Genomic DNA, 111,866 nt, shown 5'->3' on the forward strand with positions numbered 1-111,866 from the left:
TATCCCCCCCCCAACCCCCCCCGCCAGAGCAAAAAGACCACAACCCAGCACCCCAACAACGGGGCCGGCCGGCGCGGCCACGTACGGTCCCTCCCCGCCGAGCGGGATCCACAGCAGCGCCCAGCCGACGCCGACGAGGGCAAGCGCTGCGACGGCCGAGCGCCATCCGTGGTTCTGGATCACCCACGTCAGGACGGGTGCCGCAACCAGGACCCCCAGCGTGATGCCGAGGACGATCAGAGCTCCGGGCAGGTTGCGGCGATGGTTCGGGAACCAGGACAGGGTGGCCTGCTGAGCGACGGGGAAGGCCGGCCCCTCCGCGGCACCGAGGAGAACACGTGAGGTGATGAGCACCGCGAGCCCTCCGCCGACGGCCAGCGGTGCCTGGGAGACGGACCAGAGGAGGGCCATCGCGAGGAGCAGCCACCTGGGCCGTACGCGGTCCGCGAGCAGACCCACCGCGGCGCCGGAGATCGAGAAGAGCAGGAAGAAGGCGCTGCTGGCGAGGCCGAAGGCCGATGCGGACAGGCCGATTTCCCTCCGGATCTCCTCCGCGGCCAGACCGAGTACGGACTTGTCGGCGAAGTTGATCATCATGAAGACGACGAGCAGCACGGTGACGGTCCAGGCGCGGCGTCGCGTGCTGCTCAGCGCCTTCGGCGTGCCGGCGGGCACGACGGATGCGACATCGGTGTCGGTCACAAAGGCTCCGCGGAGACTGGTCGGGGCGGGGGCAGGGGGATGGATCAGGAGAGGGGGACGCCGGCGATGGCGATGCGCTCCATGACACGGCGCTGCGGGAAGTAGTCGTTGATCGCGTAGTGCTGGGTGGCGATGTTGTCCCAGACGGCTACGGAACCCGGCTGCCAGCGGAAGCGGACCTGGTACTCGGGGATGCGGGCCTGGAGCACGAGATGGTCGAGCAGTTCGCGGCTCTCCGTGTCCGGCAGGCCGACGATCCGGGTGGTGAAGGGCTCGTTGACGTACAGCAGCTTGCGGCCGGTGCGCGGGTGCTCGACGACGACGGGGTGTTCGACGGCCGGCAGGTTCGCACGGTGCGCCGCGACCTGACGGTCGGTCATCAACGCGCCCCAGCTCGGCACCCAGTCGTGCACGGCGGTGAGCCCCGCGATCCGGGTCTTCACGGAGTCGCTGAGGTTGTCGTAGGCGGCTGCCATGTCCGCCCACAGGGTGTCGCCGCCGGCGGACGGAACCTCGACGGCGCGCAGTACGGATCCGAGGGCCGGCGCCGCCATGAACGAGTGGTCGCTGTGCCAGATGTTCTCGGTGCCGATGGTCATGGCGTCCTTGGCGAGCCGGGAGACTCCCACGGTGTCGCCCTTGGGGAAGAAGGGGTTCGGTTCCGGCTGGCCCCACAGCCCGGACAGTGCGAGCTGGGACTGCGGGTCGAAGGCGTGCTGGTCGCGGAAGAAGATCACCTTCCACTCCAGCAGGGCCTGCCTGATCTCCTCCGCGAGTTCCTCGCTCATCGGGCGCGAGAGGTCGACACCTTCGATCTCGGCGCCGATGTGCGGGGTGAGGGGGCAGATGTCCAGCAGGCGGTAGTCGGGCTGGGTCGCGCCCGGCGCGGTGCGGTCGAGCGTGCGCTTGCCGTAGTGCATCAGCGGCTTGTCGAGCGCGGGGGCGGGGGCGGAGACGGCGCTGTCCATGGATCCTCCGGGACGAGGCGGAATTCGTTACTCGGAGTATCGTTATTGGGTCAGGGTGAGGCAAGGGCTTGAGAGCACCAAAAGGTGAAGCCGCCGACCCCCGCCGCGGAACCCGTCAGTCGCGCGGGCCGACGGCGCGGGCGACGAGATCGACCAGGTTGTCCACGAAGCGGGCGTCAGGCATCTCCTGCTCGCCGATCAGCCGGAAGATCAGCGGCGCGGCCACCAGCGTGGCGGCGGCCCGGACGTCGGTGTCCGGGTCCACGTCGCCCCGCACGATCCCGCGCTCGAGGATGCGTCTCGTCTCGCTCGTGATCCGCTCGGTGTACTCCGCGTACTGGCCGCGCACCGCTCCGGCCTCCGCCGCTGCCCCGATCAGGCCCGCGATCAGCCGGTCCGTACCCGGCAACCGGTAGGCCTCCAGCCGGGCGGTGAGGACGAAGCGGAGCTCCGCACGGAAGTCGTCCAGGTCGGGCACCGACAGGATGCCGATGCGGGTCTCCGCCGCGGCGATGATGAGATCCTGCTTGGTGGGCCACCGCCGGTAGATCGCGGGCTTGCTGACTCCGGCCCGTGCCGCGACGGCGTCCATCGTGACCGCCCCGATCCCCTGCTCGTGGACCATGTCCACGACCGCGTTGAGGACGGCTCCGGTGACCCGCTCCTCCCGCGGGCGGCCCCGCCCTCGCGCGACCCCGTCCGACTGCGTACCCACCATGCCCAGAGCCTACGGCCGCGGCACTCGGCGCACGGAGCCCGGGGTGTCGGTCAGGGGGTGACGAGGGGGAACCGCTTGTCCGGGACGGTCACGAGCGCGAACAGGCGCTCGAGCAGGCACAAGTCGCCCTCGTGCTCGTCGTCGTCGATGCCCTGACCTGCGAGAAGGCCGATCAGCTGGGGCTTGGTGGCGGTGAGCGTCAGCCCGGCAGACATGCCGGGAGGGCTGCCGGCGACCTGGACCGGTGCGTGAGTGCGCCGTTGTGCAGGGTCAGCCGGTACCCGCGCCCCTCGTCGGAAAGGGCCGCCGGCCGGGCACGTCCGGCTACGCCGGCGGTAGACGGCGCCCGCCGATCCCCTGGCGGTCGGCTTCCTGCGCGGTGGACCTGCGGGCGGCGTCGGGGAACTCTCGCTCGACCGACTCCTGCAGCAGGTGCAACTGAACGCGCACAGCGGTGTGCTGGGACGGTGGCAGGGTGTCGAGCAGGTCCTCGAGCATGGCGCGGAGCCGTCGGCAGATCTGCACGGACGATGCTCCGTAGTCGCGGATCTCGCAGACGGCGAGCTGAAGGTAGCTCTCCCAGTCACGCCCCGGCAGGACGAGCCGCGCACGGCCGTGCCCATCGGCAAGAACGTACCGCCCCGGCAGTCGCACACTGCCGACGGTGTGCAGGAGCGACTCGATGTAATTGACCACCTGCACGGCGGTCGTCGGATCGTTCACCGCCGGCGAGAGGGCCCTGATCGCGATGTCGACGAGAACCCGCAGAGCGAAGGCGGGGTCCTGCTCGATGGTGCGCTCGGCCCCCAGGGCGACCAGACCGGTCACCCGGTCCGGGTCCGGTGCCGAGGTGCCCCCGTGCACCTCGACGAGGACGGTGCCGGGCGGTACGAAGTCTCCGATCAGCCGGGTCACGACGAAGAGACAGTCGTGGCGCGCCGCCTCCGCGACCAGCCCGGGCACGTTGAACGCCTGGACGGCTCCCCCGTGCGCCGTACGGATGTGCGTCACCGGGCCGTCGGACGGCACGGCTCCGTCTCTTCGCGGCGCCGCGCCCCGGATGGCCGAGGCCCCGGTGGTGAAGACGCCCACCCCCAGGTGCGTGACCAACTCGGCGATGGCCACCGGTCTCAGACTGTGGGTGAACCGATTGAGGTAGATGAGCAGGAGCACGAGGCTGACGGCCACCGCCGCACCGGCCAGGGTGACGCCGAGGTCGGGGACCGAGTCGGACTCGACGCTGCGCAGCAAGGAGAACGCGAAGGCGAACGTGCCGGTGAAGGTCGCGAGCACCGCCTTCTGCAGCCTGTCCCGGTACCACAGGCGCATATAGCGGGGGGAGAGGGTTCCCGTCGCCTGCTGCACGACGAGCACGCCGATGGTGACGACGAATCCGAGCAACGCCACCATCGCCCCCACGATGGCGGTGAGCACGTCACTCGCCGTCGTCGCGGAGTAGCGCCAGCCGCTCGGCGGCCAGCCCGTGCCGTCCACGTGGAGGGCGAGCTGAGCGAGAAGGGCGCCGAGGACGAGACCGGCCAGAGGCACGATCCACAGGCTCGCCTTGACGTACTGGCGCAACCTGAACCTGAGCGCCCAGGACGTCAGGACACCCACGTCACGCCCCCTTCACCGGGAGGGGCCCCATGCCCTTGGGGCATACGAGCCGTGCCGCTCAGCGGGACCGCTGTCACTTCACGGTAGGGCCGTTCCCGGGCCGGCGCAGCGGCAGAGACTCGGCATCACCGCCTCACCGAGACGGGACGGCAGCGTTGGCCTAGGCTTGTCGACCGGGGACGAAAGGGGCGCATCATGGATGAATACACCCTGATCGAGAACCACGGGCTGATCGGTGATCTGCAGACCGCGGCCCTCGTGACGATCGATGCGACGATCGACTGGTTCTGCTGTCCCCGCTTCGATTCCCCCAGCGTCTTCGGAGCTCTGCTCGACCGGCGGAAGGGCGGCCACTTCACCGTCAGACCGGCCGCGGACACCTACACCACCAAGCAGCTCTACCACCCGGACACCGCCGTCCTGGTGACGCGCTTCATGACCGAGGCCGGCACGGGAGAGGTCGTCGACTTCATGCCCGTGACCGGGACGACGGCGACGCCGCGGCACCGGCTGGTCCGCATGCTGCGCTGTGTGCGAGGCAGCATGACCTTCGAGGGCGAGATCGCTCCGCGCTTCGACTACGGCCGCAAGCCCCACGAGCTTCACTTCACGGAACACGGGGCCCTGTTCACCTCGGAGGACATGGACATCGCTGTCCACGCCGTCCGTGAACCGGAGGACGAGCGGCTCCTGAACGTCCTCTCGGGCGACAAGGACCTCCGTTTCAGCCTGACCCTGCGGGCGGGGCAGCAGCGCGGCCTGGTCATGGAATCCTCCCCCGACGGTCCGCCTCACGAGGTCCGGGTGTCGGAGTTCCAGGAGCTCTTCGACGAGACGGTCCGCTTCTGGCGCTCGTGGCTCGGTCAGTCCACCTACACGGGCCGGTGGCGCGAGGCGGTCGAACGCTCGGCCGTGACGCTCAAGCTCATGACCTACGCGCCGACCGGCGCCCTGGTCGCCGCCCCCACGACGGCTCTGCCGGAGCAGCTCGGCGGTGAGCGCAACTGGGACTACCGCTTCACCTGGATCCGTGACGCCTCGTTCTCGGTGTACGCCCTGCTGGGCCTGGGGTTCAAGGAAGAGGCCGCGGCGTTCATCAGCTGGCTGCACGACCGGGTCAAGGAAGAAGCCGGCCAGGGCGACGGCACCGGACCGCTGAACATCATGTACAGGGTGGACGGCTCGTCCGACATGGAGGAGGAGAGCCTGGAGCACTGGGAGGGGTACTGCGGCTCCGCCCCGGTCCGCATCGGCAACGGGGCGGCCACCCAGCTGCAACTGGACATCTACGGTGAGGCTCTCGACAGCATCTACTTCGCTCACCGCCACGGCATTCACCTCGACACCAGGGGTTGGGCCGCGCTGCACACGCTTCTCGACTGGCTGGTCGACCACTGGGACCAGCCCGGAGAGGGGTTGTGGGAGACCCGCGGCGGCCGGAAGGACTTCACCTACGGCCGAGTGATGTCCTGGGTCGCCTTCGACCGCGCCCTGCGGATCTCGTACGACGACGGCCGACCGGCGGCCCGCGGCCGTTGGGTGACCGAGCGCGACAATCTGTACGACCAGGTGCTCAGCAGGGGTTGGGACCCCCAGAAGCAGGCGTTCGTGCAGCACTACGGCAACGACGTGCTCGACTCGTCGCTGCTGCGCATGCCGACGGTGGGCTTCATCATGCCCGACGACCCGATGTGGAAGTCCACCCTGGACGCGATGGATCGCGAACTGGTCAGCGACAGCCTGGTCTACCGCTACAACCCCGAGGCGTCACCGGACGGACTGCGCGGCTCCGAGGGAACCTTCTCCCTGTGCACGTTCATGTACGTCGACGCGCTGGCGCGGGCCGGTCGCACGGATCAGGCCAGGCTGGTACTGGAGAAGATGCTCACCTACGCCAACCACCTGGGCCTGTACTCCGAGGAGATCGCCCTGACAGGGCGACAGCTGGGCAATTTCCCGCAGGCTTTCACGCACTTGGCCCTGATCGACGCGGCCATCACCCTGGACGCGACGCTCAAGGGGGAGCGGAGGGGCGGGACGTAGTCGTACGGAGTGCGTGTCGATGTTCACTGTCCGGCGGTCGCAGGGACGGGACTGAGGAGGACGACGGTGTCGTCCCCTTGAGGGACGGCACGTTGCCTCTCGGTGACCGGCTCCAGGCGGTGGCCGGCCCGTACCACGAAGAGCGTGTCGTGCTCAGGCGGCAGCGGGGCGGAGGCGGGTTGCACGACGAACCGGGCGCCACGCTCGTAACGCTCCGCCAGGGCATGACGGACGAGGTGGGGGCCGAAGAGGATGTCGCCGCCCGTGTACGGAGCGACCACGCCGTGGCTGTCGTGCGGCGGCCCCACCCGGTAGACGGGGCCCTCGACGTTGTCCTGCATCACGATGGAGGCCAGCGCGTTGAAGTCGTCGTCGTCGGTGGCCAGGAACACCGCTGTCACGCCCTCCAGACGAGCCCCGGGGTTGATGCCCGTGGCCAGGAGATCGCCTTTGGCCAGATCGAGGCCCGCCCGTTTGATCTCTCCCCGTTCCTCGTCGCGTCCCGCCCACATCAGCACCTCGAGGCCGGCGGACCGCAGGGCCCTCCCCAGGTCGACCACCCATGGTTCGCCCCCCACCAGGAGCACACGCCCGCCCTCGGCCTTGACGACGCCGAGCCGCCTGGCAACCGGTGCCGCCGTCAGCGCGTACAGCAGAACGGTTCCCACGATCACCAGGAAGGTGACGGGGAGGATCTTCGCCGCCCCGGCCACTCCCCGTTCGACAAGCCCCGCCGAGAACGCCGACGCCGTGGCCGCCGCGACGATTCCGCGTGGGTCCATCCACCCGACGAAGGCCCGCTCGCCGCGTGAGAGGTCCGTGCGCGCTGCGGCGGCGAAGGCCACGAGCGGTCGGACCACCAGGACGAGGATCGCGATCAGGCCGAGAGCCGGGAGGAGCACCGGCACCAGGGACGCCGGGGTGACGGTGGAGGAGATGGAGATGAACAGGAGTCCGATGATCAGCTGGACCAGCGTCTCCAGGAAGGGCCTTCGCGCGGGCATGTCGAAGCCGCGGATGTTGGAGACGGCGAGTCCCGCCACGATGGCGGCGATGAGCCCCGTGTCGTCCCGTACGATGTCGCAGCCCGCCGACACGCCGATCACGACGGCGAGTTGTGCCAGGGTTCCCAGCGTTTCGCCGAGTCGCAGGGTACGCAGGGTGAACCACAGGAGCGCCGTTGCGACGGCCCCGCCCAGCAGCCCGAAGGCGAGGCTGAGGGCGAACTGGCCCAGCTGGTAACCCCGGCCGATGTCGATCTGCGACGAGGCGACCGCGTGGAAGGTGAGGGCACCGAGGATGGCGCCGATCGGGTCGGTCAGCGTCCCCTCCCAGATGAGGATGTGCCGCACCTTGTCGCTCGGCCGCACGAAGTCGAGGATCGGCCCCACGACCGTGGGGCCCGAGACGACGAGGATCATGCCGAGCATCGCGGCCACGCGCAGGGGCATGCCGAACATCGCCGGCGCCACCGCCCCGACGACGAGGAACGTCAGCACCAGGCCGTACAGGAGCAGCCTGCCTACGACGCCCCGGGTGTGGTGGGCGAGTTTCCGCGGGTCGAGTCCCAGACCGGCGTCGTAGAGGATCACCGCGACGGACAGCGACACCAGGTTCGAGAAGTCAGGCCCCAGCAGCTTGTCCGGGTGGATGACGTCCGTCATCGCGCCGGCGGCGAAGCCCACCGGGAGCAGGATGATCAGGGCCGGGACGCGCAGCTTGCTCGCCAGGATCTGCGAGCCGGTGGCGAGCACCACCGTCAGGGAGAGTCCGAGAAGGATCTCGTCGTCGGTCACAGCGGCTTCCTTGGTCGGCGTCCGGGCGCGAGGGGTGGTTCCGGCGTGGGCGTGGGCCGTCAGCCTCCGGGGGCCGCACCGTCACCGTCCGCCCCGCTTCCTCCTCGGAGCTCGGCTTCCGTGAGCTCTTCCAGCTCACCGTGGGTGTCGAGCCAGTAGAGGAAGACGACGGCCGGCACGACGAGCACGAGGGCCACCAGGGTGACGATCGCCAGCCATGTCAGGGTGGAGGGCGCCCCCGCGCCGTCGGCCACGGTGAGCGAGGTGGGGATGAGGTAGGGGCGCTGGGCCATGCCCCAGGCGATGACGGCGGACGCGACGACCCCGACCGCCGTGAGGCGCACCCATGTGCCCGGCGTCCGCAGGAGGAGCAGGGCTGTCGCGAGTGTGGCCGCCCCCGCCAGAACGACGAAGAACAACCCGAGGCCGTGGGTGAGTCCGTGCCAGACGTGGGGAGCGTCCTCGTGGGTGACGAAGCCGGTGACCACCGCCAGGAGGGTGACGGCGGCGAGGCTGCCCAGCGCCCGCGCCCGGAAGTAGCCGACCAGATCCGGCATGTCGTACCGGCGGGCGTCTCCCGTGAGGAACACCGCGCCGAGAAGGGCCGTGGTCGCGATGGCGAGGAGCCCGAACACCAGGGAGGTGGGGTTGGCCCAGGCGTCCGCCGATGCCTCGGTACCCCGCGCCACCCGGCCCGAGGCGATCCCGCCGACGGCGGCTCCGAGGAAGAACGGCGTGACGAGCGAGGCGACGGCGAACACGGCACCGTACAGCCGTCGGTCGACGAGCCGCCGGGAGGGTTTACGGAACGCGAAGCCGGCGCCTCGCAGGACCAGGCCCACGGCGGCCAGAGCCAGCGGGAGCCACATGGCGGAGAACACGGTCTGGAACAGCGTGGGGAAACCGGTCCACATGATGACGAGAACGAAGATCAGCCAGACGTTGTTGACCTCCCACACGGGGGTCATCGCATGGTCGATGAGCCGGCGAGGGCGCTCGCCGCGTTCCGCGCCGCCCGCCGTCAGATCCCAGAAACCGGCCCCGTAGTCCGTGCCACCCGCGCAGGCGTACGCGGCAACGGCCAGGAGAAGCGTCACGGCGATCAGGTCGGCGGTCATGGGCGGCCGTCCTCGGCACGAGCGGTTCCCCCGCCGACGGCGGAGTCACCCGCGGCGAGGGGCGCCCGGGGTCCGTACGGGGTGTCCGCCTCCGGTGCGTGGGGCGTACCGCCCACGGCCCGTTGTTCGTCGGCGAGCCGCCAGCGCGTGCGCATCTTGAGCAGGACGACGAGGAACGAGCCGAAGAGGAACACGTACACCACCAGCACCACCCCGAACATGATCCAGAGGGTGGTGGAGCGGGTCGACGTCACCGCTTCGGCGACCCGCATGTTCTCGTAGACGATCCAGGGCTGGCGCCCCACCTCGGTGGCGATCCAGCCGCACTCGACGGCCACGACGGAGGCGACGCCCGCACAGGCCGCGGAGCGGTAGAACCACTTCGAGGCGGGCAGTCGGCGGTGCCGGAGCCAGATCAGTCCGTACCAGAGGGCGAGCAGCACCAGGGCGGAACCGAGCAGGACCATGATGTCGAAGGCCCAGTGGGCGATGGTCGCCTGAGTGGCGGTGGGACGCTGGTCCGCCGGGACCGAGGTCAGTCCCCTCACCTCGGTGTTCGGACTGAATCCGGCCAGGACCGAGTCGAGCAGCGGGATCTTGATGCCGCCCGAGACGGAACCGTCGGTGTTCAGGCGCCCGAAGAGGTACTCCGGCACACGGGTGTCGGTCTTCCAGACGATCTCCATCGCGGCGAACTTCACCGGTTGCTTGTGAAACACCGACCGGGCGATGGAATCGCCGAGGACGAACTGCACCGGGGTGGCCACGGCGGCGATGGTGAACGGGACCGCGAAACCGAGGCGGTGATAGCGGTCCCGGCGGCCGCGCAGCCAGCCCACGGCGTAGACACCGGCCACCATGAAGCCCGCGGTGATGATCATCGCGACGACGAAGTGCCAGTACTGAGGCCCGAACATCGGCGTGAAGATCGCCTTCCAGACGCTCACGTCGACCGGGTTGCCCTCGGAGTCCAGAGCGAAGCCCTGCGGGGTGTTCATCCATGAGTTGGCGGCCAGGATGCCGAACGCCCCGAGCAGTGCGGCGGCCGGGAGCGGCAGCCCGAGCAGGAAGTGCGTACGGGGCTTCAGCCGCCGCCATCCGTACAGGTAGACGGCGATGAGAACCGCCTCGAGGAAGAACGCCCAGGCCTCGACACCGAATCCGATCCCGAAGACGTCGCCCCATCGGCCCATCAGACCGGGCCAGAGCAGGCCGAACTCGAAGGAGAGCACCGTGCCGGTGACGATGCCGAGTGCGAACTGCACCGCCATGACGGCCGACCAGCGCCGCGCCAGGAGCAGCGCGTCGGCGTCCTTGCGGCGCAGCCCGCGGTAGTGCGTGACCAGGGTGATGAAGGGAAAGGCCACGCCCAGGGGCACCAGGATGATGTGGGACGCCAGAGTGAAGGCCATGAGTTCCCGGGCCGGGAGGAGTTGGGCCGGGGCATCCGCCAGCAGATGGAGCGATGTGGGCATGCGTGCCTTCGTGTTCGTGGTCGTGAAGGGCCGTCAGAGGGTCAGCCGCCGGTGGCGAAGCCCGGGAAGAGCGTCATGCCGCCGTCGACGTACAGGGTGGTCCCCACCACGTAGTCCATGAGGTCCGAGGCGAGTGCGACCACCGCGTGCGCGATGTCCTCGGGGTCACCGATCCGGTCGTACGGAATCAGCTTCAGCAGTTCGTCCCGGGCCTCCGGGGTCTCCCAGGCCGCGCGGTTGATCGGCGTCTTGATCGCCCCGGGGGCGACGGCGTTCACCCGGATCTTCTCCGGCGCGAGCTCCTGGGCGAGGGTCTGCATCATCATCTGGACGCCGCCTTTGGAGGAGGCGTAGTTGACGTGGCCCGCCCAGGGGATGAGCTGGTGCACCGAGCTCATGCAGATGATCTTCCCGGCCGCGCGGGACACCTCGGGGACGACCCCGCGACGCCGGAACTCCTTGGTCGCCTCCCTGGCGCAGAGGAACTGGCCGGTGAGGTTGACGTCGATGACCTTCTGCCACTGCGCCAGCGTCATGTCGGTGAACCGGGCGTCCCGCTGCAGACCGGCGTTGGCGACCATGATGTCGATCGTCCCGAACTCCTGGACCATCCGGTCCACCATGGCGGTGACCTGGTCCTCCTGTGACACGTCCGCTTCGTAGGCCGCCGCGCGCACCCCGAAGGAGGTGAGCTCCTTGACCACTTCCTCGGCATCGTCACGGCCTACGACGTAGTTCACGACCACATCCGCGCCGGCCCGGCCCAGGCCGAGGGCGGTGGCCTTGCCGATGCCCGAGTTGGCGCCGGTGACCAGGGCCTTCTGGCCCTTCAGCAGATCTGTCGGGATCACATCCCGCGGTGCTTCCACGGTGGAATCCAAGATGTCCCGCCTCCTCGCTGCGCGGCTCCGGTCCGCCCGGCCGTGGATCCACGCAATCACGGCCGCGGCGGGCAGGGCGTCCGGTACTCGTCCGTTGGGGCCGCCGCACCGGGCATCTTCGTCCGATCGGACCAACGGCCCGGGGGCCTCAGCTCAGCCGGTCCACGAGGTGGTCGCCGACCCTCAGGGCGTTGGCGATGGCCGTCAATGACGGGTTCACGGCTCCGATGCTCGGGAAGAAGCTCGTGTCGACGACGTACAGGTTGTCGAGGTCGTGGGCTTTGCAGTGGACGTCCAGAGCGGAGGCGGCGGGGTCGTCGCCGAAGCGTACGGTGCCGGCCTGGTGGGCCGTCGCGCCGATCGGCATGCCCTTGTGCAGGTAGATGCTGCGGGACAGCAAGTGGTGCTCGTGCATGCCGAGATGGCCGAGCATGCCTTGCAGCTTGTGCCTCAGGCGCTTCAGGCCCTCGACGTTGTTCTTCTCGTCGAGGGCGAGGTGGACGCGGGAGTCCTGGTCGAGGGTGACGCGGTTGTCCGGCAGCGGCAGGTCCTCTCCGCACAGCCAGAAGTCGACGGCATGATGGGCCATCACCTCGAACGGCATGTCGGGCGTGACCGTGCCGGCCCACCGGGGGGCCTCACCGTGGATCTGCTCCGCGTCCGACTTTCCGAGCATCTGGATGCCGCCCAGCGGGTAGTCCCAGTCGTCCGCCCCGAGGTACCAGTCGTTGAGGGCGAGGGTCTTCTGGAACTGCGTGTCGTTGGGCTCCTTCGAAATGGCCATCAGGGCCAGGTTGTTGTGGCGCATGTAGAAGCGGCCGACCACGTCGGAACTGTTCGCGAGGCCGTGGGGATGGTGCTCGTCCGCCGAGGCAAGCAGCAGTGCCGCGGAGTTGACCGCCCCGCAGGAGACGACCACCACGTCCGCCGTGAACCGGACCTCCGAGCCGTCGGGGAGCCGGCCGACGACCGCGCTGACACTGCGTCCCGTCGCGTCGGTCTCCAGACGGACCACCCGCGTGTTCGTGACCATCTCGACGTTGGGGTGCTCCAGGGCCGGCTCGACGCAGATCACCTCGGCGTCGGACTTTCCGCGCACCAGACACGGGAAGCCGTCGACCCGGTTGCATCGGATGCAGACACTGGAGTGGGTGGCCCGACCCCCGTTCTCCTGCGTGAGGTTGACGCCTATCGGCAGATGGAACGGGTGCAGTCCGCGCTTCTCGAGATCGTCGCTCAGCTGCTGGATGCGAGGCTCGTGCTCCACGGGCGGATGGGCGTACTGCGCGCTCACCGGACCCTCGCCGGGGTCCTCGCCGTGTCGTCCGTGGACGAGGTAGAGGTGCTCGGCCTGCGTGTAGTACGGCTCCAGATCCTCGTACCGGATGGGCCACGCGGGAGAAAGGCCGCCGTGATGACGGATTTCACCGAAGTCCTCGGGCCGGAGCCGGAAGAGGGCCGCACCGTAGAACTTGGTGTTGCCCCCCACGTAGTAGTTGACCTCGGGCGGGAACTCGGCCCCGTCCCGGTCGATCCAGAACTCCGGTGCCCGGTACTTGGCCTTGACGAACACGGCCGTCGAATCCCAGTTGTCCCGTTCACGCGGCAGGTAGTCCCCGCGCTCGACGAGGAGCACCCGCTTGCCCGACGGGGCGAGCCGATGGGCGAGGGTGCCGCCGCCGGCGCCGGTACCGATGATGATGACGTCGTAGTGAGGGGCGTCGCCCACGACGACCACCGTCCTTGTGATCACGGGCCCGACCTGGCGCCGGACCCTGTCTCCCGCCGCGCGGGGCCGAGCGGTCCACTCGTTCGAACGTATCCGCCCTCCGCCTGAGCGGCGACCGGAGGGTGGTGACCGTCCGGCGCGCCCGGTCAGAGCACCGCGATCGGGTTCACGGGCGAGCCCGTGGCTCCGGGCAGCCGGAGGGGGGCGATCACACAGAGGAAACTCCAGCGCTCCGCTCGCGCGCAGAGCGCCGCCAGGTCCTCGAACCGCAGGTAGTCCATCAGATGGATGCCCATGGCACGGATGGCCAGGACGTGTACGGGGAAGTCGACGCCCTCCACGGCGCTGGGCGCGGTGTCGTTGTTGCCGTCCCCGCCCAGGACCGCCACCTTCCGCTCGGCCAGGAACTCCAGAGCGGTCGGGTGCAGACCCGCCCGAGCGGTCGCCGAGTGCCACGGTCCGCGCTCCGTACGGCGGAGACGATGTCCCACGCGGACGAGCAGAAGGTCCCCCGGTCCGACGCGGACCCCTTGCGCCGCCTCGGCGGCCGTCAGGTCGTCCGGCGTCACGTTGTCACCCGGTTCCAGCCAGGGCACGCCGCGCAGCCGGGGGATGTCCAGCAGCACACCACGGCCGGCGATGCCGTCGGCGACCAGGTCCACGGAGAGCGCTCGGGCACCCCCGGCTGTCAGACTGGTCGCCGGCACCCCGCCGTACAGCTCCGCGTCGTACACGACGTGACAGAGGGCGTCGAGGTGGCTGTCCGAGTCGCCGTGCACGTTCATGGCGAAGCGGTCGGTGGCGAAGTGCACGCCGTCCGCCGTGAGGTCCCCCGGAGCGGGGCCGGTCATCCGGTGCTCCGCGGGCTCGGGGGCGTCGGGGCCCGGTCGGGTCTCGATCGGGGCGGCCAGCGACACCGTGCGCCCGAGGCGGACTTCCGTGGCGGCCGCCGCCACGCGCTCGGGCGTCAGATACCGCAGGGCGCCAGGACGGCCGTCCCCCGCCGACCGCGCCGCCTCGCGCCGCAGCCGCTCGTAGAGCCCGCGAAAGTCCTCCGCGGTCATCCGTGGCACGACGCCGTGATGTCTGGGCCGGTTCACGGGTCGCCCCAGGGGCTCAGGCCCCACCGGAGCACGTGCGTGGCGCCCGGCTCCAGGACGGTGAGGTCCGTGCCGCTGCGAAAGGCGTCCGGCGGACAGGACATCGCCTCCACGGCGACCCCGCGGCGTCGCCGCTCGGGTTCGGCCAGCGTGTCACCTGTGTACACCTGCACGTACCGGGTGCCTTCGCCGAGCCAGAGATCGACACCCCGCAGCCCGGAGGGGTGCGCCAGCCGCACGACGGCCCGGCCGCCCTGAGCGCGGTCGAGTCCGGTGAAGGCGGTGTCCAGTCGCAGGTCGCCGATGGCTCGGGGGGTGCGGAAGTCGTACGGGGTACCGTCCACGGAATCCTGGCGCAACGGTAGGCCTCGCTCGTCGGTACGGAGAAAGTACCGGGCGGGTACGGTCAGCAGCACGGTGTCGACGAGGTCGGTGCCGACCGTCAGATAGGGGTGCTGACCCACGCCGTAAGGTGCCGGCTCAGCGCCGGTGTTGGTGGCGAAGACGGCGGTCTCGAGCCCTTCGGGCCCCAGCCGGTACTCGACACGGACATCGAGAAGAAACGGGTAGCCGGGCTGGGGGCAGAGCGTCGTGCCGACCGCCACCGCGTCCTCGGTGCGGGCGAGCAGCTTCCACAGGCTCCAGCGCAGCAGACCGTGGATCGCGTTGCTCTTCTCCACCTCGCTCAGCGGAAGTTGCCGTTCCCGGCCGCCGAACCGGTAGCGGCCGCCGCCCACCCGGTTCGGCCAGGGGACGAGCAGTTGCCCCCGCCCGCCCGTGATGGCGGAGCCGGCGGGGAATCCGTCGAGCAGCGGTCGGCCGTTCACCGTGTAGTCGCGCAGAGCGCCGCCCAACTGGACGACGAAGGCGCTCTGTTCGCCGTGGTGCAACTGCCATTGCGCGCCTGTCGGACTGATCGTGTCGGCAGGGGCTTCGGCCCCGGCGGTGTGGACGGTCCGCTCCGTGTCCGCTCCGGTCGGCGGCCCCGTGGAAGGAGATCCCCGGCGCATCAGCGAGAGCACTCCTGTGACGATGGCCTCCGGAGGCTGGTCGATCTCCACCACCAGCGGGTGTTCATCGGGTTCCGGCTCCTCGAGGGCCGCGAGCTGGCTGTCCAGCAGGTCTGCCGGGAAGAAGTGACCGTGCCGCGACGCCAGCCGGGACGTCAGCAGCTCGCGCGAGCCGTGCAGGTACACCAGGAGGACTCCCGGCCGCCCTGCCAGCAGTGTGTCCCGATAGTGGCGCTTGAGCGCGGAGCAGGTCACGACGGCCTGCCGGTGCGCCGCGAGCGCCTGGTCCATCCACGCGCCGATGGCTTCGAGCCACGGTGCGCGGTCGCCGTCCGTGAGGGCGTGCCCGGCGGCCATCTTGACGCGGTTGGCCTCCGGGTGGAATTCGTCCGCGTCCCGATACGCCCAGCCCAGGCGCTCGGCGAGGAGGCGACCCACCGTGGACTTGCCCGACCCGGCGACGCCCACAACGAGCATCAGGTCCGGAAGCGACCCTGCCGCTGTCCCGCCGGCCACCGGCGTCGAGGCCACGGACGTCAGTCCCCGCGCGGCGCGGGGGCCACACACAGGGCCCAGATGACGAAGGCGTCGATCGCGATGAAGAGCAGCGCCCACCACGGGGTGTGCGGAAGCCACATGAAGTTCGCGATCATGCTGAGACCCGCGAGCACCACGCCGACGATCCGGGCCCATGTGGCGCCCTTGAAGAGGGCGAAGCCGGCCAGGGCGATCACGACGCCCAGGATGAGGTGGATCCAGCCCCAGCCGGTGAGGTCGAGCTTGTAGACGTAGTCGTCAGTGGCGACGAAGACGTCGTCGTCGGCGATGGCCGAGATGCCCGCGAGCAGCGCCATGATGCCACTGAAGATCATCATCACGGCGGCGAACACGAGCCAGCCGCTGCTGTGTGCCGTGCTTCTCGAGCCGGGTTCCCTCACAGGGGTTGTCATGACACGTTCCTCCCTGTCGTTCTGGGCCGCCCGTCGGCGTTTCCTTCGACGAGGCGGATACATCCAATCTGACCCCCCGCGTCCTGGGGCGCACATCGGCGGGAGGAACCGACGCGAGGACCGTCAACGTCACCGCGGCGGCCGCGGCGCCCCATACCCGACGTCTCGATGCCTTGCTGCGGCGAACATTTCCCTCCCTCGTCCCTTCGCGCGCGCACCCTGTCGCTCGCCACGCGCCCTGAGCGAGAACCACGATGGCGATCCAGGAGGACGGCAGGCGAGGAGAGGGCCCGTCGGTGGCCGCGCTTGGCCTGTCCGGCAGCGGTGCGCGTTCGGCGTCGGACCGCGGCGGCATCTCCCGGCCGCGCCCCCCAGGGCGCGCTCGGGCCCCGCTCTTCCGGTCGGCTCACCACTCCGCCTCCCGGTGGTCCTTGAGGAACCCGCCGGAGACCGGCGCACCCGCCTCGCCGTGCTGCCTCGCCGACGCGGCGGGCCGCATCGGGAGCACGACGCGTCGGTGCCAGGCATTGGTCGCGGCCCTCGGGGCACGCGGGACCGCATGGGAATCCAGACGACCGCAGTGACCCCCGCGCACGCCCGGTTCCCTGTGCGGCGGTCAGGCTCCCCGCACCATCGCCCCGACGGACGGCACCGGCGCTCCGGGCGGCCGTGGGGCAGATGGCATCGTCGGCTCCTGGCCTGTCGCGACATCCGGCCGGTGCCCTGCCCCGACACCGGCGGCGACGGCCTCGAGTGCCTGCTGCTGGTGCACTCCCGCACGGTGGTGGGCCGGGTGACGTACCGGGCGTGCGAGCGGTGTGCCGAGGGACTGATCACCGAGGTGGTGCTCGACGATCCTTTCCTCGGCAGCGAGTTGGGGACCAGGGCGCTGGCCCCCGTGCGCTCCCGGTACCGCGACGTCAGGTGGCGCACGACGCTCGACGGCCGGCTCACACGTGACCTGCCGCGGCGGATGCGCGTCCGCCCGGCGCGACGCTTGGCCGTGCCCCCACGCGCCGCCCGCCGTCCCCGCTCGCACCCGTGGTCGAGCGAGTGCTGAGGCGCGGCGGGAAACCGAGCCGGATCGGCGCGGCCAGGCAGTGGTGCCGACGGCAGGTCCGGGTCCGCTGGGAGTTCGTGCGCCGTGCGGCGCGGGGGCCCGGCGAGGCGCGGGACGCGCTGCTGTTGCAGGCCAAGGGAGCCGCTGCCGCCGCGGTCGCCTGGTGGCTCGCGGCCAGGCTGCTGCCGCCCACGGTGACGGCCTTCGCCACCTTCACCGCGCTGCTGTCGCTGCAGTCGACGGTCTACCGCTCCTTGTGGGACTCCGTGCAGTACCTGGGGGCCATGGCGCTGGGAACGGCCGGAGCGGCGGCGTTCGGCAGCACCGCCGGCGTCCACGTCTGGAGCGTGGGAGTCCTCGCCTTCATCGCCCTGCTGGGGGCACGACTCGACCTCCTGGGCCGACAGGGCGCCCAGGTCCCGGTCGTCGCGTTGTTCGCGTTCGCGGGCGGCGGCGGTGAGATCGACTACATCGGACACCTCGTGGCGGCCGCGGCCATCGGCGTGGGCTGCGGACTGGTCGCCCATCTCGCGGTCGCGCCTGCACCCCACACCGATAGGGCACGGCAGCTGACCGCGGACCTGGCGGCCCGTACCGCAGACCTGCTACGGGACCTGGCCGACGCAGCGACGGACGGCACCGCCGAGGACGGATCGGAGGAGGACTGGGCGCACCGCTGCGAGGACCTCGCCGCCCGCGCGGCGCGGACCCGTGCCGCGGTCGACAGGGAGGAGGAGAACACCAGGCTCAACCCCCGTCAGCCCTGGGACCACGCCGCCGACACCCTCCAACGCTGTCACGACACGATCAGCATGATCGAGCGCACGGCCACCCATATCCGCTCCATCGCCCGCGCCCTCGACTACGCCCGGCGTGCCCCTGAGGCGATGCGGAGCCTCGGGGCGTACGCGGAGCTGCTGGCCGGTACCGCCACCGCCCTGGAGTGTCTCGACCCCCCTCAGGGCCCCGAGGACGCGGGCAAGCTCCGCGCGTGCGTCGAGGACGCCATGCGCCGCTACCGGGACCTGACCATGGCGGTACGCCGGGAGCGACACGACACTCCCGGCGAGTGGCCCGTCTTCGGCACGGCCCTCACGGCAGCCGTCCGCATCGTCGAAGAGATCGAACACACCTGGGCCCGTACGGATGAGACGGCCGACACCGGGTGAACCGCATGGCCGGTGGTGTGCCGCTCTCGACGTCTGCCGAGAGCGGCGAGCACACCGCCGCCCGGACGAGAGGAGTGGCCGGGTTCACTCACCCCTGCTCCACCCGCCTGTGCCCGAGTACACGTCCAGCAAGTCCACCACGAAGACCAGGGCCGAACCGGCGGGGATCAGGGGCGAGGGCGACTGGTCGCCGTAGCCGAGACGCGGGGGAACGATGATCTGGCGCCGTCCGCCGACCCTCATCCCCTTGACGCCACGGTCCCAGCCTTTGATGACCCGGCCACCGCCCAGGGCGAACTTGAACGGCTCGCCCCGGTCCCACGAGGCGTCGAACTCCTTCCCGGTCTCGAAGGTCACCCCGACGTAGTGCACCCTGACGACCATGCCCGCCTTCACCTCGGGCCCGGCCCCGACGACCAGGTCCCGGACGGTCAGCTCGGCAGGAGCGTCACCCTCCGGAACGTCGACCTCCGGCTTGGTCGGTTCACTCATCGCGTCTCGTCCCTCCTCGTCGAAAGCCCCCGCACGAACCCACCGGGACGCGCGGGGTCTCGCATGTGGCAGACGGCCCACGCTACCGAGAGCGCCGCTCCCCGGCTCACTCGGAGCCCGGCCGCCGCCCACCTGCTCGCTCCAGGGCATCGCCGACTCCCGCTGGTACGAGCGAGAGGACTGCCGACCGTTCCGGCGCGGCAACCGTGTTCCGCAGCAGGCCCCCGGTTCGGCTGCTGAGGTCGAAGACGCCCATGCGGTGAACGGCTGCCCCTGGACGTGGATCCGCCCTACGTCGCCCGTGCGTCGTCCTCTTCGCTTTTCGCCGCCCCATGCTCCTGCGCCTCGGCCGAGGCTCGGAGGGCATCGAGCAGAGTCCGCAGGACGGGCTGTTCCAGGGATCCGGCCCGGAAGACGGCGTGGAGCGACCTGACCGGCTCCGGGCGCCGGACGCGGCGGACGGCGACGCCGGGATGACGGGCGCTCAGTCCCAGTCGCGGGACGAGACTGACGCCCAGGCCAGCGGCGACGAAGCCCTGTGCGGTGGCGTAGTCCTGCGACGTGGCCGCGAAGTCCGGGCTGAAGCCCGCAGCGGCGCAGCCGTCGGTGATCGGTGTGAGGCAGGGGCCGGGAGGCTCGCTGCCGACCCAGGGCTCACCGGCGAGGTCCGCGAGGTCGAGCACGTGCTTCGCCGAGAGCGGGTGTCCGGCGGGGAGGACCGCTCGGTACGGATCGTCGAGCAGGTGCACGACCCGTACGCCGTTCCGGGACGCGTCGGTGGGCGGTCGGACGACGACGGCCAGGTCGGCCTCGCCCCGGCACACCTGCGCCATCGCGTCATCGGGATCGGCCAGCCCCGGGTCGATCGCGACCGCCGGGTGCTCACGGCGTACGCGGGCCAGGGCGGGTGCCAGCAGCGTCGGTCCGACGGAGGCGAAGTAGCGGACGGTCAGCCTGCCCTCCCGGCCGGCCCGCAGATCGGCCAACGCGCTCTCGGCCTCGGCGAGGTGCTCGCTGATGAGGGCCGCGTACCGGGTGAGCAGCAGTCCGGCGGCGGTCGGGCGCACTCCCCGGCCGGCCCGCTCCAGCAGCGCGCTCCCCGCTTCCCGCTCCAGGACCGAGATCTGCTGGCTGATCGCGGAGGGGGTGTAGCCGAGGTTGGCGGCCGCCGCCGTCACCGAGCCGCTGGTGATCACGGCGCGCAGGACCTGCAGACGTCTCACATCGAGCATGTAGCACAGCTTAAGCGAGGTGCAGCACCTTTTGCTTGTTCTTACGACAGCTCTGCGGCAGCGTTCATGCCAGGACCGAACGGGAGGTAGCGGTGAGCGCTGTCAGGAACAGGAGCCGGGGCGGGGCGCGGATCGGCGTCCTCGCCTTGCTGTGGGGATCGACCTTCCTGTGGATCGAGGTGGCCCTGGAGGCACTGACCCCCGTGCAGGTCACGTTCAGCCGCTGCCTCCTCGGGGCGGCCACCCTGCTCGTCCTCTGCCTGCTCTCCGGTCGGCGGCTGCCGCGCAGCCCGGCTCTATGGGGCCGTGTCGTCGTGGCGGCCTTCTTCTGCAACGCCCTGCCGTTCGCCCTGTTCAGCTTCGGGCAGCAGAGCGTCGACTCGGGGGTCGCAGGCGTCCTGAACGCCACGACCCCCCTGTGGTCCCTGCTGCTCGGCGCGGCCGTCGGTCCCGAACGCCGTCTGCGTCCGGGGCGCGTCACCGGGATGCTGCTCGGATTCACCGGAGTGGTGCTGATCTTCGCGCCGTGGCAGGCCAGGGAGTCGGGCGGCTGGGGCGCCCTCGCCATCGTCGGCGCGGCCGCCGCATACGCGGTCGGCTTCCTCTTCATGAGCCGCCACCTGGTCGGCAAGGGCATCCCGACCATCGCGCTGTCCGCGGCGCAGCTCATCGCCGCGACCGTCCTCACCGCGCCGGCCCTGGCGCTGGGCGGGCTGACGCGGATCGAGATCGGCCCGAGTCAGCTGATCGCCACGCTGGTCCTCGGCGTCGTCGCCACCGGAGTCACCTTCCACCTCACGTACCGCAACATCGCGGCCGAAGGCGCCACCAACACCGCCACCGTGGGCTACCTGTTGCCCGTGGTCTCCGTGGCACTGGGCATCGTCGTCCTCCACGAGGACTTCAGCCTCCGCATCGCCCTCGGGATGGTGGTCGTCCTCGCCGGCGTAGGCCTGACACGCCGCTCCACACCGGTCATCCGCCCCGGCGGCCCTCCTGACAACGGCCACGGCCACGACGTCTCCGGACAGCGGCCGGGAGCCGCGCCTGAGGCGCAAGGTCAAGGCCTGTCCTTCCTCCACCGTGGCGGACTGTGACCCAGGACGTCCACCACCGTGACCGGCCGGCACGCGGCCGAGCCACTTCTGTGCGGCATGGGGAGCCGGCGGAGGCACAGGCCTGGGACTCGGGGGCCATACGGACGGCTTGCGGCGGGTAGGCGCACCGCGTGAACGAACAGGAATCGCCGCGGACGGAAGCCGAGGAGCTGCTGTCCGGGCTCAGCGTGGATGATCGCCGGCCGGAGCAGCCCGTACTGTTGGAGTCCTCCGGCGCTCCGATTCGTACGTGGCGGGAGAACTATCCGTACGAACACAAGATCCGTCGTGCGGAGTACGAGCGGACCAAGCGGATCCTGCAGATCGAGCTGCTGAAGCTGCAGCGCTGGGTGAAGGAGACCGGTGCGCGGCTGGTGGTGGTCTGCGAAGGGCGGGACGCGGCGGGCAAGGGCGGCACGATCCGGCGGTTCACCGAGCGGCTCAACCCCCGCGGAGCACGGATCGTCGCCCTGGACAAGCCGACCGAGCGGGAGGCTGGACAGTGGTACTTCCAGCGGTACGTCGCCCACCTGCCGGCCGCCGGTGAGATCGTCTTCTTCGACCGCTCCTGGTACAACCGCGCCGGTGTCGAGAAGGTGATGGGGTTCTGCACTCCCGAGGAGTACGAGCTGTTCCTGCGGCAGTGTCCGGCCTTCGAGGCGATGCTCGTGGAGGACGGGATCCTGCTGGTCAAGTTCTGGTTCTCGGTCTCCCGTGCCGAACAGCGCACCCGCTTCGCGATTCGCCAGGTCGATCCGGTGCGGCAGTGGAAACTGTCTCCCACCGACCTCGCCTCACTGGACCTGTGGGACGCCTACACCACCGCGAAGGTCGAGATGTTCCGCGCGACCGACACGGACCACGCCTCGTGGACGGTGGTCAAGAGCAACGACAAACGACGCGGGCGCCTCGAAGCCATGCGCAGCCTGTTGTGGCGCATCGACTACGACAGCAAGGACGAAGCAGCCGTCGGCCGCCCCGACCCCCTCATCGTCGGCGCCGCCGACACACTCCTGGAGCCCGGCGAGGAACCCGCCGCCCTCTCCCCCACTCCGCTGGCCGGCCGTCCCGTCGGCCCCGGCCTGCACCCCCGTCCCCAGCACCCCGCCCCATAGCGCTCATCATGAAGAACCGGAGTGGTCACCCTCTCCGTTGAAGCGGGCGTTCGCCCGACGAGTACCGCCGCACCGTCGAGGCCGGCCGCACGTTCCGGGCGGCCGCCGATCTGGTCGCACGCGGCCACGGCCTTGAACCCGCGCTCGTTCTCGGGACACCCTTCTTGCCGGCCGTCTCCACGACGGCGGGCGGTCGCGTCGCGCCGGGCAGCAGGAGACCGAACAGATGGAAGAGGTCCGCATGACCACGCGTACTCCGCAGGAACTCGCCGTCCCCGTACGAGGAGGCGATCTCGCCGTGACCCGGTGGCCCGGCGAAGGGCCCGCGGTCATCGCCCTGCACGGCATCACGGGCAACAGCCTGTCCTTCGGCGCCGTCGCCGAGCAGCTCGGCGACATCGATCTGTACGCCCCGGACCTGCGCGGCCGGGCCGGCAGCGCTGGTCTGCCGGCTCCCTACGGCATCCCCGCCCACGTCGAGGACGTCCTCGCCGTCCTCGATCACCTGGGCCTGCGTCAGGCCCTGCTCGTCGGCCACTCCCTGGGGGCCTTCACCACCGCGGTGGCCGCCGCGCGGCACCCGGAGCGCTTCCCGCGCGTCGTACTCGTCGACGGTGGCCTCGGATTCCCGATTCCGGGCGGCGCGGACATCGACGAGGTGATCGAGTCGGTCATCGGCCCGGCGATGCGTCGACTCAGGACGACCTTCCCGGACGGCGACGCGTACCGCGCGCTCTTCCGTGAGCACCCGGCCTTCACGGCCCACTGGGGTCCGCACATCCAGGCGTACGTGGACCGCGACCTGGCCGGCGAGCCTCCGGAGATGCGCAGCAGCTGCGTCCTGGACGCGGTCCGTGCCGACGGCGCGGGCCCCATCGGGGACCCCGAGACGCTGGCCGCCATCCACCAGCCGGTGGTGCGCGGCACCATGCTGTGGGCGGAGCGAGGAGTGATGAACGAACCTCAGGGGCTCTACGACGAGGGGCGACTGGCCGCCGGCGACCTCTCCCCGGACCGGATCACCACGCGCCGGGTCGACGACACCAACCACTACACGATCCTGTTCGCGGCGCACGCGACGGCAGCCGTCGCGGAGGCGGTGCGCGCTGAGCTGAAGCTGATGTAGCACCGGACTCACTGCGACACACCGGGCCGAGCGTGCGTCCGATTCCGCGGAACGGCGCACGTCCGGGCCGGTGTGCGGCCTGGCGTCACCACGACCGTCGACTTGCAGAGGGGTGGCTCCGAAGGTCTGGACCTGTGGCATATGGTGACGGCGTGGACACGCGCCGCATGCACGCATCACACTCGCCTCATCCCCTCGACGGGGAGTCGGAACTCAGGACGGAGACGCGATGCTTCGGCGCACGATCCAACTCACCCTCTCCCTTGTCATGGTCATGGCAGCAGCGCTGGGTGGGGTGCTGTCCACGGCCGGACCCGCCCAGGCCGACGAGTGCTACACCTGGGGCCGCGCCCTGTCCGAGGGCATGTCGGGCTCCGATGTGACGCAGCTGCAGATCCGCGTGGCCGGACATGCGGCGTACGGCGAGGTCATCGCCATCGACGGCGCCTTCGGCCCGGCCACGAAGGCCGCGGTGACCCGATTCCAGCAGGCCTACGGTCTGCCCGCGGACGGCGTCGCGGGTTCCCAGACGTTCAGCAAGATCTACGCCCTGCAGGACCCGGACTGCACCCCTGTCCACTTCACCTACGCCGAGCTGAACAAGTGCAACTCCGACTGGTCCGGCGGCGCGGTCAGCGCCGCGACGGCCAAGGCCAACGGCCTGCGCACGATGTGGAAGCTGGAGGCCATGCGACATGCCCTGGGTGACGTTCCCCTGACCGTGACCAGCGGATTCCGCTCGTACGCCTGCAACAGCGCGGTGGGCGGCGCCTCGAACAGCCGGCACCTGTACGGTGACGCCGCCGACCTGACCGGCAGCCCGTCGCTGTGCACGCTGGCACAGCGGGCCCGCTACCACGGTTTCGGCGGAATCTTCGGCCCCGGCTACCCCGACCACAACGACCACACCCACGTCGACGGACGAACCAGCCGATCCTGGTCCGCGCCCAACTGCGGCGTCTGACCCGGCCGTACGACACGGAGGGCGGGCTCTCTCCCGGCCCCGAGGGTCGGGGAGAGGGCCCGCACGCCCGAGGGGCACACGGCCGGCTCCTGCTCCTCGCCCCCGCCGCCTCCGGGCTCGCCCCGCACTCCCCGACAACGCGTCCGAGAGCCACCGGTGCCGCGGCGCCCACGCTCGGCCCGCTGTCCTTCCCCGGTCCGCTGCGGGCCCGCCGTCGAGCCGTCACCACCGGGGTGATCACCGAGGCGGAACGGTGATCACCTGGTCCGGTCGAGCACGTACGTGAACAGCCCGTCCAATTGCTGTGCGGCGGTGTGCGTGAGAGACGCGTCGCGCAGCGCGCTGCGAGCGGTGTCCAGGTGCCGGCGCGCTTCGTCGCGGGCCGCGGTCCGCCCGCCCAGTTCCTCCACGAGTGCCGCGACGCGTGCGGCGGACTCGTGGTCGAGCGGCTGGGGAGGATCGAGCAGCGATGCCAGTTCCCGCGCGGCCCTGCCTCCGCCGGCCACCGCGGCGAGCATCGGGTAGGTCTTCTTGCCCCTGCGCAGGTCGGCGTGGACGGGCTTGCCGGTCACCGCGGGGTCACCCCAGATACCGAGGATGTCGTCCACCGCCTGAAAGGCGAGGCCTAGATGACGGCCCGCCCGTTCGAGCGTGGTCACGGTCCGGTCGGGGGCGCCGCCGAGGACCGCGCCGAGCGCAACGGCGCACCCCAGCAGGGCGCCCGTCTTGTGTTCGGCCATCGACCGGTACTGCTCCGGTCCGACCGCGCCGGGGCCGTACCACGGACGGTGTTCAAAGCGCAGGTCCTGTGCCTGGCCGGACACCAGCGCGTTCAGGGTCCGGCAGAGGCAGCGGACCGCGGCCGCCGCATGCCGGCCCGGGGTCTCGGCCAGGGTGGTCACGGCCTGGGCGAGAAGCGCGTCGCCGGCGAGAACGGCCGGGCCGGTCCCGTACGCCTTCCACACCGCGGGCCGCTGCCGGCGCAGGGCGTCGCCGTCCATGATGTCGTCGTGGAGGAGCGAGAAGGTGTGCACGAGTTCGACTGCCACGGCGCCGGGGACGGCGTCCGCGCCATCCGCCCCGACCGCCTCGGCCCCGAGCACGGCGAGCGCCTGGCGCACTCCCTTGCCCTCGGACCTGCCGGAATCCGGAGTACCAGTCGTGTCGGACCAGCCCAGCGCGTACGCCGCCATCTCACCGGTCCACGGATGGAGACTGCCCACCGCCCCCACCAGCGCGGGCCGCACGAGTTCACGACAGCGCTCCAGGACACGGGCCGGCGCTGTGTCGTGATCACGAGAGGAACGCACGGTGGCCCCGGTGGCGGTGCCCGGCGAGCTCACGGGCGAGAGCGGTGTCGGGACCGCGCTCACCGCAGGCCCTCCACGTCGACGGCCTGAAGCGCCTCAGCCCCGACCGCCGGCAGCACGGGCCGCGCGGCGCCCCGCTCGTGACCGCCGTGGTCAGGCAGCGGCCCGACCCCCAGTTCGGCCGCGGCCTTGTCCACCATGTCCCGGGCGTGCCGCAGCCCGATACGGTCCAGCGTCGAACGCAGTTCGGCCAGGTCCGCGGCAGTGTGCGTGGCGTCGCGGCCCAGGTGGGCGGAGGCCTTGACCAGCCCCAGTCGCGACAGCGCCGTCCCGCGCGGCTCGTTCATCTCGTGGAACTCCTCAAGGGCCAGCGCGTACATCTCACGGGCCTGCTCGTAGCGGCCCGCCCGGTACAGCACGTTGCCGCGCATCTTGTGGTTGTAGGCGAGCGCGCTGGACAGCCGCATCTCCCGGCAGACCTCCTCCGCCTGGGACAGCAGAGACAGGGCGCGCTCCACGTCGGCGTCGCGCACGGACACCACGTCCGCGATGCCTCGCAGCGCCCATGCCCACCCGCGCCGGTCCTCGGCTCGGGACGCCGTGTCGGCCGCCTCCTCGAACAGGGCCAGGGCCTCATCGTATTCGCCGGTGTTGCGGTGCATCTGCGCGATGCCCTCCAGCGCCCACACCGTGTGCCGGGCCTCGCCTCGGCGGCGGGCCTCGGCGAGCAGCTGCTCGTGCAGCCTCCTCACCGCCGCGTAATCGCCCTGGATGCGCCCGGTCTCGGCAAGCCCCGCCAGCGAGTAGCCGCGCACGACGACGTCACCACCCCGCTCGCCCGTCTCGGCCGCCAGCCTCAGCAACCGGTACGCCAGCCTGAACGCACCGCGCTGTCGGGCCAGCGTGCCGCCGCTCCACAGAGCCCACGCCATGGCCCCCTCGTGACCGGCCGAACGCGCCGCCCGGTAGCTCGCCTTCCACGCCCGGTCGGCCTCCTCGATGCGCCCGAGCCTGCGACAGGCCTCCGCCACGGCCAGCCCGCAGCGCGCCTCCTCCCGCCGGTCCCCGGCCCGCTCCGCCGTCCGCAGCTCCTCCATGCCCCGGGCCAGCACCTCGGGCAGCGAAGCGTTCACCGACAACGATTCGAGAGCCCCCTGGTACTCCGGCGCCGATGCCTTCGCCCGCCTCGTCCTACTCACCTGACCTGCCATCACACCCCTCCTCGTGGCGACTCGACGATCAAGTCGACACGAGGACCAAGACGTCGACCGCGGGCCGGGGTTCCCTCTCGGTCGAGAAGTCCGCCTCCATACGGACGCGGGATCGTTCTCAAGTGCTACGCGGCCGTCGACGACTCCTCAGCGAGATGTACGCCGGGGCTCCCGGACCGGCAGGTCCGGCCCAGCTCCAGGGTGAGGCTCGAACGGTCCAATTTCGAACCGGTAGTGCGCGAAGGCGTCCTCGTCACACCAGAGCCGGCCACCAGACTGCTCACACACGAGCACACCGCAGAAGCACCCGGCCGCTCGGTCTCGTCCTGGCCATGGACGGGGTCGGCGCGCTCACCGGCGCCACCGTCGCGGTCCGCGTGACCACACGCCTCGGCACCGCGCGGGGCATCATCGTGGCCGACCTGGCCGGCATCGCGCTGCTGCTGCTCGCCACGCTGACGACGTCGGCAGGGGACGCGTACTGGTTCGCCCTGGGCAACGCCGGCTTCGCCTTCGACACCGTCATCGGCTCGATCACCACCCGCACCTACCGGCAGACGCAGTCGCCGCCGGAACTGCTGTCCCGCGTGCTGGCGGGCCCCACGTACAGCGCCATGGCGCGGCACAGCGAGTACTCGGTCGCCACGTCGTCCCGCGCCGCCTTGCGGTGAGCAGCCACCGCCACTTTCCGTCGTGTCGGCGTACGTGAAGGCCTGTGGAGGTGATCCGGCGGAGTGGCGGGCCCACGGGCAGCGGGTGTCGGAGGAGGCGGCGGCCGTCCAGGCGCAGGACCGAGGCGACGAGCCGCCCCCCGCTACCGTCTTCGTGGCTCCGCAACGGGGCCTCCGGCCTTCGGGTCGGCATGACTCCCCCTCGTTGTCGCTGATCCGGAGGGGTGTCATCGGCCGCCGTGGCCCGGTTCGTCACGCGCCGCCCGGAGCCAGGGAAACGTTCCAGAAATCGGCGTAGCGGCCGCCGAGGCGTAGCAGTTCGTCGTGGCTGCCTTCCTCCACGATCCGGCCACCGTCCAGGAAGACGACGCGATCGGCGCGTCGCACGGTCCGCATCCGGTGCGCGACCATCACCACCGTCCGGCCGGCCATCAGGCGTTCGATGCCCTCGTGGACGGCTGCCTCGTTCACCGGGTCCAGTGCCGAGGTCACCTCGTCCAACAGCACGACGGGCGCGTTCTTCAGCAGTGCTCGCGCGATCGAGACGCGCTGGCGTTCACCACCCGAGAGCAGCGCCCCGCCCTCGCCGACATGCGTGGACCATCCACCGGGCAGGCGCTCGATCACCTCGTCCAACCGCGCCGCCGCCGCTGCCGCCCGTACCTCGGCCTCGTCCGCGTCGGGGCGGCCCAGACGCACGTTCTCCTCGATCGTGCCGTCGAAGAGACGGACATCCTGGAAGACAATGGCGAACTGCTCCATCAACACCTGCGAGTCGACCGCGCGTACGTCCACACCGCCCACACGCACCGCGCCCGCGTCCACATCGTAGAACCTCGCGAGCAACTGCAGGAACGTGCTCTTCCCGGAACCCGAGGGTCCGACCACGGCCAGCCGTTGTCCCTGCGGCAGGGACAACGACAGGTCGTCGATCACCGTGCGGTCGCCGTGCCGGAAGGATACGGACTCGAACTCCACGTCGTGCCGTACCGGCTGGACCGGTTCGGGAGCTTCCGGCAGCGGTTCGGTGCGCAACACCGCGTCGAGTCTCGCCAGCTCGTGACGTGCGCCGCGGATCTGGCCGCCGATGTCCGCCAGGGACAGCAACGGATCCGCGCAGCGGGCGGCCAGCACCAGGATCGACAAGACCTCCGCCGCACCGATGTCCCCGCCGAGCGCGAGGTAGGCACCCAGGGCCAGCACGGCGGTGAACGTCATCTGTACCGCAAGCGTCGAACCCACTACACCGGGCAGCGCAGACAGCGTGGAGCGCCGGGACGCGCGCTCGACTTCCCTCAGCGAGTCGTCGAGCGCCCTGAAGCGTTCGACGGTCCGGCCTCCGGCGCGTAGCACCGGCTGGGCCTGGAGGTATTCGATGACCCGCCCGGTGGCCTCGTGGTCGCGTTCATGCCGCTCGGCGTCGGCAGCGGCCGTCGAACGGCCGGTCCGGATGTGGATCGCCGCCACGATCGGTACGGCGGCCGTCGCGGCCAGACCGATCTGCCAGTTGAAGGCCAGCATCACGACGACGATCGTCAGGGGGGTCACGCACGCGGAGATGAACGGGGCCAGCAGATGCGCGATCACGCTCATCGCCTGAAGGACGCCGCGGCCGGCCAGGGCGGACACCTCTCCGAGGCGGCCCGCGTCGTACCAACCGAGGGGCAGTCGGGCCAGGTGATCACCGAGACGGTGGTACGTGCCGCGCAACAGTGTGGTCCCGGCGTGGAAGCCGGACCGGTCGCTGGCGTAACGCAGTACCGCGTAGCCCGCGACCGCGGCCCCGAACGTGATCAGCCAGGGCCAGGCGTCTTCGGGCGCGCTGCCGAAGAGGGCCCGCAGCACGGGAACCAGCAGGGCGTAGGACAGGCCCTCGACCACCGCGGTCGTGGTCATCAGGGTCACGGTGCGACGCACCGGCTGGGCGTATTCGCGGCCCAGCACGCGCAGCAGCATTCGAATCATCGGGACTCGCCTCCTTGCGGTGCGTCACCCGGGGTCGTGGCCGGGTCGGCTGCCGTCGTTCGTTGGGATCGCCAGAACTCCGCGAACTTTCCGGGCCGTGCCAGCAGTTCGGCCGGACTGCCGCGTTCGACGATCGTTCCCTCGTCCAGCATCACGACGGTGTCGGCGTCGGCGATCGTCTCCAGGCGATGGGCGATGACCAGGATCGTCCGGTCACCCTCCAGCGTCGCCAGTGCTCTGCGCACCGCCTGTTCGGTCTGCGGGTCCGCGAAGGCGGTCGCCTCGTCGAGCACGAGGACGGGCGCGTCGGCCAGCAGTGCGCGTGCGAGCGCGATTCGCTGCGCCTCGCCACCCGACAGGCCGGCGTCTTCACCGATCACCGACTGGTATCCGCGGGGCAGCTCGAGAATGCGATCGTGGATGTTCGCCAGCCGGGCGGCGCGCACCACGGCATCGAGGTCGGCGTACGGTACGGCCAGCGCGATGTTGTCCGCGACCGACGCACGCAGCAGGCGGACGTCCTGGAAGACGAAGGAGACCGTCCGGTAGAGCTCCCGGCTGCCGAGCTCGCGCAGATCCACACCGCCCAGGGTCACGGAACCGTAGGCCGGGTCGAAGAATCGCGGCAACAGCTGGACCAGCGTGGACTTCCCACTTCCCGACGGTCCCACGATCGCGGTGGTCGTTCCCGGTTCGAGCACCAGGTCGATCCCGCGCAGGACCTCGTGATCGGCTTCGTAGCCGAATCGAACGCCGCGCAGTTCCACCCGGTGGCCCTGCGGCGCCACCGGATGCGCGGGCTCCGGCAGCGACGGCACCGCGAGCACCTCCCGGATCCGGCCGACTGCGCGCCGGGCGGCCTGCATGTCGTCGAACCCGTGGCCGAGGGCCGCCACCGGAGCGGTCAGGCCCAGTCCGAGGAGCAGGAAGGGCAGCAGGTCCGCCGGAGCCATGCCACCGGTGGTGATCAGAGCCGTACCGCCGATGAGGACGACCGACAGTACGAACGGCGGCGACAGCGCCACCTGCATCCCCGCGGCGATGCCGGCGAGCCCGCGCACCATCCCGAAGAAGCTGTTGACGAAATCGTCCACGGCCGTGAGGAACCTACGGTGGGCGCGCCCGGACGCGCCGAACGCCTTGACCACCGAGATGCCCTGGACGAACTCGACGACGGAACTCGAGATACGTCCCATGGCCGCGTCGAACTCCTCCTGCTCGCGCAGCCGGGCCGGGGTCATCATCAGGGGGACCAGCGCCACTGCCAGCACGACCGGTATCAGCGTGATCAGTGTGAGCCGCCAGTCGATGGTGAACAGGTAGATCAGCGACGCCAGAGGGACCACGAAGGCGGAAACGAGCTCGCCGGGGGTGTGGGCGATGAATGGGTGCACCGCGCTGACGTCATCCCCCACCACCTTTGCGAGCTCACCGGTCCGGCGCTGGGAGAACCAGCCGATCGGTACCTGGCCGAGTTGCGTGGCCAGTCGCCGGCGGAGCGTCAGTTGCACCTGGCCGTCCACGATGTGTCCGAGTCCTGACGACGCGGCCGTGAACAGAAGCCGGAGGAACAGGCCCGCGGCACCCTCGATCACGACGATCCAGACCCGGCCGTCATCCACCGGGCCGGGCGCCAATAGGGTGCGTCCCAGCTCGACGACTGCCAGCAGCGGCATCAGACCCGCGAGGGCGCCCATGACCTGCAGCGTCACAACGGCAGCGAAACTCGGGTAATAGGGGCGCAGCAGCCCCGTGATGCTCTGTCCCGCCGCGGATTCGGCGCCGGGCGGTGGTGTGGACTGCTCCCTCGCCTTGGTGAGGTCGGTGGTGGCCATGGTCTTCCTGTCTTCGTCGATCCCGTCGCGACCGGGCTCGGAGCCGGGCCGGTGGTCATGGGGGTGCGTGGGGCGTGGCGGTGGCCACATGCCGTGATCAAGGACGCCCGGACGGACGTCAGGGGCGGGCACCGGCCCGCGGCGCGCCGGTGTTCGGCTTGCCGTGCCGGAACGGTTCGGCAAGCTGGGCGAGGTAGGAGGTCGGGTAGTCGGGTTTGGCGGCCATGCCCAGGTCATCGGAGGTGAACCGCCGGTCCGGGTCATAGGTGTAGGTGCGCATGGCGTGGTCCCAGACGAGGGTGAACAAGCCGAAGTTGACGTCGCCGATGCCGGCCCATTTCAGGTGGTGGAACCGGTGGCCCTGGTTGAGGGCGAGGACCGTTGCGAGCGGGCCGGTGCGGTAATCGGCGTTGGAGTGCTGGAGCAGGAGTTGGACGGCGACGGCGCAGGCCAGGACGGAGGCGACGTCGAGGGGCATGCCGAGCAGCAGTAGGGGGGTGACGCCCCCGAGGGTCTCGAGACTCTGGTGGAGGGGGTGCTTCATCAGACCGTTGAAGCCGTAGAAACGCGTGACGCTGTGGTGGACGGCGTGCAGCCGCCACAGCCAGCCGACGTGGTGGCTGGCGCGGTGTACGAGGGTGATCCCGAGATCGGCGACGGCGACGGCGAACAGCACCTGGCACCACAGCGGCCAGCTGTCCGGCCACGCTCGCGGGGCCGGCGCGAGCGCGGCGGCCGCGGGCACGACGGCAAGTCCGGCAAGGGTGAACACCTCGTTGACGAACGCGTGGGCGGTGTCGCGGCGGCCGTCCCCGCGAGGGACGTTCCACGCGGGCAGGTACGGCAGCACGCGTTCGGCGGTGAACGAGCAGCCCACCGCGAACGCCAACAGGACCAGCAGCCACGGCTTCGGGGCGCCGGCGCTGACCAGCCAGATCGCGGCACCGTTGACGCCGAGCAACATGAAGGGCACGTACGCGTACCGAACCAGGAATCGAGCGGAGGCGACGGCGGGCGCCGCGGCGGTCGTTGGAGACATACCGACAGCCTCGCCGCCGCGGTGTCCGGCGGGCTTGAACGGATCCGCTACCGGTCCCGCCGCGTATCCGGGCCGACCGTCGGCGTCCAGTGGGCGGCGGCCAGGGCCTGGGAGGGGGTGATGCCGAACATGGCTTTGCACACGCGGGTCAGGTGGGCGCTGTCCGAGAACCCGGCGGCGTGCGCGGCCTCGGTGGCGTTCGCCCCACCACGCGCCGAGACGATCGCGGCGTGCAGCCGCGCCCACCGCACCGCCGCCGGGAACGACCAGCCCAACTGTTGGGCAAACAGGTGCCCCAGCCGACTGGCGGACACCCCGGCCCGGGCGGCGACCTCGCCCACCCGCACCGGTCCGGCCGCCACCGCGCCCGGCAGCGCCGCAAGCGCCGCTGCGAGGGCCGGGTGCCGGGGTTGCCCGGAGGTGGCGGCGCCGAGCCGGTCCAACGCCCGCAGCATGCCCGCCGCCGACACGGCGGCGGGCGGCGAGTCGGCCTCGGCGAACACGGATGCCGCGGCGGCCCAACGGGCCACTCCACCACAGGCCGCCGTGTCGTGCAGGGCGCGTCCGGCGGTGGTGTCCGCATCGAGGTAGACCATCACCCCCATCGGCGTCGGCCCCGGTGCCGGACGCACGCGATGCGTACGCCCGGCGGGGATGACGGCCGCTCGCACGGGCAGTTCGTTCCGCCCGTCGCTCAGCAGCACCCTGCCGGACCCGCACGCCAGCACTTGTACGGCGGCGTGCGCGTGCTCCCGAGCCATGCCGATCACCCCGGCCACGACCAGGCGGCCCGGCGCCGCATCGACCTCGACCCGCCACGCGTCGGCACCGCCCCCGGAGGACGCCGCGGACGTCTCGGTGCCCTGGCTCATGGCTGCCGCGCCCATTCGGACGCCGACGGCACCACCCGGCCGGCCATGACGGGCTTCGGCGTGGTCGGCCGCATGTGGACCGACCGGAGACCCCTGGCGGGTACCGGCCCGCCACCACCCGCGGCGCGGGCACGGCGGGCCGTGGGCGGACGAAGCGGCCCCGGCAGGCCGTAGCCCCCGCTGGTCCGCGGGTGCCGAACGGTGGCCGACGCGCCCGCCGCCCTGGCGGGCCGATCCGGGCCGCCCGGGTCCCTCACCAAGACCACGCGCATGATCCCCCTCCACCCGTCCGTGTCCCGCGCGCCACTGGCCCACCTGCCGGACCACGCCGGACACCGGCAGCCGGCTCGCGAGAGCCGACGGCGGTCACGTACGGACCGGCCCCGGGCGGAACACCGGGAGTATACGGAGCACGACCGTCCCGCCAGCCACATGAGCGGCGCACGCTACGGCGCCGAGACGGCCCGCACCACGCCCAGCGCCGCACCGTCGAGACTCTTTCAAGGAGAGCGCCGGCCTCTGGAATACCCATGTTTTCGGGGTCCTGGAGTGTCTCCGTCACAGAAGCAGCTCGGCGATGGCCCGGGCAGCCTCCCTCGCCGTGCGGCCCACGCCCACCAGAGTGGCTGACGCCGGGCCGGTCCAGTCGCCGTAGCCGAGGAGGTGGATGCGGGGGTCGGTGGTGCACTGGGTGCCGTGGGTGGGGATGCGGCCGTCGGGGGTGCGGAGGGCGAGGGGGGTGAGGTGGGTGAGGGCGGGACGGAAGCCGGTGCACCAGATGATGGCGTCCGCCTCGGCGGTCATGCCGTCGGCCCACGCCACACCGGTCGGGGTGAGGCGGTCGAACATCGGGGTGGCCTTGAGGAGGCCCGCATCGCGGGCCTCGCGGACAGGTGGGACGGCCACGATGTCGCCGAGGGCGGAGATGCCGCCGGTGACGGGGCGGCCCTCGTCAAGGGCGCGGCGGCGAGCGGTGGCGGCGTCGAACAGTGCGCGGCCGTCGATGTCGTCGGGGAGGTAGCGGGGTTCGCGCAGGGTGGCCCAGGTGAGCTGGGTGTCGTGCGCGAGGTCGGCGGCGATCTGGGCGCCGGAGTTTCCGCCTCCGGCGACGATCACCCGCAGGCCTGAGAACGTCGCCGCTTTGTCGTACTCGACGGTGTGGAGTCGGCGGCCCTGGAAGTCCGTCCGGCCGGGGATCGACGGTACGAAGGGGCGGGACCAGGTGCCGGTGGCGCTGATGACCGCGCGGGCGTGCCAGGTGTCTGAGTCCGTCTCTATGCGGAGGAGTTCGCCCTCGTCGTGGACACCGCGGACGCGTGCGGGGCGGACGACGGGCAGGTCGTACCGCTGCTCGTAGTCGGTGAGGTACTCGACGACGTGTCCCGCTTCGGGGAACGGCTCCCCCGGCTGGGGCGGCATGATGCGGCCCGGGAGGGAGGAGTACGCCGCCGGGGAGAACAGGTGGAGGGAGTCCCACGCGTGCCGCCAGGCGCCGCCCGGTGCCATGCCCGCGTCCAGAACGACGAAGTCGAGGCCGGCTCGGCGCAGGTGATAGCCGGCAGCGAGTCCGGCCTGTCCTCCGCCGATCACCACAACGTCGAACGTCCTGCTCATGTCGGGGACTTCCCTTCCTCGGGGGCGGCAATCGCGTGACGCCGCGGCGGCTTACTTGCGGTTGTCTGTCTACGTACGGGTGGCGGCCGTGGCTGCGACGGCGGCGACCGCCGCCAGCAGGGCGAACAGCTGGGGGTACCCGCCGAGCGAGCCCGCGAGGGTCGCGCTCGCGAAGGGCGCGAGCGCACCGGCGGCGGTCGGAAGCGCTCCGAGGAGGCCAGACCCATCCTGCTGGACCAGGGCTGGGGCAACGCCTAACGTCGAGCAGGCTGGCTGACCAGCCGGAACGCCAGGCCATGGCCACGCAGGCCACGGTGCCGAGACCGGCGTGCTGCCACTGCCTGCTACACCGCCAGGACACTGATGAACCGTCAGTGAAGTCAGCAAAAGGTCAGCGCTCAGCTGAACAGATCTGCTCGCAGCCAAGCACACTCTGGAGTGCACCCACCGACTGCACGACTGCGGAAGGGGCTGCGATACGCGCCCTCCCACAGTCGCGACGACAGCTACGACGGAGCCAAGCATCCCTCAACCTTGATCGTCGCAGAAGGAAAACCCCAGGTCAGCGCACCCTCCCCCGCGCCTTCAGCTGCGTCGCCGGGACCTCCGGGGCGGGCAGGCGGTCGCCGTCGTAGCCCTTCACCTCGCCGAAGCGGTCGCCCGTCATCCAGTCCTCCCTCGCCTTGCGGATCTCCTCGTCCGTGCGGCCGACGAAGTTCCACCACATGACGATCTCCTCCTCGAAGGGCTCGCCGCCGAGGAGCATCAGGCCGGCGTCCGACCGGGCGCGGAGGGGGAGTTCGGTGCGGCCGGAGCCGAGGTAGAGCATGGAGCCGGGCAGGACGGGGACGCCGTCGACGTGGGCCTCGCCGGACATGGCGAGGACCGCGTACTCGAAGTCGGGCTCCAGGGGCAGGCTCGTCTCGGTGCCCGCCGTGAGGGCGAGGTCCGCGCCGACGAGCGGGGTGTACGTGGTGCCCGGCGAGGCGGCGCCGTCGAGCGCGCCGAGGACGACCGTGGCGGTGAGGCCGGGCGCGGTGACCCGGGGCAGGTCGGCGTGGTGCTGGAAGTGCGGCTCCACGTGCCGGTGGGCGTCGGGGAGGGCGACCCAGAGCTGCGCGCCGTGCAGGAAGCGGGCGTGCGGCCGGGGGCTCTCCTCGGAGTGGGAGATCGCCCGGCCGGAGGTCATGAGGCCCAGTTCGCGCGGGCGGATCGTCTGCAGGCTGCCCGTGGAGTCGCGGTGCAGGACCTCACCCTCGTGGAGCCAGCTGACGGTCTGCAGTCCCATGTGCGGGTGCGGCGGAACCTGCATGCCCGGCTCGTCGGCGATGTCGTCGGGGCCGTAGTGGTCGACGAAGGCCCAGGCCCCCACCATGCGCCGGCCCAGGTTCGGGAGCAGCCTGCGGACCTCGGTCGACTCGCCGAGCTGGACCTGGCGGGGGCTGAGCAGCTCCCGTACCGGTTCGGCGACGACGAAACCGCGGCCGCCGCACACGGTCATCGTGGCCTGACGATCAAGATTGCTCATGGTGCTCAACCCATCTTTGATGGAATGTTCAACTAACCGGCGGTGTTGACCTGGTCGACCGCCCCCCAGGGTGGCAGATCCGGAGCCCCGGAAAGGGAGAGCATGAGCGACACGTACTACGAGTTCGGAACCGCCGGGGAACGCTGGGACCGCGCGCGACTGTTCTTCGACGCCAAGGAGTACGGAACCGCCGTCCGCATCCTGCGCGGCCTCGTCGCCGAGCACCCGGAGCAGACGGCCCAACGGCTCCTCCTGGCCCGCGCCTACTACCACTCCGCCCAGCTCTCCCGGGCCGAGACCGAGCTGCGCGCCGTCCTGGAGCGCGACCCGGTCGAGCACTACGCCCGGCTGATGCTCGGGCGCACCCTGGAGCGCCAGGGCCGTCCGGAAGAGGCGGCGCCGCACCTGCGGATGGCCGCCGCCATGGCCGGCGAGACCCCGTCCTGACGGGCGCTGATACCCCCAGGCGGTATATTCGCCGCCAGGAGGTCCTGGCTGTGCGTACACACCGAGCGGAACGCGGTGGGCGAGCGGGAGGTGCCGTGGCGCACCTCCTGCTCGTCGTCGTGCTCGCGCTGGGGGTGTTCCTGATGCACACCGTCGGCCACCCCGAGGGCTCCGGCGGCAGCACGGACACCGCTTCCGCCGCCCACCACGGCGTCTCCGCCCACAGCGCCGTCCCGCACGACGACGAGGACTCCGACGCCCGGCACGAACCGGGTGCGGGGATGGACATGACCACCCTCTGCGTGGCCGTGCTCGGCGCCTGGCTGCTCGCGGGACTCGTCCGGGCCGCGCTCGTACGCCGCCCCGACCGGCTCGCCCTCCTCCTCGCGCGGCTCACGCCCGCGCTCGGCCCGCACGCCCCGCCGGGCCGGCCCCCCGACCTCGCCCAGCTGTCCGTCCTGCGGATCTAGACCGTGCCGCCACGCGGAAGCGCCTCGCGCTGCCCGTGAACGCTTCGGCCCGCCCCTTTCCGTACGTACGACACAGCACACGAGGTATCACCCACATGCGCGCCTTCACCCATCGCACCGCCCGCAAGCTTGCCCTCGCCGGCGCCGTCACCGCGACCGCGCTCCTGCTCGCCGCCTGCGGCGCGGAGGACGGCGGGAGCGGGATGGACCACGGCGGTATGTCCGCGTCCGCCACCGCCTCCCCGTCGGCCGCCGCCCCCGCGCCGGAGGCCGAGGCCGGGGCCGGCGCGCCGGGCGCCTTCAACGACGCGGACGTCATGTTCGCGCAGATGATGATCCCCCACCACGAGCAGGCCCTGGAGATGGCGGAACTCGCCGACGGCCGCGCCCAGGATCCCGAGGTCAAGAGGCTGGTCACCGCCATCAAGCAGGCCCAGGACCCGGAGATCCAGAAGATGAAGGCCTGGCTGAAGGGCTGGGTCGAGCCCGAGTCCGGCGCCCACGGCTCCGGGCACGGCATGGCCGGGATGATGTCCGAGCAGGACATGAAGGACCTGGCCGCGACCAAGGGCAAGGCCTTCGACCGCGCGTTCGCCGAGCTGATGATCGCCCACCACGAGGGCGCCGTCGCCATGGCGAAGGACGAGCAGAAGAACGGCCGCAACGCCACGGCCAGGGAGCTCGCCGACGATGTCGTACGGACCCAGTCCGCCGAGGTCGCCCAGCTGCGCAAGATCCTCGACCGGCCCTGACCCGCCCCGCCCCCGCGGCCCGTCCCCCGCCGGGGCGGGCCGTCAGGCTCCCGGGCGCCGGTCCACGACCACCTCGCCGCCCACCACCACCGTCTCCGCCACCGTGCCGGGGATCTCCTCGGGGGCGATGCGGAGGATGTCGCGGGAGAGGACGACGAAGTCGGCCAGCTTGCCCACCGTCAGCGAACCCCGCTCGTGCTCCAGGAAGTTGGCGTAGGCCGAGCCCATCGTGTAGCCCTCGACGGCGGTGGCGACGTCGATCGTCTCGCCCGCCGTCCACGCCTCGCCGCCGCCGGGCGGGCGGCGGGTGACGGCGGCGTGGATGCCGACCATGGGGTCCATCTCGGCGACGTTCCAGTCGCTGGAGAGGGCGAGGACCGCGCCGGCCGCGTGCAGGCTGCGCAGCGGCCAGGCCTTGTGCCAGCGCTCGGGGCCGACGTTCTCGGCCCAGTCCTGGCCGGGTCCCGCGATGTCGGGGGCGGCGTGCCGGGGCTGCATGCAGGCGACGACGCCGAGGGCGGCGAAGCGCGGCGTGTCGGCCGGGTCGAGGCACTCCACGTGGACGACCTGGTGGCGGGCGTCGCGCGGCCCGTTGACGGCACGGGCCCGTTCGACGGCGTCGAGGACGGTGCGGATGCCCCGGTCTCCGGTGGCGTGGACGAAGCACTGGAAACCGCGCGCGTCCAGACGGGTGAGCAGCTCGGCGAACTCCTCGGGCGGATAGAAGGTGTCGCCCCGGTGGTGGGAGCAGCCCGCGTACGGCTCCAGGAGGGCGGCCGTACGCGGTTCGACGACGTCGTCGATGTACAGCTTGAGGGGGCCGACGCGCAGCCGGTCGTCGGCGTACTCGTCGGCCGCCCTCTCGAAGGCGTCCAGGTCCGCGTCGGTGGTGCCGCGCGGGTGGAAGAGGGCGGCGACGATCCGGGAGCGGAGCCGGCCCTCGGTGCGGGCGCGCTCGAAGAGGGCGAGGTCGTCGAGGGAGTTCTGCGGTTCGACGACGGTGGTGATGCCGTAGCCGATGGCGTCGTCCAGACTCTTGGCGAGCCGCCCGTACTGCCGGTCGGGAGAGGCCCAGGGCAGGCCCAGTGCGCGCAGGGCGCGGTGGCCCGCCCGTGAGAGGCCCTTGATGGCGAAGTCCTTGACGAAGCCGGTGGGTTCGCCCGTTGCGGGGTCGGTGACGGCCCGGCCGAAGGGCAGGTCGGTGTGGTCGCGGTCGACGCCGAACCGGCGGAGCGCGGCGGTGTTGAGCCAGGCGGTGTGGACGTCGTAGCTGAGGACGAGGGCGGGGGTGTCTCCGGTGGCCGGGTCGAGGTCGGCGGCGGTGGGCATCCGCCCGCCGGGGATCGCGGAGTAGTCGAAGGCCTCGGCCTCGATCCAGTCGGCGTCCGGGTGGGCCTCGTGCCAGGTACGGATGCGCTCGTGGATCGCTTCGAGGGTGCGGGCTCCGGCGAGCTGGACGCAGGCGTCGTCGGAGCCGAGGCGGACGTGGTTGTGGGCGTCGACGAAGCCGGGCAGGACGAGCCGTCCGCCGGCGTCGAGGATCCGGGTGCCGGGGCCCGTCCAGGCGGCGGCTTCTGCGGCGGCGCCGATCCAGACGATGCGGCCGGCGCGGACGGCGAGGGCCTGGGCCTCGGGGAGCGCCGGGTCGACGGTGTGGATGCGGGCCCCGGTGAGGACGAGGTCGGCGGGGGCGGTGCGGTTCATGGGGTGGGGCTCCGTGTCGTACGAGGGGGGTTACTGGACGGGCGCGACGGTGCGGCGGGCGAGGAGCGCGTACACCAAGGCGGAGACGACCGCGCCGAGGAGCGTGAGGTCGGCGCCGCCGAGCGGGGCGACGAGGGGGCCGGTCCACAGCTCGGAGTCGCAGGTGAGCGCGGAGAAGAGGAGGCCCGCGAGGAGCGCGGTCATCCCTGCCGGGTGCCAGCCGGCGCGGTACCAGTAGGCGCCGCACTCATGGGCGTGGAGGGCATCGGTGTCGTAGGTGCAGCGGCGGAGCACCATGTCGGCGAGGAAGACCCCGCCCCAGGGGGCGAACACGATGATCAGGAGGGAGAGGAAGGAGAGGAGCGAGGTGGTGAAGTCGGTGAGGAAGAGGGCGCCGAGGGATCCGACGGCGGTGACGCCGGCGCTGATGACGATGGCGCGGGCCCGGCTCCAGGGGATGCCGAGGACCTGGAGGTTCAGGCTCGACGAGTAGAGCGTGATGATCGAGTTGGTGACGGAGCCGCCGAGGACCAGGGCGAGGAAGAGCGGCTGGAACCAGCCGGGGAGGAGGCTCTCGGTGCCCGCGACGGCGTCGGTCATGTCGGCCTGGGTCGCGGCGGCCACTCCGGCGACGCCGAGGGCGACGGAGGAGAGGAAGCCGCCGAGGGCGCCGCTCCAGGTGACGGCCCTGAGGCTGGTGGTGCGGGGCAGATAGCGGGTGTAGTCGGCGGGCATGGGGAGGTACGAGAAGGGGCCGGCGAGCATGACGACGAAGGCGAGGCTCCAGCCGGAGGCCCCGGGCGCGGCGGCGGGGGCGGAGGTGTCGGCGCCGGGCAGGACGAGGGCGAGCAGCACGGCGAAGCCGGCGGCGAGGACGTACGCCATCCAGCGTTCGGCGAACTGGACGGTGGCGTGGCCCCAGAGGGCGACGACGAAGGTCAGCGCGAGGGTGACGGCGAGCGCCAGGGCGCGGGCGGCGTGTCCGCCGTTCCAGCCGAGGTCGGTGAAGAAGGCTTCGAGGGCGAGGGTGCCCACGACGGTGTTGACGATGGTGTAGCCGATGCTGACGATCCAGTTCAGCAGCCCGGCGGGCCAGTTGCCGCGCCGGCCGAAGGCCGCGCGGGAGATGACGAGGGTGGCCGTGCCGGTGCGCACGCCGCTGAGTCCGGCCGCGCCGATGGCGAGGAAGGAGAGGCCGCCGAGCACGACGACGGCGGTGGCCTGCCAGAAGGAGAGCCCGAAGGCGACGGCGAGGGCGCCGTTGATGACGTAGGTGAAGGTGAGGTTCGAGCCGAACCAGAGCCAGAAGACGTCTTTGGCCCCGCCGTGCCGTTCGGCGTCGGGGATGGGGTCGATCCCGTGCTCCTCGACCTGGAAGACCTCGTCGATCGCCGGCCGGTCCGTGGTCACGGGCACCGTCTCGCGTTCGAGCACATCGCACTCCTGTCGCGCAGGGCATCTTGAATGCCGTTCTAAGTTTTAGAACGGCATTCAAGATGTGCGATGGGTTCAGGCCACGTCAAGACCTCCGGAGGTTGCGGTTAAGGTCGACCCGGACAGGGCGGATCGGAAGACCGACCCGGACAGGGGCGGATCGGAAGACCGACCCGGACAGGGGCGGACGGGAAGGACGGGGCGGCGGCGGTGGCAGGCGTGGCACGACGGCGGGACGGACACGTCACCCAGGAGCGGATGCTGGAGGAGGCCATGGCGGCGATCGCCGAGGGCGGCCTCGCCTCCCTCACCATGTCGGCGCTCGCCGAGCGGCTCGGCACCAGCGGCGGCCACATCCTGTACTACTTCGGCAGCAAGGACCTGCTGCTGCTCGCCGCCCTCCGGTGGAGCGAGGCGGCGCTCGCCGAGGAGCGGCGCGCCCTCCTCGCCCGGCGGATCGCGGCCGAGCGCAAGCTCGACCTCTTCCTCCGCCTCTACCTCCCGCGCGGCCCGCGCGATCCGCGCTGGACCCTGTGGATCGAGCTCTGGGCCCGCACCCCGGGCAACTCCGCGCTCCGCGAGGCCCAGGCCGAACTGGACGCGGGCTGGCAGGAGGACCTGGAAGCCCTGCTCACGGCGGGCGCTGCGCGCCGGCGCTTCGCCCCGCTGGACGCCGGCGCCCGCGCCTCCGAACTCCTCGCCCTGCTCGACGGGTTGAGCACCCGCGTGGTCCTCGGCCAGGAGTCCGGCCGGGACCCACGCGCCGCCCTGGAGACCGCGCGCTCGGCGGCGCGCGCCCTGATCCCTCCGTACCGGACCGGCGACGAGCAGGCGGCCGGAGGAGAGTGACGAGGCGTCAGCCCCGGTAGGCCTCCAGGAGGCGCAGCCATGCCTCGCTCAGCGTCGGGTACGCGGGGACGGCGTGCCAGAGGCGGGCGATCGGCACCTCGCCCGCGACGGCGACCGTCGCGGAGTGGAGCAGTTCCCCGATGCCCGGCCCGACGAACGCGGCGCCGAGGACCACCTCCCGGTCGAGGTCGACGACCATCCGGGCGTGCCCCCGGTACCCCTGGGCGTAGAGGCCCGCCCCGGCGACCTGCCGCATGTCGAGGTCCACGGCCCGCGCCCGGTACCCGGCGCGCTCCGCCTCGGCCAGGGTGAGCCCGACGGAGGCCGCCTCGGGGTCGCTGAACACCACCTGCGGCACGGCGGCGTGGTCGGCGGTCGCCGCGTGCGCGCCCCACCGGCCTGTGTCCAGGGAGGCGCCGCCCCGCGCGCGGGCGGCGATCGCGGCACCCGCGATCCGCGCCTGGTACTTGCCCTGGTGGGTCATGAGGGCGCGGCGGTTGACGTCGCCGACGGCGTAGAGCCAGTCGCTTCCGGTGACCAGGAGGCTGTCGTCGACGTCGAGCCAGGAGCCCGGTGTCAGGCCGACCTTCTCCAGGCCGATGTCCTCGGTGCGCGGCTTCCGGCCGGTCGCGAACAGGACCTCGTCGCCCTCGACATGGTCGCCGCCCTCCAGGACCACGGTGACCGGCCCGGTGCCCCCGTCGCGTACGACCGCGCTCACCGCCGCGCCGGTACGGACATCGGCGCCGCGCGCGGTGAGCGCGGCGGCCACGTGCTCCCCGAGGAACGGCTCCATGCGCGGCAGCAGCCCCCCGCCCCGTACGAGCAGGGTCACCTTCGCGCCGAGGGCCTGCCAGGCGGTGGCCATCTCCACGCCCACCACTCCCCCGCCCACCACGACGAGCCGCTCGGGCACCCGGTCGGAGCTGGTCGCCTCCCGGCTGGTCCAGGGGTGCGCACCGGGCAGGCCCGGGAGCTCCGGGAGGAGGGCGCGGGTGCCGGTGCAGACGGCGACCGCGTGCCGGGCGGTGAGGACATGGCGCTCGCCCTCGGGGGCCGCGACCTCGACCCGGCGCGGTCCGAGGAGTCGGCCGTGGCCCCGGAAGACCCGGACGCCGATCGAGTCCAGCCAGTCGATCTGGCCTTCGTCCTTCCAGTGGCCGACGACCTCGTCCCGGTGGGCGAAGACCTCCATCGCGTCCAGCGGACCGTAGACCGACTCGCGCAGCCCTGCGACCTTGCGGGCGTCGGAGCGGGCGATCGCGGGCCGGAGCAGGGCCTTGCTGGGCATGCACGCCCAGTACGAGCACTCCCCGCCGATCAGCTCGCTCTCGACGATCGCCGCGGTGAGGCCGCCCGCCCGCACCCGGTCGACGACGTTCTCTCCGACCGGGCCGGCCCCGATCACGACGACGTCGTAGGTGTGCTCGTCTTCCACCGTTCGTGTCATGGGTCCCAGTCTGCTGGCAGGGGACCGGAATAGCGCGGCTCGATACGCCGTTGTGCCGGGCGAGTCCCCAGGGGACCGTGAGGACCACACCAGGAGACCCGAAAGGCAGGCAGTATGAGCACCGTAGAGCTCACCAAGGACAACTTCGACGAGATCGTGAGCGGGGGCGACTTCGTCCTGATCGATTTCTGGGCTTCCTGGTGCGGTCCCTGCCGTCAGTTCGCCCCGGTCTTCGAGGCCGCGTCCGAGCGGCACCAGGACCTCGTCTTCGCCAAGGTCGACACCGAGGCGCAGCAGGAGCTGGCGGCCGCCTTCGAGATCCGCTCGATCCCGACGCTGATGATCGTCCGCGACAACGTGGCCGTGTTCGCGCAGCCCGGCGCGCTGCCGGAGGCCGCGCTCGAGGACGTCATCGGGCAGGCGCGCAAGCTGGACATGGACGAGGTGCGCAAGTCCATCGAGGACGCGCAGCAGAAGTGACCCACCGCGAGAGGGGTACGGGAGAGCCTCCCGTACCCCTCTCGCGTGCTGTGCGCGTACGGAGGTGGTCGGCGGCCCTGCCAAGGGCGAGGCGTCCGACGGGGTCCGGCAGCGTCCTCTCGCGGGCCTGCGCGCGTGTGGGGCGCCGTCAGCGCTCCAGGACCAGCGCGAGGCCCTGACCGACACCGATGCAGAGCGCCGCGAGGCCCGTGCCGGAGCCGGCCGCCGCGAGCTGGTGGGCCACCGAGCCGGCCAGGCGGGCGCCCGACGCGCCCAGCGGGTGACCGATCGCGACGGCCCCACCGCGAGGATTCACGATGTCGGGGTCGAGTTCTGGCCATTCCGCGAGGCAGCCCAGCGACTGCGCCGCGAAGGCCTCGTTGAGCTCGAAGGTCGTCAGGTCGGCGAAGGAGCGTCCGGCCTTCTCCAGGGCCCGGCGGACCGCCGCGACCGGGCCGAGGCCGAAGAGCTGGGGCTCGATCCCGGTGACCGCGGAGGTCCGGATCCGGGCGAGGGGCTCGCGACCGGTCTCGCGCAGCCCGTCCTCGTCGACGAGGAGCAGCGCCGCCGCGCCGTCGTTGAGCGGCGAGGAGTTACCGGCGGTGACGGTGCCTCCCCCGGGGCGGAAGGAGGGCTTGAGTTTGGCGAGGGCCTCCATGGAGGTGCTGTCGCGGATGCACTCGTCGCGGGTGAGCTCCACGCCCGGGTACGGGACGACCTCGTCGTCGTAGAGACCCTTCGCCCATGCCTCGGCCGCCTTCCGGTGGCTGGCGAGGGCGAACGCGTCCTGCTGCTCGCGGGTGAGTCCGTGCTTGTCGGCGACGAGCTCCGCGCCCTCGCCCAGCGCGACCGTCCACTCGGCGGGCATCCTCGGGTTGGTCATGCGCCAGCCGAGGGTCGTGGAGTGGAGCTGCTGGTGGCCTGCGGGGAAGGCCCGCTCGGGCTTCTGCAGGACCCAGGGGGCGCGGGACATCGACTCGACGCCGCCCGCGATCGCCACGGAGGCGTCGCCGAGCGCGATGGCGCGGGCCGCCTGGATGACGGCTTCCAGACCGGAACCGCAGAGGCGGTTGACGGTGACGCCGGGGACGGTGACGGGCAGGCCGGCGAGGAGGACGGCCATCCGCGCGACGTCGCGGTTGTCCTCGCCCGCGCCGTTGGCGTCGCCGAAGTAGACGTCGTCCACGCGCGCGGGGTCGAGCGCGGGAGTGCGCTCGACGAGCGCGCGCACGACATGGGCCGCGAGGTCGTCGGGGCGCACGGAGGCGAGGGCACCCCCGAACTTCCCTATCGGGGTGCGGACGGCGTCGACGATGTACACGTCGCGGATGCTCATCGGTTCTCTCCCACGTGACCTTCGGACCTTCCGGCCTTCGGAACGACGACTCTGCTCGCCGGGTGAAGCAAGCCCGGCCGACAAGCCGGGTGAAACAATCTTCGCGCCATCGCGCGCGCAGAGTCTCTGTCCGACGGCCCGTCGTGTCAACGGGCACCTTCGGGACCCCGGGCGGGGAGAGACGGGAGGTCAGGGAGCCGCGGCGGGGCGGACCAGGGCCGTGAGGCCGTAGTCGAGCTCGCGGCCGTCGACGAGCAGCGCCTCGACCGTACGCGTCTCGGGGTCGATGTCCGCCCGGATGCCGTGCCCCTCGTACATCGGGTAGCCCGACTCGCCGTGCCGCCCGGTGGCCTCGACGACGGCCGTCCGGACGGCACTGTCCGCGACGGCGGCGCCGCCGCGGTCCTCGACGTGCTCGGGCACCAGCATGATCTCGAACCGCTTCGGAACTGTGCTCATGCACCGAAACTACGGGTTGGGCCGGTCTCCCGCCGGGCGACGGCCTCGGGCCTCCTCAGCTCGATTCCCGCCGGACGACCCGCGAGTCCAGCAGGTCGCGGGCGACGGGCCGGGCCTCCGGTTCCCGCACGGCGCGGTCCACCAGCTCCGCCAGCTCACGGCCGAGCACCATGTCGATCCGCACGGTGCTGAGCTGGGGTCGCAGCAGCCGGCCGAGGAGCAGGTCGTCGGCGCCGATGACGGCGGTCTCCTCGGGCACGGAGATCCCGGCGTCCTGGAGCGCCCGCAGCAGGAGCATCGCGTACTCGTCGTTGTACGCGAAGACGCCGTCGAGGCCGAGCTCGCGCCACTGCCCGGCGAGCGCGGCCGCCGCCTCCTCCTCGTACCGCAGCGGCAGGGGTACGACGGTGGCCCCGGCGCCCGCGGCCGCGCGGCGCGCGCCGTCGAGGCGGGGTCCGGAGAACATCGCGAGGCCCGGCTCCTCGGGGACGACGACGCCGATCCGGCGCCGGCCGGTGCCGACGAGGTGCTCGGTGGCCACCTCGCCGACCCGCCCCTGGTCCATGACGAGGGCGTGGGTGCCCTCCACACGCTGGGTGCCGAGCGTGATCACGGCCCGGGCGCCGGACCGCTTGAGGATCTCGACGCCCTGCCCGGTGAGCTCGACCTCGCCGAGGGAGACCACGGCCACCGGCCGCAGCTCGGCCCAGGCGCGGGCGGCCTCCTCCGCCTCCAGGCCGACGCTGCCGTACTGCACCACCGTGTAGTCGAGGCGGCGCAGGGCCCACTGGAAGTCGTTGAAGAACTGGCTGAACAGCGGCCCCACGGGGACGTGGGAGGTCGGGAGCAGCACCATGCGGCTGTGCCCCGCGCGCAGGCTGCGGGCCGCGGCGTGCGGCACATAGCCCAGCTCCTCGGCCGCCTCGCGCACCCGCTGCCGGGTGGGCTCGCTGATCCGGACGGCCGAGGTGTTGTTCAGGACGTACGAGACGGTGGCCCGGGAGACGCCCGCGAGGCGCGCGACGTCGGCGCTGGTCGGGACCGCCCGCCCGGACGGGCGTTCGGAAGACTGATCGGTTGGCTGGCTCATCGATCCGGCATCTTTCCAGAACGATCCGGCCCCGGGTCTGGCGGATGGCCGGAATCGGGTGCTACACAGTGCTCACACGCGTCACTGACACGTGTCACCCCCCCCTCTTCATCCGCTTCTCGCCCCGCGTCGGGCGATCTCCTCAGGAGGGCACAGTGGCCCTTTCCTCCCCCGGGACCGGCTCCGACACGGGCGTCCCCGGCGACACGAACGTCCCCGGCTCCCCCACCGCCGTCCTCCCCGCCCGCCGCCTGCTCCCCCTGCTGCTCGCCGGGAACACCGCGATGTACGCGCTGTACATCGGCGTCCCCGGCGTGCTCCTCGCGCTCCAGATCGAGGGGATCGACCCCGCCGGCAAGGTGGCGAACTTCGGCCTCGTCTCCGGCATATCCGCGATCTGCGCCACCGTCTTCAACCCGGTCGCGGGCGCCCTCTCGGACCGTTCCGGCCGCCGCAACCCGTGGATCCTCGCCGGCGGCCTGCTCGCCCTCCCGGTGATGCTGCTCCTCGGCAGCGTCCACACGATCCTGCTGGTCACCATCGCCTGGTGTCTGGGCCAGGCCGTCATGAACGTCTACCAGGCGGCCCTCACCTCCGTGGTCCCCGACCGGATTCCCCCGGCCGCACGTGGCAAGGCCTCGGCCGCGGTCGGCCTCGGACTTCCCTTCGGCTCCACCATCGGCGCCCTCCTCGGCGCGGCCTTCTCCGAGCACTACCGCACCGGCTACCTCGTCTTCGGCGCGATCGTCGCCGCCACCGCCGTACTGTTCACCGCCTGCGCCCGCGAGGAGCGCAGGCCCCCGAAGGCGCCGCTCCCGGTCAGGGAGCAGCTCGCGGCCTTCGGCAGCGCCCTCAAGGACCACGACTTCCGCTGGGCCTTCATCGGCCGCGCCCTGCTCGTCCTCGGCTACTTCGCCGTCGCCGGCTTCCAGCTGTACATCCTCAAGGACCACACCGAGCTGCCCGCCGGACTGAGCCCCGAGGAGGCCGTGGCGATCCTCATGCCGGTCAACTCCGTCGCCATGGTGGTCTCCACCGTCCTCGGCGGCTGGCTCTCGGACCGCTTCGACCGCCGCAAGCTCTTCGTCGGCGCCTCCGCCGCGCTCGCCGCCGTCGCGCTGCTCATCCCGGCCGTCTCGACCGGATGGACCGCGATGCTGGTCTTCTCCGTCGTCAACGGTCTCGGCTTCGGCTGCTACATGGCCGTGGACACCGCTCTCGTGACCATGGTGCTGCCCAGGGCCGAGGACGCTGCCCGGGACATGGGCGTCCTCAACGTCGCCAACGCCGGCCCGCAGATCGTCGCCCCCTTCGTCGCCTCGCTGGTCGTCTCGCTGAGTGGCGGATACACGGCGCTCTTCCTGGTCGCGGCCGTACTGTCGGTACTCGGCGCACTGGCCGTGCGCCCCATCCGCAGCGTGCGCTGACCTCCGTCGGCGCCCGAAGCGTCCCGTCCGCAGCGTGCGACCGACCCCGTCGGCGCCCGCCGAGCACCGCAGGAGAGGCGGCACCGTGCGCCTGCACACCACCACATGGGGATCCGGCGACCGGACGGCCCTGCTCGTCCACGGCATCATGGCCGACCACCGCACCTGGCGCCGGGTCGGTCCGGCGCTCGCGGAGCGCGGCTACCGGGTGATCGCCGTGGACCTGCGGGGGCACGGCGCCAGTGACCGGGCCGCGGGCCCGGAGGCGTACCGCCCGGAGGACCACGCCGGCGACCTCGTGGAAACCCTGCCCACCGGGGCGGAGTTGGCGATCGGGCACTCGCTCGGCGGGCTCGTCCTCGCCCAGGCGGTGGAGCGCCTGGCGCCGCTCCGCGCGGTGTACTCCGACCCGGCCTGGCGCCTGTCGGCCGGTCCCTGCGGCTACCGGGCCGAGCTCTTCGTCCGGGGCAAGTCGATGACCCGCGAGCAGATCAGGGGGTTCAACCCGCACTGGTCGGAGGAGGACATCGACGTCGAGATGGCGTCGGTACGAAACTGGGACGAGCGGACGGCCCACGGCCTCACCGCGTTCGTGGGCGCCGACCTGTGGCCGGCCCGGCCCGTGGTGCCCTCCCTCGTCACGCTCGCCGATCCGAGCACGCTGGTGCGGCCCGAGGACGCCCGGATGCTGGAGGGCCGCGGATTCGAACTCCGTACGGTGAAGGGCGCGGGGCACACGATCCACCGGGACGAGTTCGACGGGTTCATGTCCGCCCTGGAGGGGTGGATCTGACGTACCGTTCAGCCATGGACGACGCGTCGATGGAGAGCTCGATGGTGGGACTGCTCGGCCGGGTGACCGGCACCGTCGGCCCCGGCCTCGTCGGCGAGGTGATCGTCCGGATCCGCGGCGGTGCCGAGCACTTCCTCGCGCATCCCGCGTCGCCCAGGGAGCGGATCGACGTCGGCACGGTCGTGACCGTCATGGAACATCTCCCTCCGCGCACCGTCTATGTCACAGCCGCGTATGACAGTTGACCGAACCGTTGAGTGTGCGCCCGGCGCGGGAGCACACTCCCTTCACCGGATCCGCACGGCTCCGGTGAAGGGGGACCTTGTCCATGGGCATCGGCATTCTGGCGGGCGTCGTCGTCGGCGCTCTCGCCGTTCTGATCGGTGTGTTCAAAATGATGTGGCGCGTCGCGGAGCCCAACGAGGCGCTGATCATCTCCGGTTCCAACCACAAGAACGAGGGTCTCGGCGCGGGCATGGGGTTCCGCATCGTCACCGGTCGCGGCACCCTCGTGCTCCCCGGCGTCCAGGCGGTCCGGAAGCTCTCGCTGGATCTCAACGAGACGCAGCTGTCCGTCGAGTGCGTCACCCACCAGGGCATTCCGCTCAAGGTCCGCGGTGTGGTGATCTTCAAGGTCGGTGACGACTTCGTGTCGATCGCCAACGCCGCCCGCCGCTTCCTCGACCAGCAGAAGCTGATGTCGGAGCGGGTGCACATCGTCTTCGCGGGTCATCTCCGCGCCATCGTGGGCGGGTTGACCGTGGAGGACATGATCCGTGACCGGGAGAAGCTGACCGGACAGGCGCGGTCGGCCTGTGGCACGGAGATGGAGAAGCTCGGGCTGATCGTCGACTCGCTGCAGATCCACGAGATCGAGGACCCGACCGGGTACATCAAGAACCTGGCCGCCCCGCACGCGGCCGCCGTCCAGCGGGACGCGCGGATCGCGCAGGCGGAGGCGAACCGGCGGGCGACCGAGGCCGAGCAGCAGGCCGCGGCGCGCATGTCGGAGGCGACCCGTGACAGCGAGATCCTCCAGGCGGGCTACCAGGCCGAGCGGGACCAGGCGTCCGCCCGGGCCCGGCAGGCCGGTCCGCTGGCCGACGCCGCCTCGCGCCAGGAGGTCGTCGTCCAGGAGACCCGGGTCGCCGAGCTGGAGGGACACCGCAAGGAGCAGCAGCTCCAGGCGGAGGTCCGCAAGCCGGCCGACGCCATGGCGTACGAGACCCGGACGCTGGCCGCGGCCGAGCGTGACGCCCGGATCTCGGCGGCCGAGGCCGAGGCGAAGGAGACGGAGCTGGCGAGCGCGGCCATGGCGACGGCGACCCGGCTCACCGGTGAGGCGGAGGCGGCGGCGCAGCACGCCAAGGGCCTCGCGATCGCCGAGGCCACGCGCGCGAAGGGCCTGGCGGAGGCCGAGGCGATCAAGGCGCGGGCGGCGGCGCTCGCGGAGAACCAGGAGGCCGTGGTCGCCCAGCAGCTGGCGGAGAAGTGGCCGGAGATCGTCTCCGCGGGGGCCTCCGCCTTCGGGAACGTCGACCAGATGGTGCTGCTCAACGGCGCCGACGGCATGGCGGACGTCTTCGCCAAGGCGCTGACCATGGGCGGGACGGGCCTCGGTCTGGCCCGGCAACTCCTCGCCACGATGAGCCCGGCCGCGCAGGAGAAGCCGGGCGGATCGACGCCGCCGGTGCCGCCGGCCCCGCGCTCCGGGCGGAGCGTGGAGATCCCGGTAGGCGACGGCAAGTAGGCACACGAAACGGCCGGGTCCGACGCCGTGTGGCGCCGGACCCGGCCGTCCGCTGCGAAGGCCAGAGCGGGAGCGGGCGTCGTAGGTCAGTTGTGACCGAACTTGCGATCCTTGCGGTGGGACGCGTGCTCGACGAGGGGCATCGACGTCTCTCTCGCGGGGGTCGGCGCGCTCTTCTCCTTCGCGGCCGCGTCGGTGCGATGTTCATGGCCGCCGGTACGGGCTCCCCGGTTCGTCCGGGTCTGTTTCTTGCCCACGATCGTGCCTCCCGTGACGGGTGTCGGACAGTGGTCCGTATCCCCTCAGCGTGGCACGGGGGCGGGAGAGCCGCACGTCAGGCGGTTGCCGCCAGGATCCGGGTGAAGGCGGCCAGCGTGGGTGTGCCCGAGGCGCGGTCCAGGACGGCGAAGACCACCTCCTCGAAGTGGCCGGCGAAACGACCCTCGCCGGTGAGGAGGGCCTTGAAGGTCCCCGCGACCCCGGCCGGGTCGTTCCGGAAGACACCGCATCCCCAGGCGCCGAGGACGAGCCGTCGGTATCCGGCCGCCGCGGCCGTCTCCAGGACGCGCTCCGCGCGGGCGGCGAGCACGGCGGGCAGGCGGCCGGCGAGCTCGGGGGTCCTGCGGCGGACGACGCCCGCGTTGGGCGCCGGTGAGGTGAGGAAGCCGACCGTGAAGGGCTCGGCGAGCAGGGCGCCCCGGTCGTCGCGGAAGACCGGGACCCGGGGCGAGTGGATGACCCGGTCGGTGTAGAAGGCGTCGCGCTCGGCGCGGTGGTGGGCGTAGTAGGCGGGGGCGCGCAGCAGGGTGGCGTGGAGGGCGGAGGCCCGGCAGAGCGCCTCCTCCTGGGCCTGGGCGCCGTTGAGGTAGCCGCCGCCCGGATTGCGGGCCGAGGCGAAGTTCAGGACGGCGACGGGCCGGGTGGGGTCGGCCGCGGTCATCCGGCGGGCCGCCGCGAGGCTGCTCTCGGGGGTGACGGTGAGGGTGGGCGTCCGGTCGGTGGCCGGGGTGACGGGGACGGGCTCGGGGCCGTGGAGGCGGGTTCCGGCCAGGGCCGCGGCCAGGTCGTCGGCCAGGGAGACCGTCCGGCCGTCGGGGGCGCGGTAGTGGCCCGCCGCGACGATCTCCTCGGTCCGCCGCGCGATCTCGCGCAGTCGTGCACTCATGAACCTCAGCATGATCGTTTCGTCCGACTGGGGGCAACAGGGTTTCCGTGCGGTTTCCGAGGGCACCGGGAAGTTTCGGACGGCCCGGGGCACGGGGGGCGCGTGCGGGGCAGGTGGGGCGCTCTTGCACGCCGCTCGGTGGTGGCTTTAGGTGGAAGCAGCGGTTCACCGGGACGGGTCCCCACGGGGATCCCAGGACCAGGAGGTGCACGGATGTCGCCGAGCGGCATACCGCGTGGCGGCCCCCCTCTCACCGAGGCGGGGGCGGAGGACCTGCTGCGATGTATCTGCTTCAAGACCGGCCCGCCCCGCACGGTGGGGGTGGAGCTGGAGTGGCTCGTGCACGAGCTGCGCGATCCCCGCCTGCCCGTACGGCCGCCGAGACTCGCGGCCGCGCTGGACACCGTACGCACCCTTCCCCTGGTGTCGGCCCTCACGTTCGAACCCGGCGGGCAGCTGGAGCTCAGCTCGCGCCCGGCCGGCTCCCTCATGGAGTGCCTCGACTCGCTCGCCGCCGACCTGGACGCGGTGCGGGCGGCACTCGGGCCGCTCGGCCTCACCCTCAGCGGATACGGGGTGGATCCCTGGCACGCGCCGCGCGGGCGGGTCCTCCACGAGCCGCGGTACGACGCGATGGAGGCCGCGCTCGACCGGACCGGGCCCGCCGGACGGGCGATGATGTGCGACTCGGCGTCGGTGCAGATCTGCCTCGACGCCGGCCTGGAGGAACCGGGCCCGCTCGGCTACCACCGGCGCTGGCAGCTCGCCCATCTCCTCGGCGCGGTGCTCGTGGCCGCCTTCGCCAACTCCCCCGTGCACGGCGGGCGCCGCACCGGCTGGCGCTCGACGCGGCAGGCGCTGTGGACGGACCTGGACCCCCGGCGGGCGCTCGCGCCGCCGCCGGACGGGGAGCCGCGCGCGGAGTGGGCGGCGCACGTCCTGGACACCCCCGTGATGTGCGTACGGGCCGAGGAGGGGCCGTGGGAGGTCCCGGAGGGGCTGACGTTCCGGGAGTGGCTGCGGACCGGCCTCCCCCGGCCGGCCGACGCCGACGACCTGCGCTATCACATGACGACCCTGTTCCCGCCGGTGCGGCCGCGCGGGCACCTGGAGCTGCGGATGGTGGACGCACAGCCCGGCACGGACGGCTGGATGGTGCCCGTGGCGGTGACCACGGCGGTGTTCGACGATCCGCAGGCGGCGGAGACCGTGTACCGGGCGCTGAAACCCCTCGCGGAGCAGGCGGGTCCCGGGCCGGCCCCGCGCAATCCGCTCTGGCGGGCGGCTGCCCGTGACGGCCTCTCCGACCCCGAGCTGCACGCCGCCGCCCGGGCGGTGTTCTCCGCCGCTCTCGACGCGCTGCCCCGGATCGGGGCGAGCGAGAAGGTGCGGCGGACGGTCGCCGCCTTCCACGAGCGGTACGTGATCCCCGGCAGCTGCCCGGCCGACGACCTCCAGGTGGTGACGTCATGACCGCGCCCCACACGGGAGCCGATCCCGAGGCCTTGCGGCGGCGGGCCCTCGGCGCCCTCACGACCGCGCGGGACCGCACCGCGCTCCTCACCTCCTGCGTGGAGGACGGCGAACTGACGGCGCAGCATTCGCCCTTGATGTCTCCGCTGGTCTGGGACCTGGCGCACATCGGCAACCAGGAGGAGCAGTGGCTGTGGCGGGCCGTCGCGGGGCGCGAGGCACTGCGGCCCGAGATCGACTCGCTGTACGACGCCTTCCAGCACTCACGCGCCTCCCGTCCCTCGCTGCCGCTGCTCTCGCCGGGCGAGGCCCGGGGCTACGCGGCGGACGTACGGCTCCGGGTCCTGGACGTGCTCGAACGGACCCCGCTGGAGGGGCGGCCGCTCCTCGACGCGGGCTTCGCGTTCGGCATGATCGCCCAGCACGAACAGCAGCACGACGAGACGATGCTGATCACCCATCAGCTGCGCAGGGGGCCCGTCGCCCTGACCGCTCCCCCGCCTCCCGTCTCGCGGTCCGGCCCGCTGCCCCCCGAAGTCCTCGTTCCGGGCGGTCCGTTCACGATGGGGACCTCGGACGAGCCGTGGGCACTGGACAACGAACGGCCGGCGCACGCGCGTCTCGTCCCCGCCTTCCACATCGACACCACACCCGTCACGAACGGCGCCTACCTCGCCTTCATGGCCGACGGCGGCTACACGGACCGCCGCTGGTGGCACCCCGAGGGCTGGGCGCAGATCCGGGAGCACGGCATCGAGGCGCCGCTGTTCTGGCGCCGGGACGGAGCGCGGTGGCTGCGGCGCCGGTTCGGGGTGACGGAGCCGGTGCCCGAGGAGGAGCCGGTCCTGCACGTCAGCTGGTACGAGGCGGACGCGTACGCCCGCTGGGCGGGGCGCCGCCTCCCCACCGAGGCGGAGTGGGAGAAGGCCGCCCGCCACGACCCGGTCTCGGGGCGCTCGCGCCGCTACCCGTGGGGCGACGCGGATCCGGGCCCCGAGCACGCGAACCTCGGTCAGCGGCACCTGCGGCCCGCGGCGGCGGGCAGCTATCCGGCCGGCGCCTCGCCCCTCGGCGTACGGCAGCTGATCGGTGACGTGTGGGAGTGGACGGCCAGCGACTTCCTGCCGTACCCGGGGTTCACGGCCTTCCCGTACAAGGAGTACTCGGAGGTGTTCTTCGGGCCGGAGCACAAGGTGCTGCGCGGCGGTTCGTTCGCGGTGGACCCCGTCGCCTGCCGGGGCACCTTCCGCAACTGGGACCTGCCGGTGCGGCGCCAGATCTTCTCCGGCTTCCGGACGGCGCGGACCGCGGAGCTCGACTGATGTGCCGTCATGTCGGGTACGTGGGCGGGCCGGTGGCGCTGGGAGAGGTGCTCGTCCGGCCGGCCCACGCCCTGCTGCGCCAGTCCTGGGAGCCCCGTACGCAGGACAGCGGTGTCGTGAACGCCGACGGCTTCGGCGTGGGCTGGTACGCCGAAGGAGATCCCGTACCGGCGCGGTACCGGCGGACGGGCCCGATCTGGGGCGACCTGTCCTTCGCGGACCTCGCCCGGGTGGTCCGCTCAGGGGCGTTCCTCGGCGCCGTCCGGGGGGCCACGTTCCCCGGCGCCGACGGGGAGGCCGCGGCGGCGCCGTTCACGGCCGGGCCCTGGCTGTTCAGCCACAACGGCGCGGTCGAGGGCTGGCCGGACTCCCTCACGGCGCTCGCCGGGACGCTGCCGGCCGGGGAACTGCTGCGCCTGGAGGCCCGCAGCGACTCGGCGCTGCTCTGGGCGCTCGTGCTGCACCGGCTGCGGGCCGGCGACGCGCCGGGGGCGGCGCTCGCCGACACCGTGCGGGAGGTCGCGGCCGTGGCCCCCGGTTCACGGCTGAACCTGCTGCTGACCGACGGCGTCCGGATCGCCGCGACCGCCTGGCGCAACAGCCTCTGGTATCTGGCGGGCCCCGGCCGGGTGGCCGTGGCCTCGGAACCGTACGACGACGATCCGCGCTGGCGGGAGGTGCCCGAGCACACGCTCGTCACCGCCGACCCCGCCGACGTCACCCTCACCCCGCTCAAGGAGCCGTCCGCGTGAGCCCGTTCCAGCTGACCCGCACCCTCGCCGCGGACGCCGCCGGCGCCGATCTCCGTGCCGATGTCCTGCACGGTCTGACCCGCTCTCCCAAGGAGCTGCCGCCCAAGTGGTTCTACGACGCCCGGGGCAGCGAGCTCTTCGAGGAGATCACCCGGCTGCCCGAGTACTACCCCACGCGCGCGGAGCGGGAGATCCTGGCCGCGCGGGCACCGGAGATCGCCGCCGCGACCGGGGCCCGGACCCTGGTGGAGCTGGGTTCGGGTTCCTCCGAGAAGACGCGGTTCCTGATCGACGCGCTGCTCCCGGGTCTGGACGCCTACGTGCCCGTGGACGTGAGCGAGTCCGCTCTGACCGGGGCGGCGGAGGCGCTGCTCGCGGACCGGCCGGAGCTCTGGGTGCACGCGCTGGTCGCCGACTTCACGCGGGGGCTCGCGCTGCCGGGATCGCCGGGGCCGCGTCTCGTGGCCTTCCTCGGGGGCACGATCGGCAACCTGCTCCCCACCGAGCGGCGGACCTTCCTGCGATCGGTCCGCGCCATGCTCACGCCGGGCGACGCGCTGCTCCTCGGCACGGACATGGTGAAGGACGAGGCGACGCTCGTGGCCGCCTATGACGACGCGGCCGGGGTGACGGCCGCGTTCAACAAGAACGTGCTGTCCGTCATCGACCGCGAGCTGGGCGCGGACGCCGATCCGGCCGCCTTCGACCACGTGGCGGTGTGGGACGCCGAGCGGGAGTGGATCGAGATGCGGCTGCGCGCCCGCCGCGCGCTGACCGTGAAGATCCCGGAGCTGGATCTCGTGGTGCCGTTCGCGGCGGGCGAGGAGGTGCGGACGGAGATCTCGGCGAAGTTCCGTCAGGCGGGTGTACGGGAGGAGCTGACGGCGGCGGGCCTCGAACTGACCCACTGGTGGACGGACGGCGAGGAGAGGTTCGCGGTGTCGCTGGCGACGGTCCGCTGAGGAACGCGCTGGGGAGCGAGGGGGCGCTGCGGGAGGGTCTTGAGAGCGGCGGGCACCGGAGCGACGGCTTGCTGGGCTGCGGCGGCCAGGGCGCGGCGGTCTGGATACCGAGTACTGGATATCGGATCCAATACTCGAATACTGGCCACAATCCGCCGCGTGGTGACGACCCGCCACAGGGACGCGCCCAGCGGATCGTCCCCGACGTACGCGGCGGCCCCGGTGGGCCGGTAGTCGATCCGTACCGGCAGCACGGCGCATCCGCTGTCCAGCGCGGCCTGGAACGCGGCCGGGCGGAACCGCCCACGGGCCCGCCCGCACCAGGACGATCCCTCGGGGAAGACGATCACCCGGCCCCCGCCGGCGAGCACCCCGGAGATCGCCCGGACGGTGGCGGGAAGTGCCCTGAGCCGGGCACGGTCGATGAAGAGGGTGCCTCCGAGCGCGGCGAGCGTGCCGAGGACGGGCCAGCGTCGGACCTCCGCCTTGGCCACCATCCGGCCGGGCAGTACGGCCGCGAGGAGGGGGATGTCCAGCCAGGAGACGTGGTGGGCGACGACGAGGAGGGGGCCGGGGAGCGCCCCGGCCCCCTCCTCGTACCGCACGCGTATGCCGAAGGCGCGGACCACCGCCCGCACCCAGCCCCGGACGAGGGCGAGCCGGGCGGCGGCCGGGAGCAGCCCCGCGGCCGGGGCGAGCACGAGGCCCAGGAGGACGGCCCCGATGCCGGCGGCGAGCCTCGCGAGCGCGAGGACGACACCGGCCCGGTCGGCCCTCTTCTCGGCCCCGGTCTCCGGGTGGGCGGCGCAGTGGCCCGGGGTGCAGGGCGCCGTGGGCAGCCACGGCGGGAGGGTCGTGGAGCCGTTCACCGCGCCGGGGCGAGCGAGAGGAAGTGGTGGAGGTAGCGGGGGTTGGTGCGGCGCAGCGAGAGGAGGACGTAGAGGTCGGCGACACCGAAGTCGGGGTCGTGCGCGGGGGCGCCGCAGACCCAGGCGCCGAGCCGCAGGTAGCCGCGCAGCAGCGGTGGGAGCTCGGTGCGGCCTTCCGGGCGGGTGATCCCGTCGGCGCTCCACAGCTTGTGCGGGGTGACCCAGTACTCCTCGGGGGCGAGGTGCTTGGCCTTGACGGTGTCCCAGGTGGCTGCGGCGAGGGTGCCGCCGTCGGCGAGCGGGATCGAGCAGCAGCCGGCGAGCCAGTTGTGACCGGTGCGGGTCATGTAGCGGGCGAGGCCCGCCCAGATGAGGGCGATCACGGCGCCGTTGCGGTGGGCGGGGTGGACGCAGGAGCGGCCGACCTCCACCAGGTCGTGCCGGACCGGGGCGAGCCGGCCGAGGTCGAACTCGCTCTCGGAGTACAGGCGTCCGGCGACGGCGGCCCGGTCGGGCGGCAGGATCCGGTAGGTGCCGACGACCTCGCCGGTGCTCTCCTCCCGAACCAGGAGGTGGTCGCAGTACGCGTCGAAGGCGTCGGTGTCGAGGCCGGGCTCGGGACCGTCGAGCAGGGCACCCAGCTCGCCGGCGAACACCTGGTGGCGCAGTCGTTGGGCGGCCCGTACGTCCTCTTGGTCCCGGGCGAGACCGACGACGTACCGGGGCGCGGGCCGCTCGGCCGGTGCGAGGGGCTGTGCCGGGGCGGCGGCCTGGGGCTGTGCGGGGACGGCGAGCGTGGGCGTCGGTGCGGGCATGGCGGGTTCCTCCGGCGGACGGAAGGGGAAGGGGCGGGGCCGGACCGCGTGAGCGGTGGCCCGGCTCCTTACTTCTTCCGTCACCGGCTGGATTCGACATGACCGTCCGGGGGCTCGCGGGTGTGCGAACGCTGAATGCTATTCGGCGAGGGTGTCCGTGATCGCGGCCGAGGCGTCCCTCGCCGCCTTGAGCGGGTCCCTGCCCTGGAGGACGGCCGTCATGTACGGCTTGATGGGATTGTCGGCCTCGACGTCCGCCCACTGCGGGGAGTTGGGGGTGGCCCGGCCGCGTGCGGCACCCTTCGCCATGACGGCCGTGGCCTCCTGGCCGGCGACGACGGAGGCGAGGCTCTTCTTGTTGGGCACGTAGCCCATGGTGCGGGCGAGTTCGGCTTGCCACTTCTCGCCGGCGAGCGCCTTGACGACGTCGAGGGCCGCTCCGCGCTGGGGCGCGTTCTCCGGGATGATGAGGTCGGAGCCACCGGTGAAGACGGCACAGGGCCGGCCGGCCTTCTTGCCCGGTATCGGGAAGTAGCCGAGCCTGTCCTTGAGGTCCGGGTTGACCTTGAGGACGGCGGCGACGGCGCTGGGTGTCGCGATGAACTGGGCGACGTCACCCCTGGCGAAGACGTCGGCCTGCGGCGGGGTCTGCTCGTCGGCGTTCTTCGGGCCGGAGCCGAGGGCCTGCAGCTCCTTGTAGAAGGCCATCCCGCGCTGGGCGGCGGGGCTGTCGAGCGCGCCGGTCCACTGGCCGCCCCTGTCGACGGCGAGTTCGCCGCCCTCGTCCCAGATGAAGCCGGCGAGGGTGTACCAGTCCTGTCCGGCGAGGTAGATGCCCTGGGAGCCGTTCCTGTTGAGTTTCTCGGTGTCGTCGAGCCACTCGGCGCGGGTGGCCGGCGGCTTGTCGATTCCGGCGTCCTCGAACAGGTCCTTGTTGTAGATGACGATCCGGTTGGCCGCGTACCAGGGGATGCCGTACTGGGCCCCGGCGATGCTGCCGGGCTCGGCGAGGCCGGGCAGCCAGTCCTCGCTGCCGAGGTCGCGGACCGACTCCAGGGTGAGGTCGAACAGCTTGTCGGTGTCGGCGTACTGGGCGACCTGGGTGTTGCCGACCTCGATGACGTCGGGGCCACCGGAGCCCTGGATGGCCTCGGTGACCTTCTTCCCGATGCCGGTCCAGTCCTGGATGGCGAACTCGAGCTCGACCCCGTCGTGCTCCTGCTCGTATGCGTCGGTGAACCGCGAGAGGAAGTCCTCGCTGGCGCTGTCCCGCATGAGCCAGATGTGCACGGTCTTCGTCCCGCCGTCCCCGCCCGGCAGCATCCCGCAGCCGGCGAGGGCGAGCGCGGTGGCGGCGGCCAGGGGACAGGCCAGATGGCGGTTCTTCACGTGGGTCACCTTCTGCTCAGGTTCAGCACAGGGTCGTGCGCATGGGGGGCTGACCCGGCATGGGGGGACCGAACGGGGTGTTCGCGCGGGTATGTGGCCTGGATTCTGGTCTGGACCAACGAGATGGTCAAGTCCTTGACGATCCGGTTCCGCGCCCGGCCGGAGATCCTGTCCCGTCGACTCCGGTGGTTACCGGTGGGTCGGGCGGCCCTCGTCGTGTCGCGCGCCGACGCGCCCTGGGGCACCGTGGAGGGAACGCACCGAGAGGAGTTCGGCCCCCATGTCGAATCACACGTACCGCGTCACCGAGATCGTCGGCACCTCCACCGAGGGCGTCGACGCGGCCATCCGCAACGGCATCAAGCGCGCCTCGCAGACCCTGAGGGGACTCGACTGGTTCGAGGTCACGCAGGTACGCGGCCACATCGTCGACGGCGCGATCGAGCACTACCAGGTCGGCCTGAAGGTCGGTTTCCGCCTGGAGGACGAGGACTGACCGTGTCCGCCGGGCCTCAGATGCCGCCTCAGGTGCGGCCCTCCTTCTCCTGAGCCTCCCTCAGCGCCTCGGAGGACACCGCCCAGCCGGCACGCACGACCCGGAAGCCCGCCGCCTCCGCCGCGTCGCACACCGCCGGGTCGTCGTCGACCAGCATCCTGACGGCGCGGTCGGCGGCGAGCCGACGCAGGATCTCCACCTTGGTCACCCGGGCCGGCCGGAAGTCGCGGTGGCGCCGCATGTGGACCGGCCCCTCCGGGAGCCCCTGTTCGGCCAGCCAGGCCACGGTCGCCCGGCGGCAGCGCTCGGGGCGCCCGGTGAGGTAGACCACTTCGCACTCCTCGGCCGCCTCACGGCAGAGCGCGATGCCCTCCTCAAGCGGCGGATCGTCGGGCGCCGCCGCGAAGAAGGCGTCCCAGTCCTTGGGCTTGCGCTCCAGGAAGTGCTGGCGGTGCGCGGTCGCGGCCAGGGTGTTGTCGAGGTCGAAGACGGCCAGGGGCCTGTTGTCCGATGTCACGGGCCCCAGCGTAGGAGCCGCACGGCGAGGCCGCCCGGGGATTCCCCCGGGGTTTCGCGGGTCAACCCGCCGGGACGAAGCCGAGGTGGGTGTAGAGCCGGGCGGCGGGATTGCCGTCCGTGACCACCAGGGTGAGTTCGGACTCCCCCTCGGCGTGGAGGGCCGCGGCGCTGTGGGTGAGGAGAGCCCGCGCCAGGCCCCTGGAGGCGTGCGCGGGGTCGGTGAGCGCGAAGGCCACGAGCGGTCGGGACTTCCAGCGGGTCACGAGCGAGAGCGAGACCGGCACGGAGCCGCACCAGGCGGCTCGTGTCGCCCGCCGGTCGACCGCGCCGAACTCACCCGCGAGCGCGGCGGCCAGCTCGGCCCGGTGCCAGTCCACGGACTCGCCGCTATCGTCCACCCCGCCCCGGTACGCGCGGTGGGACAGCGCGCCCAGGAGCGGGGCGTCCGCCGGGGTGACGGAGGCGGCCCGGTACGCGTCGGGCAGGGGGTACGGGCGCGGCGGCGCGGTCAGATCCCAGCGCATGAGGGTGCGCCGGGCCGGTGCGGAGGGCGGCGGGGCCGCGCTCACACGGTCCGCCTCGGGCGGGGGGCGGGAAGGGGGACAGCGGGCCGGGCGGGATCGGCGAGATCGGGGCGGGCCTCGACGACGAGGTCCTCGAAGCGCTCCCAGCCGTTCGCGGCGAGGTAGCGCTCCTCCTCGGGGCGGAGCGGGAAGAGCCACCAGAGTTCGACCCGCCGGCCCGCAGCTCTGACCTGCCCGAACGACCGGTCGTGGTAGACGGCCCGGCTCACGTAGAGGTGGTCGGCGCCCAGGGCGGCGGCGACCTCGGGGCGGCAGCGTACGGCCGAGCCCCGGTTGACGACCACGCCGGAGGCGAGGCAGTCCTCGGCGACCTGGGTTAAAGCGGCGGTCAGAGCGGGCTGCCAGGCGTCGTCGACCGCGATGGCGAGGAACTCGACCCGTACGGAACGCCGGCGGATCGTCGAGGCGAGATCCGTATCGGACACGCCGACCGTGCTGAGGGTGGTGCCCGGCACGCCCGGCTGCGCGGTCGCCCAGATCTCCACCGGTCCGGGGCCGGCGAGCGGCGCGTCGGGGACGGGTGCGGCCGCCTTTGACAGGACGTGGTCGCGGACGTGGTCGGACAGGAGCGGTTCGGGGGTACGCGGATTCATCTGGTGGACCTCGGGTCGGCGGGACGGGGCGCGGGGCAGGAGGAACCAGGGCCTCGGGTGACGGGTTCGGCGGGCAGGGTGCGCAGTCCTTGGGAGAACGAGGTGGCGTACGCGGACGCGGTGTCCGGCAGGTGCCAGCGCGCGGCGGCCGGGGCGGCACCGTGGGCCAGTCCGGTCAGCAGGGCGCGGGCCCAGGGGGCGCCGGGGCAGGCGTGGCGGCCGTGCCCGAACGCGGTGTGCGGCACGGAGCCGGGGCCTTGGCCGGGGGCGGCGAAGACCAGGAGGACGCGCTCTCCCGCCGCGATGTCGTGGCCGGCGAGCGCGGTGTGGCGGACGGCCGTACGACGGGCCTGGAGGATCGGGGGGTGGTGGCGCAGGGTGTCGTCCAGGAGGGCCGGCAGGTCCCCGGGCAGGCCCCCGGCCGCCGCGCCGCCCCCGGGCAGCGCCCGCAGCAGCTGGGCCCCGGCCGAGACCGTCGCCCCGAAGCCCGCCTTGACGAGGAGGACCCAGTTGAGCGCGAACCCGGCGGTGGACGACGTCAGCCGGGTGGCCAACGCGGTGGCGAGGTCGTCGGCGGGGCGGGCGGTGCGGTGCCGGCGCAGCCGGGCGCACAGGTGAAGGAAGGCGCGCAGCGCCCGCTCTTCGGCCCCGGGATCGGCCGACATCTCGCTGCTGTCCACGCACCAGGACCGGAACTCCTCCCGCAAGCCCTGCGGAACGCCCAGGAGTTCGCCCAGCGCGTCCGCCACGACGGGCACGACCACGTCCCGCACGAGGTCGGCGGCGCACGGCCCCGGCCCGGCACCGCCACCCGTACCGATCCCGCCGACCGGACGGAAGAGGGCGGACGTTCGGGCGGCGGTGGCCTCCCGTACCCGCTCGCCCAGGCCACGGGCGATGTCGGCGCGCAGCGGGGCGGAGAGGCCCCGCCGCATCCGGGTGTGCGGGCCGTCGGGCAGCCCGGGGAGCTGGAGGCGCAGCAGAGCGGTCTCCTCGGGCGACGGATCGCCCATCGCCGTGCCGAGCAGCTCTCCGCTGAAGTCCCGTGGCCTCAGCGCCGCCTCCCGCAGCGCGCGGTGCCCCGCGACGGCCCATGCCCGCGCCCCGTCGCGGGTGCGCACGGCGACACAGGGCCCCCGGGTGTGGAGGTACGGGAGCAGGCCGGCGCTCAGGGCCGCCGGGTAGAGGGAGCTGTCGTCCCAGGCTTCGAGGAGGGCGGTGACGGGGGCCGGGGCGGCGTTCACGCCACACGCGCCACGGTGCGGGACGCCAGTGCGTCGAGGGTGCCGCGCGCGTCGCCGTCCTCGCGCAGGACGGCGGTCAGGGCCGCCCAGGCCTCCGGGGCGGCCCACCAGCGCGGGCCCCAGCCGTCCGTCAGACACCGGAGTGCCTCGTCACGCCAGGCGAATCCGGCCAGGTAGGCGCGGGGCTGGAGGCCGTCGGTGGCGTCCTGGAGCAGGGCTTGGGGAGAGCGGTCGACGCGGAGGCGGCCGGCGAGTTCGCGGGCCAGGGCGAGAGCGTCGGCCGGTGTGGCGTCGGGCGGCAGTTCGTCGTCGACGGCCGCCGCCGCGCGGAACATCTGACGGTCGAGGAGCTCGGTGGAGGTGGCGGTGGTGCGTACGGCTTCGGTGTACGCCTCCGGGAGGCCGAGCGTCGCGAGCCACTCCGGATCGGTGGCCAGGGACTCCAGGAGCAGGGCCCACCCCTCGGCTCGCACGGGGTCGAAGCGCCAGCGGCTCTCCAGCGGCGAGTCCGGTGCGCGCAGGGCGTGTTCGGCGACGTGGGCGAGCTCGTGGAGGAGGTGGGCGAGGGCGGGGACGGCGGGGGTGGTGGAGAGGACGAGGACACTGCGGCCCGGTAGCCGTACGGGGACGGCCACGGCGCTCGTCCACACCTTCCGTACGAGCGTGACCCGGTGCTCCGGGGGCAGCAGGCCGGACTGCCGCAGCCGGGTGACCAGGAGCCGCAGCAGGGTGCCGGTGGGCGGCGGCGCGACCGCCGGACCGTGACGGCCCTCGCGGAGAGCGGTCCTGAACGCGGGCGTCGTCACGTCCTCGTCCCGGCCCGCTCCGGCCCAGCGGCGCAGCAGCCCGTCGACGGGTTCCACCGGTCCGCCGCAGTGGAGCAGCCAGGCGCGGGTGGCCGCCGTGAGGGGGAACGGCCGGCCCTCCTCCCACCACGGGTCTCCGGTCCTTCGCCGCTCCAGGAATCCCGCCGCCAGCTCCGCCGCGTCCATCGCGGCGAGACGCCGGTCGACGGCGGCTCGGCGGGTGGCCGGATCGGCGGTGGGGCTCGTGTCCAGGGCGAGCAGGGGCGCGAGCGGCACCCCCGGGCCGTGCGGTGCGAGGTGGGTCAGCAGCCGCCGTACGCCCCCGGAGGCGGAGGCGGGCATCGGTCCGGGGTCCGCGCCGAGCCCGAGGTGGGCGAGCACCCGTGCTTCGAGGTACGCCTCCTCAGGCCACGGCATGGGCTCACCTGCTCCGGCCGCAGAGCCAGGCCGTCAGCGCCCCTCCGGCGGCGAGTCCGGCCGCTGCGATCGACCAGGTGACGGTGACAGAGTCGATGGCGGTCACGAACGATCCGACGACGAAGAGCCCGACTCCGGTCACCGCCCCCGACACCAGGGAGACGAAGGACAGCATGGTGGCGCGGTTGGCGTTGGTGAGCCGGTCGTTGACCGCGCCCTGGATGACCGGCATCGCCACGCCCGAGGCCGCGGAGAAGCACACGTACAGCGCGACCGCCTGCCAGGCGCCGTCGCTGTGCGCGGTCAGCAGGAGCAGCACAGCGGCGGCGAACGACGCGGCCAGGACGATCGGTGAACGGGCGACGCCCCGCTTGGTGCGCAGTCTGCGCACCAGGTCGAGCAGCGGGATCTGCACCAGGGGGCCGGCGCAGCGCACCAGGCCGAGCAGCACCAGACTGGTGGTGAACTCCCCTTCCAGGTACGTCGTCCACTGCACACCCGGCAGGCTGCTCATCAGCGCCGCGAAGGCGACCGCCCCGGCGAGGAACATCAGGACCCGGTCCCCGCGCAGCGCCGCCCCGGTCCCGCCCAGGTTCTCCCGCAGGGCCGTCGAGAGCGAGAGCCCGGCGGGGCGTGGGGTCCGGCTGTGTTCGCGCATCACCAGGGGCAGGACGGCCGCGGTCACGGCGCACACCACCGCCGACAGGAGGAAGGGCAGGGCCAGGCTCCGGGTGCCGATGAGGGCGCCCACCAGGACGCCGGAGATCAGTCCGGAGTTGGAGGCGATGCGGCTGCGGGTGAACAGCGCGTCGACCGTCTCGTCCGCGCCGAAGTGCTCGCTCTCGTCGACCGCCCACGCCTCGAGCGCTCCCGATTCGAAGGTCGTACCGATGGAGACCAGGACGTGCGCGAGCAGCAGGACGGGAAGGTCGTGCGCGAAGAACAGCGCCCCGAACCCCACCGCCCGGAACACGAAGCTGGCGATGACCGAGCTGCGCCGGCCGAGCAGGTCGGCGACCATGCCGGTCGGGATCTCGAAGACCGCCTCGGCCAGCCACACCACCGCGACCGTGGCGAAGATCGCCCCCGGGCTCAGACCGATGGAGGCGAAATAGAGGATGGACGTGGCGGCCCAGGTGAAGTCGATGAAGTAGCCGACGTACGACAGGCCGTAGAACATCCTGGTCGTACGGCGGATCGCCGCCAGGTCCTTCACGCGGGGCGGCCCGGTGTCCGCACCGACGGGCACGGACGGCTCCTGGGACGGCAGATCAGTGGTCAAGGTCTTCCTTATACGTCATGCACGAGGACAGGGTCACGCGAACCGGGTGAGCAGCGAGGGGTCCCGCTCGATGTGCTCGTCGCCCACCGACTCCCGTACGCGTGCGAGCAGTTCGGGGAGTGCGGCCTGCGGAGCCCCGGTGGTGGGCAGGTGGGCACCGTACTCCTCCTGGACGGACATCCGGCCACTCCCGGCCACCTCCACCAGATGCTGCATGTAGAGGTAGGGGACGTGTCGCAGGGCGACGAGGTCCAGCTGGAGCTGGGAGAGACGCTCGCCGCTGCGGCCGCAGGCACGCCACTTCTCGGCGCACAGCTCGCCGTCGGCGAGGGCGGTGTCGATGGCGGGCTGCCAGGTGCGGCGGAACCAGCGCATGCCGGCGGCGACCGCGGCGACGTCCTCGTTCTCGTACAGGCCCACGATGTCGGGGAGTTCGTTGGGGGCGAAGACGCGGCCGTGCCGCCGCTCGTAGAACTCCCGGATGGGGGTGCCCTGGTAGAGCACGAGGGTGGTGTAGATCGCCTCGTGCGGGACGTAGTCGTAGAAGCCGAGCCGTCGGAGGAACGCGAGGTTCATCCGCAGGTCGGCCAGGGTGGTGGCCGGGTCGAACATGATGAAGTCGACGACGATCTCCAGGCCGAGCCGCTGCAGCGTGCGGACCGCGTCGACGTTGACCTGCGGCGACACGCCCTTCGCCAGCCGTTCCAGCATGGTGGGTGAGGCGCTTTCGATGCCGAGCTCGACGAACCGCAGACCGATCTCCTTCATCCGCGCCAGGACGTCCTCACTGCGGAGGATCTGATTGACGCGGGTGCCGAAGCTGACCGTGATCTCGGGGTCGTACGCGTGGATCGCCTCGATGACGGCGAGGGAACGGCGTGGGCTGACGTAGAAGTTGGCGTCACTGAAGTAGATGTGCTGGTACGTGATGCCGTCCCGCTGCCGGAAGTACTCGATCTCCTCCACGACGGACTCCGGCGAGCGGGTCCGGTAGCGGCGCCCGATGGTGAGCACCCCGCAGAAGGAGCAGTTGTACGGGCAGCTCCGGCTGGTGTTGACGGTCAGGGCGGGCTTGAGCCGGCCGCTGACGTCGTCGAAGTACGACAGGGTCGGGTACCCCGAGTCGGAGGTGAACCGCGCGTCGGGGAACGGCAGGGTGTCCAGGTCCTCGATGAACGGCGGGTCCTCCCGGGACGCCACCTCCCCGCCGGGCTCCCGCCAGGTCGTGCCGAGGACGCCGGTCACCGGTCGGCGTGCGGCGACCCGTCGCGCGATCTCCAGCATCGGTTCCTCGCCTTCGCGGCGCACCACCAGATCGACCTGCGGGTGCGCGGCGACCAGGTGGTCGGCGACCGCGGTCGCGTGCGGGCCGCCCAGCACGACCAGGGCGGCCGGGTTGCGCTCCTTGATCCACGCGGCCATGCGCAGGGCGTTGTCGGCGGACTCGTTGTAGACGGAGAAGCCCACGACGTCGTACGTGTCGAGCCGGTGTTCGGCGGCGAGCAGCTCCGGCTCGCGGAGCGCGCCGCCGAAGTCGAAGCCCTCGCTCTCCAGGCCGTGGGAGCGCAGGTACGCCATCACGTAGGCGAGCCCGATCGGCTTGGACTTGCGGCGGTCCGAGTACCCGACGGAGGGGTTCACGAACGCGATGGCCGGGGTGAACTCGGCCGCCTCGGCGGGGGTGAGCGCCGGGGCGATTCGCAGGACCTCCGGCCGCTGCCGGGTCCCGGGGGTCTTCCGCGTCGCCGGAGTGGTCCGCGTCATCAGTTCCCCCGCTCCGGGAGGAGCACGCCGCCGGCGAGGAGGGACAGCGCGAACTCACGGTCGCCGCCGTCCAGTTCGTCCAGGGTGATCTGCTCGGTGAGCAGCGCGCGCCAGACCTTGGAGGCGGCGGTGTTGAGCCGTACGCACTGCCCTTGCGGGCCGCCTTCGGCCACGTAGACATGGCCGGCCTCGTCGAGCCAGCGATGAGTCGTCCGCATCCCGTTCTTCCCTGTGGTCCGTGTCCTCGGTGGGGTGGAGCCGGTGGTGGTCCCGGTTCGCCGCGTGGGCGAGCCGGGACCACCGGTGCTGACCGGCAGGTCAGGTGGCGGTCCAGGTGCGGCCGAGCATCTTCACGTAGCTCGCCCCACCCAGGCTGACGGCCTCGGCCGCGGCCTCGTCGGCGTCCTCGAAGCCGTCCAGGGACAGCTCCTCGGCCAGCTTCGCCACGAGTTCCTGGTCGGTGGACTTGGTGGTCATGTTGTTCACCTCCCCCGTTCGTTCCGTACGTCCCCCGGGGACTGCGTCCCGGGGGGCCGCTCGATCACCATCAGGCCGGCGTCGAGCAGGTCCGTGAGCGCCCGGGCCACCGTGGGGGCGGCCGAGCCGGGCGCGGCGGCCTGGAGGGAACGGACGGCGAGGCCGCTGTCCACCCCGTCGCACGCGGTGAAGAAGGTCCACTGGTACGCGTTGAGCACGTGGACGTCCCACGGCTCGGAGGTGGCCACGAGGCCGAGGTCGGGCTCCGGCCGCCAGGCCCGGTGCCCGGCAGTGGTACGGCGGAGGATGCCTGCGGGAGGGTCGGGAGGGCGGTCCAGGGTGCTCGGCCGGGCCGGCGGCTCCGGCTTCCGCTCCGACTCCGGCCCCCGCTCCCGCGGCGGCTCCCGCCTCGGCGCCGGCTCAGCCAGAGCCGCCCCGCCGCCGGCGTCCTGCGGCGCGTCCTCCAGGACCTCGCGCAGCCACCGTGCCATCCGCACGCCGGCCGGCCCCAGGTCGCGGGAGGCGTCCCCCAGCAGCTCCGTCAGCAGATACGCGGCGCGCTCGCGGCAGACCGGGAGACCGGTCGCCCGACTCCGTGCGGGCGGGTCGTGACGTTCGTACAGCGCGACGAGGTGGACGTACACATGGGCGGCGGCCAGTGCGCGGTTGGCCATCCACCGGTGCGGCGCCCCGGACGCGTCCCGGTGCCAGGGGATCGGCAGCAGCAGGGCGCTGTCGTCGACCACGCCCGCGCGGTAGACCGGCCGGGTCAGGGTGAGTGCGTTGAGCTTGAGATGGAGGGCTTCGTGCAGCAGGGCTTCGGCCAGGCGGTCGGGGTCGGCGGTCATGCGGCGTTCGACGAAAATGATTCTCGGCTGCGAGAGAAGCGTTCCACTGGTGAAAAGATCACCGTCGAAGAAGGCGATTCCGTCGATGAACGGCAATGTCTCACGGGCGATCTCCGGTACGGCCGCGCAGAGCAGTTCCGCCGCCGCCTCGACGGCCTTCCGTTCCGTTTCCCCGGCGGCGTAGAGCGCATTGATCTCGGGTTTTCCGCCCGCCTCGGGGAGGGCACGGGAATGCGTTTCGCGTGAGGTCGGCGCGGTGAGCGCGTATCGCAGGAAAGCCGCTTCGACGGCCGAGGTCAGCGGCCCGTGCACGCCTTGCCACAGCCAGACGGCCTGCTGTCGCCGCTCGCCGATCCGCGCCGTGCGCACGTGCGGCGGCTCCGCACCGGTCGGTGACAGCCCCGCCCGCCGGGCGGCCCGTGGCGCGACGGCGGCGGCCAGTACGGACGACGGTTCGGCCACCGGCTCGTGCAGAGCGTCGAACATCGACTGCAGCGCGGCCCAGACGGCCGGGTCTTCGGCGATCTCCGGGTCGACCGTGACGTCGTCGCCGTGGCCGAAGCGCCGCAGGGCGGCCGCGAGCGTGAACCCGAGGACGTGCCGGGCGCGCCGCCGCATCGCGTCCGCGCGGCCGAAGTCCCGGTGCGTGGCCAGGAGCTCGGCGCGTCCGGGCGCCACCTCGGTGAGCTGCTCAGTCATAGGTGGGCACCGCCCCGATGTCGTACTCGTATCCCCGGCCGGCCTCGTCGAAGGTGCGGCGGACGGCCTGGCGGACGGTGGCCGGGATCTGCTGTGGGTGGCGGCGGTGGAAGGCACGCTCGTGCTGGAACATCACGAAGGTCTCGGGCCGGCCGAACCCGTAGCGGGCGTGGTCCTCGCCGAAGCAGGGGGCGAAGCAGAGGACGAACGCCCGGTGCTCGCCCCACTGGAACCAGTGGCTGGGGTCCGTGACGTCCTCCGGCGACACCGCGGGACGCGGGGGTGTCGATCGCGCCCCGTACCAGTCGAAGACCTCGACTGTGGTCTTCTCCAGCCGCTCCAGCGACTCCCCCGCCCAGCCCGGCAGTTCGAGGACGTACCCATCGGCCTCGCCGGTCAGACACTCCGCGAACGCGGCACGGAAAGACGGAAAGCTGCGTTCCAGATGTTCTTCGAGGGGCGCGGCGGAATCACTCGGCGGTGAGGTGCGGATGACAGAACGTGCCGCGTAATGGCATTCGCTCCGGTCCAGCACATACTGAAACGCGTTCTGGCTCATACCCGCCCCCCGCCGGATATCCACGCTCACTTCGGGAGTGATGAAACTCCCTGGTCGCTCGCCTCACCATTGACGACCACGACGGGACAAGGCGTCAATGCGTCATCCGAAGCTTGGCCGGAATCTCGTAGTGGCGTGAAAGTGTGTCTTGCGCGGAGGCGCAAAGCAGCCTGAAGGGCGGCCGGACCTGGCCGGAGGCACGGGCGCGAGGCGGGCCCCGTGGCCCCGGACCAGCTCCTTCGCACCGGCGGCCCGGCAGCGCCGGGGCGGACGTGAGGAGCGGCGGACCGGTCGCCCCCGAGGGGCAGACCGCCTGGCCGCCCCTCGCGAGGGGCGTACGGTTGGCGAGTTCACGCAACACGCGGCGGCCGGCGATGTCCCGTGGGACCGACCGGGGCAAACACGACGATTCGATAAAGTCGCCTCATGCACGACACCCCCCACGATCCGTACGTCCGCGTCCGAGGCGCCCGCGAGCACAACCTCGCCGGAGTCGACGTCGACATCCCCCGTGACGCGCTCGTCGTGTTCACCGGGGTCTCCGGCTCCGGCAAGTCGTCGCTGGCCTTCGGGACGATCTACGCCGAGGCCCAGCGACGCTACTTCGAGTCGGTCGCCCCGTACGCACGGCGGCTGATCCACCAGGTGGGGGCGCCGGCGGTCGGTGAGATCACGGGGTTGCCGCCGGCGGTCTCCCTGGAGCAGCGCCGGTCGTCGCCGAACGCCCGGTCCTCCGTCGGTACGGTGACCACCCTCTCCAACTCCCTGCGGATGCTGCTCTCCCGCGCCGGGCACTACCCGGAGGGCGCGGAGAGGCTCGACTCCGACGCCTTCTCCCCCAACACGGCGGCAGGCGCCTGCCCTTCGTGCCAGGGGCTCGGGCTGATCCACGACACGAGCGAGGAACTCCTGGTCCCGGATCCCCATCTGTCGATTCGTCAGGGAGCGATCGCCGCGTGGCCCGGTGCCTGGCAGGGGAAGAACCTGCGGGACGTGCTCGACACCCTCGGATACGACGTCGACCGGCCGTGGCGGGAGCTCGACGAGAAGGACCGGGAGTGGATCCTCTTCACGGACGAGCAGCCGGTCGTCACCGTGCACCCGGTGCGGGAGGCGGGCCGTATCCAGCGCCCGTACCAGGGCACGTACATGAGCGCACGGCGCTACGTCCTGCGGACCTTCGCCGACTCGAAGAGTCCGTCGCTGCGCGCGAAGGCGGAGCGCTTCCTCACCAGCGCGCCCTGCCCGGCCTGCGGCGGCGGCCGGCTGCGGCCGGAGGCGCTCGCGGTCACCTTCGCCGGCCGGAACGTCGCCGAGCTCGCCGCCCTGCCGCTCACCGCCCTGTCCGGTCTCCTCTCGACGGCCGCGGCGACGGCGGAGGGCTCCTCGGAGACCGCGCGCGTCCTCACCGACGACCTCGTCGCCCGGATCGGCACGGTCGACGAACTCGGCCTCGGCTACCTCAGCCTGGACCGCGCCACCCCCACGCTCTCCAACGGGGAGCTCCAGCGGCTGCGGCTCGCGACCCAGCTGCGCTCCGGCCTCTTCGGCGTGGTGTACGTCCTCGACGAACCCTCCGCCGGGCTGCACCCGGCCGACACCGAGGCGTTGCTCGTGGTCCTCGACCGGCTCAAGGCCGCCGGGAACTCGGTCTTCGTCGTCGAGCACCATCTCGACGTCATCCGGCATGCCGACTGGCTCGTGGACGTCGGTCCGCGCGCCGGCGTGCACGGCGGGCGGGTGCTGCACAGCGGCCCGCCGGAGGAACTGGCCGGGGTCGAGGAGTCGGCGACCCGGCGGTTCCTCTTCGACCGGACGCCCGCACCGGCGCGGGCGGTGCGGGCGGTGCGGGAACCGGCGGGCTGGCTGCGGCCGGGGCCGGTCACCCGGCACAACCTGCGGGCGGTGGACACGGCCTTCCCGGTCGGCGTCCTCACCGCCGTCACCGGCGTCTCGGGCTCCGGCAAGTCCACCCTCGTCGACGCACTCACCGAGGAAGTGGCGGGCGTAGGACGCCTGGTGACGGTGGACCAGCGGCCGATCGGCCGGACACCGCGCTCCAACCTCGCCACGTACACGGGTCTCTTCGACGTGGTGCGCAAGCTCTTCACGGAGACGGAGGAGGCCAGAGCGCGCGGGTACAAGGCGGGCCGCTTCTCCTTCAACGTGCCCGGCGGCCGCTGCGAGACCTGCCAGGGCGAGGGCTTCGTCTCGGTGGAACTGCTCTTCCTGCCCAGTACGTACGCCCCCTGTCCCGACTGCCACGGCGCCCGCTACCACCCGGACACCCTCCAGGTGCGCCTGCGCGGCCTCACCATCGCCGAGGTCCTCGACCTCACCGTCGAGTCCGCCGCCGTCTTCTTCGACGGCACCCCCGCCGCCGCCCGGAGCCTGCGCACCCTCCTCGACGTGGGCCTGGGCTATCTGCGGCTCGGGCAGCCGGCCACCGAGCTGTCCGGCGGTGAGGCCCAGCGCGTCAAACTCGCCTCGGAACTCCAGCGGGCGCGCCGTGCGCACACCCTCTACGTCCTGGACGAGCCGACGACCGGCCTGCACCCGGCCGACGTCGAGGTCCTGATGCGCCAGCTCCACGGTCTCGTGGACGCCGGGCACACGGTGATCGTCGTCGAGCACGACATGGACGTCGTCGCCACCGCCGACTGGGTCGTCGACCTCGGCCCCGGCGGCGGCGACCAGGGCGGCCGGGTGGTGGCGGCGGGTCCTCCGGACCGGGTGGCGCGGGCGGCGGGCAGCCGCACGGCGCCGTATCTGGCCCGCGCCCTGGGGTTCGACGAGCGGCGCTGACCGCTCCGCCGGGATCAGGCCGCCGTGTCGAACGTGTAGTGGCGGGTGTGGTCCAGCATGTCCGCCGGGGTCACGTCGTTCCACGGTCGCATGGTGTCGCCGAGGTCGACGACGTTCGCGGTGCCGGCGGCCGGCAGGTACGTCGACCGGGGGTGGCGGGCCTGCCACTCGGCCCACAGCTTGTCCACGAAGGCGTGGTGCAACCAGAAGACGGGGTCGTTCGGGGAGACACCGGTGGCCATCTGGCCGCCGACCCAGACGTGGACGCGGTTGTGGAGGTTCACCCCGCGCCAGCCCTCCAGGTGGTTGCGGAAGCCGTCCGAGGAGCTGTTCCAGGGGGCCATGTCGTAGGTCTCCATGGCGAGGACCGAGTCGACCTCGGCCCGGGTGGGCAGCTGGCGGTCGCCCGCGCCGAGGTCCCGCCGGAGGTAGTCCCGCCCGTCGACGCGGACGTTGATCGTCCAGCGGTTGCCGGTGCGGGCGAAGGGGCCGTCCGTCACCTGGCCGTCGCGGGCCCGGCCGGTGCCGCCGAGGAAGTCGGGCGCCCAGAGCGACGAGCGGGAGGTGCGGTCGGCCGTCCAGTCCCAGTACGGGAGGGTGACGGTCGGGTCGACGGACCGCAGCGCCTCCTCGAACTGTATGAGGAAGCGCCGGTGCCAGGGCAGGAACGAGGGCGAGCGGTGGCCGACCCGGTCGCCGCTGTCGGTGTCGCTCATGATGAAGGCGTTGTGCGTGGTGACGAAGGTGTCGTACCGCCCGGAGCGCTTGAGCTCCAGGAGGGCGTTGACGAAGCGCCGCTTCTCGTCGGCGGTGAGGGTGGCCTGGTTCTTGCGTACGGTCATGGTGGTGCCGCTTCCGGGTCGGATCAGGTGAGGGTGAGGGGTACGAGCGGGGCGCCCTGGAGTTCCCGGACGGCCGCGCGGGCCACCGCCCTGGGCGTGGCGACGGGCTCGTAGTGGTTGATCACGCTGATCCAGGTGCCGTCGGCGTTCCGCATGACGTGCAGTTCCTCGCCGTCTATCGTCACGGAGTAGCCGCCTCCGTGGTGTCCCCCGTGGTGGCCGCCGGCGCCCGAGGGTCCGCCCTTGATGCGGCGGCCCTGGTAGACCTCGTCGAACGAGTCCGGGGCGGCCGCGGGTGCGGTGGCCCGGGGAGCGGCGGCGGCCGGGCCGGCCAGGGCGAGGCCCGTGGCGGCGCCTGCCGCGCCGGCCGCGACGCCGAGAGCCCGGCGGCGGGTGATGCTGGACATGAAACCCCCAAGTGATCGGTGCGACCGGGGGGTTCGGTCAGGTGCCCCCCGGCAGCCCTCATCAGTACCCGGGGGTGTCGGCGCGGCGGAAATCACCGGTGACCGGTTGGCCGTGAAGTGGACAACATGCCATGGTAAGTACAGATTTGAACGGAGTTGATCTTGCTGTCGCGAGGGGCGGAGCTGCCCCGGAGCGAAGATCCTACGGAGAAGGTGATCATTTCGTGAATGATCTTCGGCTCCGGGGTGCGCGGTGTGGCGGAGCCCACGCCGCCAGACTGTCCGGATTCCGATCAGCCCCGCGGGGCCTTCCTCCGCGCCCGCAGCCACTCCTTGTTCATCGCCGCGATCGACGGAAGGGGGATGCCCTTCGGGCAGGCCGTGGCGCACTCGCCCGTCAGGGTGCAGCCGCCGAAGCCTTCCGCGTCCATCTGGGCGACCATGTCGAGGACCCGGGTCTCGCGTTCCGGGGAGCCCTGCGGCAGGACGTTCAGGTGGTTGATCTTGGCGGAGGTGAAGAGCATCGCCGAGCCGTTCGGGCAGGCCGCCACGCACGCGCCGCAGCCGATGCACTCGGCGTGCTCGAAGGCGGAGTCCGCGTCGGCCTTGGGCACCGGCGTGGCGTGGGCCTCGGGGGCGGCGCCCGTGGGCGCGGTGATGTAGCCGCCCGCCTGGATCACCCGGTCGAAGGCGGAGCGGTCGACCACCAGGTCCTTGACGACGGGGAACGCGGACGCCCGCCAGGGTTCGACGTCGATGGTGTCGCCGTCGCGGAAGGAGCGCATGTGGAGCTGGCAGGTCGTGGTGCGCTCCGGTCCGTGCGCGTCGCCGTTGATGACGAGGCTGCACGCGCCGCAGATGCCCTCGCGGCAGTCGTGGTCGAAGGCCACGGGGTCCTCGCCGCGCAGGATGAGCTCCTCGTTGAGGGTGTCGAGCATCTCCAGGAAGGACATGTCGGGCGAGATGCCGTCCACCACGTAGGTGGCCATGGCGCCCTCGGTGCCGGCGTTCTTCTGGCGCCAGACGCGCAGGTTGAGCCTCATGCGTAGCTCCGCTGGGTGGGGTGGACGTACTCGAAGGTGAGGTCCTCCTTGTGGAGGACGGGCGCGCGGTCCGGAGCGGTGAACTCCCAGGCCGCCGCGTAGGCGAAGTCCTCGTCGCGGCGGGCGGCCTCGCCGTCCGGCGTCTGGGACTCCTCGCGGAAGTGGCCGCCGCAGGACTCGGCGCGGTGGAGCGCGTCCAGGCACATGAGCTCGGCGAGCTCCAGGTAGTCGACGATCCGGTTGGCCTTCTCCAGGGACTGGTTGAACTCCTGACCGGTGCCCGGAACCTTGACGCGGCTCCAGAACTCCTCGCGGATCTCGGGGATGCGACGGAGGGCCGTGCGCAGCCCCTCCTCCGTACGAGCCATCCCGCAGTACTCCCACATCAGTTCACCGAGTTCGCGGTGGAAGGAGTCGGGGGTGCGGTCGCCGTCGACGGAGAGCAGGAGGTGGAGGCGGTCCTCGGTCTCGGCGAGGACGTCCCGTACGGCCGGGTGGTCGTCGGTGACGGGCTCGCTCAGCGGATGGCGCGCGAGGTAGTCGTTGATGGTGGCGGGGAGGACGAAGTAGCCGTCGGCGAGGCCCTGCATGAGGGCGGAGGCGCCGAGCCGGTTGGCCCCGTGGTCGGAGAAGTTGGCCTCGCCGATGGCGAAGAGGCCGGGGACGGTGGTCTGGAGGTCGTAGTCGACCCAGAGTCCGCCCATCGTGTAGTGCACGGCGGGATAGATCCGCATGGGGACCTCGTACGGGTTCTCGGCGGTGATCCGCGCGTACATGTCGAAGAGGTTGCCGTACTTCTCCTCGACCTTCGCCCGGCCCATCCGGCGGATCGCGTCGGCGAAGTCCAGGTAGACCCCCTGTCCGCCCGGACCCACTCCCCTGCCTTCGTCGCAGACGTTCTTCGCGGCGCGGGAGGCGATGTCGCGGGGGACGAGGTTGCCGAAGGAGGGGTAGATCCGCTCGAGGTAGTAGTCGCGCTCGTCCTCGGGGATCTCGGCCGCCGGGCGGTTGTCGCCCTTGGCCTTGGGAACCCAGATCCGGCCGTCGTTGCGCAGCGACTCGCTCATCAGCGTGAGCTTGGACTGGTGGTCGCCGGTGCGCGGGATGCAGGTGGGGTGGATCTGGGTGAAGCAGGGGTTGGCGAAGTACGCGCCGCGCCGGTGCGCCCGCCAGACGGCGGTGGCGTTGGAGTTCATGGCGTTCGTCGACAGGTAGAAGACGTTGCCGTAGCCGCCGCTGGCGAGGACGACCGCGTCCGCGTAGTGCGTGGAGATCTCGCCCGTGATCAGGTCGCGGGCGACGATGCCGCGGGCCCGCCCCTCGACGACGATCAGGTCGAGCATCTCCGTACGGGCGTGCATCTCGACGTTGCCGGCGGCGATCTGCCGGGACAGCGCCTGGTAGGCGCCGAGGAGGAGCTGCTGGCCGGTCTGGCCGCGGGCGTAGAAGGTGCGGGAGACCTGGACGCCGCCGAAGGAACGGGTGTCGAGGAGACCGCCGTACTCGCGGGCGAAGGGGACGCCCTGGGCGACGCACTGGTCGATGATCTCGACGGAGATCTGGGCGAGGCGGTGGACGTTGGACTCGCGGGCCCGGAAGTCGCCGCCCTTGACGGTGTCGTAGAAGAGGCGGTGGATGGAGTCGCCGTCGTTGCGGTAGTTCTTTGCGGCGTTGATGCCGCCCTGGGCGGCGATGGAGTGGGCGCGGCGCGGGGAGTCCTGGAAGCAGAACTGGACGACCTGGTAGCCCTGTTCGGCGAGGGTGGCGCCGGCGGAGCCGCCGGCGAGGCCCGTGCCCACCACGATGACGCGGTGCTTGCGCCGGTTGGCCGGGTTGACCAGCCTGGCCTGGAAGCGGCGGGTGTCCCAGCGCTCGGCGATGGGCCCTTCGGGGGCCTTGGTGTCGGCGATGGGCTCACCGGTGACGTATGCGAGGTAGCTCATGTCAGCTCACCACTCCGGTCATGACGGCGACGGGGACGGAGACGAAGCCCGCGGTCAGGACGAGCGCGAGGGCGTTGGCGAGGGTCTTGAGGAGGCGCTCGCGGCGGGCGTTGCCGACGCCCAGGGTCTGGGCGGCGCTCCAGAAGCCGTGGCGGACGTGGAGTCCGAGGGCGAGCATGGCGACGATGTAGACGACATCGCCGTACCAGGTGGAGAAGGTGTCGACGACGTTCTGGTAGGGCTTGCCCTCCTCGAAGCCCCCGGTGTGGACCGTGCCGGTGGTCAGGTCGAGGACGTGCCAGACGATGAAGAGGCCGAGGATGACCCCGCCCCAGCGCATGGTGCGGGTGGCGTACGAGGAGCGCCTGCGGCGGTGGACGTACGCGGTGGGGCGGGCCTTCAGGTCGCGCCGGCTGAGCTGGTACGCGGAGACGGCGTGGGCGAGGACGGCGGCGAGGAGCACGATCCGGACCAGCCAGAGGGCCCACTCGTGGTGCAGTACGGGAGCGCCCATGACGCGCAGCCAGTGGCCGTAGGCGTTGAACTCCTCGGGGCCGAAGAAGACCTTGAGGTTGCCCGCGACGTGGGCGACGAGATAGCCGAGCATGATCAGCCCGCTGACGGCCATGACCGTCTTCTTGCCGAGGGTCGACGACCAGAATCCGCGGGAGGGTGTGGGGGACGGCGGGCGGGAGGCCGTCCGCTCCCTCGTGGGTGCCAGAGCCATGTTCTCGACGCTAGGGCCGAAGGGCCCGAGAGGTCCAAGACATGGTCCGGCTGATCTCGATAGGCCTTCCCTATCCATGTCCTCTACGCTGGGGGCATGCAGTTCCAGCAGCTCCTCTACTTCGTCGCCGTGGCCGAGACCCGGCACTTCACGCGGGCCGCCGAACGCGTCCATGTCTCGCAGCCTTCGCTCTCCCAGCAGATCAAGGCCCTGGAACAGGAGTTGGGCGCGGAGCTGTTCAGCCGCGCCCGGGGGAACATCACGCTCACCGACGCGGGCGAGGCCCTGCTGCCGCTCGCGCGCCGGATCCTCGCCGACACGGAGACGGCCCGCCTGGAGGTGCAGGAGCTGGCCCAGCTCAAGCGGGGCCGGGTGCGGCTCGGTGCGACGCCGAGCCTGTGCACGGGGCTCCTTCCGGACGTGCTGCGGGCCTTCCACGACCTGCACCCGGGGATCGAGCTGCTCATCGAGGAGGGCGGCTCGCACGATCTCGTACGGGAGCTGGCGCGCGGAGCGCTCGACCTCGCGCTCGTCGTCCTCCCGCTGCCCACTCCCTCCCCCGCCCTGACGACGGTCGAGCTGCTCCGGGAGGACCTGGTCGTGGTCTCCGCCGCCTCGGAGCCGGCGCCCCGGCGGCCGGTACGGATCGCCGACCTCCGGGACCAGCCGCTCGTGATGTTCCGCCACGGCTACGACCTGCGGGAACTCACCGTCGCGGCCTGCCGGGCCGAGGGGTTCGAGCCCACGTTCACCGTGGAGGGCGGGGAACTGGACGCCGTGCTCGGTTTCGTACGGGCGGGGCTCGGGCTGGCGGTCGTGCCGGCGATGGTCGCGGCGCGCGCGGGGCGGGACCTGCGGGTGACGGCCCTGGCCCGGCCGGGCCTGCGCCGCACGATCGCCCTGGCCCACCGCAGCGACGTGGCACCGCCACGAGCGGCCCGCGAACTCCAGCGCCTGCTGCTGCGGCAACGGTGACCCCGTTGTGGGCGCCCGTACTGGGCGGCGCCCCGCCCCCCCCACGGCGGGTGGGCGAAGGGGCCCGCCCTGCAGGGGCGCACCCACACGGGGAACTACACCGCGTCCGCCAGGAGCAGGGAGTGGATGCGGTCCGGGGCGCCCGGCCGGGCGTAGTACCAGCCCTGGGCCGTGTCGCAGCCGAGGTCCCGGAGCTGACGGGCCTGGGCCCCGGTCTCCACGCCCTCGACCGTGACAGCCAGCTCCAGGCTGTGCGCCAGTGAGACGATCCCCTCGACGATCTTGAGGTCGACCGGGTCCACCGGATGCTGCTGCATGCCCCGGGTGAAGGAGCGGTCCAGCTTCAGGACGCTCACCGGCAGCCGCCGCAGGTTCGCCAGGTTCGAGTAGCCGGTGCCGAAGTCGTCGAGGGCGATGTCCACGCCCATCTCGGCGAGCTGCCGCAGCGGCTTCAGGAGGTCCTCGTCGGCGCCGATGAGGGCCGACTCGGTGACCTCCAGGCAGAGCGCGCCCGGTTCGAGCCCCGACCGCTCCAGGACGTCGACGGTGTCGGCGACCAGCCGCGGGTGGTGCAGCTGTGTCGGGGAGAGGTTGACGTTGATCCGCAGCGGGCCGCCGTCGGAGTGCCGGGTCTGCCAGAAGCGGGCCTGGCGCACGGCCTCCTGGAGGACCCAGCGGCCGAGCGGCACGATGAGGCCGGTGTCCTCGGCGAGCGGGATGAAGCGGTCCGGGCCGAGCACCCCGTGCTGCGGGTGGCACCAGCGGACGAGGGCCTCCGCGCCGTGGACGCTGCCGTCGTCGAGGTGGACGAGCGGCTGGTACTCGATGAAGAACTCGCCGCGCTCCAGGGCGGTCGGCAGGGCGGTGGTGAGCCCGTGCCGGGTGATGGCGCGGGCGTCGGCCTCGGGATCGGCGAGCTCGAAGCGGTTGCCGCCCGCCGACTTGGCCCGGTACATGGTGATGTCGGCGCTGCGGAGCACCTCGGCCGGGGTCCGCTCCCCCGCCGGGCCCTCGACCACGCCGAGGCTGCCGCGCACGGTGAGCTCACGGCCGTCGATGCGGAGGGGGGTGGAGAGGGAGGCGAGGATGCGATCCGCGAGTTCGGTGACGTCCCGCTGACCGCCGGAGCCGGTGGTGAGGGCCACGAACTCGTCGCCGCCGAGCCGGGCGACCATCTCGCCGGCCCCGGTGACGCAGCTCTGCAGCCGGTCGGCGACCTCGACGAGCAGCCGGTCGCCGGTGGAGTGGCCGAGGCTGTCGTTGATGACCTTGAAGCCGTCGAGGTCGAGGTAGCAGAGGCCGAAGCGGGCGTTGTCGCCGGGCGCGAGCGCCTTCTCCAGGCGTTCGAAGAACAGGGTCCGGTTGGGCAGCCCGGTGAGCGCGTCGTGCGTGGCCTCGTACCGCAGGCGCAGATGGAGCAGGCGCCGTTCGGTGGTGTCCTCCATGAGGGCCAGCTGGTACTGGGGGTTGCCGTCGGCGTCCCGGAGGAGCGAGACGGTGAGGTTCGTCCAGAGAACCGTTCCGTCACCCCGGTAGTACGGCTTCTCGACGCGGTAGTGCTCACGCTCGCCGCGGACCAGCTCCTCGTACAGCTTCCAGACGTGGGGCCCATCCTCCGGGTGGGCCCACTCGCTGACGTTCCGGCTGCGCACCTGGCCCTCCATCCCGCCGAACATACGGGTGAGGGTCTCGTTGACCTCCAGGACGTTGCCGTCGAGGTCCGCGATGCCGATGCCGATCGCCGCCCCGTCGAAGACCGCGCGGAAGCGGCTCTCGGTGGCGTGCAGGGCGATCTCGGCGGCGCTGCGGGCGGCGAGCGCGGAGCGGGCGATGGCCTCCTGCTCGGAGCGGGTGCGCTCGCGGAGGGCCTGCGCGTAGCCGGCGGCCATGGCGTGCTGGAGCCGGGCGCAGCGGGCGCGCAGTTCCTCGGCCGCGAGGTCCGACTCCGTGCCGCAGTAGAGCACCAGGTACGACTCGACGACGCCGAGGCTGCGGCCGAGCGCGTCCGGGTCGGTGCAGTGGGCGGCGACGAGGGCCGCGCCGGCGCGATGGGCCGGTGCCGTGTCGAAGGGGCGGGCGTGCAGGGCGTCGCACAGGGTGCGGGCCAGCGGCAGCAGATGCCCCTCGAACTCGGCGCGGGTGAGCGAGGTGGCGGTCACCGGGAAGATCGCGCGGCTCCAGATGGTGACGAACCGCCTGAGTCTGTCCTCCGGGCCGTCGGCTTCGGCGACGGCGCCGGACGGCTGCGACGGGACCTTCACGCCTTGCGCCCCACCCCTGCGAACCCGGAGAAGGCGTACGGATCCTCCTCCTCGGCCGGGCTGTCCGGCCGCCAGAGCGGCATCGGCACGAGTCCGGGCTCGACCAGTTCGGTACCTTCGAAGAAGCGGATGATCTCGTCGCTCGACCGCATCACCAGCGGGTTGCGGATGTCGCGGTAGACCCCGACGGTGCCGCCCGCCCGCTCCTCGGAGAGCGGGATGCCCTCGTACGAGGCATGGGTCAGGATGACGAGGCTGCCGGGGGCGAGGGCGTCGATCAGTTCGGCGACGGCCTCGTGCGGCCGGTCCTCGTCCTCCAGGAAGTGCAGGACGGCGACGAGGAGCAGGGCCACCGGCCGGTCGAGGTCGAGGAGCCGGGCCACGTCGGGGCTGTACAGGATGTCGGCCGGCTTGCGCAGGTCGGCGGCGACGACGGCGGCGCTCTCGTCGCCCTCCAGGACGGCGCGGCTGTGGGCCACGGCGACGGGGTCGTGGTCGACGTAGACGACCCGGGCGGCGGGGTCGGCGGCCCGGGCGACCTCGTGCACGTTGCCGAAGGTGGGTATGCCGGAGCCGATGTCGAGGAACTGGGTGACGTCGTTGTCAGCGGCGTGGCGGACGGCGCGCCGCATGAAGGCACGATTCGCCTGCATGATCTTGGGGAGGCCAGGCATGAACTCCATGGCCTTGCGCGCCGCTTCCCGGTCCACTTCGAAATTGTGCGAGCCGCCCAGATAGAAGTCGTACATACGGGACACGCTCGGCACCGAGATGTCGATACCGGGCGGAGCCCAGGCGGGACGCTCCATCAATGTCTCCAACAAGTCGCCATGGGGGACGCGGCCAGGTGTTCGCGGCCGGTGTTCGAGGTGAGGCTACTGATCGCCCGCCGGGAGAGCGAGTAGAAACGGAAATTCGCGGTCCGTTCTTGGTCACACGCCATTGGCACGTGCTCAATGAACGCCGAGTTCACGCCTTCAGACTGTGCAGCTTCACGTGCATATGATCGTGCGTCAGGCCGCAAGAGGGTGCCGGTCACGTCCGGCGGATCGCCAGGCCCCTTCCGTACCTCGACTGTTGTCGTTTTCGGGACCTGGTCGCCGGTGAAGGATGCCCTGTCGGCCGTGCCGTCCGACAGGGTGACAACCGGACAGTTCTTGCCCGGGAGGCCTGAACGGGCCGTGTCGGCCATCCGTCCGGAAACAGTACGCACGGTAATACCGGGCATTGTGCCGAATCCGCCTCCGGCACCCGGCGCAACGTCAAGCCCATACATCCGGAGATCCCCTCCATCTGGCGAATCCGGACCGATTCCGCCCCGCCGCCCTCTGTCTGTGATCAAGCTCGACGGCGTGTCTCTGTACGGATCACTCCTCGCGCGGCCGCTGGCGGCCCTCGGACTCGTGTGGCTGCTCGCCGCACCGGTGCCCGCCGCCGCCGACGCCTGCGCCTACGCCTCGACCGACTCGGGCGGTGCACACCTCGCGGTGGCGGTCGCCGGCGACGCCCACTACGACGACCACCAGGAGAACGGCCACGGAAAGGGCGGGGGGCAAGGCAAGGGCAAAGGGCACGAGGACCACGGAAAGGGCAAGGGCAAGGGTCACGACCATCACCACCACCCGAAGCCCTGCGACCCCGAGCCGCCCCCGCCGTGCCCCTCACCCACGCCCGAGCCCACGCCCACGCCCTCACCGACGCCGACGCCCAAGCCCCCGTCCCCCTCTCCCTCCCCGACGCCGACGCCGAATCCGGAGCCGCCCCAGCCGCCCAAGCCCAAGCCGGTTCCGCCCCGCCCCGCGCCGAAGCCGCCGGCCGTCAGGCCGGCGCCGCGCCCGGAGCCGCCGTCCCCCACGCCTCCGGCCACGAGGCCGCCGCAGCCCGCGCCCGCTCCGCCGCTCCCGCCGTCCCCGACGCCGCCGCCCACCGTACGGCCCCGTCCGGCGCCCCCTTCCCCCGTGGCGCTGCCCCACTACCGCCAGGCGACGCGCGCCAAGAAGCAAGGGGGCACCTCCGTGGTCACCGCGACGCTCATGATCACCGCCCCTGCCGTGCTCGCGACGGCGATCCTGCGCCCGCGCTCCAAGTGACCCGCGGTCCCGCAGGCCCCTCTGATCCCACCGACCGCCCGCCCCTCTGATCCCGCCGGAGGAATCCATGTCCGAATGGCTTGTTCTCTCCCTCGCGATGGCCGCCGCCTGCGCCGTCGTGCTCACCATCGTCGTCATCAACAACCGCCGGATCCCCGAGGACGACGACCCCAGCGAGACCCCCGACGTCATCGAGTACATGACGATGATGATCGGCGTGATCTACGCGATCGTCCTCGGCCTGGCCATCGCCGGCGTCTGGGAGGCCCGGGGTGCCGCTCAGGAGACCGTGCGCCAGGAGGCCCAGGCGATGCACGAGATCTCGGCGCGCTCCGAGGTCTACCCACAGGAGGTCCGGGCCCGGATCCGCACCGACGTCGACGCGTACGTCTCGTACGTGGTCCACGACGAGTGGACGTACATGGCCGACAAGGGCGAGCTCAGCGACGAGGGCACCGCGCTCCTGGAGCGGGTGCGGCGCAGTGTCACCGACTACCAGCCCGCCAACGACTTCGAGGGGCAGGCGTACCAGCCGCTTGTCGACCAGGTGGCCGCCGCCGACGACGCCCGGGGCGCGCGCGGCCAGAACGCGGGGGCGACGATGCCCGGGGTGGTCTGGTTCGGCCTGATCATCGGGGCTCTGGTGACGGTCGGCCTCATCTTCACGCTGCAGATCCGCAGGACCGGCCGGGAGCTGCTGCTCGCCGGGCTCTTCAGCGTGCTGATCGCCTTCCTGCTGTTCCTCATCTGGGACTTCGACGCGCCGTTCGGCCGAGGCATCTCGGCCACCGCCGCGCCGTTCACCGATCTGTTTCCGCAGATCACAGGCTGAGCGGGCCCGTGCGAGTGGGCCACCCGGGGGACATCGGTGCCCCATTCGCACCTCTGGGATCGCGGCTGTGGTAGTGCGCTCCTAGCGTTTCGGGCATCGAGGTGCACCGTCCTTCGCGGAACCCCTTCCGCGGCTGCCCCTCGGGACCCGGAGGATTCACCATGCGCGCGATACGTGCCGCGTCCACTGCCCTGTTGGGGGCGGCCGCCCTCGCCCTGGCCGCCCCGGCCGCCCTCGCGGCGGACGGTGCTCCCGCGAGCGACCCGCGAGTGGCCAGGGCCAAAGCACCGGGCGATTTCGTCGTGTCGCCCGCGGTCGTCGCCCCGGGCGGCCGGGTGACGCTGAGCGCCCCCGGCTGCGCCAGTACGGCGACCGCCTCGGCCGGCATCTTCGACACCGCCACCATCGCACCCGGTGCGACGGTGACGGCCACCGTGGACGCGGACGCCAAGCGCGGCGCCGTGTACACGGTGCTGTTCAACTGCACGGGCGGGGTGCAGGACACCGTCGCCCTGACGATCAGCGGTGCTCCCACCGCCACCCCGACCATCAGCGCCACGGTCCTCACGCCTCCGCGCGGGGTGCGGGGCGGTCTCGGTGGTTCGATGGCGCCCAGTTCCACCGAACTGGCCGCGGGCGGGGCGCTGTTCCTGGCCGCTGCCGCCGCGGGCACCGTCTATGTGGTCCGCCGCCGCTCGGGCTCCGGCCGGCGTCACTGAGCGGCCGGCCGTGGCCCGGGGGTGCGGCGGCGTCCCGGACGCCCGTCACCCCCGGGTCCCTGCCGGGACTCGGGGGTGACGGGCACGACGGGCCGACCGGGAGGTTCGGCCGGTCAGACTCCGGCGCCGGTCAGGCGCCGACGGCGGACGATGAAGAGCCCGCCGCCGAGCGCGGCCGCGGCGACGAGGCTGCCGCCGACGGCCATCTCGGTGGAGCTGGGAGCCAGCGAACCGCCGAGGCCGCCGGCCGCGCCCTGGCCGACCAGGACCCGGAACGGCTGCGTGAGCGTACGGCCGTTGCACTGGACGGCCAGGTTGTACTGGCCGGGCGTGGCGTTGTTGAAGATGCGGGCGGTGGCGGTGGACACCCCGTTCACGGCCGGGGAGAGCGTGACCGTCGGGAAGGCGTTGGACGTGACCGTGCCGCCGGCGCAGCCCCGGACGGTGATCGTGAGAGTCGCGCCCTGGTGGACCGCGAAGGGGGACACGGTGACGCCGTTGGATCCGTCTCCGCCCCGCTCGGCCTGCGAAGGGCTGAGGGTCACGCTGCCGGGCCCGTTGGTTGCGGTGGCGAGGGGGGCCGCGAGGCCGACCGCCGCGAGTGCGGTGGCGGTCACCGCCAGAGTGCGTGCAGCACGCATGGTTGAACCTCCAGTGGAAGACGCCCCAAAGCGGTGCTCCGGGAGATTCGACGAGTACGCCTTCCATGACGAACCATCACAAACCGGTGCCAGGCGTGCATGTCGGCACTGGGCCGGTCCGGTGAGGCGACACGCCGAGAAAGGGACACCTTGAGGCGGCGGAATCGCAGGTCAAAGCCTTCCGGGAGGCTTATCTGACGATTACTCGGATGGGTCAGCCCGGCTGTCACCCGGCTGCGCCGTACGCAGGGCTCCCCGCTCACGCCGTGCGGCGCACCGCGCAGGCGTCCGGACACCCGTCGGGCACACCGCCGCCGGGGCCCGGACACCCGTCCGGCGGCGGCCCCCACCCGTTCGCGCCGTCCGGCGCGACGGTCCGCGCGACCGCCCTTACCGTTCTGACGACGCCGAGAAGGGAGAACCATGCCCCCGAAGGACTTCCGCGTCTTCGAGCGCAGGAGACGCCAACCCTGGGGCGTCCTGGCCCTCGCCATGCTGTCCGGGCTCGCGATGATGCGCAACGGGGTGGACGTCCCCCTCGGGCCGCCGCAACCCGCCGCGGCGGCCCGGCCGGCGGCACGCCCGGTCGCCCCGCCGCCCGCCGCGAACACCGGTCTGGAGCCGCTGCCGTCCGCCCCGGCCTCCCGGGTCAAGATCCCGGCGATCCAGGTGGCGGCCCCCATCATCGACGTGGGTCTGGACGAGCAGGGCTGGGTGGCGGCCCCGCCCCCGGAGGACCCCAACCTCGTCGGCTGGTACCAGAACGGCATCGCCCCCGGCATGCGCGGCACCTCCGTCCTCGTCGGCCACGTCGACAACACGAAGGGCCCGGCGGTCTTCTACGGCCTGGGCTCCCTCCAGAAGGGCCAGCACGTCGAGGTCGAGCGGTACGACGGCCGGGTCGCGGTCTTCGAGATCTACGGCGTCGAGGTGTACGCCAAGGACAACTTCCCCGGCGTAGAGGTCTACGCCGACACCGGCGAGCCGGAGCTGCGGGTGATCACCTGCGGCGGCGGCTACACGCGCGCGCGTGGCTACGACGGGAACGTCGTCGTCTTCGCGCGCATGGTCGGCTCGCGGTAGCGCCCGCCCGCGGCGGAGGGCCCCGGCACCGGGAGGTGCCGGGGCCCTTCGCCTTCCGTACGCTCAGCGCCGGGGGACGGTGATGTGGTAGCCCGCGTCGAGGAGTTCCGGCAGGTAGCGGCGGAGCGCGGCCACACTCTGGGAGCGGTTGCCGCCGGCGTCGTGGGACAGGACGACGACGCCGGGTGCGGCTCCGTCGAGGACGCGGCGGACGATGGTGGAGGTGCCGGGTTCCTTCCAGTCCAGGGTGTCGACGGTCCAGGCGAGCGGCTCCATGCCGAGTTCCGCGCCGATCTCGAAGGAGTGCCGGTTCCAGGCCCCGTAGGGCGCCCGGTACCAGAGCGGGGCGGTGCCGAGGGCCCGCTCGACGACCTCGCTGGTGGAGCCGAGTTCGTCGCGGATGCGGGAGGGCCGCAGCTTGGGGACGAGGGGATGGGACCAGGTGTGGTTGCCGACGACGTGGCCGTCCGCGGCCATCTCCCGCAACAGGTCCTGGTTCTCCACGGCCATCTCGCCGCAGACGAAGAACATCGCCCGGCAGTCGTAGCGGCGCAGGGTCTCCAGAATCCCGGGGGTGTACAGGGGGTCGGGACCGTCGTCGAAGGTCAGCACCATCGAGCGGCCCACCCCGGACATGCTGAGGAAGGGCCGCTGCCGCACCGGCGGAACCGCGCGCCGGAAGGCCGGGGGCGCGTACGCGGTCATGGGCTGGAGCCGGTACGCGGACCCGCGCAGCCGGGCCGCCTGCGTCTGCGGGCCCGCGGCGGGCCCCGAGCGCCCGGGGCCCGACGTGCCGCGGGGTGTGGAGACGGCGCCGGTGGCCGTGCCGGGTGCGGCGAGCCGGTCCGCCGCGAGGCCTCCGACGGTGGCGGTGGCCCCGAGGGCGGCGGCGAGGCGCAGGACCGCCCTGCGCCCATGGGGCATCTGATCCTTTTTCATGACTAATGGTTCGTACGGGCGAGGGTCCGGGCAGCTCAGCGACACCGGGCGCCTGTCCGAAAACACCCGATGAGCCGATAGCCTCGAAGGGTGAGCGAACAGCGGCGAGGCCACTTCGAACGCGGTACCGACGGCCCCAGAGTGATCATGGCGGGGGTCGACGGCTCCGCCTCCTCCCTGCGCGCCGCGGCGTACGCGGCCGGGCTCGCCCGGCGCCAGAACGCCCTGCTCGCGCTCGTGTACGTGCAGCCGCTGATCCCGGCGGGCGCGGCGCTCGGCGCGCCCGTGGCCGGGACGACCGAGGAGATCGCCGAGGACCTCGCCGCCGAGATCCGGACGTCCGCGGAGAGAGTCAAGGACCTGTGGCGGATGCGGTGGGAGTTCCACACCTTCCGGGGCGACGCCTACGCGGGCCTGGTCCAGGCGGCGGAGGAACTGACCGCGGACGCCGTGGTGGTGGGCACCTCGGAGTCGGCGGGCCACCGCTTCGCCGGCTCGGTCGCCGTCCGCCTGGTGAAGGCGGGCCGCTGGCCGGTCACCGTCGTGCCGTGACCGGCCGGCCGTAGGGCATGGCCGGCGGATCAGGGCCGGGCCGCGACGCCGGACGGGCCTGCACCTCCCGCTACTCCCCCATCACCAGGCCGTCCTTGGCGGCGCCCCGGCCGAGGACCACCTGCCGGACGGTGTCGCGGATCCCGGCCAGGTGTGCGTTGCTCCCGTCCGAGCCGAGGTTCACCACGCGGCCCTGCGCGGTGTCGAACCACTGGGGGACGAACTCGGCCCTGGTGACCTGCCAGCGCCCGCCGGCGGTCCTGGGCGGGGTGAAGGTGAAGCGGCCGATGCTGCTCTGGTTGCCGCGCGGGTCGTAGGCGCCCTCGTGATTGATCATGTCGCCGGCGATCTGGTCGCCCATCCCGTAGACGATCCAGGTCCCGTTGACCTTCTCGTAGGCCTGGGGCACGTGGGCATGTGTACCGAGAAGGAGATCCACGTCCGGGCGTCCGCCGCTCCGCGAGGCTGTCAGCGCACGGCCGAGGGAGAGCTGCCGCTCGTCGGGTTCGGTCTGCCACTCGGTGCCCCAGTGGACGCTGGCCACCACCACGTCGGCGCCGGCCGCGCGGGCGGCGCGGGCGTCGGCGATCACCTTGTCCTCGTCGAGCAGACGGACGGCCCAGGGCTGCCCCTCGGGGAGCGGGTATCCGTTGGTGTCGTAGGTGTAGGCGAGGTGGGCGACCGTGGCGCCGCCCGCCTTGAGCAGGGTGGGCCGCGCCGCCTCCTCGGCCGTACGGGCGGAGCCGGCGTGCCGGACACCGGCCTTGTCGAGCGCGTCAAGGGTGCGGGCGAGGCCCGCGGCGCCGTCGTCGAGGGTGTGGTTGGAGGCGGTGGAGCAGGAGTCGTAGCCGGTGACCTTGAGCGCGGCGGCGACCTCGGGGGGAGATGCGAAGGCGGGGTAACCGGTGTAGGGCCCGCCCTCCGCTCCGTACACGGTCTCCATGTGACAGATGGCCAGGTCGGCGCGGGAGACGAGGGGCTTGGCGCCGGAGAGCATGGGGCCGAAGTCGTAGCCCGCCCCCTTCGCGTCCTCGGCGGCCCGCCGGATGATCGAGTCGTGCGGGAGGACGTCACCGGAGGCGACGAGGGTGAAGCCGGTGGCCGCGGAGGCCCCGCCGGGTGCGGCGGACGCCGCGCCGGGGCTCGCGCCGCCGGTCCGCCCGGCCGCGGTTCCCGGGGTGGAGGTGCCGATGGCCGGGCCGTTGCCGCCGGTGCAGCCGGTGGCCGCCGCGAGCAGGAGCGCGGCGAGTACCGCCACCCCCTTGGGTCTGGTGCGTGAGGTCATGTACGGCACTCCGCCCGAGTCATGTGATGAACATCCGTTCTGACGAATTGATCTCCTGAGAAAGCCGCAGTCAAGGGTCAAGGCCGCGCCGGGCGACGAACCCCGCTGAAACGGACGCAACGACTCGGTTCGACCGTTCGCCGTACCATTCGCCGCTCGGTCCGACCGTTCGTCGCAGACCGATGTCCGTTCCCTGTCGCCCGGCGTCCGGATGCGCTCGTATACGCCCGGGACGATGACGAGCCGCGGGAGAGGCGGGCAGCATGACGACGGCGACGACCGACGAGCGGACCCTGGAGAAGTTGCAGCGGGACCACGGTCCGGCCCTGCTCTCCTTCCTGCTCGGCCTGACCTACGGGGACCGGCAGCGGGCCGAGGACCTCGCCCAGGAGACCCTGGTACGGGCATGGCTCCACCCCGAGGCCTTCGACGGCCCCTACGCGTCGATGCGCCCCTGGCTCTTCACGGTGGCCCGCCGCCTCGCCATCGACGCGCGCCGCTCACGTCTCGCCCGGCCCGCCGAGACCGGCGACGGCGTCCTCGCCGTGACGCCCGACCCCGCCGACCCCACTGCCTCGGCCGAGGCCGCGCTCGACGTCCGGGCGGCTGTGCGGGAGCTGAGCCCCGAGCACCGCGCGGTGCTCGTCCGGCTCTACTTCCACGGCCTCACCGTCAACGAGGCCGCCGTCGAGCTCGGCATCCCCGCCGGGACCGTCAAGTCCCGCTCGCACTACGCCCTGCGGCAGCTCGGCCGCTCCCTGCCCGGCTACCGGCCGCGCCGCGCGGCCGTTGCCCGGGCCCACGCCGGAGCCCCACAATGACGCCGTGACGCTGACACGCACCGCCGCCGAACAGGTCCTCGCCGACAACTTCGCCCCCTGGGTGCTCGACCTGGGACTGACCGTCGAATCCGTCGACTCCGCCGACGGCCACGAGGCCGTGCTGCGGCTTCCCTGGTCGGACCGGCTCGCCCGGGAGGGCGGCGGCCTCTCCGGCCAGGCCTTGATGGCCGCCGCAGACACCGCGACGGTGATCGCGGTCGCCGCCGCCCGGGGCGGTTTCGTGCCGATGACCACCGTCCAGCAGTCCATCAGCTTCCAGCGCGCGGTGATCGGCGCCGACGTCCTCGTCCGGGCCCGGCTCACCAAGTCGGGGAAGCGGATGGCCTTCGCCGACATCACCATGACTGCCGACGGCACGGAGGAGACCGCGGCCCACGCGACCGCCGTCTACGCACTGCTGGGGTAGCTCACCCGCGTCCCTCCCCGCCCGCCCGACATCAGGCACCTCACCCGTACCGATCCGGCCGGAAAACGTATCCGAAACCACACGGGCGAGTTGAGTAAAGCGGGACCCGCGGGCGCCCTTCACGGAGGAGGCTCTCCCCCGGGCCCCCCGACGTCCGGGGGCCACTCACGTCCGGGAGAAGGTGGGAGCGTTGCTGCCCGAGAGCACGAACGGCGCCGGCGGCACGAGCGGCGGCGGTCTCGCCGTCCCGATGGCCTGGCTGTGCGCCGAGTACCTGGCCGACGAGGTGCTGCGGGCCGCCGCGCTCGTGGCGCCCGGCTCACTGGAGTACCGGGCGGGTCTCCAGGCCCTGGCCCTCACCGTCCACCTCACCGAGGAGCCCGGCGGACCGGCCGGCGGCAGGGCCGGCCACCGGGCCGACGAGTGGCTGCGGCACACCGCCTACGACCGGCCCTGGCCGCCCTGGGTCGAGGAGCGGCTCGCCGCCCGGCAGGCGGCCTGCGGCGACGGCCCCGACCTGGCGCTGGCGCGGACCGCCTGGCGACGGCTGCGGGACACCTGGATCCGCGCCGCCGACCTCGACGGCCGGACGGACCCCGAGAGCGCGGTCGACGAGGCCGAGCAGATCTGGCTCCCCGCCTGGAAGCTGGGCCTTCCGCTCGCCCATCTGTCGCTGTACCTGCGCTGACGGCACCTAGGATGCGGAAGGGTGCACCCCGGGGCGGTACTTGGGGACCCGTACCGTCACCTTCATCCCGGCGCCGACCCCGGTCTCGATGACGAGACCGTGCTCCGCCCCGTACACCTGGCGCAGCCGTTCGTCCACGTTGGACAGGCCGATGCCGGAGCCCGCCGGGTGCTCCCCGCGCAGTACGGCGCGCAGCAGCTCCGGGTCCATGCCGACGCCGTCGTCCTCGACGGTCACCACCGCCTCGGCGCCCGCGTCCCGGGCGGCGATCGTGACCCGGCAGCCCTTCTCCCGGTCCTGGAGGCCGTGCTTGACGGCGTTCTCCACGAGGGGCTGGAGGCAGAGGAACGGCAGGGTCACCGGCAGCACCTCGGGGGCGATCTGCAGGGTCACCTTGAGCCGGTCACCGAAACGGGCCCCTGCCAGGGCCAAGTACTGCTCGACGGCGCGCAGTTCGTCGGCGAGCTGGGCGAACTCGCCGTGACGGCGGAAGGAGTAGCGGGTGAAGTCGGCGAACTCCAGGAGGAGTTCCCTGGCCCGCTCGGGGTCGGTGCGGACGAAGGAGGCGATGGCCGCGAGGGAGTTGAAGATGAAGTGCGGGGAGATCTGGGCGCGCAGGGCGCGGATCTCGGCCTCCACGATCCGGGTGCGCGAGCGGTCCAGCTCGGCCAGTTCCAGCTGGACGGAAACCCAGCGGGCCACCTCGGTCGCGGCCCGCACGAGGACGGCCGACTCCCGCGAGCCGTAGGCGACGAGCGCGCCGAGGACCCCGTCCTCCCCGGTGAGCGGAGCGGTCACGGCCCAGCGCAGCGGGCACGCCGGGTCGTCGCAGCCGCTGTGGGCGGAGCGGCTGCGGCCGGTCGCCAGGGTCTCGGCGGCCTGCTCGGGGACGTGCGCCCGGTGATGGTCCTCGCCCGGCCCGTCCCAGGCGAGGACCGCGCCCCGGTCGGTGAGGCAGAGCGCCTCGGTGCCGAGCAGCGAGCGGAGTGTCCGGGCCGCCTTGCGCGCGGTCTCCTCGGTGAGTCCGCCGCGCAGCGGCGGCGCGGCGAGCGAGGCGGTGTGCAGGGTGTGGAAGGTGGCCCGTTCGACGGGGGTGCCGAGGTCGGGATCGGCGGCGCGGCCGCCGCGCCGGGCGGCGAACCGGCCCAGGACGAAGCCGGCGGCGAGCAGCACGGACGCGGCGGCGGACGCGGCGGCGACGGCGATGCCGCTCATCGGCGGGTTCCTGGACGGGCCGCCACCGGTGCCTCCTGCGCGGGTACGGCCCCGGTGATCTCCTCCGGGAGGTGGAGGCGGGCGAGGATGGCGGGGGTGCCGGGCGGGATCCGGCGGGGGGTGGCGAGCGAGACGAGCACCATCGTCAGGAACCCCAGGGGGACCGACCAGACGGCCGGCCAGGCCATCAGGGTGTGCGGCCAGCCCCCGGGGGCGAGTCCGGCCCGGGTCGCCATCACGGCCGCGAGGGCGGAGCCGCCGCCGAGCAGCAGCCCGGCCATGGCGCCGGGCGGGGTGAGCCGCCGCCACCAGATGCCGAGGACGAGCAAGGGGCAGAAGGAGGAGGCGGAGACCGCGAAGGCGAGGCCGACGGCGTCGGCGACCGGGACCTTGGAGGCGACCACCCCGACGGCGAGCGGGACGGCGGTGGCGAGCAGGGTCGCGAGGCGGAAGTGCCGTACGCCCCGGGAGGGCAGCACGTCCTGGGTGAGGACCCCGGCGACCGACATGGTGAGCCCGGAGGCGGTGGAGAGGAAGGCGGCGAAGGCGCCGGCCGCGAGGAGCGCCCCGAGGAGGTCGCCGAGGACTCCGCCGAGGATCCGGTCGGGCAGGACGAGGACGGCGGCGTCGGCGGAGCCGGTGAGGGCGAGTTCGGGAGCGTAGATCCGGCCGAGGGCGCCGTACAGGGGCGGCAGCAGGTAGAAGGCGCCGACGAGGCCGAGGACGACGAGGGTGGTGCGGCGGGCGGCCCGGCCGTGCGGGCTGGTGTAGAAGCGGACGGCGACGTGCGGGAGGCCCATGGTGCCGAGGAAGGTCGCGAGGATCAGTCCGTACGTGGCGTACAGCTGGTGTCCGTCGCGGCCCCCGGCCAGCGGCTGGGACCAGCCGAGGGGGTCCGTACCGCCGGCGGCCCTCTCGGGCAGCGTCGCGCCCGGGGCGAAGGCGAGCGTGGTGCCGCCCCGGACGTGGTGGGTGCCGGCCGCGAGGGTGACGGTCCGTCCGGCGTACGCGAGGGAGTCGACGCTGCCGGTGACGGTGACCGTGAGCGGGGCGTCGAGCCCGATCCGTACCGTGTCGGCGACCTCGACGACGGTGTGACCGCGCAGCACGGCGGGGGCGTCGAAGCGGGCCCGGGGTGCCCCGTCGCCGTACCAGGCGGCGAGCAGGAAGAGGGCGGGGACGAGCAGGGCGGTGAGTTTCAGCCAGTACTGGAAGGCCTGGACGAAGGTGATGCTGCGCATGCCGCCCGCGGCGACGGTGCCGGTGACGACGAGGGCGACGAGCAGCCCGCCGACCCAGTCGGGGGCGCCGGTGAGGATCTCCAGGGTGAGGCCGGCGCCCTGGAGCTGCGGCAGCAGGTACAGCCAGCCGATGCCGACGACAAGGAGGCTGGCGAGCCGCCGGGCCTGCGGGGATTCGAGGCGGGCTTCGGCGAAGTCGGGGAGGGTGTACGCGCCGGAGCGGCGCAGCGGGGCGGCGACGAGGACGAGCAGGACGAGGTATCCGGCGGTGTAGCCGACCGGGTACCAGAGCATGGCGGGGCCCTGGACGAGGACGAGCCCGGCGATGCCGAGGAAGGAGGCGGCCGAGAGGTACTCGCCGCTGATGGCGGCGGCGTTGAGGCCCGGCCGGACGGTCCGGGAGGCGACGTAGAAGTCGGAGGTGGTGCGGGAGATCCGCAGGCCGAGCGCGCCGATGAGGACGGTGGCGAGGACGACGGCGGTGACGGCGGCGACCGCGTAGGTCTGGTTCATGCGGCGTGTCCGACCGGCCCTCAGCGCTCGACGAGGCGGGTGAAGTCGCGCTCGTTCCGCTCGGCGCGGCGCACGTACCAGTGGGCGATGGCCCAGACGACCGGGTACACGCCGCAGCCGAGGGCGGCCCACACCAGTGCCTCGGGTGCGGGCAGGGCGAGCAGCAGCGGCAGCGAGCCGACGAGCAGGGCGAGGGCTCCGAGGGCGGTGAGGGCGGCACGGAGCTGACTGCGCATCAGAGAGCGGACGTACGTGTGGCCGAGGGTGGTCTGCTCGTCGATCTCGGAGCGCGCCGGTGGGTGAGCGGGGCGCCGCCCGGCGGGACGGGGCACGACTCCCGGGCCGTGGGCGGAGGCGTAGGTGACGGTCTCTCGCCGGGGTCTGCGCAGGGGGTGGTGCTCGGACATCGGGGTCGCTCCGGCCTCTCTCGCCGGCTTCCGGTCGGCGGGCGCGGTGAGTCTACGCATCGGCCGCACGTCGCGGTAGGGGTCCGTGCCTCAGCCACCGGCCCGCCGCATCAGGAGGTCCCGCAGGTGGCGGGCGTGGCGGCGGCTGACGGCGAGGTCGGTGTCGCCGAGCCGGACGGAGGTGGCGCCGCCGTCGAGCCGGAGTTCGTCGATGCGGGCGAGTGCCACGAGGTGGCTGCGGTGGATGCGGACGAAGCCCCGAGCGGCCCAGCGCTCCTCCAGGGTGGAGAGCGGGATGCGGACGAGGTGGCTGCCGTGGTCGGTGTGGAGGCGGGCGTAGTCGCCATGGGCCTCGACGTACGCGATGTCGTCGACGGCCACGAAGCGGGTGACGCCGCCGAGTTCGACGGGGATCTGCTCGGGGACCGCCGGAGCGGCGGGCGCCGCGGTGGCGTGGACGAGTTCGTGGACGCGGCGGACGGCTTCGGCGAGGCGTTCGCGGCGCACGGGCTTGAGGACGTAGTCGACGGCCTTCAGGTCGAAGGCCTGGAGCGCGAAGCCCTCGTGGGCGGTGACGAAGACGACGAGCGGCGGGCGGGCGAAGCCGGCGAGCAGGCGGGCGACATCGAGGCCGGTCAGTCCGGGCATGTGGATGTCGAGGAAGACGACGTCGATGCCGTCGTCGCTCTCGGGCCCCGTGTCCACGGCCCGCCCGATCCTGCGGAGGGCCGCGGTGGCGTCACCGGCGCCCTCGGCGGTCCGCACCCGGGGGTCGGCGCGCAACAGGTAGAGCAGCTCGCCGAGGGCGGGCTCCTCGTCGTCGACGGCCAGGACGCGCAGCATGCGGCGCAGTCTAGAGCGCGGGGGCGAGCTCTATTTGAGCAGCTTCGACAGGCGCCGGTCGGCGAGGATCTTCCCGCCGGTCTGGCAGGTGGGGCAGTACTGGAGGGAGGAGTCGGCGAAGGAGACCTCGCGGACGGTGTCGCCGCAGACGGGGCAGGTTTCGCCGGTGCGGCCGTGGACGCGCAGGCCGCTCTTCTTCTCGGCCTTGAGCTTGCCGGCGGCGAGGCCGTGGGAGCGGGCGACGGCCTCGGCGAGGGTGGTGCGCAGCGCGGTGTACAGGGCGGTGGTCTCTTCCGGGGTGAGGTTCTGCGTGGGTTTGAAGGGCGAGGTCTTCGCGGCGTGGAGGATCTCGTCGCTGTAGGCGTTGCCGATGCCGGCGATGAGGCTCTGGTCGCGCAGGGCGCCCTTGATCTGGCGCCGTTCGCCGGCGAGCAGGGCGGCGAACTCCTCGGGGCCGAAGTCCTCGGCGAGCGGGTCGGGTCCGAGGCGGGCGACGCCCGGCACCTCCTGGGGGTCGTGGACCAGGTGGACGGCGAGGCGTTTGGTGGTGCCGGCCTCGGTGAGGTCGAAGCCGTCGCCGCCGGTGAGGGCGGTACGGAGTGCCAGCGGGCCCTTGCCGGGTTTCGGCGGCCCGGAGGGCAGCGGGTCCTGCCAGCGGAGCCAGCCGGCGCGGGCCAGGTGGATCAGGAGGTGGAGTTCCCCCGCCGCCCCGGTGGTGGTGAGGTCGAGGAACTTCCCGTGCCGGCCGATCGCGGTGACCTCGGCGCCCTCGATGGCGCCGATGGGCGGGTCGTACGTCTTGAGGACGCTGATCGCGACGGGCAGGACGCGGGCGATCTCCTTGCCCACCAGGTGCGTGTCGAGGAACGCGCGGAGCGCTTCCACCTCGGGGAGTTCGGGCATGGCTCCACCCTGCCGCACCGCGGATCGGGCCGCGAGGCGGGCAGCGCTCAGGGTGTGCGACGTACGGCTCCACCCTGCCGCACCGCGGATCGAGCCGCGAGGCGGGCAGCGCTCAGGGTGTGCGACGTACGGCTCCACCCTGCCGCACTGGGCATCGGGGCGCGCGGCGGGCAGCGCTTAGGGTGTGCGACGTGCGTGTACTGCTCGTCGAGGACGACGAAGACCTCCGGTTCGGGGTGGCCGCTGCGCTGCGGGCCGCCGGGCTCGCCGTCGACGAGGCCGCCGATCTGCCCCGGGCCGACGAGGCGCTGTTCGTCACGGCGTACGACTGCGCGGTCTTCGACCGGATGCTGCCGTCCGGGGACGCCGCCGCCTATGTCGACGGGCTGCGGCGCTCCGGGCGCCACGTGCCGGTCCTCTTCCTGACCGCGCGTGACACGGTGGCGGACCGGGTGGAGGGCTTCGCGAGCGGCGGGGACGACTACCTGGTCAAGCCGTTCGCCGTGCCCGAGCTGGTCGCCCGGGTGCGCAGCCTGTGCCGCCGGTCCGCGGTCGTACGCCCGCCGGTGCACCACGTCGGCGACCTGGAGATCGACACCGCGCGCCGGCACGTCCGCCGGGCCGGGGTGCTGCTCACGCTCACCAGCAGGGAGTTCGCGGTCCTCGAGGTCCTCTCGGCGCGCTCCGACCAGGCGGTCTCCCGCGCCGAGCTGATCGAGAGCTGCTGGGACGAGATGGCCGAACCGCAGTCGAACGTCCTGGAGGTGCTCGTCTCCCAGCTGCGCCGCAAGCTCGGAGAGCCGACGCTGATCCACACGGTGCGCGGGGTCGGCTACCGGCTCTCCCCCGACGCCGCCCGGTGAGGCCCTCGCGCCTCCGGGGGCCTCGGACCGGTTCTGGCTCCCCCGGCCGGGCGAGGCCGCTCACGCCGACGGCGCGGGTGCTGCGGCTGCGCCGGCGGATCAGTCTGCTCTTCGCGCTGACCAGTGCCCTGGGGCTGATCGCGATGGCCGTGCTCGCCGTGCGCAGCGACAGCGGCCGCTGGCGGGAGCAGCTCGATCACACCATGGACGCGGACACCAGCTGGGCCCTCGGGCTCCTGGACACCGACGAGGACGGACACCTGGTCCTGGACGTCCTGGCGGACTCGGTGGACACCGCGTGCCCGCCGCTGACCGTGCTCCTCGTGGACGGGAACGACCCGGCGGCGCTGACCGTCGAGCACGCGCCGGCGAAGCCGTGTCTGACCGTGAGCCGGGCCGTGGTCCTGGAGGCGGGCCGCGCGGCGGTGCGGGCAGACGGAGTCCGGGCCTTCGACGGGCGTACGACGGACGGCGAGCCGGTACGGGTCTTCGCGCAGCCCTTCTACGCGCCGGAGGCGGCGGACGACGAGGGGCCGCAGGGCGTGCTGGTGACCATGGCCGACGCGAGCGCCCAGCGGGACGACCACCGGCGGCTCGTGTGGCTGGTGACGGGTGGCTGCGCGGTGCTCGTCCTGCTGTCGGCGGCCGTCGGTCACGTCCTGTCGGGACGCGCGGTCCGGCCCGCGCTCACCGCGCTCGACCGGCAGGAGGCGTTCCTCGCGGACGCCGCGCACGACCTGCGGACCCCGGCCGCCTCGCTGCGGACGCTCGCCGAGACGGCGCTCCGGGGCGAGACGGACGGCGCGGACGTGCACCGGCGCACGCTGCGCCTGGCGGAGGGGATGGGCCGGCTCGTCGACGGGCTGCTCACCCGGGCCCGCCTCATGTCCGGTACGGCCACGGTGACACGGCAGCCGCTGCGCCTGGACCAGCTGGTGGAGGCGGTCGCCCAGGAAGCCACCGAGGCCGCGGAGGATCCCGGGGCACGCCCGGCCGGGGCGGTGGATGGCGCGGCTGCCGGGGCCGGCGCGGGGTCTGCCGGGGGCCGCGCGGGGGCCTTCGGTGTCGGCGCGGGGGTCTCCGGGGCCGGCGTGCAGGGCCATCGCGTCCGGGTCGAGGCCAAGGAGACCGTCGTGGTCGCCGACCCCGACCTCGTCCACCGGGCCGTCCGCAATCTGCTGGACAACGCGCTCGCGCACGGCCACGCCCCTGGCGTCCCGGCGGACGTGCTCGTCACGGTGGGCCGCGACGGCACACTGACGGTCGAGGACGCGGGCCCCGGCCTGCCCCCGGAGGTGGCGGGCGCGCTGTTCGAGCGGTTCCGCAGCGGAACGGGGTCCACCGGCCTCGGGCTGTCCATCGCCTCCTGGGTCGCCCACGCGCACGGCGGCGCCCTCACGGCCGGACGCGGCGCACGCGGCGGGGCCCGCTTCGTCCTGCGGCTGCCGACCCCGGACTGACCCGGGCCCCGCCCGACGGGAGCCGTCCTCAGGAAAACCTCAGCATCCTTGCGTGACCCTTCCGTGGACCGACCATCCAGGGGAGTTCCTCGTGTTCCGCACCGCCGCCCGCCGCCGGGCCCTCGTCCTCGCCCTCGCCGTCCTCGGCACCACCTCCCTGGCCGCCTGCACGGCCGGGCCCGGCCAGGAGGGGAACCCTCCGGGGGTCTCGGCCGCCCCCGCCGACCCGGCCGCGCGCCCCGAATTGCGGCGCTTCTACGGCCAGAAGCTCGTCTGGCGGCCTTGCGGCGACCTCCGGTGCGCCTCGCTCACCGTCCCGAGGGACTACTCCCGTCCCGGCGACGGCAAGACCTTCGTGCTGCCGGTGGCGAAGGCGGCCACCGCGCTCCCGGGGAAGCGCGTCGGTGCGCTCGTCCTGAACCCCGGCGGGCCCGGTGAGCCCGGCGTCCGGCTCCTGAGGGAGGGCGTCGCCGACGACATCGGCCGTGGCGTGCGCGAGCGCTTCGACGTGGTGTCCTTCGACCCGCGCGGGGTCGGCGAGAGCGAGCCGGCCCTGACCTGCCTCACCGGTGACCGGGCGGAGGACGAAGCCTCCTCCGTCGCGGACGAGGCGCCGCTCCACCCCCGTACGGACGCCGAGCGCGCCGAGGCCCTCGCGGCCGCGCGGGCGACGGCCGCCGCCTGCCGGAAGGCCAGCGGCCCGCTGCTGGCGCACGTGGGGACCGACGACGCCGCCCGGGACCTGGACGTGCTGAGGGCGGCGCTCGGCGAGCGCAGGCTGACGTACGTGGGCTGGTCGTACGGCACCAGCCTGGGCACCTCGTACGCCGAGCAGTTCCCGCGCCGCGTACGGGCGATGGTCCTCGACGGCGCCGTCGACCCGTCCCTGGACTGGCGCCAGCGCGTACTCGGCCAGGCGACCGGCTTCCGGGACGCCGTCGAGGAGTACGCCGAGACGTGCGCCAACGTGGTCGGCGAGGGCTGCCCCGGCGCGTCGCCCGAGGAGATACGCGCGCTGATCGACCGGCTGCTGAAGCGGACGCGGCGCGAGCCGCTGACGGTCGACGGCTCCGAGGACGGTCTCGACGCGGCGGGCCTGGTCTCCGCGCTCAGCCTCTCCATGTACACGCCGGAGGCGCAGTGGGAGGACCTGTCCGAAGCGCTTCGGGCTGCGGAGGGCGGGGACGGCACGCCGCTGGCGGCCCTGGCGGCGGGCGAGGAGGAGACCACGGACGCGGACGACGACACGGACGTGGAGCAAGCCCCGGAGGACTCCGCCGATGCCGATCCGGCCCCCTCCGACGGGTCCGGGAGCGACGTGCCCGAGGACAACGGCGACGCGGCCCTCATCGCGGTCAACTGCCTCGACGTGCCCCACCCGCGCGACCCGCAGGCCTACTGGGACGCGCTCGGCCCCGCCGACAGGGCCGCGGGGGTGTACGGCACGTCCGGGGTGACGAGCGAGCTGGTCTGCGAGGACTGGCCGGCCGGTTCCCAGCGGCCGCACCGGGTGGACGCGGCGGGCGTTCCGCCGGTCCTCGTCGTGGGCACCGCGGGCGACCCGGCGACGCCGTACGACGAGGCGGTGAGTCTGGCGCGCCAGTTCCCGGGCGGCATGCTGCTCTCCTTCGACGCCCCCGGGCACACCGGGTACGGACGCGACGCCTGCGTCGACCGGAAGGTCGAGGCGTACCTGCTCTCCCTCACGAAGGTCCGCCCGGGGACGACGTGCACGCCGTAGCGTCCGCCGGGTCCAGCAGGTCGAGTTCGGCGGTGAGCGCGGCGGCCAGCGCGTCGAGGTCGGGGACGGCCTCGCCGTCGGCGACGAGGCCGATGTGGACCTGGCCGCCGTACGGGGACATGGCGACGGCGAGCGACTGACCGCGCGCCAGGGGGGCCATCGGGAAGAGCGCGCGCAGCGGAGCTCCGCCGAGGGAGAGCGCGGAGCGGGGCAGCGGCACCTGGGTGACCAGGAGGTCGAAGAGGAGCCGGGCGGCGCCGGCGGCGAGGGGGGCGCCGAAGCGGTGCGCGAGCGGGTGGAGTTGGTCCGCGAGGAGGGCGACGGCGCCCGCTCCCCTGAAGGGTCCTGCGGCCTTGTTGCGGTCCATGGCGCGCCGGACGGCGGCGAGCCGGGCGGCCGGGTCGGGTTCGGTGACCGGGAGGTCGAGGAGGTAGCCGGAGAGGCTGTTCCCGGGACCGGCCGGGGCGCCGGGGCGGCGGCGGGAGACGGGGACGAGGGCCCGGGGGTCGGTGCCGGGGAGGGGCAGGCCGCGCCCGTCGAACCAGCGGCGCAGGGCTCCGGCGACGAGCGCGAGGAGGACGTCGTTGGCGGTGCCGCCGGTGGTGCGGCGGATCCGGTGGACGCGGTCGAGGGGCAGGGTGGCGGTGGCGATCCGGCGCGTGCCGCTGGATTCGGCGGCCAGCGGGGCGGTGGGGCGGCCGTCGAGCCGGCCGGCGCGGGCGACGGAGGAACCGACGACGGAGGCGCCGACCTCGACGGCCCGGCCGAGGTCGCCGAGGCGGTCCCGGGCGATGTCGAGGAGGCGGCCGGGAGCGGGGAGCCAGGAGCGCGGGGGGACGGGACGGGTCCGGCGGGCCGGACGCCGGCCGACGGCGATCTCGTCGAAGATCCCGGCGCCGATGGCGACGGCCCGCATGCCGTCGGCGAGGGCGTGGTGGAGTTTGACGAGGACGGCGAAGGAGCCGTCGGGGGCGCCGCTGAGGAGGTACATCTCCCAGGGCGGCAGGCCGCGGGCGACGGGGCGTTCCATGAGTTCGGCGGCGAGGCGGGTGGCCTCGGCGGCGAAGTCGGTGCCCGGGAGGGTGATCTCGCGGACGTGCCGGCGCACGTCGAAGTCGGGGTCGGCGCTCCAGGCGGCGCCGCCGACGGGGAACAGGACGTCGCGGACGCGCATCCGGAGCCGGGGAACGGCGGCGGCACGCCGGGCGAGCAGTTCCAGGACGCCGGCCGGCTCCTGGCCGGGAGCGGTGGGCGGGGGGCCGAAGTGGGCGAGGGCCCCGAGGTGCAGGGGGTGCTCGGTGGATTCCAGATGCCAGAAGGCCAGGTCCAGGGGTGCCAGTAGCTCGCTGCTCACGGTGTCCTCTTGTCCTGCGGATGCCCTGCGACTGTCCTGCGGGGCTCTTGCGGATCGGGCTGCGGATCGGTGCTGCGGGGCTCTTACGGATCGGGCTGCGGATCGGTGCTGCGGGGCTCTTTACGATCGGGCCGTGCGGATCGGTGCCGCGGGGCTCTGCGGATGTCCTGCACGGTGGGCGGGTGGAGGAAGTCAATCGTGCACCGTCAGTTACGGTCAAGTACGATCACTTCACGCTCAGTTAACACAGGTGAATTCGCACCATACGCACTTGCCACCACCCCGTGACTCCACGCCCCACGCCTCGGACAGCCGGTCGACCAGGAGCAGCCCCCGGCCGGACACCCCCGCCTCCCCCGCCTCGCGACGCCGGGGCAGGGCGCTGGACCGGTCCTCCACCTCCACCCGCAGCCGCCGCGGGGGCCCGGTCAGGATCCGCAGGGTCACGATCGCTCCGCCGTCGGTGTGCATCAGGGCGTTCGTCATCAGCTCGTCGGCCACCAGCTCGATCTCGTCCGCGCGCTCCCCCACGCCCCAGGCCCGGACGGCGGCCCGGATCATGTGGCGGGCCGAGCTGAGCGCCTCGGGGTCGTTCTGGGCCACATGCTGCTGGAAGCGGCCGGTGCCCTGCGGGTGGTACGTGCCGTGGCGGCGCAGCAGCAGGATCGCGACGTCGTCCTCGCCGCCCCGGTCGGCGACGACGTCGCACAGGTGGTCGGCGAGCCGCTGGAGGTCGGCGGGGCCGCGCCGGACGAGCGAGGAGAGCCACTGGAGCCCCTCGTCGAGATCGGCCCCGGGCTTCTCCACGAGCCCGTCGGTGTAGAGCATCAGCGTCTGGCCGGGGTCCAGCTCCAGGGTGGTCACCGGATAGTCGAGGCGGCCGAACTCCGCCGAGAGCCCGAGCGGAAGACCGCCCTCGACCGGGAGTCTGCGGCAGCCGCCGTCGACCTCCCTGATCAGCGGGTCGACATGCCCGGCGCGCACCACTTGGACCACCCCGGTGGCGAGGTCGACCTCCGCGTACGTGCAGGTGGCGAAGCGGTCGGTGTCGAGTTCGTGCAGGAAGACCGAGGCGCGGGCCATCACCGTCGCCGGGGGGTGGCCCTCGGCGGCGTAGGCGCGCAGCACGATCCGCAGCTGGCCCATGACGGCCGCGGCGTGGGTGTCGTGGCCCTGCACGTCGCCGATGACGGCGCCGACCCGCCCGCCGGGCAACGCGATGACGTCGTACCAGTCGCCGCCGATGTCCCGGCCGAGACGGGCGGAGCGGTAGCGGACGGCCGTCTGCGCGCCGGGCACCTCCGGGATCCGGCGCGGCAGCATCGCCTGCTGGAGGCCCTCGGCGAGGTCGTGCTCCTGCTCGTAGAGCATGGCCCGCTGGAGGCTCTGGGCGATGCTGCTGCCGAGGGCGACCAGGAGGGTCCGCTCGTCCTCGCTGAAGCCTGTCTTGTCGCTGTAGAGCAGGCCGAGCGCGCCGATGGGCCGGGCCTGGGCGATGAGCGGCAGATAGGCGGCGGCGGTGATGCCGAGCCCGCTGATGTGCGGCCAGAGCACCGGGAAGGAGTCGGCGAAGTCCCGGGCCGAGTCGATGAAGCGGGGCCGCAGGGTCCGGATCACCTCGCTCATCGGGTACGGCTCGTCCACCCGGGTGAACCGGGTGCCCGGCACGAAGGCGCCCTCGGGCCCCTCGGCGACCAGGTGGATCCGGCCGGCGTCGAGGAGGCCCATGACGAGACTGGCCGCGCCGAAGTGTTCGAGCGCGTGCGAGTCGTTGAGCAGGTCGATGACGTCCTGGACCGTCCGGGCGTAGGCGAGGGCCGCCGTGGTGCCCTCGACGACGCCGGCGCGCCGCCGGCGCCCTTCGTCGAGGCCGAGCCGGGCGGCGGACTCGGTGAGTTCATGGGTGGCGTCGCGCAGGATGCCGATGATCCGGACGGGCCGGCCGGTGTCGTCGCGGTGGACGAGGCCCTGGGTGTGGGTCCACTGGTGGCTGCCGTCGCGGCGGCGGATGCGGAAGTACGCGCCGTACTGCTCGCTGCCGTCCTTGAGCGCCTGGGCCACGAGGGTGTCGAGCTGGCGGCCCTCGTCCGGCAGCACGCGCGTGCCCAGGCTCTCGGGTCTCCCGTCGTACTCGCCGGGGTCCATGTCGAAGACGTCGAGGGCGGCCTCGTCCATGGTCATGGTCCCCGTGAGCAGGTCCCAGTCGAAGCCGCCCATGCGGAAGGCGGCGCCGTACTCGGCCAGGATCCGGGCCCCGGCCGCCGGCTCCTCCGGCGCACGGCGCAGCCGCGCGATCGCCTCCCCGCCCCCGTTGCCCGCGTTCATGGGGCCACGCTAGGCGCAGCCCCGCCGGTGCGCACCAGGAAGATCCGCTTCACCCCTGGAAGGTCTCGGGCTGGTCGGGCACCGGACCGGCCGGGAAGAGCTCGTCGGGCGGCAGCGGCACGTCGGGGACCGTGGGGGGCTCGGAGGGCGGTTCCCCGAAGGGGTCGGGGAAGGGCTCGGCGCCGGGGTCGGTGTACGGGTCGGGGTTCGGCTCCGTGTACGGGTCGGGGGCCGGCGGCATCGGCTCCGTGCTCGTGCCGCCGGTCCCGGACGGGTCCGGGACGCGCGGGGGCGTGGGGGCCGGCCGGGCGGGGTCGGGAGAGTCCGGCTCCCGCGGCACGGGGGCCGGCGAGGCGGGGTCCGGGGACGTGCGGCCGGGGGCGGTCGGGTCGGGCGTGCCGGAACCGGCGAGGGCGCACGCGTCGGGGTCGCAGGCCGGTTCCACGTCGGGCTTCCGGTCCTCGCCCCCGTCGCTGCCGGTCCGCCGCTCGATCCAGGTGCGGTCGCCGGTGTTGACGATGACCAGGCTGGTGACGACGGAGGTGGTGGGGCGGACGACGATCACTCGGTCGGGGTCGAAACCGTCCCAGGCGTCGCCCTGGTGGACGCCGCTCGCGTCGGTGGCGGGGCTGCGGAGCGGGTTGCCGCAGGCGCAGCGGACGCGCGGGGCGCCGTACTGGTCGACGAGGACCGCCGTGCCGGTCTGCAGGACCGCCTGGTACGCCTTGGCGCGACCCTCGCGATAGCCGTGATCGGTGACGCGGGTGTCGGCCCGCAGGGCGACCGGGGTGAGTCCGCGGAGCCAGCCGGGGACGTTGGCCTCGGGGATGCCGGCGGCCTCGGCGAAGGCCCGTGCCTTGGTCCGGTCCGCGGCGAGGAGGGCGACCTGTCGCTCGACGTCGCAGCTGCCCACCGCGCGGGTGCCGCCGTAGAGGCCGGGGGTTGATCCGGTGACCTCGCGGAGATGACCCGCGCCCTCGTTCTGCTGCCGGCCCGAGGCGGTGGGCGGTGCGGTGTTCCGGACGGTGGAGGCGGTGAAGGGGTCGGGCCCGTGGGCACCGAGCGGCTGAAGGACGACGTCCTGGACGGGAGCCGCGGCCGGTTCGCCGCCGGCGCCTTCCCACGCGGTGGAGCAGCCGGTGAGCAGCAGCACCGACACGAGCGCGACGGCCGCGGGACGGGCCCCGGGGAGGGGGCGCGCGCGGGTGGGCGCGGCGAGGGGGCGTACGCGGCGGGGCGCGGCGGTCGGGCGCGCGTCGGCGCCGCCGACGAGCGGGCTCGTGCCGGCGCTCTCGCCGGCGCGGCACTCGCAGCCGGCCTCCCTCATGCGCGGCGTCGGGGCAAGGGCGGTTCGCCGCGTCCGGCGGTGGGATGAGCGCACCTGGTTCTCCCGACTTTCTCTCCCCGGGCCCGGCGCCCGGTTGCGGCCAGTCCCTCATGTCTGTCGCAGCGCGTGCCGCCCCGCAAGCGGAGAGCGGCCGACCGGGTCCCACAAGGAAGGACTTGAACACGTTCAAGAAAGGCCCTACGCTCGGCCTGCGAGTTGAACATGTTCAAGTGGGGGGTGGATGTCGTATGACCACGCTGTCGGTCCTGGTGAATCCGGTCGTGATGATCGGCATGTTCTGGGTCGTACCGACCGGCCTCGCGCTCCTCGACGGCCCCCGGCCGTCCGGCTGGGACTCGCTCCGGCGTGCCTGGCCCGTCCTCGCCGCCCCCGGCGCCCTGGCTCTCTGGCTGCCCCGCTCCGGGGCCGCCACCGCGCTCGCCGCCGCGTACGCCCTCGCCACCCTGGCGCTCGCGCTCCAGGCCCCGGCCCGGCTGATGCTGACCCGCTCGCTCCGGCCGAGCGAGATCGCCGTCCTCTCCGCGCTGGTGGCGCCCTCCGTCGCCGGCCTGGCGCTGGTCGCCGAGCGGGCCTCGTACCCGCTGTTCGGTTTCGACCTGGACCTCCTCGCGCTGACCGTCCCGCACTTCCACTTCGCCGGCTTCGCCGCCGCCCTCGTCGCCGGACTCGTCAGCCGTACGTCCGACGGCCCCGCCGCCCGCTTCGCCGCGCTCAGCGTCCCCGCCGGCACCCTGCTCGTCCTGCTCGGCTACTTCGTCGACGACTGGGCCGAACTCGCCGGGGCCGTCGTCCTGACGGCCGGCATGGCCGCGGTCGCCGAACTGACCCTGCGGGAGCGCCGCGAGCTCGCCGCCGGCCGGCTCACCCGGGGCCTGCTCGCCGTCTCGGCCCTGGTCCTCGTCGCCACCATGCTGCTCGCGCTCAGCTGGGCGCTCGGCGAGGCGACCGGACTTCCGCACCTCTCGCTGACCTGGACGGCCGCCACGCACGGCCTCGGCAACGCCCTCGGCTTCGCCGTCTGCGCGCTCCTCGCCCGGCGTCGCCTCCAGGCGGACCGCACGTACCCGCCCCTTCCGACCCGCCCGCGAACGGAGCTTCCGGCATGACCCGCCTCACGCACAGCCTCTCCCGGCCCGCCCGCCGCCGCCCGAGCCTCACCTACCGCGAGGTCGGCGCCACCCGCACCCCGGAGGCACTCCCCGAGGGCTACCACCACCTGCGGCACAGCACGGTCGTCGGCCACGGCAGGGCCGCCTTCGAGGCCGCCGGGGCGGCCGTCACCACCTGGCGGATGCACCGCGCCTCCGGGGCGCGTGTCGAGGCCGACGCCGAGCGCGCCTGGCCGGGCGTCCACCTGCGGGTGTCGCTGGGCGCCGGCCCGCTCCGGATCGGCGTCCCCTGCGCGGTGATCTGGACGGCGTACGAGAAGAACCGCGTCGGCTTCGCCTACGGCACCCTGACCGGGCACGCGGAATGCGGCGAGGAGTCCTTCATGGTCGACCTGGAGCCGGACGGCACGGTCCGCTTCACGGTCACCGCCTTCAGCAGGCCCACCACCTGGTACGCCCGGCTCGCCGGGCCGCTGATCCCCCCGCTCCAGCTCGCGTACGCCCGCCGCCTGGGCCGGACGCTCGGGCGCCTCGTCAGGACGTGATCCCCGGCCGATACTGGAAGCAATGGAGTGGTTCACCGCACCCGACCACTGGCTGAGCCGGATCGTCTTCCAGCGGGGCCTCGCCGGGCTGTACTGCGTGGCGTTCCTATCGGCGGCCCTCCAGTTCCGGGCGCTGATCGGAGAACGCGGCATGCTCCCCGTACCGGAGTACGTGCGCCGGACCCGCCCGCGCCACACCCCCTCACTCTTCCACTGGCGCTACTCCGACCGCCTCTTCGCCACCGTCTCCTGGTCCGGCGCCGTCCTCGCGCTCGCCCTCGTCGCGGGCGCGGGGGACGCGGTGCCGCTGCCGGTCTCGATGCTGCTGTGGCTGGTGCTGTGGGCGCTGTACCTGTCGATCGTGAACGTGGGACAGACCTGGTACTCCTTCGGCTGGGAGTCGCTGCTCCTGGAGACCGGCTTCCTCGCCGTCCTCCTCGGAAACGACGACACGGGCCCGCCGGTCCTCGTCCTGTTCCTGCTGCGCTGGCTGCTCTTCCGGGTCGAGTTCGGCGCCGGCCTCATCAAGATCCGCGGCGACGCCTGCTGGCGGAACCTGACCTGCCTCTACCACCACCACGAGACCCAGCCGATGCCCGGCCCGCTGAGCTGGTTCTTCCACCACCTGCCGCGTCCGCTGCACCGCGTGGAGGTCGCGGCCAACCACCTCGTCCAGCTGGTCGTGCCGTTCCTGCTCTTCACCCCACAGCCCGTGGCCACGATCGCGGCCGGTCTGATGGTGGCGACCCAGCTGTGGCTGGTGCTCTCCGGCAACTTCGCCTGGCTGAACTGGATCACGATCGTGCTCGCCCTCTCCGTCGTGGACGCCTCCCCGCTCACCGGCGAGCACCCCCAGCCGGATCCGCCGCTCTGGTACGTGGTCGTGGTGGTCGCCGCGACCGCCTTCGTCCTGGTACGGAGCTACCGCCCGGCGCGCAACCTGCTCTCCCGGCACCAGGCGATGAACCGCTCGTACGACCCGTACCACCTGGTCAACAGCTACGGCGCCTTCGGCACGGTCGGCCGGGTCCGGGACGAGATCGTCATCGAGGGCACCGACGAGCCGGTGCCGCACCCGGGCACGGTGTGGCGGGAGTACAGCTTCAAGGGCAAGCCGGGCGATCCGCGCCGGGTCCCCCGCCAGTTCGCCCCGTACCACCTGCGGCTCGACTGGCTGATGTGGTTCGCCGCGCTCTCCCCCGGCTACGCGCGCGAGTGGTTCGGCCCGTTCGTCGAGCGGCTCCTCGAAGGCGACCGGGACACCCTGCGGCTGCTCGCCCACAACCCGTTCCCGGACGCGCCCCCGACTCTTGTCCGCGCCCGGCTGTACCGCTACCGGTACACGACCTGGCGCGAGCTCCGGACGACCGGCGCCTGGTGGCACCGGACGCTGGTACGGGAGTACCTGCCGCCGATCCGCCTGCGGGAGCCCACGGACACCTCCCCCTGAGCGCACCGGTGCCCCCGGGCCGCGAACGGCCGGGGGCAGCCGGAGTGAAGCGAGAGGATCAGTCGATGCCGGGCAGGATGTGGGGCTCGGCCAGGTCCTCCTCGTAACCCGCGAGCCGGATCGGGGCCGCGTGGGCCCAGACCTCGAGGCTGCCCAGTTCGCCGTTCCGGCGCGGCCGGTCCTTGCGTTCGGCCGGTCGCGGTTCCTGCTTCGTCAGTTCGGGTGTCACCGCGCACTCCTTTGTCGCGTACCTGTGGGACAAGTGCCGGTCGGTCGCGGTGGCGCCGGTCGTGGCGGGACCGCGGCCTTGGTGGAAGGCCTGTCCCAGGAAGGCCGTGAGGATGGTGTGTCTCCTCGGTGGCCGACCGTGGTGCTCACACTAACCAAATGAGCGCCCCCGCGCTCTACCGGGCTCGAAAGTGTGACGCGATCGGGTGAATCGAGCCGAAAGAGCGCCCCACCGGGGCCGGTGGGGCGCTCTTGCCAGGACTGCGGGAACCGCTCTGTCGGCGGCGGTCTACCAGTTGGCGGGGGCGTAGTCCTTCAGGAAGCAGCCGTACAGGTCCTCGCCCGCCTCGCCGCGTACGACGGGGTCGTACACCCGGGCCGCGCCGTCGACGAGGTCGAGCGGGGCGTGGAAGCCGGCCTCGGCGAGGCGCAGCTTGTCGTAGTGCGGGCGCTCGTCGGTGATCCAGCCGGTGTCGACCGAGGTCATGAGGATGCCGTCGGTCTCGAACATCTCCTGGCCGCTGGTCCGCGTCACCATGTTCATCGCGGCCTTCGCGGCGTTGGTGTTCGGGTGGCCGGCGCCCTTGTAGCCGCGGCTGAAGACGCCCTCCATCGCCGACACGTTCACGACGTAGGCACGGCCGCTGGCGGCCTTCTTCGCCGCCTCGGCCATCACCGGACGCAGCTTGCTGATGAGGATGAACGGCGCCGTGTAGTTGCACAGCTGGGTCTCGAGGAGCTCCACCGGGGAGATCTGCTCGATGCTCTGCACCCAGGTGTTGGTCTCCACGACGTCGGGCACGAGGCCGCCGGCGTCGATGGCGGTGCCGTCGAGGTGCCGGGCGATGCTGGCGTTGCCCGCGACCAGGGCGAGGTCGGCGACCTGCTGCGCCTCCAGGTCACGCACGCCGGCGGGAAGCTCGGACGAGCCGACGAGCTCGCCGACCGCTCCCGAGTTGAACGCGCCGATGACGTGGTGGGCCGGGAGCTCGCCCGCGGGCAGCGGGGCGCTCTCGCCCTCGACGAGGGCGGCGTAGGCGGAGGGCAGCCGGCGCACGGTCTGCGTCGCGTTGTTGATGAGGATGTCGAGCGGGCCGGCCGCGGTCATCTGGTCGGCGAGCGCGACGGCCTGGGCGGGGTCGCGCAGGTCGATGCCGACGACCTCCAGGCGGTGCATCCACTCCGCGGAGTCCTCCATCGCCTTGAAGCGGCGGATGGCGTCCTTGGGGAAGCGGGTGGTGATGGTGGTGTGGGCGCCGTCGCGCAGCAGCCGCAGCGCGATGTACATGCCGATCTTGGCCCGGCCGCCGGTCAGCAGCGCCCGCTTGCCGGTGAGGTCGGCACTGGCGTCCCGCTTGGCCCGGTTCAGCGCCGCGCACGGCTGGCAGAGCTGGTGGTAGAAGTAGTCGACCTCGACGAACCGCGTCTTGCAGACGTAGCAGGAGCGCGGACGCTGGAGTATCCCCGCGATCCGCCCCTCCTCGGTGACGGACGAAGGCAGCAGACCCTCGGTCTCGTCGTCGATGCGCTGCGCGGAACCGGTGGCCGTGGCCTCGGTGACCGCCTTGTCGTTCGCCGTCTTCGCGGCACGGCGCTCCTGGCGGCGGCGCTGCTTCACGGTCCGGTAGATCCCGGCGGTGGCGCGCCGGACGCGGATCGCGTCCGGGTGGTCGACGTCCAGCTTGTCGAGCTCGTCGAGGACGCTCAGGCAGACGGCCAGGCGCTCGGGGTCGATGCCCGGCCCGTAGTCCTGGATTTCTTCGGTCACCGTCATGGCCTTCGGGTTCCTCGTTCGCTCGTACGTCGCCGTTCGCGGGCTTTCGAAAGTGCAACTTTACGGAGCGGGGGGCCGCGCCTCCAAACCCGTTCGGGGGGCGTGGTCGAAGACACAGTCGCCGCACAGTCCGCCGCCGGGGGCCCGGTAGTAGAGGCAGCAGCTGGTGCGGCGCAGGCGGGGACCGCGGACCGTGCCGGCGAGGTCCGGGTGGTCGAGGAGTCCGGCGACCAAGGTCGCTGCCCGCTCGGCCGCCTCCGGGCGCCCGTGGGCGTGCGACCAGCGGGTCAGCTCGCGCAGGGCGCCGGCGAGAGCGGAGCCGGCGTTGCCCCAGAGGAGACGGGCGGAGATGTTCCCGTCGCGGCGCAGTGCCTCGTGGAGCGGGACGAGGTGGGCTTCGTGGACGGCCGCGCGCAGCTCGTCCACGGTCGCGGGGCGGGTCGCGGAGCCGGCCCACCACAGGTCGTCGGGCGAGGCCGGCGCCCCGTCCCAGTGGAGCTGGGCGGGGTCGAGAGCCGGGAAGCGGCCGTGGAGGGCGGCGGGGCCCAGGGCCGTGGACCAGAGGCGGGCGGCGAGGCCGAGGTGCGCGACGGAGGCTCCGACGCGTCGCTCGGGGGCGCCGAGCCGGGCGGTGACGTGGTCCACGCGCGCGGTGAGGGGGCCGTCCTCCCCCGCGTACAGACGGGAGAGCGGGCGGTGCGAACCGCCGCCGGCGGGGGCGGTGGTCCGCAGGAGGAAGAAGCCGCCCGGAGATGCGTCCGCACCGCGCACACCGCTCACACCGAGATCCATGTGCACGCCCCCGCCCCGGAGTCCTGTCGTCGGCCCCACCGTAACGTCTCGGACCTCTCCCCAGGACTCCGCGGGACCCGCTCCCATCCGAGCGGAAAGGCCGCTTTGCACCCCTTCCGACCTGCGGGGCGTACACCCCGGGGCGTACACGGGGACCGCGTACTGCGTCGGCGGTACCCCCGAAGACGTCCCCCGGGACGACGACGCGAACGGCCGGGAAGAGAGATCGTGGAAGGTATGAGTCCACTCATGCTCTCCGTCGCCCTGGCCCTGGCCTCCGCGGTCGCCTACGCGGCCGCGGCGATCGTGCAGGAGCGCGTCGCGGCCTCCGCCACGGGTCCGCGCTACGCGCCGCTGCGCAGCCCGGCCTGGTGGGTGTCCGTCCTGTTGAACGGCGTCGGCGCGAGCCTGCACGTCGCCGCCCTGGCGTACGGGCCGCTGAGCCTGGTCCAGCCGCTGGGTGCCCTCACGATCGTCTTCGCGCTGCCCATGGCGGCGCTGTTCGTCGGCCGCGGGGCGGGCCGGCGGGCCTGGCGCGGCGCGCTGATGGCGACGGTGGGCCTCGCCGGGCTGCTGAGCCTCACCGGCGGCGCCGGGGCCCGGTCGCTCGCCGACGGGAATCGGTGGCTGCTCGCGGGCGCCGCCTTCGGCGCGGTGGCCGTCCTGTTCACCGTCGCGCACCTGGTGGGCCGGTCCGTGCTGCGCAGTGTCGTGCTCGCCGCGGCGGCGGGCGTCTCCTTCGGCATCGCCTCGGTCCTCACGAAGGCGGTGGCCGAGGAGTGGACGCCCCGC

At 72.7% G+C, this 111,866-nt stretch carries 105 protein-coding genes (1 of these 105 only partly in view); 39 read left to right on the forward strand and 66 right to left on the reverse strand.

Translation table 11 applies throughout. The features are described from left to right. From ACZ51I_RS07655 to ACZ51I_RS07675, 5 genes are all read right to left on the reverse strand, one after another. A partial coding sequence (locus ACZ51I_RS07655) for an MFS transporter (protein ID WP_468872343.1) occupies window positions 1-702 on the reverse strand: 702 nt, incomplete at its 3' end. A 44-nt stretch (window positions 703-746) separates the two neighbouring features. After that, complete coding sequence (locus ACZ51I_RS07660; protein ID WP_468872345.1) at window positions 747-1,670, reverse strand: TauD/TfdA dioxygenase family protein; 924 nt, start codon at window positions 1,668-1,670, stop codon at window positions 747-749. Window positions 1,671-1,785: 115 nt separating this feature from the next. Then, a complete protein-coding gene (locus ACZ51I_RS07665) occupies window positions 1,786-2,388 on the reverse strand; it encodes a TetR/AcrR family transcriptional regulator (protein WP_468872347.1) in 603 nt (200 codons plus the stop codon). A gap of 50 nt (window positions 2,389-2,438) precedes the next feature. Next, entirely contained in the window at window positions 2,439-2,603 is a 165-nt protein-coding gene (locus ACZ51I_RS07670; RefSeq protein ID WP_468872349.1) for an alkyl sulfatase C-terminal domain-containing protein, read from the reverse strand. Window positions 2,604-2,712: 109 nt separating this feature from the next. After that, a complete protein-coding gene (locus ACZ51I_RS07675) occupies window positions 2,713-4,005 on the reverse strand; it encodes a DUF2254 domain-containing protein (protein ID WP_468872350.1) in 1,293 nt (430 codons plus the stop codon). 195 nt (window positions 4,006-4,200) lie between these two features. Between ACZ51I_RS07675 and ACZ51I_RS07680 the strand changes: the two genes are divergently transcribed. Further along, window positions 4,201-6,048: a glycoside hydrolase family 15 protein gene (locus tag ACZ51I_RS07680; RefSeq protein WP_468872351.1), complete on the forward strand. Its 1,848-nt coding sequence runs from the start codon at window positions 4,201-4,203 to the stop codon at window positions 6,046-6,048. A gap of 23 nt (window positions 6,049-6,071) precedes the next feature. Here the strand turns inward: ACZ51I_RS07680 and ACZ51I_RS07685 are convergent, their stop codons facing one another. From ACZ51I_RS07685 to ACZ51I_RS07720, 8 genes are all read right to left on the reverse strand, one after another. Beyond that, on the reverse strand, window positions 6,072-7,844 hold the full coding sequence (locus tag ACZ51I_RS07685) for a cation:proton antiporter (protein WP_468872354.1): 1,773 nt from the start codon (window positions 7,842-7,844) through the stop codon (window positions 6,072-6,074). Between the two features lie 59 nt (window positions 7,845-7,903). After that, window positions 7,904-8,962: a cytochrome d ubiquinol oxidase subunit II gene (locus ACZ51I_RS07690; protein WP_468872356.1), complete on the reverse strand. Its 1,059-nt coding sequence runs from the start codon at window positions 8,960-8,962 to the stop codon at window positions 7,904-7,906. After that, window positions 8,959-10,437: a cytochrome ubiquinol oxidase subunit I gene (locus ACZ51I_RS07695; RefSeq protein ID WP_468872358.1), complete on the reverse strand. Its 1,479-nt coding sequence runs from the start codon at window positions 10,435-10,437 to the stop codon at window positions 8,959-8,961. The genes ACZ51I_RS07690 and ACZ51I_RS07695 overlap by 4 nt, the downstream gene beginning before the upstream one ends. Before the next feature lie 41 nt (window positions 10,438-10,478). Beyond that, window positions 10,479-11,273, reverse strand: coding sequence for an SDR family oxidoreductase (locus tag ACZ51I_RS07700; protein WP_468873792.1), 795 nt, complete (start codon window positions 11,271-11,273; stop codon window positions 10,479-10,481). A gap of 193 nt (window positions 11,274-11,466) precedes the next feature. Then, complete coding sequence (locus tag ACZ51I_RS07705) at window positions 11,467-13,047, reverse strand: GMC oxidoreductase (RefSeq protein ID WP_468873794.1); 1,581 nt, start codon at window positions 13,045-13,047, stop codon at window positions 11,467-11,469. A 146-nt stretch (window positions 13,048-13,193) separates the two neighbouring features. Next, window positions 13,194-14,111, reverse strand: a complete 918-nt coding sequence (locus ACZ51I_RS07710) for a cyclase family protein (protein WP_468873796.1) — start codon at window positions 14,109-14,111, stop codon at window positions 13,194-13,196. Between the two features lie 32 nt (window positions 14,112-14,143). Beyond that, window positions 14,144-15,634 carry a gluconokinase, GntK/IdnK-type gene (locus ACZ51I_RS07715; protein WP_468872359.1) on the reverse strand — a complete coding sequence of 497 codons (1,491 nt, stop codon included), beginning with the start codon at window positions 15,632-15,634 and terminating at the stop codon, window positions 14,144-14,146. Window positions 15,635-15,693: 59 nt separating this feature from the next. After that, the gene (locus ACZ51I_RS07720; protein ID WP_468872361.1) at window positions 15,694-16,107 is read right to left on the reverse strand and encodes a DUF7144 family membrane protein; all 414 of its coding nucleotides are present in this window, start codon (window positions 16,105-16,107) and stop codon (window positions 15,694-15,696) included. Between the two features lie 718 nt (window positions 16,108-16,825). Between ACZ51I_RS07720 and ACZ51I_RS07725 the strand changes: the two genes are divergently transcribed. Together ACZ51I_RS07725 and ACZ51I_RS07730 are read left to right on the forward strand one after the other, a co-directional pair. Continuing rightward, complete coding sequence (locus ACZ51I_RS07725) at window positions 16,826-17,167, forward strand: hypothetical protein (RefSeq protein ID WP_468872363.1); 342 nt, start codon at window positions 16,826-16,828, stop codon at window positions 17,165-17,167. After that, window positions 17,149-18,336 carry an FUSC family protein gene (locus ACZ51I_RS07730; protein ID WP_468872365.1) on the forward strand — a complete coding sequence of 396 codons (1,188 nt, stop codon included), beginning with the start codon at window positions 17,149-17,151 and terminating at the stop codon, window positions 18,334-18,336. Before ACZ51I_RS07725 ends, ACZ51I_RS07730 begins: the two co-directional genes overlap by 19 nt. An 84-nt stretch (window positions 18,337-18,420) precedes the next feature. On the opposite strand, the gene ACZ51I_RS07735 is transcribed toward ACZ51I_RS07730, so the two are convergent. Together ACZ51I_RS07735 and ACZ51I_RS07740 are read right to left on the reverse strand one after the other, a co-directional pair. Continuing rightward, complete coding sequence (locus ACZ51I_RS07735; protein WP_468872368.1) at window positions 18,421-18,828, reverse strand: FKBP-type peptidyl-prolyl cis-trans isomerase; 408 nt, start codon at window positions 18,826-18,828, stop codon at window positions 18,421-18,423. 290 nt (window positions 18,829-19,118) lie between these two features. Then, the gene (locus tag ACZ51I_RS07740) at window positions 19,119-20,060 is read right to left on the reverse strand and encodes a LysR family transcriptional regulator (protein ID WP_468872370.1); all 942 of its coding nucleotides are present in this window, start codon (window positions 20,058-20,060) and stop codon (window positions 19,119-19,121) included. A 92-nt stretch (window positions 20,061-20,152) separates the two neighbouring features. On the opposite strand from ACZ51I_RS07740, the gene ACZ51I_RS07745 reads away from it, so the two are divergent. From ACZ51I_RS07745 to ACZ51I_RS07760, 4 genes are all read left to right on the forward strand, one after another. After that, a complete protein-coding gene (locus ACZ51I_RS07745) occupies window positions 20,153-21,157 on the forward strand; it encodes a DMT family transporter (RefSeq protein WP_468872372.1) in 1,005 nt (334 codons plus the stop codon). Window positions 21,158-21,288: 131 nt separating this feature from the next. Continuing rightward, window positions 21,289-22,272 (forward strand): polyphosphate kinase 2, encoded by a 984-nt coding sequence (ppk2, locus tag ACZ51I_RS07750; protein ID WP_468872374.1) that lies wholly within the window; start codon window positions 21,289-21,291, stop codon window positions 22,270-22,272. Between the two features lie 241 nt (window positions 22,273-22,513). Further along, on the forward strand, window positions 22,514-23,398 hold the full coding sequence (locus tag ACZ51I_RS07755; RefSeq protein ID WP_468872377.1) for an alpha/beta fold hydrolase: 885 nt from the start codon (window positions 22,514-22,516) through the stop codon (window positions 23,396-23,398). A 229-nt stretch (window positions 23,399-23,627) separates the two neighbouring features. After that, window positions 23,628-24,362, forward strand: coding sequence for a D-Ala-D-Ala carboxypeptidase family metallohydrolase (locus ACZ51I_RS07760; RefSeq protein WP_468872379.1), 735 nt, complete (start codon window positions 23,628-23,630; stop codon window positions 24,360-24,362). 257 nt (window positions 24,363-24,619) lie between these two features. Here the strand turns inward: ACZ51I_RS07760 and ACZ51I_RS07765 are convergent, their stop codons facing one another. Together ACZ51I_RS07765 and ACZ51I_RS07770 are read right to left on the reverse strand one after the other, a co-directional pair. Continuing rightward, window positions 24,620-25,585, reverse strand: a complete 966-nt coding sequence (locus tag ACZ51I_RS07765; protein ID WP_468872382.1) for a polyprenyl synthetase family protein — start codon at window positions 25,583-25,585, stop codon at window positions 24,620-24,622. Between the two features lie 146 nt (window positions 25,586-25,731). Further along, on the reverse strand, window positions 25,732-26,883 hold the full coding sequence (locus ACZ51I_RS07770) for a tetratricopeptide repeat protein (RefSeq protein WP_468872384.1): 1,152 nt from the start codon (window positions 26,881-26,883) through the stop codon (window positions 25,732-25,734). 332 nt (window positions 26,884-27,215) lie between these two features. On the opposite strand from ACZ51I_RS07770, the gene ACZ51I_RS07775 reads away from it, so the two are divergent. Beyond that, window positions 27,216-27,554: a hypothetical protein gene (locus ACZ51I_RS07775; protein WP_468872387.1), complete on the forward strand. Its 339-nt coding sequence runs from the start codon at window positions 27,216-27,218 to the stop codon at window positions 27,552-27,554. Between the two features lie 252 nt (window positions 27,555-27,806). On the opposite strand, the gene ACZ51I_RS07780 is transcribed toward ACZ51I_RS07775, so the two are convergent. From ACZ51I_RS07780 to ACZ51I_RS07805, 6 genes are all read right to left on the reverse strand, one after another. Beyond that, window positions 27,807-29,519 carry an ABC transporter ATP-binding protein gene (locus tag ACZ51I_RS07780; protein ID WP_468872389.1) on the reverse strand — a complete coding sequence of 571 codons (1,713 nt, stop codon included), beginning with the start codon at window positions 29,517-29,519 and terminating at the stop codon, window positions 27,807-27,809. After that, window positions 29,516-31,354 (reverse strand): ABC transporter ATP-binding protein, encoded by a 1,839-nt coding sequence (locus ACZ51I_RS07785; protein ID WP_468872391.1) that lies wholly within the window; start codon window positions 31,352-31,354, stop codon window positions 29,516-29,518. The genes ACZ51I_RS07780 and ACZ51I_RS07785 overlap by 4 nt, the downstream gene beginning before the upstream one ends. Before the next feature lie 118 nt (window positions 31,355-31,472). Continuing rightward, window positions 31,473-32,393: a sterol desaturase family protein gene (locus ACZ51I_RS07790; protein ID WP_468872393.1), complete on the reverse strand. Its 921-nt coding sequence runs from the start codon at window positions 32,391-32,393 to the stop codon at window positions 31,473-31,475. Between the two features lie 47 nt (window positions 32,394-32,440). Then, window positions 32,441-33,265 (reverse strand): helix-turn-helix transcriptional regulator, encoded by an 825-nt coding sequence (locus tag ACZ51I_RS07795; protein WP_468872395.1) that lies wholly within the window; start codon window positions 33,263-33,265, stop codon window positions 32,441-32,443. Window positions 33,266-33,823: 558 nt separating this feature from the next. Further along, on the reverse strand, window positions 33,824-34,879 hold the full coding sequence (locus ACZ51I_RS07800; protein WP_468872397.1) for an ArsO family NAD(P)H-dependent flavin-containing monooxygenase: 1,056 nt from the start codon (window positions 34,877-34,879) through the stop codon (window positions 33,824-33,826). Between the two features lie 562 nt (window positions 34,880-35,441). After that, window positions 35,442-36,407, reverse strand: a complete 966-nt coding sequence (locus ACZ51I_RS07805) for a pirin family protein (RefSeq protein WP_468872399.1) — start codon at window positions 36,405-36,407, stop codon at window positions 35,442-35,444. Between the two features lie 102 nt (window positions 36,408-36,509). On the opposite strand from ACZ51I_RS07805, the gene ACZ51I_RS07810 reads away from it, so the two are divergent. The 3 genes from ACZ51I_RS07810 (at window position 36,510) to ACZ51I_RS07820 (ending at window position 38,076) form a co-directional block, all read left to right on the forward strand. Continuing rightward, window positions 36,510-36,854, forward strand: coding sequence for a tetratricopeptide repeat protein (locus tag ACZ51I_RS07810; RefSeq protein WP_468872401.1), 345 nt, complete (start codon window positions 36,510-36,512; stop codon window positions 36,852-36,854). 95 nt (window positions 36,855-36,949) lie between these two features. Then, window positions 36,950-37,324 carry a DUF6153 family protein gene (locus ACZ51I_RS07815; RefSeq protein WP_468872403.1) on the forward strand — a complete coding sequence of 125 codons (375 nt, stop codon included), beginning with the start codon at window positions 36,950-36,952 and terminating at the stop codon, window positions 37,322-37,324. A 95-nt stretch (window positions 37,325-37,419) separates the two neighbouring features. Beyond that, window positions 37,420-38,076 (forward strand): DUF305 domain-containing protein, encoded by a 657-nt coding sequence (locus ACZ51I_RS07820; RefSeq protein WP_468872406.1) that lies wholly within the window; start codon window positions 37,420-37,422, stop codon window positions 38,074-38,076. 42 nt (window positions 38,077-38,118) lie between these two features. Here the strand turns inward: ACZ51I_RS07820 and ACZ51I_RS07825 are convergent, their stop codons facing one another. Then, on the reverse strand, window positions 38,119-39,780 hold the full coding sequence (locus ACZ51I_RS07825; protein ID WP_468872408.1) for an amidohydrolase: 1,662 nt from the start codon (window positions 39,778-39,780) through the stop codon (window positions 38,119-38,121). Between the two features lie 30 nt (window positions 39,781-39,810). Then, a complete protein-coding gene (locus tag ACZ51I_RS07830; RefSeq protein WP_468872410.1) occupies window positions 39,811-41,214 on the reverse strand; it encodes a purine-cytosine permease family protein in 1,404 nt (467 codons plus the stop codon). Window positions 41,215-41,424: 210 nt separating this feature from the next. Between ACZ51I_RS07830 and ACZ51I_RS07835 the strand changes: the two genes are divergently transcribed. Next, on the forward strand, window positions 41,425-42,063 hold the full coding sequence (locus tag ACZ51I_RS07835; RefSeq protein WP_468872413.1) for a TetR/AcrR family transcriptional regulator: 639 nt from the start codon (window positions 41,425-41,427) through the stop codon (window positions 42,061-42,063). A gap of 7 nt (window positions 42,064-42,070) precedes the next feature. On the opposite strand, the gene ACZ51I_RS07840 is transcribed toward ACZ51I_RS07835, so the two are convergent. After that, window positions 42,071-43,513, reverse strand: coding sequence for a dihydrolipoyl dehydrogenase family protein (locus tag ACZ51I_RS07840; protein ID WP_468872416.1), 1,443 nt, complete (start codon window positions 43,511-43,513; stop codon window positions 42,071-42,073). A gap of 114 nt (window positions 43,514-43,627) precedes the next feature. Between ACZ51I_RS07840 and trxA the strand changes: the two genes are divergently transcribed. After that, window positions 43,628-43,993, forward strand: coding sequence for a thioredoxin (gene trxA / locus ACZ51I_RS07845; RefSeq protein ID WP_468872419.1), 366 nt, complete (start codon window positions 43,628-43,630; stop codon window positions 43,991-43,993). Window positions 43,994-44,141: 148 nt separating this feature from the next. Here trxA and ACZ51I_RS07850 read toward each other — a convergent pair whose 3' ends face one another. From ACZ51I_RS07850 to ACZ51I_RS07860, 3 genes are all read right to left on the reverse strand, one after another. Then, entirely contained in the window at window positions 44,142-45,329 is a 1,188-nt protein-coding gene (locus ACZ51I_RS07850; protein ID WP_468872422.1) for a thiolase family protein, read from the reverse strand. Window positions 45,330-45,518: 189 nt separating this feature from the next. Beyond that, a complete protein-coding gene (locus tag ACZ51I_RS07855; protein WP_468872425.1) occupies window positions 45,519-45,788 on the reverse strand; it encodes a hypothetical protein in 270 nt (89 codons plus the stop codon). A gap of 55 nt (window positions 45,789-45,843) precedes the next feature. Next, window positions 45,844-46,878, reverse strand: coding sequence for a LacI family DNA-binding transcriptional regulator (locus ACZ51I_RS07860; protein ID WP_468872427.1), 1,035 nt, complete (start codon window positions 46,876-46,878; stop codon window positions 45,844-45,846). Window positions 46,879-47,033: 155 nt separating this feature from the next. Here ACZ51I_RS07860 and ACZ51I_RS07865 point away from each other — a divergent pair, with 155 nt between their 5' ends. The 4 genes from ACZ51I_RS07865 to ACZ51I_RS07880 all read left to right on the forward strand — a co-directional run bounded on the left by ACZ51I_RS07865 (window position 47,034) and on the right by ACZ51I_RS07880 (window position 50,848). Beyond that, the gene (locus tag ACZ51I_RS07865) at window positions 47,034-48,305 is read left to right on the forward strand and encodes an MFS transporter (RefSeq protein ID WP_468872429.1); all 1,272 of its coding nucleotides are present in this window, start codon (window positions 47,034-47,036) and stop codon (window positions 48,303-48,305) included. A gap of 85 nt (window positions 48,306-48,390) precedes the next feature. Next, entirely contained in the window at window positions 48,391-49,098 is a 708-nt protein-coding gene (locus ACZ51I_RS07870; RefSeq protein ID WP_468873799.1) for an alpha/beta fold hydrolase, read from the forward strand. A 14-nt stretch (window positions 49,099-49,112) separates the two neighbouring features. Further along, window positions 49,113-49,343 (forward strand): hypothetical protein, encoded by a 231-nt coding sequence (locus tag ACZ51I_RS07875; protein WP_468872431.1) that lies wholly within the window; start codon window positions 49,113-49,115, stop codon window positions 49,341-49,343. Between the two features lie 83 nt (window positions 49,344-49,426). Next, entirely contained in the window at window positions 49,427-50,848 is a 1,422-nt protein-coding gene (locus ACZ51I_RS07880) for a flotillin family protein (protein ID WP_468872433.1), read from the forward strand. 86 nt (window positions 50,849-50,934) lie between these two features. Here ACZ51I_RS07880 and ACZ51I_RS07885 read toward each other — a convergent pair whose 3' ends face one another. Together ACZ51I_RS07885 and ACZ51I_RS07890 are read right to left on the reverse strand one after the other, a co-directional pair. Then, window positions 50,935-51,105, reverse strand: coding sequence for a hypothetical protein (locus ACZ51I_RS07885; protein WP_468872435.1), 171 nt, complete (start codon window positions 51,103-51,105; stop codon window positions 50,935-50,937). Between the two features lie 77 nt (window positions 51,106-51,182). After that, complete coding sequence (locus ACZ51I_RS07890; protein WP_468872438.1) at window positions 51,183-52,013, reverse strand: TIGR02452 family protein; 831 nt, start codon at window positions 52,011-52,013, stop codon at window positions 51,183-51,185. Window positions 52,014-52,226: 213 nt separating this feature from the next. On the opposite strand from ACZ51I_RS07890, the gene egtA reads away from it, so the two are divergent. Genes egtA through egtD form a run of 4 tightly spaced genes read left to right on the forward strand, consistent with a single transcriptional unit; the run spans window position 52,227 to window position 56,522 of the window. Continuing rightward, entirely contained in the window at window positions 52,227-53,486 is a 1,260-nt protein-coding gene (gene egtA / locus ACZ51I_RS07895) for an ergothioneine biosynthesis glutamate--cysteine ligase EgtA (protein WP_468872441.1), read from the forward strand. Beyond that, a complete protein-coding gene (gene egtB / locus ACZ51I_RS07900) occupies window positions 53,483-54,808 on the forward strand; it encodes an ergothioneine biosynthesis protein EgtB (RefSeq protein ID WP_468872443.1) in 1,326 nt (441 codons plus the stop codon). Before egtA ends, egtB begins: the two co-directional genes overlap by 4 nt. Next, the gene (gene egtC, locus ACZ51I_RS07905) at window positions 54,808-55,560 is read left to right on the forward strand and encodes an ergothioneine biosynthesis protein EgtC (RefSeq protein ID WP_468872446.1); all 753 of its coding nucleotides are present in this window, start codon (window positions 54,808-54,810) and stop codon (window positions 55,558-55,560) included. The genes egtB and egtC overlap by 1 nt, the downstream gene beginning before the upstream one ends. Continuing rightward, a complete protein-coding gene (egtD, locus tag ACZ51I_RS07910; RefSeq protein ID WP_468872449.1) occupies window positions 55,557-56,522 on the forward strand; it encodes an L-histidine N(alpha)-methyltransferase in 966 nt (321 codons plus the stop codon). Before egtC ends, egtD begins: the two co-directional genes overlap by 4 nt. On the opposite strand, the gene ACZ51I_RS07915 is transcribed toward egtD, so the two are convergent. From ACZ51I_RS07915 to ACZ51I_RS07925, 3 genes are all read right to left on the reverse strand, one after another. After that, complete coding sequence (locus tag ACZ51I_RS07915; RefSeq protein ID WP_468872451.1) at window positions 56,417-57,391, reverse strand: lysophospholipid acyltransferase family protein; 975 nt, start codon at window positions 57,389-57,391, stop codon at window positions 56,417-56,419. The two genes, egtD and ACZ51I_RS07915, sit on opposite strands and share 106 nt — an antisense overlap. Further along, window positions 57,388-58,206: a GNAT family N-acetyltransferase gene (locus ACZ51I_RS07920; RefSeq protein WP_468872454.1), complete on the reverse strand. Its 819-nt coding sequence runs from the start codon at window positions 58,204-58,206 to the stop codon at window positions 57,388-57,390. Before ACZ51I_RS07920 ends, ACZ51I_RS07915 begins: the two co-directional genes overlap by 4 nt. Window positions 58,207-58,344: 138 nt before the next feature. Then, entirely contained in the window at window positions 58,345-59,595 is a 1,251-nt protein-coding gene (locus ACZ51I_RS07925) for an extracellular solute-binding protein (RefSeq protein ID WP_468872456.1), read from the reverse strand. 280 nt (window positions 59,596-59,875) lie between these two features. On the opposite strand from ACZ51I_RS07925, the gene ACZ51I_RS07930 reads away from it, so the two are divergent. Continuing rightward, entirely contained in the window at window positions 59,876-60,091 is a 216-nt protein-coding gene (locus ACZ51I_RS07930) for a dodecin (RefSeq protein WP_468872458.1), read from the forward strand. A 28-nt stretch (window positions 60,092-60,119) separates the two neighbouring features. Here ACZ51I_RS07930 and ACZ51I_RS07935 read toward each other — a convergent pair whose 3' ends face one another. From ACZ51I_RS07935 to ACZ51I_RS07985, 11 genes are all read right to left on the reverse strand, one after another. Continuing rightward, a complete protein-coding gene (locus ACZ51I_RS07935; protein WP_468872461.1) occupies window positions 60,120-60,608 on the reverse strand; it encodes a phosphatase domain-containing protein in 489 nt (162 codons plus the stop codon). Window positions 60,609-60,669: 61 nt separating this feature from the next. Continuing rightward, window positions 60,670-61,179 carry a GNAT family N-acetyltransferase gene (locus ACZ51I_RS07940; RefSeq protein WP_468872462.1) on the reverse strand — a complete coding sequence of 170 codons (510 nt, stop codon included), beginning with the start codon at window positions 61,177-61,179 and terminating at the stop codon, window positions 60,670-60,672. Then, on the reverse strand, window positions 61,176-61,787 hold the full coding sequence (locus ACZ51I_RS07945) for a suppressor of fused domain protein (RefSeq protein WP_468872465.1): 612 nt from the start codon (window positions 61,785-61,787) through the stop codon (window positions 61,176-61,178). Before ACZ51I_RS07945 ends, ACZ51I_RS07940 begins: the two co-directional genes overlap by 4 nt. After that, complete coding sequence (locus ACZ51I_RS07950; RefSeq protein WP_468872467.1) at window positions 61,784-63,031, reverse strand: cytochrome P450 family protein; 1,248 nt, start codon at window positions 63,029-63,031, stop codon at window positions 61,784-61,786. Before ACZ51I_RS07950 ends, ACZ51I_RS07945 begins: the two co-directional genes overlap by 4 nt. Next, on the reverse strand, window positions 63,028-64,254 hold the full coding sequence (locus ACZ51I_RS07955) for a hypothetical protein (protein ID WP_468872468.1): 1,227 nt from the start codon (window positions 64,252-64,254) through the stop codon (window positions 63,028-63,030). The genes ACZ51I_RS07950 and ACZ51I_RS07955 overlap by 4 nt, the downstream gene beginning before the upstream one ends. Window positions 64,255-64,258: 4 nt before the next feature. Beyond that, a complete protein-coding gene (locus tag ACZ51I_RS07960) occupies window positions 64,259-65,536 on the reverse strand; it encodes an MFS transporter (protein ID WP_468872471.1) in 1,278 nt (425 codons plus the stop codon). A 33-nt stretch (window positions 65,537-65,569) separates the two neighbouring features. Then, window positions 65,570-67,300, reverse strand: coding sequence for a B12-binding domain-containing radical SAM protein (locus ACZ51I_RS07965; protein WP_468872473.1), 1,731 nt, complete (start codon window positions 67,298-67,300; stop codon window positions 65,570-65,572). Next, window positions 67,300-67,518 (reverse strand): hypothetical protein, encoded by a 219-nt coding sequence (locus ACZ51I_RS07970; protein WP_468872475.1) that lies wholly within the window; start codon window positions 67,516-67,518, stop codon window positions 67,300-67,302. The genes ACZ51I_RS07965 and ACZ51I_RS07970 overlap by 1 nt, the downstream gene beginning before the upstream one ends. A gap of 100 nt (window positions 67,519-67,618) precedes the next feature. Then, a complete protein-coding gene (locus ACZ51I_RS07975) occupies window positions 67,619-67,777 on the reverse strand; it encodes a hypothetical protein (RefSeq protein WP_306083473.1) in 159 nt (52 codons plus the stop codon). 5 nt (window positions 67,778-67,782) lie between these two features. Beyond that, window positions 67,783-69,324 carry an aKG-HExxH-type peptide beta-hydroxylase gene (locus ACZ51I_RS07980; RefSeq protein WP_468872479.1) on the reverse strand — a complete coding sequence of 514 codons (1,542 nt, stop codon included), beginning with the start codon at window positions 69,322-69,324 and terminating at the stop codon, window positions 67,783-67,785. Then, the gene (locus ACZ51I_RS07985; protein ID WP_468872481.1) at window positions 69,317-69,883 is read right to left on the reverse strand and encodes a hypothetical protein; all 567 of its coding nucleotides are present in this window, start codon (window positions 69,881-69,883) and stop codon (window positions 69,317-69,319) included. The genes ACZ51I_RS07980 and ACZ51I_RS07985 overlap by 8 nt, the downstream gene beginning before the upstream one ends. Before the next feature lie 426 nt (window positions 69,884-70,309). Between ACZ51I_RS07985 and ACZ51I_RS07990 the strand changes: the two genes are divergently transcribed. Further along, window positions 70,310-72,688 carry an ATP-binding cassette domain-containing protein gene (locus ACZ51I_RS07990; protein WP_468872483.1) on the forward strand — a complete coding sequence of 793 codons (2,379 nt, stop codon included), beginning with the start codon at window positions 70,310-70,312 and terminating at the stop codon, window positions 72,686-72,688. 14 nt (window positions 72,689-72,702) lie between these two features. On the opposite strand, the gene melC2 is transcribed toward ACZ51I_RS07990, so the two are convergent. From melC2 to ACZ51I_RS08015, 5 genes are all read right to left on the reverse strand, one after another. Next, on the reverse strand, window positions 72,703-73,530 hold the full coding sequence (melC2, locus tag ACZ51I_RS07995) for a tyrosinase MelC2 (protein WP_468872485.1): 828 nt from the start codon (window positions 73,528-73,530) through the stop codon (window positions 72,703-72,705). A gap of 23 nt (window positions 73,531-73,553) precedes the next feature. Next, complete coding sequence (melC1, locus tag ACZ51I_RS08000) at window positions 73,554-73,937, reverse strand: apotyrosinase chaperone MelC1 (protein WP_468872488.1); 384 nt, start codon at window positions 73,935-73,937, stop codon at window positions 73,554-73,556. 293 nt (window positions 73,938-74,230) lie between these two features. Next, window positions 74,231-74,980 carry a succinate dehydrogenase/fumarate reductase iron-sulfur subunit gene (locus tag ACZ51I_RS08005; RefSeq protein ID WP_468872490.1) on the reverse strand — a complete coding sequence of 250 codons (750 nt, stop codon included), beginning with the start codon at window positions 74,978-74,980 and terminating at the stop codon, window positions 74,231-74,233. Beyond that, window positions 74,977-76,923: a fumarate reductase/succinate dehydrogenase flavoprotein subunit gene (locus tag ACZ51I_RS08010; RefSeq protein ID WP_468872493.1), complete on the reverse strand. Its 1,947-nt coding sequence runs from the start codon at window positions 76,921-76,923 to the stop codon at window positions 74,977-74,979. Before ACZ51I_RS08010 ends, ACZ51I_RS08005 begins: the two co-directional genes overlap by 4 nt. 1 nt (window position 76,924) lies before the next feature. Then, the gene (locus ACZ51I_RS08015; protein WP_468872495.1) at window positions 76,925-77,650 is read right to left on the reverse strand and encodes a succinate dehydrogenase; all 726 of its coding nucleotides are present in this window, start codon (window positions 77,648-77,650) and stop codon (window positions 76,925-76,927) included. A 96-nt stretch (window positions 77,651-77,746) separates the two neighbouring features. Here ACZ51I_RS08015 and ACZ51I_RS08020 point away from each other — a divergent pair, with 96 nt between their 5' ends. After that, the gene (locus tag ACZ51I_RS08020; protein WP_468872497.1) at window positions 77,747-78,625 is read left to right on the forward strand and encodes a LysR family transcriptional regulator; all 879 of its coding nucleotides are present in this window, start codon (window positions 77,747-77,749) and stop codon (window positions 78,623-78,625) included. Between the two features lie 95 nt (window positions 78,626-78,720). Here the strand turns inward: ACZ51I_RS08020 and ACZ51I_RS08025 are convergent, their stop codons facing one another. After that, window positions 78,721-80,886: a putative bifunctional diguanylate cyclase/phosphodiesterase gene (locus ACZ51I_RS08025; protein WP_468872499.1), complete on the reverse strand. Its 2,166-nt coding sequence runs from the start codon at window positions 80,884-80,886 to the stop codon at window positions 78,721-78,723. Further along, window positions 80,883-81,695 (reverse strand): SAM-dependent methyltransferase, encoded by an 813-nt coding sequence (locus tag ACZ51I_RS08030; protein ID WP_468872502.1) that lies wholly within the window; start codon window positions 81,693-81,695, stop codon window positions 80,883-80,885. The genes ACZ51I_RS08025 and ACZ51I_RS08030 overlap by 4 nt, the downstream gene beginning before the upstream one ends. A gap of 543 nt (window positions 81,696-82,238) precedes the next feature. Here ACZ51I_RS08030 and ACZ51I_RS08035 point away from each other — a divergent pair. The 3 genes from ACZ51I_RS08035 (at window position 82,239) to ACZ51I_RS08045 (ending at window position 84,527) form a co-directional block, all read left to right on the forward strand. Beyond that, window positions 82,239-82,976, forward strand: a complete 738-nt coding sequence (locus tag ACZ51I_RS08035; protein ID WP_468872503.1) for a hypothetical protein — start codon at window positions 82,239-82,241, stop codon at window positions 82,974-82,976. 67 nt (window positions 82,977-83,043) lie between these two features. Continuing rightward, complete coding sequence (locus tag ACZ51I_RS08040; RefSeq protein WP_468872506.1) at window positions 83,044-83,808, forward strand: bestrophin-like domain; 765 nt, start codon at window positions 83,044-83,046, stop codon at window positions 83,806-83,808. Between the two features lie 161 nt (window positions 83,809-83,969). Continuing rightward, complete coding sequence (locus tag ACZ51I_RS08045; protein WP_468872508.1) at window positions 83,970-84,527, forward strand: hypothetical protein; 558 nt, start codon at window positions 83,970-83,972, stop codon at window positions 84,525-84,527. A gap of 113 nt (window positions 84,528-84,640) precedes the next feature. Here the strand turns inward: ACZ51I_RS08045 and ACZ51I_RS08050 are convergent, their stop codons facing one another. Continuing rightward, window positions 84,641-85,168, reverse strand: coding sequence for a hypothetical protein (locus ACZ51I_RS08050; RefSeq protein ID WP_468872510.1), 528 nt, complete (start codon window positions 85,166-85,168; stop codon window positions 84,641-84,643). A gap of 423 nt (window positions 85,169-85,591) precedes the next feature. Here ACZ51I_RS08050 and ACZ51I_RS08055 point away from each other — a divergent pair, with 423 nt between their 5' ends. Further along, the gene (locus ACZ51I_RS08055) at window positions 85,592-86,251 is read left to right on the forward strand and encodes a class F sortase (protein WP_468872513.1); all 660 of its coding nucleotides are present in this window, start codon (window positions 85,592-85,594) and stop codon (window positions 86,249-86,251) included. A gap of 63 nt (window positions 86,252-86,314) precedes the next feature. Here ACZ51I_RS08055 and ACZ51I_RS08060 read toward each other — a convergent pair whose 3' ends face one another. After that, complete coding sequence (locus tag ACZ51I_RS08060) at window positions 86,315-87,175, reverse strand: polysaccharide deacetylase family protein (protein ID WP_468872515.1); 861 nt, start codon at window positions 87,173-87,175, stop codon at window positions 86,315-86,317. A gap of 162 nt (window positions 87,176-87,337) precedes the next feature. On the opposite strand from ACZ51I_RS08060, the gene ACZ51I_RS08065 reads away from it, so the two are divergent. Beyond that, a complete protein-coding gene (locus ACZ51I_RS08065; protein WP_468873801.1) occupies window positions 87,338-87,742 on the forward strand; it encodes a universal stress protein in 405 nt (134 codons plus the stop codon). Window positions 87,743-87,812: 70 nt separating this feature from the next. On the opposite strand, the gene ACZ51I_RS08070 is transcribed toward ACZ51I_RS08065, so the two are convergent. Continuing rightward, window positions 87,813-89,027, reverse strand: coding sequence for a CapA family protein (locus ACZ51I_RS08070; RefSeq protein WP_468872517.1), 1,215 nt, complete (start codon window positions 89,025-89,027; stop codon window positions 87,813-87,815). 263 nt (window positions 89,028-89,290) lie between these two features. Here ACZ51I_RS08070 and ACZ51I_RS08075 point away from each other — a divergent pair, with 263 nt between their 5' ends. The 3 genes from ACZ51I_RS08075 (at window position 89,291) to ACZ51I_RS08085 (ending at window position 90,963) form a co-directional block, all read left to right on the forward strand. Further along, entirely contained in the window at window positions 89,291-89,848 is a 558-nt protein-coding gene (locus ACZ51I_RS08075) for a sigma-70 family RNA polymerase sigma factor (protein WP_468872519.1), read from the forward strand. A gap of 4 nt (window positions 89,849-89,852) precedes the next feature. Beyond that, window positions 89,853-90,275: a PaaI family thioesterase gene (locus tag ACZ51I_RS08080; RefSeq protein WP_468872522.1), complete on the forward strand. Its 423-nt coding sequence runs from the start codon at window positions 89,853-89,855 to the stop codon at window positions 90,273-90,275. Between the two features lie 190 nt (window positions 90,276-90,465). Then, entirely contained in the window at window positions 90,466-90,963 is a 498-nt protein-coding gene (locus tag ACZ51I_RS08085; protein ID WP_468872524.1) for a hypothetical protein, read from the forward strand. 6 nt (window positions 90,964-90,969) lie between these two features. Here the strand turns inward: ACZ51I_RS08085 and ACZ51I_RS08090 are convergent, their stop codons facing one another. From ACZ51I_RS08090 to ACZ51I_RS08110, 5 genes are all read right to left on the reverse strand, one after another. Then, window positions 90,970-92,178 carry a histidine kinase gene (locus ACZ51I_RS08090; RefSeq protein ID WP_468872527.1) on the reverse strand — a complete coding sequence of 403 codons (1,209 nt, stop codon included), beginning with the start codon at window positions 92,176-92,178 and terminating at the stop codon, window positions 90,970-90,972. Continuing rightward, the gene (locus tag ACZ51I_RS08095) at window positions 92,175-93,932 is read right to left on the reverse strand and encodes a sodium/solute symporter (protein ID WP_468872529.1); all 1,758 of its coding nucleotides are present in this window, start codon (window positions 93,930-93,932) and stop codon (window positions 92,175-92,177) included. Before ACZ51I_RS08095 ends, ACZ51I_RS08090 begins: the two co-directional genes overlap by 4 nt. Window positions 93,933-93,952: 20 nt before the next feature. After that, window positions 93,953-94,339, reverse strand: coding sequence for a hypothetical protein (locus ACZ51I_RS08100; protein WP_468873803.1), 387 nt, complete (start codon window positions 94,337-94,339; stop codon window positions 93,953-93,955). 90 nt (window positions 94,340-94,429) lie between these two features. After that, a complete protein-coding gene (locus ACZ51I_RS08105) occupies window positions 94,430-95,182 on the reverse strand; it encodes a LytR/AlgR family response regulator transcription factor (RefSeq protein ID WP_468872531.1) in 753 nt (250 codons plus the stop codon). 30 nt (window positions 95,183-95,212) lie between these two features. Then, a complete protein-coding gene (locus tag ACZ51I_RS08110; protein WP_468872534.1) occupies window positions 95,213-96,085 on the reverse strand; it encodes an Fpg/Nei family DNA glycosylase in 873 nt (290 codons plus the stop codon). Between the two features lie 191 nt (window positions 96,086-96,276). Between ACZ51I_RS08110 and ACZ51I_RS08115 the strand changes: the two genes are divergently transcribed. From ACZ51I_RS08115 to ACZ51I_RS08125, 3 genes are all read left to right on the forward strand, one after another. After that, on the forward strand, window positions 96,277-96,948 hold the full coding sequence (locus tag ACZ51I_RS08115) for a response regulator transcription factor (RefSeq protein WP_468872536.1): 672 nt from the start codon (window positions 96,277-96,279) through the stop codon (window positions 96,946-96,948). Between the two features lie 77 nt (window positions 96,949-97,025). Further along, complete coding sequence (locus ACZ51I_RS08120; RefSeq protein WP_468872538.1) at window positions 97,026-98,408, forward strand: sensor histidine kinase; 1,383 nt, start codon at window positions 97,026-97,028, stop codon at window positions 98,406-98,408. Window positions 98,409-98,460: 52 nt separating this feature from the next. After that, window positions 98,461-100,149 (forward strand): alpha/beta hydrolase, encoded by a 1,689-nt coding sequence (locus tag ACZ51I_RS08125; RefSeq protein ID WP_468872540.1) that lies wholly within the window; start codon window positions 98,461-98,463, stop codon window positions 100,147-100,149. Here the strand turns inward: ACZ51I_RS08125 and ACZ51I_RS08130 are convergent. The 3 genes from ACZ51I_RS08130 to ACZ51I_RS08140 form a co-directional block, all read right to left on the reverse strand. After that, entirely contained in the window at window positions 100,112-101,503 is a 1,392-nt protein-coding gene (locus tag ACZ51I_RS08130; protein WP_468872543.1) for a wax ester/triacylglycerol synthase family O-acyltransferase, read from the reverse strand. The genes ACZ51I_RS08125 and ACZ51I_RS08130 overlap by 38 nt on opposite strands. A gap of 237 nt (window positions 101,504-101,740) precedes the next feature. Next, window positions 101,741-103,828 (reverse strand): SpoIIE family protein phosphatase, encoded by a 2,088-nt coding sequence (locus ACZ51I_RS08135; protein WP_468872545.1) that lies wholly within the window; start codon window positions 103,826-103,828, stop codon window positions 101,741-101,743. A gap of 49 nt (window positions 103,829-103,877) precedes the next feature. Then, the gene (locus tag ACZ51I_RS08140; RefSeq protein ID WP_468872548.1) at window positions 103,878-105,155 is read right to left on the reverse strand and encodes a DUF6777 domain-containing protein; all 1,278 of its coding nucleotides are present in this window, start codon (window positions 105,153-105,155) and stop codon (window positions 103,878-103,880) included. Window positions 105,156-105,412: 257 nt separating this feature from the next. Between ACZ51I_RS08140 and ACZ51I_RS08145 the strand changes: the two genes are divergently transcribed. Genes ACZ51I_RS08145 through ACZ51I_RS08155 form a run of 3 tightly spaced genes read left to right on the forward strand, consistent with a single transcriptional unit; the run spans window position 105,413 to window position 108,280 of the window. Further along, window positions 105,413-106,282 carry a YndJ family protein gene (locus ACZ51I_RS08145; protein ID WP_468873805.1) on the forward strand — a complete coding sequence of 290 codons (870 nt, stop codon included), beginning with the start codon at window positions 105,413-105,415 and terminating at the stop codon, window positions 106,280-106,282. After that, a complete protein-coding gene (locus ACZ51I_RS08150; RefSeq protein WP_468872551.1) occupies window positions 106,279-106,830 on the forward strand; it encodes a DUF1990 family protein in 552 nt (183 codons plus the stop codon). Before ACZ51I_RS08145 ends, ACZ51I_RS08150 begins: the two co-directional genes overlap by 4 nt. Window positions 106,831-106,852: 22 nt before the next feature. Next, the gene (locus ACZ51I_RS08155) at window positions 106,853-108,280 is read left to right on the forward strand and encodes a lipase maturation factor family protein (RefSeq protein WP_468872553.1); all 1,428 of its coding nucleotides are present in this window, start codon (window positions 106,853-106,855) and stop codon (window positions 108,278-108,280) included. A gap of 58 nt (window positions 108,281-108,338) precedes the next feature. On the opposite strand, the gene ACZ51I_RS08160 is transcribed toward ACZ51I_RS08155, so the two are convergent. From ACZ51I_RS08160 to ACZ51I_RS08170, 3 genes are all read right to left on the reverse strand, one after another. Next, window positions 108,339-108,509 carry a hypothetical protein gene (locus ACZ51I_RS08160; RefSeq protein ID WP_468872555.1) on the reverse strand — a complete coding sequence of 57 codons (171 nt, stop codon included), beginning with the start codon at window positions 108,507-108,509 and terminating at the stop codon, window positions 108,339-108,341. 288 nt (window positions 108,510-108,797) lie between these two features. Continuing rightward, window positions 108,798-110,282 (reverse strand): SDR family NAD(P)-dependent oxidoreductase, encoded by a 1,485-nt coding sequence (locus tag ACZ51I_RS08165; RefSeq protein WP_468872557.1) that lies wholly within the window; start codon window positions 110,280-110,282, stop codon window positions 108,798-108,800. Between the two features lie 60 nt (window positions 110,283-110,342). Further along, window positions 110,343-111,074 carry a (2Fe-2S)-binding protein gene (locus ACZ51I_RS08170; RefSeq protein WP_468872560.1) on the reverse strand — a complete coding sequence of 244 codons (732 nt, stop codon included), beginning with the start codon at window positions 111,072-111,074 and terminating at the stop codon, window positions 110,343-110,345. 237 nt (window positions 111,075-111,311) lie between these two features. Between ACZ51I_RS08170 and ACZ51I_RS08175 the strand changes: the two genes are divergently transcribed. Next, window positions 111,312-111,866: the 5' portion of a DMT family transporter gene (locus ACZ51I_RS08175; RefSeq protein WP_468872562.1), read on the forward strand. The gene runs 435 nt beyond the window's last position; the window shows 555 of its 990 coding nt (coding positions 1-555); it begins with the start codon at window positions 111,312-111,314; the stop codon falls past the right edge of the window.

The organism is Streptomyces sp. NPDC034084, from assembly GCF_055575535.1.

Excerpts from the sequence above, each read along its gene's own strand:
- ACZ51I_RS07660 (WP_468872345.1), bottom strand. The coding sequence starts at position 1,670 with ATGGACAGCGCCGTCTCCGCCCCCGCCCCCGCGCTCGACAAGCCGCTG.
- ACZ51I_RS08155 (WP_468872553.1), top strand. The coding sequence starts at position 106,853 with ATGGAGTGGTTCACCGCACCCGACCACTGGCTGAGCCGGATCGTCTTC.
- ACZ51I_RS07710 (WP_468873796.1), bottom strand. The coding sequence starts at position 14,111 with ATGACCGCGGAGGACTTTCGCGGGCTCTACGAGCGGCTGCGGCGCGAG.
- ACZ51I_RS07805 (WP_468872399.1), bottom strand. The coding sequence starts at position 36,407 with ATGAGCAATCTTGATCGTCAGGCCACGATGACCGTGTGCGGCGGCCGC.
- ACZ51I_RS07775 (WP_468872387.1), top strand. The coding sequence starts at position 27,216 with ATGGACGGGGTCGGCGCGCTCACCGGCGCCACCGTCGCGGTCCGCGTG.
- ACZ51I_RS07715 (WP_468872359.1), bottom strand. The coding sequence starts at position 15,634 with ATGCTCGTTGTGGGCGTCGCCGGGTCGGGCAAGTCCACGGTGGGTCGC.
- ACZ51I_RS07825 (WP_468872408.1), bottom strand. The coding sequence starts at position 39,780 with ATGAACCGCACCGCCCCCGCCGACCTCGTCCTCACCGGGGCCCGCATC.
- ACZ51I_RS07690 (WP_468872356.1), bottom strand. The coding sequence starts at position 8,962 with ATGACCGCCGACCTGATCGCCGTGACGCTTCTCCTGGCCGTTGCCGCG.
- ACZ51I_RS07760 (WP_468872379.1), top strand. The coding sequence starts at position 23,628 with ATGCTTCGGCGCACGATCCAACTCACCCTCTCCCTTGTCATGGTCATG.
- ACZ51I_RS08060 (WP_468872515.1), bottom strand. The coding sequence starts at position 87,175 with ATGCCCCATGGGCGCAGGGCGGTCCTGCGCCTCGCCGCCGCCCTCGGG.
- ACZ51I_RS08090 (WP_468872527.1), bottom strand. The coding sequence starts at position 92,178 with ATGAGCGGCATCGCCGTCGCCGCCGCGTCCGCCGCCGCGTCCGTGCTG.
- ACZ51I_RS08020 (WP_468872497.1), top strand. The coding sequence starts at position 77,747 with ATGCAGTTCCAGCAGCTCCTCTACTTCGTCGCCGTGGCCGAGACCCGG.
- ACZ51I_RS07880 (WP_468872433.1), top strand. The coding sequence starts at position 49,427 with ATGGGCATCGGCATTCTGGCGGGCGTCGTCGTCGGCGCTCTCGCCGTT.
- ACZ51I_RS07875 (WP_468872431.1), top strand. The coding sequence starts at position 49,113 with ATGGACGACGCGTCGATGGAGAGCTCGATGGTGGGACTGCTCGGCCGG.
- egtC (WP_468872446.1), top strand. The coding sequence starts at position 54,808 with ATGTGCCGTCATGTCGGGTACGTGGGCGGGCCGGTGGCGCTGGGAGAG.
- ACZ51I_RS08045 (WP_468872508.1), top strand. The coding sequence starts at position 83,970 with ATGCGCGCGATACGTGCCGCGTCCACTGCCCTGTTGGGGGCGGCCGCC.
- ACZ51I_RS07855 (WP_468872425.1), bottom strand. The coding sequence starts at position 45,788 with ATGAGCACAGTTCCGAAGCGGTTCGAGATCATGCTGGTGCCCGAGCAC.
- ACZ51I_RS08110 (WP_468872534.1), bottom strand. The coding sequence starts at position 96,085 with ATGCCCGAACTCCCCGAGGTGGAAGCGCTCCGCGCGTTCCTCGACACG.
- ACZ51I_RS08150 (WP_468872551.1), top strand. The coding sequence starts at position 106,279 with ATGACCCGCCTCACGCACAGCCTCTCCCGGCCCGCCCGCCGCCGCCCG.
- egtB (WP_468872443.1), top strand. The coding sequence starts at position 53,483 with ATGACCGCGCCCCACACGGGAGCCGATCCCGAGGCCTTGCGGCGGCGG.
- ACZ51I_RS07990 (WP_468872483.1), top strand. The coding sequence starts at position 70,310 with ATGCACGACACCCCCCACGATCCGTACGTCCGCGTCCGAGGCGCCCGC.
- ACZ51I_RS07740 (WP_468872370.1), bottom strand. The coding sequence starts at position 20,060 with ATGCTCGATGTGAGACGTCTGCAGGTCCTGCGCGCCGTGATCACCAGC.
- ACZ51I_RS07720 (WP_468872361.1), bottom strand. The coding sequence starts at position 16,107 with ATGACAACCCCTGTGAGGGAACCCGGCTCGAGAAGCACGGCACACAGC.
- ACZ51I_RS08105 (WP_468872531.1), bottom strand. The coding sequence starts at position 95,182 with ATGCTGCGCGTCCTGGCCGTCGACGACGAGGAGCCCGCCCTCGGCGAG.
- ACZ51I_RS08140 (WP_468872548.1), bottom strand. The coding sequence starts at position 105,155 with ATGAGGGAGGCCGGCTGCGAGTGCCGCGCCGGCGAGAGCGCCGGCACG.
- trxA (WP_468872419.1), top strand. The coding sequence starts at position 43,628 with ATGAGCACCGTAGAGCTCACCAAGGACAACTTCGACGAGATCGTGAGC.
- ACZ51I_RS07790 (WP_468872393.1), bottom strand. The coding sequence starts at position 32,393 with ATGTCTCCAACGACCGCCGCGGCGCCCGCCGTCGCCTCCGCTCGATTC.
- ACZ51I_RS07860 (WP_468872427.1), bottom strand. The coding sequence starts at position 46,878 with ATGAGCCAGCCAACCGATCAGTCTTCCGAACGCCCGTCCGGGCGGGCG.
- ACZ51I_RS08010 (WP_468872493.1), bottom strand. The coding sequence starts at position 76,923 with ATGAGCTACCTCGCATACGTCACCGGTGAGCCCATCGCCGACACCAAG.
- ACZ51I_RS07670 (WP_468872349.1), bottom strand. The coding sequence starts at position 2,603 with ATGTCTGCCGGGCTGACGCTCACCGCCACCAAGCCCCAGCTGATCGGC.
- ACZ51I_RS08055 (WP_468872513.1), top strand. The coding sequence starts at position 85,592 with ATGCCCCCGAAGGACTTCCGCGTCTTCGAGCGCAGGAGACGCCAACCC.
- ACZ51I_RS07970 (WP_468872475.1), bottom strand. The coding sequence starts at position 67,518 with ATGCGGACGACTCATCGCTGGCTCGACGAGGCCGGCCATGTCTACGTG.
- ACZ51I_RS07695 (WP_468872358.1), bottom strand. The coding sequence starts at position 10,437 with ATGCCCACATCGCTCCATCTGCTGGCGGATGCCCCGGCCCAACTCCTC.
- ACZ51I_RS07920 (WP_468872454.1), bottom strand. The coding sequence starts at position 58,206 with ATGCCCGCACCGACGCCCACGCTCGCCGTCCCCGCACAGCCCCAGGCC.
- ACZ51I_RS07930 (WP_468872458.1), top strand. The coding sequence starts at position 59,876 with ATGTCGAATCACACGTACCGCGTCACCGAGATCGTCGGCACCTCCACC.
- ACZ51I_RS07890 (WP_468872438.1), bottom strand. The coding sequence starts at position 52,013 with ATGAGTGCACGACTGCGCGAGATCGCGCGGCGGACCGAGGAGATCGTC.
- ACZ51I_RS07755 (WP_468872377.1), top strand. The coding sequence starts at position 22,514 with ATGACCACGCGTACTCCGCAGGAACTCGCCGTCCCCGTACGAGGAGGC.
- ACZ51I_RS08050 (WP_468872510.1), bottom strand. The coding sequence starts at position 85,168 with ATGCGTGCTGCACGCACTCTGGCGGTGACCGCCACCGCACTCGCGGCG.
- melC2 (WP_468872485.1), bottom strand. The coding sequence starts at position 73,530 with ATGACCGTACGCAAGAACCAGGCCACCCTCACCGCCGACGAGAAGCGG.
- ACZ51I_RS08005 (WP_468872490.1), bottom strand. The coding sequence starts at position 74,980 with ATGAGGCTCAACCTGCGCGTCTGGCGCCAGAAGAACGCCGGCACCGAG.
- ACZ51I_RS07800 (WP_468872397.1), bottom strand. The coding sequence starts at position 34,879 with ATGAGCAGGACGTTCGACGTTGTGGTGATCGGCGGAGGACAGGCCGGA.
- ACZ51I_RS08165 (WP_468872557.1), bottom strand. The coding sequence starts at position 110,282 with ATGACGGTGACCGAAGAAATCCAGGACTACGGGCCGGGCATCGACCCC.
- ACZ51I_RS07955 (WP_468872468.1), bottom strand. The coding sequence starts at position 64,254 with ATGCCGTGGCCTGAGGAGGCGTACCTCGAAGCACGGGTGCTCGCCCAC.
- ACZ51I_RS08100 (WP_468873803.1), bottom strand. The coding sequence starts at position 94,339 with ATGTCCGAGCACCACCCCCTGCGCAGACCCCGGCGAGAGACCGTCACC.
- ACZ51I_RS08135 (WP_468872545.1), bottom strand. The coding sequence starts at position 103,828 with ATGAACGCGGGCAACGGGGGCGGGGAGGCGATCGCGCGGCTGCGCCGT.
- ACZ51I_RS08095 (WP_468872529.1), bottom strand. The coding sequence starts at position 93,932 with ATGAACCAGACCTACGCGGTCGCCGCCGTCACCGCCGTCGTCCTCGCC.
- ACZ51I_RS07795 (WP_468872395.1), bottom strand. The coding sequence starts at position 33,265 with ATGAGCCAGGGCACCGAGACGTCCGCGGCGTCCTCCGGGGGCGGTGCC.
- ACZ51I_RS08030 (WP_468872502.1), bottom strand. The coding sequence starts at position 81,695 with ATGGAGCGTCCCGCCTGGGCTCCGCCCGGTATCGACATCTCGGTGCCG.
- ACZ51I_RS08040 (WP_468872506.1), top strand. The coding sequence starts at position 83,044 with ATGTCCGAATGGCTTGTTCTCTCCCTCGCGATGGCCGCCGCCTGCGCC.
- ACZ51I_RS07785 (WP_468872391.1), bottom strand. The coding sequence starts at position 31,354 with ATGGCCACCACCGACCTCACCAAGGCGAGGGAGCAGTCCACACCACCG.
- ACZ51I_RS07820 (WP_468872406.1), top strand. The coding sequence starts at position 37,420 with ATGCGCGCCTTCACCCATCGCACCGCCCGCAAGCTTGCCCTCGCCGGC.
- ACZ51I_RS07665 (WP_468872347.1), bottom strand. The coding sequence starts at position 2,388 with ATGGTGGGTACGCAGTCGGACGGGGTCGCGCGAGGGCGGGGCCGCCCG.
- ACZ51I_RS08015 (WP_468872495.1), bottom strand. The coding sequence starts at position 77,650 with ATGGCTCTGGCACCCACGAGGGAGCGGACGGCCTCCCGCCCGCCGTCC.
- ACZ51I_RS07965 (WP_468872473.1), bottom strand. The coding sequence starts at position 67,300 with ATGACGCGGACCACTCCGGCGACGCGGAAGACCCCCGGGACCCGGCAG.
- ACZ51I_RS07985 (WP_468872481.1), bottom strand. The coding sequence starts at position 69,883 with ATGAGCCAGAACGCGTTTCAGTATGTGCTGGACCGGAGCGAATGCCAT.
- melC1 (WP_468872488.1), bottom strand. The coding sequence starts at position 73,937 with ATGTCCAGCATCACCCGCCGCCGGGCTCTCGGCGTCGCGGCCGGCGCG.
- ACZ51I_RS07840 (WP_468872416.1), bottom strand. The coding sequence starts at position 43,513 with ATGACACGAACGGTGGAAGACGAGCACACCTACGACGTCGTCGTGATC.
- ACZ51I_RS07980 (WP_468872479.1), bottom strand. The coding sequence starts at position 69,324 with ATGACTGAGCAGCTCACCGAGGTGGCGCCCGGACGCGCCGAGCTCCTG.
- ACZ51I_RS07945 (WP_468872465.1), bottom strand. The coding sequence starts at position 61,787 with ATGAATCCGCGTACCCCCGAACCGCTCCTGTCCGACCACGTCCGCGAC.
- ACZ51I_RS08170 (WP_468872560.1), bottom strand. The coding sequence starts at position 111,074 with ATGGATCTCGGTGTGAGCGGTGTGCGCGGTGCGGACGCATCTCCGGGC.
- ACZ51I_RS07680 (WP_468872351.1), top strand. The coding sequence starts at position 4,201 with ATGGATGAATACACCCTGATCGAGAACCACGGGCTGATCGGTGATCTG.
- ACZ51I_RS07770 (WP_468872384.1), bottom strand. The coding sequence starts at position 26,883 with ATGGCAGGTCAGGTGAGTAGGACGAGGCGGGCGAAGGCATCGGCGCCG.
- ACZ51I_RS07975 (WP_306083473.1), bottom strand. The coding sequence starts at position 67,777 with ATGACCACCAAGTCCACCGACCAGGAACTCGTGGCGAAGCTGGCCGAG.
- ACZ51I_RS07780 (WP_468872389.1), bottom strand. The coding sequence starts at position 29,519 with ATGATTCGAATGCTGCTGCGCGTGCTGGGCCGCGAATACGCCCAGCCG.
- ACZ51I_RS08065 (WP_468873801.1), top strand. The coding sequence starts at position 87,338 with ATGGCGGGGGTCGACGGCTCCGCCTCCTCCCTGCGCGCCGCGGCGTAC.
- ACZ51I_RS08070 (WP_468872517.1), bottom strand. The coding sequence starts at position 89,027 with ATGACCTCACGCACCAGACCCAAGGGGGTGGCGGTACTCGCCGCGCTC.
- ACZ51I_RS07735 (WP_468872368.1), bottom strand. The coding sequence starts at position 18,828 with ATGAGTGAACCGACCAAGCCGGAGGTCGACGTTCCGGAGGGTGACGCT.
- ACZ51I_RS07810 (WP_468872401.1), top strand. The coding sequence starts at position 36,510 with ATGAGCGACACGTACTACGAGTTCGGAACCGCCGGGGAACGCTGGGAC.
- egtA (WP_468872441.1), top strand. The coding sequence starts at position 52,227 with ATGTCGCCGAGCGGCATACCGCGTGGCGGCCCCCCTCTCACCGAGGCG.
- ACZ51I_RS08075 (WP_468872519.1), top strand. The coding sequence starts at position 89,291 with ATGACGACGGCGACGACCGACGAGCGGACCCTGGAGAAGTTGCAGCGG.
- ACZ51I_RS07850 (WP_468872422.1), bottom strand. The coding sequence starts at position 45,329 with ATGAGCATCCGCGACGTGTACATCGTCGACGCCGTCCGCACCCCGATA.